This is a genomic window from Chryseobacterium fluminis, from assembly GCF_026314945.1.
GTDB lineage: Bacteria > Bacteroidota > Bacteroidia > Flavobacteriales > Weeksellaceae > Chryseobacterium > Chryseobacterium fluminis.
Genome location: NZ_CP111121.1, coordinates 3690982 through 3806324, shown reverse-complemented (window position 1 = coordinate 3806324; position 115343 = coordinate 3690982). Strand labels below are relative to the sequence as shown.

The window sequence follows — 115343 nt, the reverse complement described above, 5'->3', positions numbered from 1 at the left end:
ACAAAAACGATATTTCTTTTTTTATTTCTATTTCCCCTCTATGTTTCGTTTTCTCAGAATATTAAAGGAAGTATAGTCAATGATACCGGACAGCGGCTATCCAATGTAAATATTTACCTAGACGGAACCAAAACAGGCACTGTTTCCGGAGAGGACGGAAGCTTTATGCTAGAACTGCCTGCCCACACCGGCGGAAATCTTGTTTTCCAGAAAGAGCAGTATGAGACTTACAGTATTTCTTCTTCCCAGGTTCTCAACAGAACGCTTAAAGTTGTTTTAAATAAAACGAATGAAATCGAAGAGATAGAGATTATTCCTTATACAGAAGAAGCATATAAAAATTTTATTACTTATTTCCTTGACAATTTTATCGGTTATGACCGGGAGAACGTGAAAATTAAAAATCAGCGTTCCCTGAAGTTTGCCTATGATAAAAAGAATAATACGCTAAAGGTAAAAGCGCCCAAAACCTTACTGATTGAAAATAAAAATCTGGGCTATGAGATCGAATATAATCTCATCAGTTTTTCCGCAGATTTCGGATCTCAAATGGTAAATTATACCGGAACCAGTTTTTTCAGGGAGACAAAGGAAAATCAGAAAGTAAAACTTAACCGTCTGAATGCCTATGACGGCAGCCTGCTCCATTTTTTCAGAAGCATCTACAACAATACCATTCCGGACGATCGGTTTATCGTGAATCATATTGTTAAAATTCCTAATCCACAATATCCTACCGACGAGGAATTAAAAACACTGAAAAACTTCCTGGAAATGGCAAAAGTGACGAGCATACTGAATGCCCCTGAAGATATTCTGGACATTTCACGAAGAAAAAACACCCATAAACCTTACGCACTGGCCGTCACAAAGACTCTAATTCCGGATTCTGATTATGTAAAAAGACCTGGCGGAAAAGTTCTTTTTAGTTTTAAGGATATGCTTCAGGTAAATTACCAGAAGTACTTTTACGAACTGAAAGGAAAAGAATTTGTAAAAACTGAAAAACCGGTCTTGCTGTCATCATTTTTACATCCTGAAGGGGAAATCTTTGAAATTTCTAAAGACGGGAACATTACCACTCCCGATTTACTGATTACAGAAGGTGATTTTTCAAAAAATAAAATTGAAAATATGCTGCCTCTGGATTATCAGCCTGGAGACTGATTGTAATGTTCCGTCTTTATTACATTTTATTGAACAGCCTGCAAAACATTAATATTTCCATACCCGTAATCTGAATTCGGATTTGGATAATAGGTGGAAGACTGTCTCATTTTGTTAAGCACCTGATCTCTCGTCCACGACGGGTTTTTCGACCATACCAAGGCTGCAATTCCTGCAGTGGAAGCGGTAGCTACAGAAGAACCGCCAACATAGTTCGTTTGGCCGTTATAGTAACTCAATACCGGGACATTATTCCCTGAGGACCTTTCCATCTGATAGGTAAAATCAATTTCTGCTCCTGAATGACACACCTCACATTTCTGATTGGAAGTATTTTCTTTCACACCAGTGACAGCCTGTGCTTCAGACATCCAGGCCGGGAAAATAACTCCTACGAAGTTGGTAAAACTGGTGGAGGTACCGCCGGCACAGAAAATCAGTTTTCCTTTTGAATACGCATACTTTACGCCGTCTTCAATTTTCCCTACAGAAAAAATATGTCCCATTGACATGGAAATAATTTTCACTTTGGTATTATTTCCAAGTTCGGTAAAGGCAATCTTCACTCCGTTCTGCTCGTGGTAACCATCCAGTACCACATTGGAAGCCGCCCTGTAGGTAACTAAACTGGAATTGTAGGCTACGCCGACAGGCTGCCCCATATTATTTCTGGGAGCTGCTATAGTGGATGCCATACTGGTACCATGCCCGCACTTGTCTGCAGAGCCGTCATATCCCGTACTCCATGGCCAGACTGAGTCTACATACACTCCGTTTTTACTAATGGTTCTTCCTGACGAGAGTCCGTTATTGAAGCTGCTTCCCAAAAGACTCTGCTCCGAAGAAACACCACTGTCAATAACTCCTACCGTGATTCCTGCTCCTGTACTGTAATTCCAGGCAGTGGTGATATTGTGTTTCGCAAAAGACCAGGGCGCTTTCGCATTGGGTGATACAGTTGAATAATCTGTAGATGCTAAGGCATTAGATTCGAGACCGCAGCCGGATGAACTTCCGCTGGACTTTGCTGTGCCGCTGAATTTTCTTTCGTTTTCAAAATAATGATAATCCGCAGGCTCCACGTAGCGTATGTTTTTCATTTTTCGGAGTGCAATAATGGTTTCCTGTTTTTCGATAATGACATCCATCTGATTGAGATATGGATCTGCAGTCATTAAAACACGGCTGGCTGCTTTTCCTTCATACTGCTCAATTAATTCTAAAATATCATTTTGAATCCTTTCGCTGTCCGAAGATAAACTCCGGTCAAAATCATTTCCTGATGTTCCAAAACCAACGGAAGCAATTTTGTTTCCGTTAAAAATAGCACTCCACACAAAATGATCCGCAGATTTCTGCCATGAGAAACGCTCACCGCTTCTGATCGTTCCATTGATTTTTTCGTTAATCTGTTTGGAGTTCAGTGGGTCTTTCTGTACGATTTCAATGGGTGAAGTTCCGTTCTGAAGATCCTCTCTGTTGCAGGATGTAAACGAAACGGAGACGATCAATAGGTAAATTAAACTTTTTTTCATATAAAATAATTTTGATTGTCGACCTAAGATATCACTTTATATTGAATTAGAATGATAGGAAAGTTAAATTTGCATGATCAATTTATCAAATTTATGATGTGCACGATAACAAATTACAGAATTTTCTTATAGCAAACGCTTTTATCAATTCCTATATACTGTCCGTAATTGGGTATCCTTTCATAACCGCTTTTTTCATATACTGAAAGTGCTTCGTTCTGCTCCAGAGAACTTTCGAGAACAGCTTTTGTGTAGCCCTTTTCTGAAGCCCAGACTTCCAGCTCATCAACGATTGCCGTTGCCAGGCCTTTTTTCCTGAAATCCGGGTGGGTGTACATTCTTTTGATCTCAACGGTATCTTCTTCAAATGGTTTGAAAGCTCCGCACGCAGCGGGAGTTGCATCGATGTATACAATAATACAGTTTTTAATCGCATCAATTTTATTAAACTGATCGTAAAATGCATGATCTTCGCCATTACGGATGGCCAGATCAGCATCAAGAAGTTTTACTAAATTCTGAAAATCGGTGTCGGACGAGTCCGTTCTTTTTATAGTCATGACTTTTGATTTTGATCCTTCTTATCATAGTTCTGCGCAGATAGCAGCACGTCTTATATAATTCACGCGAGAATAGAAAAGGCTTTCATTTACGAAAGCCTTATGATGTTTAAGAGTTAATTAACGATAAATTTTCTTTCGTTGATCAGTTCTGCAATGGCCAGCATATCCTTACCGATCAATCGGTCATCTTCCAGCTTCTCAACTTTTGAACGAAGAATGGCATAATTTTCTTCAATAATTTTTGAACATTTCGCCGGTCTTCTGAATTCTAATCCCTGTGCGGCAAACATCAGTTCAACTGACAAAATATTGACCAGGTTTCCAAGAACCTGATTGAATTTCCTGCCCGAAATACTTCCCATGGAAACATGATCTTCCTGTCCCAGACTGGTAGGAATAGAATCTGCAGAGGCAGGGAAACAGAGGGTTTTATTTTCCGTCACCAAAGCAGCTGAGGTATATTGCGGGATCATAAAACCAGAATTGAGACCAGAGCTTTCTGTCAGCAATCTTGGCAATCCGTATTTTCCTTCTAATAGTAAGTAGCTTCTTCTGTCCGAAATATTTCCCAATTCAGCCACAGCCAGTGTTGCATAGTCCAAAGGCATGGCCATCAGCTGTCCGTGGAAATTTCCTCCTGATATGGATTCTTCAGCACTTAAAACGATCGGGTTATCCGTTACAGAATTCAATTCGGTGTTGGCCATTAATTTCAGGTGTTCAAAAGCATTCCTGCTCGCTCCGTGAACCTGGGGAACACATCTCATGGAATACGGATCCTGTACCCTTTCGCAATCTTCGTGGGCCTGCATATTTTCAGAACCCTTTAGAAATTTCACCATTCTGGCCGCCACTTTCTTGCTTCCTTCGAACGGTCTTATGTCATGAAGCTCTTTTTTGAACGGACTTTCCGAACCTCTGTATGCTTCAATACTCATGGCAGCAGTCATATCCGCAAGGTCCAGCAAATATTCGAATTTCTCCAGGCCTTTAATGGCATGCGCTAAGATAAACTGAGTACCGTTGATTAATCCTAAGCCTTCTTTCGGTCCCAAAGCCAACGGTTCAAGATGATGTTTTTCTAAAATTTCAGCAGTTTCAAAAACCTGGTCTCCTTCCCAAACCTGTCCTAATCCTAAAAGAGGTAAAACCAAATGTGATAAGGGGGCCAGATCTCCTGAAGCCCCTACTGATCCCTGTTCAGGCACTACCGGAATAATATCTTTTTCCAGCATGAGAATCAGTCTCTCGATCACTTCTAAAGAAACTCCTGAAAAACCTTTCGACAAAGCATGAACTTTAGCTATGATCATGATTTTTGAAAGTTCTTTATCAATAGGCTTCCCTACCCCTACCGCATGAGAAATGATTAAATTATATTGTAATTGCGCTGTTTCGTCAGCAGAAATTTTTGTATCGCACAGAGGTCCGAAACCGGTATTGATTCCATACACACAGCGATCGGACTCCACAATTTTCTGAACGTTTTTCTGTGATTTTAAAATTTGTTCTTTTGAAGCTTTATTAAGTTTCGCTTTTTTCGGATTTTTACAGATCTCCAATACATCATGAAAACTGAAAATATCTATCCCGTATATCATTGTCTTAATTTTGTTTAAAAGTACACATTTAACGATAATTGTAAAAGCTAAATTTTTCCTCCGAAATTATTTGTCATCCAAGTACTTTAATTTACTATTTTTACGCCCTTAAAACAATTGTAATAACGTATGAAACTCAAAGCTCTATTATTTGCGCTTTCTCTGGTGAGCGTAACCTCTTTCGCCCAGAAAGTAAAGTATTCAAAAGAAGAAATCAAAAAAATGGAAATGTATCTTTTTAATGAAGGATTCAACACGCCATCACCAAGAAAAACTTCTACTGTAGTTCTAAAGGACGGAACCACTCACAAGGGATTCTGCAGTAAGATCGATACCAAAAAAGGACAGATCTTCGAAGTTTCCCTTAAAGACAGTATTTCAAAAAAGAGCATGGTTTTCAATGCAGATCAGATCGGTGAAATGTACGTGTACCCGAGCAATGCGGAAAAGTATGCAAAAGTGGCAAAATATATGGGAAATATCAGAAATTTCGGAACAAAAAGCTTAAATAAAAGCACAAAAAACGACCGTATTTATTTTGTGAACCAAACTGTTTCCTTAAAAAATAAGAAAGATGACAAAGAATTCCTGATGCAGGTCATTAATCCTGGATTTGATGATATCATTTCGGTCTATCATGATCCGAGAGCAAAAGAAACTACAGGATTTTCCGTGATGGGTTCTCCGCAATTAGGAGGTGGCGTTATTAAATCCTATTATGTGAAGAAAGGCAATAAAGTACTATGGCTTCATAAAGATGATTTTGAAGACAATTATGATTTTCTTTTTGGGGATAATGCAGAATTTGTAAAAAAATATCCTAAAAATTCTGTAGAATGGGATTATTTCAGTTTCCTGATCAGCGAGTATACACAACTTGCGAACGGATAAATTTAATTTTAACAAAATTTATAAAGCTGTAGACTATTCTACGGCTTTTTTTGCCTTTAAATTGCTTAATTTTGTTTTATGAATCCTTCTTTAGAATTACAGCTTAAAACTTTACCCTCTGAACCCGGCGTTTATCGTTATTACGATAAAAATGAGCAGCTTTTGTATGTAGGGAAAGCAAAAAATTTAAAGAAAAGGGTACTCTCCTATTTCAACAAACATCTTTCCGGCTACCGGATTAAAATTATGGTAGGAAAGATTCACAGGCTGGAAACTACCATCGTAAACAGTGAGTATGATGCGCTTTTATTGGAAAACAATCTGATTAAAGAGCATCAGCCATTTTACAATGTGATGCTGAAAGATGATAAGACCTATCCCTGGATCTGTATTAAAAATGAAGATTTTCCAAGGATCTTTTTAACCCGAACCAAGATCAAAGACGGCTCAGAATACTACGGACCGTACGCAAAAGTACGTCCCGCAAAGATTTTACTGGATACCATTAAGCATATTTACAAACTCAGGACCTGTAATTTAAATCTGGCCCCAAGTAAGATCGATGACGGAAAATATAAAGTATGCCTGGAATATCACATCAAAAACTGTGAAGGCCCTTGTGAAGGTCTGGAAAGCAAAGCAGACTATGATGAAAAAATAGATGCCATCCGTGGAATGATTAAAGGAGATTTCCGGAAAGCCAAAGAATATCTGACGGGTCAGATGATGAAGCATGCGGAGAATCTGCAGTTTGAAAACGCACAGTTAATTAAAGAGAGACTTGATATTCTAGAGGATTACCAGGCTAAGAATACAGTGGTTAATTCTAATATCGATGATGTGGATGTGTTTGGAATGACCAGCGATGAGACAGCAGCATATGTTAATTTCTTTAAAATCAGGAACGGAAATATTATCCAGAGTTTCACCACAGAAATAAAAAAGATCCTCGAAGAATCCGATGAAGATATTATGGAAGAAGCTTTAATCGAAATCAGACAAAAGTTCAGCTCTGATTCAAGAGAAGTCCTTCTGCCCTTCCATCTGTCGGTTGAGATTCCGAATGTAAAACTTATCGTACCTAAAGTCGGAGACAAAAAACGAATCGTTGAGCTTTCCGAAAAAAATGCCAGAGAATACCGTCTGGAAAAACTGAAACAGGTACAGATCGTAGATCCCGAAAGACATACCAACAGAATTATGGCTGAAATGCAAAAACTGTTGAGAATGCCTGTGGAGCCGAGACATATCGAAGGTTTTGATAACTCGAATATCCAGGGTACCAATCCTGTATCGGCCTGTGTTGTTTTTAAAGATGGAAAGCCCAGTAAGGCAGACTACCGTATTTTTCACCCGAAAACTGTCGAAGGACCGAATGACTTTGCCACCATGGAAGAGGTAATCTACCGACGTTATAAAAGAATGCTGGATGAGGGGGAAAGTTTACCGCAACTCATTTTGATTGACGGTGGTAAAGGCCAGCTGTCTTCAGCAGTGAAGAGTCTCCGGTTGCTGGGACTTTACGGAAAAATAACAATTGTTGGAATTGCAAAAAGGCTGGAAGAAATATTTTTCCCTGAAGATTCTATTCCTTTATATCTCGACAAGAAATCTGAAACACTGAAAATTTTACAGAGAGTACGGGACGAAGCACACCGGTTTGGGGTGAAGCATCACAGAACGAGAAGAAAGAATTCTACTATAAAATCCGAATTGGATGAAATTCCCGGTGTCGGAGAAAGAACGGTAGAGCTACTTTTGTCGAAGTTAAAATCTGTAAAACGTATAAAAGAGGCAAGTTTGGAAACTCTGGAAGAAATTTTAGGAAAAAGTAAGGCGAAAGTTGTTCATGATTTCTTCAATATTTAATTCTCACCATAGTGAATTTAAACGATTTTAATTAAAATATTTACACAATTACATATTTTTAATTAAACATTTTAATAATTTGCATTTTCTTTAAATTATTTAATATTTTAGTAATTAATATTAAAATAATTACAATTATGGCAAATGATTACAAATTAACAAAAGTTTTCGCATTTTTATTGGTCTCTTTCTTCACCTGTTTATCCAGCGCCCAGACGTATTGTAATCCATCTTATCCCACGGGTTGTTTTCTCTGGAGGATTGCTCAGGTGGCCATTCCTCAAGCAAGTTTCAGTAATACTTTTGATTCAGGGAACTGCGTGTCAGGTAGAGATAGAACCTCTATAACTATTAACCTGTCTGTAGATACGACTTACACCCTTAATGTTTCAACAACCAACTGGACAGGCTGCGGAATGGCAGTAGATTTCAATAAAGACGGTGATTTTGATGATACAGGAGAAGTGCTTTTTTTACCGGCTTATATTGCCAATCAAAATCAAACCTACACCGGTGATTTTATAATTCCTTCCTCTGTAATGCCTGGATCTTACAGAATGAGAATATGGAACAGGCTTGCCAATTCCGGAGCAGGCACACCAACAGCAGATTCTGCATGCGCTACTTACGGATATGGAACCTGGACGGATTACACTGTCAATATCGCATCATTATCAACTACTGAAGCTTCATTACAGACTATAGCTAAAGTTTATCCTAACCCTGTATCGGATGTCTTACATATTGAAGGCAAAACCATAATCAAGTCCGTAGAAGTATTTGATCTAAACGGGAAATTAATAAAAACAGTAACCCATCATAAAAATAAAATATCTATTGGTGTTTCAGAGTTGATTCCCGGAGCTTATGCTGCAAAAATAACAGATAGTAAGGGAAGCCGGACGATTAAATTCATTAAAAAGTAAACTCTCTTCCGTAAATTATTTTTATAAATGGAAATGACCCTCAAAATTGAGGGTCACTTTCTAAATTTTATCGAATTTATTTTCCTGAAAATACTTCTTTGGTGTATTCGCCATTAGATTGTGGCATTTCAATAACAATATTTCCATTTTCAAAATACCCGATCGTAGCATTTCCGTTTTCTAATTTTACACGGAAGACATCTTTTTTAGTCGTTGCTTTAAACGTCGCAAAAGGAATTGAGCTGTTTGGTTTTACCAGGAGAAATTGATTTGCGTCAATCTGAACTTTCTGGAAATCCTGTCTGCTATTGCTGAATCTGCTGGCTCCTGTTTGCGGTGAAGTATCATTGGCCGTCACCACTTCCGAAGGTACCACTACATTATTGGTGACTGTATTGGCTGGCTGAATGGTAAGCGTTGCTACGGGATTGGATACTGAAACTTTGAGTAAAGCCTGTTTCAGAGCATCCTGATATCCTTCTTCAAATTCTTTAATATCGGTCATTCCTTTTGATTCCAGGATTACCTTATCGTTGCAGTCTTTAAACTGTAAAATAACCCTGTTTCGTAAAAATGTCTTGTCATTAATCACATCCGCATTCAAAACGCTGCATGAGTTGGTAACTAATTCAGTAGGCCATTTGCTTTTATCTCCGGAAACCGGAGTATACTGTTTCGCTTTTAGTGCCTGAGCCAGATACTTTTCCAGTCCGAAACTATTTTTGAACGTCTGAAACTTTTCAGGGACTGATACATATTTAAAATCGGACACCTTTTGTCCAAAAGCAATCACCGAATAAACACTCAATATTAGTACTGATAATTTTTTCATTTTTTTATTTTTTAGTCATTTCTAAACATTCCCATGTCTAGCTTAAGAGAGAAAAAGTTGGAATAAAAATTAGATCCCCCGATTCCTGAGTTCGTCAGTGCGTAATCTAAAGTTAAACCTCTATACCGGATTCCGATACCGGCACTCGGCTGAAATGAAACTTTTCTGCGTAAATCTTCGATATCTGTAATTGACTGAAATCTGTTGACCCCCAACCTTACAAAAATCATTTTCTGATATCCTAATTCAGCTCCTGCGTAGGGTGTAATACTCGCAAAATCTGTTGAAACCAGTGCTGCTGTCTTAGCAAAATCAACATTAATCCCTGCTTCAGGCAAGACATATACACTGCTGTTGATCTCAAACATTTTACTTGCTCCTACATTCAGCTTTGGCATAGTCAGTTCCATTTTATCTTTAGGCGCAGGATTGAATTCTTCACCATTCACAACGGTAGATAATTCTTTCTGGTTGATGCTCCAAAAGTTAACGGTAGTAGTAGCATCTCGTAGCATCCCTCCTATTTTCCATCCGTTATCCATTTTGTAAATCGCTCCGATATCAAACCCAAAGCCATATCCATTCGCAAACTTTCCTACATTTCTGTAGACAATTTTAGCATTAATACCAACATCTAATTTGGTATTTCCACCAGGATTGAATGCATAAGAAAGAATCGCTGCGTAATCGGACTGAGAAAATTTTGTAATTTTATCATAATCAATATTTCCTTCCGTATCGATAAGCTGTGTGGTATTCAGAATATTATCAACTCCAAGCCTCACCACTGAAACTCCAAAAACACCGGTTTCTAAAACTTTGGCATACGCCAGATAATCATATTTGGCAATCGACTCAAAATACTCGGCGTGCATGGCTGCTCCCTGCCAGTCTCTTTCGATGGCCATGAGACCTGCGGGATTCCACATGGGAGAATAGACATCATCTTGGTTGGACACTACCGCACCACCCATCGCCAGTCCTCTCGCCCCGGCTCCGATATTTAAAAATTCGTTGGAATATTTCCTGATAATCTGCGACTGAGAGAATCCAAATAGCAGGGAAAATATAAATAAAAGATATTTCTTCATCATATAGGTTAATGCTTAATTAAGTTTTTTTTGTTTTTAGCTTTTAATAGTCCGTTGGCAATGATTGCCAAAATCATAACACCTGATGCTATATAAAATATAGAACTCATATGTTCCGATTCCCCAAAGATAAAGAAAGCTAGTATAATTCCGTAAACCGGCTCTAAATTAACTGTTAAAATTAGTGTAAAAGGCGAAATATATTTCATCAGGTTTACCGATTCCAGCATTGGGAACGCCGTAAATACACTTGCTAACAAGCATATTAACGCAATATCACGGTAACTTATTTCATTCATTTGAAAAATTTGTCCGGAAAACAGATAAATAATCATCAGAATAAACCAACCACAGAAAATCTCGTAAAAGATAATATTTCCTGAGCTTGTTTTACCAAACATTTTTCCGTTAAAAACAGAAAATATAGTCCCGAATATGGCGCAGAACACCCCATACATAATTCCTTCTTTATATTGGAATTCCGCTTTAAAAATCAATAAAATACAGGAAACGATCACCACGCCCATGACGACTTCTGAAATGTCGATTTTCCTCTTGAAAATAACCGGTTCCAGTACAGAAGCAAATAAAGTGGATAAGGAAAGACAGCTCAGTGCAATGGAAACATTAGACACTTTAATGGAATAAAAAAAACAATACCAGTGAAGAGCCATTGCAAAACCTATAGCAGCCAGCTGAAAAAATATTTTCTTTGATACTTTAATACTTTCTTTTTTAAAAACCCTGATATATATAAAGAGACATATGGCAGCAAACAGCATCCGGTAAAAAACCAGGATCTGAGCATCTGCATGAATCAGTTTTCCAAGTATTGCCGTAAACCCCCACAAAAAAACAATCAGATGCAACCTGAAAAGTGCCAATTTTTGCATATCCCCAATTCTTTGAATTTTTAACAGGCAAATTTACAAATAGCATTGACAATTCCTGTACAAAAAGTATAAATTAACGACAATTATCTTTAAACATTAAAAAACGGAGAAAAACAAAAAACCCTGAAAATTTATGCAACTTTCAGGGCCTTCAAATAATAAACTATTAAAAAAATAAACTAGGAACTTAGAGCAATATTCTGGGACTACTATCCCTATTACTCTTTGGTAAAGTTAGAAAAAATATCAGTGATTTAAAAACCTTTTTATGTTAAATATTTCACAAAAAACTGACTACCAACAAATTAAACACTTGTTTTATTTAGATTTAAAATTCTTTTAAAAATAGTATCTTTAGACGGAAAAAATTGAAATTTATGGACATCGAATTCAACAAACGGGAAGATCAGAACAGATTAAAATTATCAGAGCTTAATCGATTACTTGCTGAAATCAGAAAAGGCGGTGGAGAAAAGAGGCTTCAAAAGCTTCGTGATGAAGGAAAAATGACAGCAAGAGAAAGAATAGAATATCTTCTTGATAAAAATTCAGATTCCATAGAAATAGGAGCTTTCGCAGGATTTGAAATGTACGAGGAACATGGCGGATGTCCAAGCGGTGGTGTTGTGATTGTGATCGGCTATGTTTCCGGAAGGCAGTGTATCGTTGTTGCCAATGATGCTTCTGTAAAAGCTGGGGCCTGGTTCCCAATTACAGGGAAAAAAAATCTCAGAGCCCAGGAAATTGCCATGGAAAATAAGCTTCCTATTATTTATCTGGTAGACTCTGCAGGGGTATATCTTCCGATGCAGGATGAAATATTTCCGGATAAAGAGCATTTCGGCAGAATTTTCAGGAACAATGCCAAGATGAGCGCTATGGGAATCCTCCAGATTTCAGCTGTAATGGGTAGTTGTGTAGCTGGTGGTGCTTACCTTCCTATTATGAGCGACGAAGCGATGATCGTGGATAAAACAGGCTCTATTTTCCTGGCTGGAAGCTACCTGGTAAAAGCAGCCATCGGAGAGAGTATTGATAATGAAACTCTAGGCGGTGCTACCACACACTGTTCTATTTCCGGAGTTACTGATTATAAGGCAAAAGATGATAAGGATGCTTTAGACAGGATTAAAAATATTATGAAGTCAACCGGCAGTACGGAAAAAGCTGGTTTTGACAGAATTGAAAGTTTTCCTCCAAAAGAAAAATCAGAGAATATATTTGGAATTATGCCTGTATCCAGAGCCGAACAGTATGATACCTATGAAATTATAAAATGTCTGGTAGATAACTCAGAATATGAAGAATATAAAGCTGATTATGGGAAAAGTATTATCTGTGCAACAGCAAGGATTGATGGCTGGTCCGTAGGAATCGTTGCTAATCAGAGAAAGCTGGTAAAGAGCGGAAAAGGCGAAATGCAGTTTGGAGGGGTCATCTATTCTGATTCTGCAGACAAGGCGACAAGATTTATTGCTAACTGTAATCAACGTAAAATTCCACTTGTGTTTCTGCAGGATGTCACAGGTTTTATGGTAGGTTCAAAATCTGAGCATGGAGGGATTATCAAAGATGGGGCAAAAATGGTAAATGCGGTATCCAATTCCGTAGTCCCTAAATTCACCATCATTACAGGAAATTCATATGGGGCAGGAAATTATGCGATGTGTGGAAAGGCTTACGATCCCAGACTTATAGTAGCTTGGCCATGGGCAGATCTTGCGGTTATGGGGGGAGCCCAGGCAGCTAAGGTACTCGCCCAAATTCAAGAATCGACATTAAAGAAGCAGGGAAAAGAAATTACGGAAGAAGAACACAATGAGATATTGGATACAATCTCAAAAAAATACCAGAAGCAAACAGAATCTACGTACGCTGCAGCAAGATTATGGACTGATGCCATTATCAATCCGGTAGATACCAGAAAATGGATCTCTATGGGGATAGAAGCGGCAAATCATTCTCCTATAACAGAAAAATTTAATTTAGGCGTTATTCAGGTATGATAATTCTGAAACAAAATACTCCAGCTTTAGCCTTACTTCCTGTAAGGCTTTTTTATTGTAAATATATTTGAATAACAAAAAATATATTGTCTCAACCAAATACTTTAAGCTACTAAACATCTCAGTGTTTTATGTTGACGAACCAACTCAAGAAAGAGGTTTTGCAATAGCTATTTTAATTTTAGGCTAAAGCCAGGTTAGTGGTATTTAATAGATATTGGCTAAACCTGTTTCTATTGATGGAGATCGGTCTGAAGAAGGAAGCTACTGGACAGTAGGCAATAGACGGTGTAGGCAGTAGGGCGAAGATAATTTTTTGGGGATTGTCCAATTAGGTGACCCTTAAAAAAAGAAATTTTCTTGATATGATATCTCAAGTCTAGTGTCTTGTGTCTGAGATCTTCTGGTTATAAAACGAAAAAAGTCTCATACAAATGAATGTATGAGACTTTTAATAAAAACTGGCGGCGACCTACTCTCCCGCTTGTCGCAGTACCATCGGCGCTGGTGGGCTTAACTTCTGTGTTCGGAATGGGAACAGGTGAGCCCCACCGCTAAAACCACCCTAAATAAGGTATATCTTGTATCATGTCGGTTGTAATAGGTACCATGTATTGACATGATACTTTTTACTTTTTACATTTTACAAATTTTATCGGTAAATTTCATCACAAAGGCAAAACCAGTTCTGCACTTATAAGCACTTGTCTTATTATTAATTAATTAAAGTTAAGATTATAGCAACCAATAGGCTATAAATCTACGGGTAATTAGTACTACTCGGCTATGCTGTTACCAACTTTACACCTGTAGCCTATCAACGTTGTCATCTCCAACGACCCTTAAAAGATGTCTCATCTTGAGGCGAGTTTCGCACTTATATGCTTTCAGTGCTTATCTCTTCCAAACGTAGCTACTCAGCGGTGCACCTGGCGGTACAACTGATACACCAGAGGTTTGTTCAATTCGGTCCTCTCGTACTAGAATCAAGCCCTCTCAAACATCTAACGCCCGCAATAGATAGAGACCGAACTGTCTCACGACGTTCTGAACCCAGCTCGCGTGCCACTTTAATGGGCGAACAGCCCAACCCTTGGGACCTTCTCCAGCCCCAGGATGTGACGAGCCGACATCGAGGTGCCGAACCTCCCCGTCGATGTGAGCTCTTGGGGGAGACTAGCCTGTTATCCCCGGAGTACCTTTTATCCTATGAGCGATGGCCCTTCCATACGGAACCACCGGATCACTATGTCCTGCTTTCGCACCTGATCGACTTGTAGGTCTCACAGTCAAGCACCCTTATGCCATTACACTCTACGCACGGTTACCAAGCGTGCTGAGGGTACCTTTGAAAGCCTCCGTTACTCTTTTGGAGGCGACCACCCCAGTCAAACTACCCACCACGCAATGTCCTTCTGAAAGAAGTTAGGCTCCAAGTAAGTAAAGGGTGGTATTTCAACGTTGACTCCACAAACACTAGCGTGCCTGCTTCAAAGTCTCCCACCTATCCTACACATTACTTACTCAAAGTCAATACGAAGTTATAGTAAAGGTTCACAGGGTCTTTTCGTCCCATTGCGGGTAATCGGCATCTTCACCGATACTACAATTTCACCGAGCTCGTGGCTGAGACAGTGCCCAGATCGTTACACCATTCGTGCAGGTCGGAACTTACCCGACAAGGAATTTCGCTACCTTAGGACCGTTATAGTTACGGCCGCCGTTTACTGGGGCTTCAGTCAAACGCTTCGGTTACCCTAACGCCCTTCCTTAACCTTCCAGCACCGGGCAGGTGTCAGACCCTATACAGCATCTTTCGATTTAGCAGAGTCCTGTGTTTTTGATAAACAGTCGCCTGGGCCTCTTCACTGCGGCCAGCATTGCTGCTGGCGTCTCTTCTTCCGAAGTTACGAGACTATTTTGCCTAGTTCCTTAGCCACGACTCACTCGAGCACCTTAGGATTCTCTCCTCGACCACCTGTGTCGGTTTTGGTACGGGTTGCTTCACTTCGGCTTTTCTTGGATCCGATTTCACTATAACAGCTTCGCCCGAAGGCTAGGCCTTGACACTTCCGTCCGTCTTCAATAGCTACGTCGAACCGTCCCCTTTTTAGTGTGAGCAAGTATGGGAATATTAACCCATTGTCCATCCACTACCCCTTTCGGGTTCGCGTTAGGTCCCGACTAACCCTCAGCTGATTAGCATGGCTGAGGAAACCTTAGTCTTTCGGTGAGGGGGTTTCTCGCCCCCTTTATCGTTACTTATGCCTACATTTTCTTTTCTATCCGCTCCACAATACCTCACGATACTGCTTCGGCGCAAATAGAATGCTCTCCTACCAGATATAATAAAATTATAAATCCATAGCTTCGGTAATATGTTTATGCCCGATTATTATCCATGCCGGACCGCTCGACTAGTGAGCTGTTACGCACTCTTTAAATGAATGGCTGCTTCCAAGCCAACATCCTAGCTGTCAATGCAGTCCAACCGCGTTGCTTCAACTTAACATATATTTGGGGACCTTAGCTGTTGGTCTGGGTTCTTTCCCTCTCGGACATGGACCTTAGCACCCATGCCCTCACTGCCGCAGAACATTTATTAGCATTCGGAGTTTGTCAGGAATTGGTAGGCGATGAAACCCCCGCATCCAATCAGTAGCTCTACCTCTAATAAACTTTATTGCGACGCTGCACCTAAATGCATTTCGGAGAGTACGAGCTATCTCCCAGTTTGATTGGCCTTTCACCCCTACCCACAGGTCATCCGAAGACTTTTCAACGTCAACCGGTTCGGTCCTCCACTCTGTGTTACCAGAGCTTCAACCTGCCCATGGGTAGATCACAAGGTTTCGCGTCTAATCCTACTAACTATGCGCCCTATTCAGACTCGCTTTCGCTCCGGCTCCGGACCTGAAGTCCTTAACCTCGCTAGTAAAATTAACTCGTAGGCTCATTATGCAAAAGGCACGCCGTCACCCAACTTGTGGGCTCCGACCGCTTGTAGGCGTACGGTTTCAGGTTCTATTTCACCCTTCTATTCGAAGTGCTTTTCACCTTTCCTTCACAGTACTTGTTCACTATCGGTCTTTCAGGAGTATTTAGCCTTGGAGGATGGTCCCCCCATATTCAGACAGGATTTCACGTGTCCCGCCCTACTCATTTATCATCAAAATATACCTTTCGAATACCGGGCTATCACCGTCTATGGCCGCACTTTCCAGTACGTTCTTCTAAATATATAAAGACTTTTGGGCTAATCCGCTTTCGCTCGCCACTACTTACGGAATCTCTTCGATTTCTTTTCCTCCGGGTACTTAGATGTTTCAGTTCTCCGGGTTTGCTTCTTAATGTAAACATCAAGATGACATGTCTTCAACATGACGGGTTGCCCCATTCGGACATCTCGGGATCTATTCGTGTGTGCCAATCCCCCGAGCTTTTCGCAGCTTACCACGTCCTTCTTCGCCTCTGAAAGCCTAGGCATCCGCCATACGCCCTTAACGATTTCTTTCCTATTTTTAGGTTACTCAAGCACTTATAAGTGCTCGGTTTTCTCTTTGTGATGTCTTTACCGTTAATGTCAATGATCTTAAATCTTGTAATCATGTAATCCCGAAATATGTACTAATGACGGCTCCGTCATTATGTAGAATATACATTTCCGTAAAATTACCCTCATACATTGTACGTATGTACTTATCGTACACCATACAATACGTGGAGAATAAGGGAGTCGAACCCTTGACCTCCTGCGTGCAAGGCAGGCGCTCTAGCCAGCTGAGCTAATTCCCCCTCTAGTCAGAAATTTTAAATTCTAAATGATAAATTTTAAATGAAAACAATATGTTATAATCTAAAATCTATAATTTAAAATCTGCAATTCCCTTCAATTAGTAGTCTCGGGCAGGCTCGAACTGCCGACCTCTACATTATCAGTGTAGCGCTCTAACCAGCTGAGCTACGAGACTTCGTTATAATTTTAAATCTTAAATTGAAAATTTTAAATAACTTTTAAATCTAAAATTTATAATTTACAATCTAAAATCTCTTGTTCCCTGTTACTAATCTCTAGTGGGTGTGTATTTTTAATATATTTATAAGCAAGGGTGGGTAAGGAGTATTTTTTTAACGATCCAATTACCTGGCTCTTTTTACTTTTACCTTTTTACCTATAAATCAACCAAATAAAAAACTAAAGCTTTGCTTTAAGTAAGTGCATGGTACATTGAAGTACCTTAATTTTGTTTATTCTCGTCCGAAAACGAGACTCTAAAATGAGATGTTCCAGCCGCACCTTCCGGTACGGCTACCTTGTTACGACTTAGCCCTAGTTACCTGTTTTACCCTAGGCAGCTCCTGTTACGGTCACCGACTTCAGGTACCCCAGACTTCCATGGCTTGACGGGCGGTGTGTACAAGGCCCGGGAACGTATTCACCGCGCCATGGCTGATGCGCGATTACTAGCGATTCCAGCTTCATAGAGTCGAGTTGCAGACTCCAATCCGAACTGAGACCGGCTTTCGAGATTTGCATCACATCGCTGTGTAGCTGCCCTCTGTACCGGCCATTGTATTACGTGTGTGGCCCAAGGCGTAAGGGCCGTGATGATTTGACGTCATCCCCACCTTCCTCTCTACTTGCGTAGGCAGTCTCACTAGAGTCCCCAACTTAATGATGGCAACTAGTGACAGGGGTTGCGCTCGTTGCAGGACTTAACCTAACACCTCACGGCACGAGCTGACGACAACCATGCAGCACCTTGAAAATTGCCCGAAGGAAGGTCTATTTCTAAACCGATCAATTCCCATTTAAGCCTTGGTAAGGTTCCTCGCGTATCATCGAATTAAACCACATAATCCACCGCTTGTGCGGGCCCCCGTCAATTCCTTTGAGTTTCATTCTTGCGAACGTACTCCCCAGGTGGCTAACTTATCACTTTCGCTTAGTCTCTGAAGCATAAAGCCCCAAAAACGAGTTAGCATCGTTTACGGCGTGGACTACCAGGGTATCTAATCCTGTTCGCTCCCCACGCTTTCGTCCATCAGCGTCAGTTAAGACATAGTGACCTGCCTTCGCAATTGGTGTTCTAAGTAATATCTATGCATTTCACCGCTACACTACTTATTCCAGCCACTTCTACCTTACTCAAGACCTGCAGTATCAATGGCAGTTTCACAGTTGAGCTGTGAGATTTCACCACTGACTTACAGATCAGCCTACGGACCCTTTAAACCCAATAAATCCGGATAACGCTTGCACCCTCCGTATTACCGCGGCTGCTGGCACGGAGTTAGCCGGTGCTTATTCGTATAGTACCTTCAGCTACTCTCACGAGAGTAGGTTTATCCCTATACAAAAGAAGTTTACAACCCATAGGGCCGTCGTCCTTCACGCGGGATGGCTGGATCAGGCGCTAACCCATTGTCCAATATTCCTCACTGCTGCCTCCCGTAGGAGTCTGGTCCGTGTCTCAGTACCAGTGTGGGGGATCACCCTCTCAGGCCCCCTAAAGATCACTGACTTGGTAGGCCGTTACCCTACCAACTATCTAATCTTGCGCGTGCCCATCTCTATCCACCGTAGTTTTCAATATCAATTGATGCCAATTAATATATTATGGGGTATTAATCTTCCTTTCGAAAGGCTATCCCCCTGATAAAGGCAGGTTGCACACGTGTTCCGCACCCGTACGCCGCTCTCTTCGTCCCGAAAGACAAATACCGCTCGGCTTGCATGTGTTAGGCCTCCCGCTAGCGTTCATCCTGAGCCAGGATCAAACTCTCCATTGTATGTTTGTTCTGACTCACTCAAAGTTTTGACGCTTTAGTTTTTCCTTACTTGGTTGTTATATTGTATTTCAATGATCTCTATTCTTCCGCTCCTACTTTAGCTAATTTCTGTCGTTTCGCTTTATCGTATTTGCGTGTGCAAAAGTAAAAATAAATTTCTAATTGACCAAATGTTTTCTTAAGAAAATTTAAAGTTTTTTGTTAACCCTAATCCCCTCTCAAAACCTCAATCCTTCTACTCCTGCGCTCCCGTTTTACCGGACTGCAAAGATACTAAAAAATTTAAACTCCGCAACTTTATCATCTAAAAATTAAAAAGTTTTTATCTCATGTATCCGTAGATATCAGTTTTATATTCTCCGCTCCTTAAAGCTCTTCTGCGCTACTGAACTACTCCTGGTTTTTCAGTGCCGCAAAAGTACACCCTTTATCCTATACCATCCTAATTTATTTAACATAATATTAATATGGAAGGGCTATTGTGGAAAACTTATTGATATAAGATACTGATATCATTGACCTTAAAAGTCTTTTTATATTTACTCACATTAACTCAATGTTTTCTGAACTATTTACTAAGGCTCTGTTTTACTACTCTTCATAGCAGTTGGCAGTTGGTAGTTAGCAATTAGCGATTAGCGATTAGCGGTTAGCGGTTAGCGGTTAGCGGTTAGCGATTAGCGATTAGCGATTAGCGGTTAGCGGTTAGCGGTTAGCGGTTAGCGGTTAGCGGTTAGCGGTTAGCGGTTAGCGGTTAGCGGTTAGCGGTTAGCGGTTAGCGGTTAGCGGTTAGCGGTTAGCGATTAGCGATTAGCGATTAGCGATTAGCGATTAGCGATTAGCGATTAGCGATTAGCGATTAGCGATTAGCGATTAGCGATTAGCGATTAGCGATTAGCGATTAGCGATTAGCGATTAGCGATTAGCGATTAGCGATTAGCGATTAGCGATTAGCGATTAGCGATTAGCGATTAGCGATTAGCGATTAGCGATTAGCGATTAGCGATTAGCGATTAGCGATTAGCGATTAGCGATTAGCGATTAGCGATTAGCGATTAGCGATTAGCGATTAGCGATTAGCGATTAGCGATTAGCGATTAGCGATTAGCGATTAGCGATTAGCGATTAGCGATTAGCGATTAGCGATTAGCGATTAGCGATTAGCGATTAGCGATTAGCGATTAGCGATTAGCGATTAGCGATTAGCGATTAGCGATTAGCGATTAGCGATTAGCGATTAGCGATTAGCGATTAGCGATTAGCGATTAGCGATTAGCGATTAGCGATTAGCGATTAGCGATTAGCGATTAGCGATTAGCGATTAGCGATTAGCGATTAGCGATTAGCGATTAGCGATTAGCGATTAGCGATTAGCGATTAGCGATTAGCGATTAGCGATTAGCGATTAGCGATTAGCGATTAGCGATTAGCGATTAGCGATTAGCGATTAGCGATTAGCGATTAGCGATTAGCGATTAGCGATTAGCGATTAGCGATTAGCGATTAGCGATTAGCGATTAGCGATTAGCGATTAGCGATTAGCGATTAGCGATTAGCGATTAGCGATTAGCGATTAGCGAAATTAATTCATATAAAGCACATCCAAGAAAATCACAGAATATTTTTGCCGAAATTTTTTATAATTTGCAATTAACTGACAGGGAAAGTAAATGGGTAGAGCGTATTTTTTAGATGTTTCTTTAGGGTGCCTGTTTAATTAAATCTTCAAGGTTTTAAAAACCTTGAAGATGGGAATGGTGGTTCTATTTGGGTTTCCGGATAGGTATAAAAATTCTCACGGATGTCTACTCGGAATATATTTTTTAATATGGGAAGAGTTTACCATGTATTATAAAAGGTAGAACTTTTCAGACAGTTCAAAATATTATAAACGGCAAAATTTTGTGGATCATGGAAGTCGGTCTGAAGCAGGAAGCTTTGGCAGTAGGCAGTAGGAAAGATAAATCTTTTGGGATTGCCTATTAGGTTACCCTTAAAAAAGCAATTCTTCATTTCATGTCCCATGTCTGAGATCTCAAGTCTCCAGGCTGATATCCGATGTCTGATATCTGAGATCTCAAGTCTTATGTCTAACATCTAATATCTCATGTCTGAGATCTTGTGTCTGAGATCTCCTGGTTATAAAACGAAAAAAGTCTCATACAAATGAATGTATGAGACTTTTAATAAAAAACTGGCGGCGACCTACTCTCCCGCTTGTCGCAGTACCATCGGCGCTGGTGGGCTTAACTTCTGTGTTCGGAATGGGAACAGGTGAGCCCCACCGCTAAAACCACCCTAAATAAGGTATATCTTGTATCATGTCGGTTGTAATAGGTACCATGTATTGACATGATACTTTTTACTTTTTACATTTTACAAATTTTATCGGTAAATTTCATCACAAAGGCAAAACCAGTTCTGCACTTATAAGCACTTGTCTTATTATTAATTAATTAAAGTTAAGATTATAGCAACCAATAGGCTATAAATCTACGGGTAATTAGTACTACTCGGCTATGCTGTTACCAACTTTACACCTGTAGCCTATCAACGTTGTCATCTCCAACGACCCTTAAAAGATGTCTCATCTTGAGGCGAGTTTCGCACTTATATGCTTTCAGTGCTTATCTCTTCCAAACGTAGCTACTCAGCGGTGCACCTGGCGGTACAACTGATACACCAGAGGTTTGTTCAATTCGGTCCTCTCGTACTAGAATCAAGCCCTCTCAAACATCTAACGCCCGCAATAGATAGAGACCGAACTGTCTCACGACGTTCTGAACCCAGCTCGCGTGCCACTTTAATGGGCGAACAGCCCAACCCTTGGGACCTTCTCCAGCCCCAGGATGTGACGAGCCGACATCGAGGTGCCGAACCTCCCCGTCGATGTGAGCTCTTGGGGGAGACTAGCCTGTTATCCCCGGAGTACCTTTTATCCTATGAGCGATGGCCCTTCCATACGGAACCACCGGATCACTATGTCCTGCTTTCGCACCTGATCGACTTGTAGGTCTCACAGTCAAGCACCCTTATGCCATTACACTCTACGCACGGTTACCAAGCGTGCTGAGGGTACCTTTGAAAGCCTCCGTTACTCTTTTGGAGGCGACCACCCCAGTCAAACTACCCACCACGCAATGTCCTTCTGAAAGAAGTTAGGCTCCAAGTAAGTAAAGGGTGGTATTTCAACGTTGACTCCACAAACACTAGCGTGCCTGCTTCAAAGTCTCCCACCTATCCTACACATTACTTACTCAAAGTCAATACGAAGTTATAGTAAAGGTTCACAGGGTCTTTTCGTCCCATTGCGGGTAATCGGCATCTTCACCGATACTACAATTTCACCGAGCTCGTGGCTGAGACAGTGCCCAGATCGTTACACCATTCGTGCAGGTCGGAACTTACCCGACAAGGAATTTCGCTACCTTAGGACCGTTATAGTTACGGCCGCCGTTTACTGGGGCTTCAGTCAAACGCTTCGGTTACCCTAACGCCCTTCCTTAACCTTCCAGCACCGGGCAGGTGTCAGACCCTATACAGCATCTTTCGATTTAGCAGAGTCCTGTGTTTTTGATAAACAGTCGCCTGGGCCTCTTCACTGCGGCCAGCATTGCTGCTGGCGTCTCTTCTTCCGAAGTTACGAGACTATTTTGCCTAGTTCCTTAGCCACGACTCACTCGAGCACCTTAGGATTCTCTCCTCGACCACCTGTGTCGGTTTTGGTACGGGTTGCTTCACTTCGGCTTTTCTTGGATCCGATTTCACTATAACAGCTTCGCCCGAAGGCTAGGCCTTGACACTTCCGTCCGTCTTCAATAGCTACGTCGAACCGTCCCCTTTTTAGTGTGAGCAAGTATGGGAATATTAACCCATTGTCCATCCACTACCCCTTTCGGGTTCGCGTTAGGTCCCGACTAACCCTCAGCTGATTAGCATGGCTGAGGAAACCTTAGTCTTTCGGTGAGGGGGTTTCTCGCCCCCTTTATCGTTACTTATGCCTACATTTTCTTTTCTATCCGCTCCACAATACCTCACGATACTGCTTCGGCGCAAATAGAATGCTCTCCTACCAGATATAATAAAATTATAAATCCATAGCTTCGGTAATATGTTTATGCCCGATTATTATCCATGCCGGACCGCTCGACTAGTGAGCTGTTACGCACTCTTTAAATGAATGGCTGCTTCCAAGCCAACATCCTAGCTGTCAATGCAGTCCAACCGCGTTGCTTCAACTTAACATATATTTGGGGACCTTAGCTGTTGGTCTGGGTTCTTTCCCTCTCGGACATGGACCTTAGCACCCATGCCCTCACTGCCGCAGAACATTTATTAGCATTCGGAGTTTGTCAGGAATTGGTAGGCGATGAAACCCCCGCATCCAATCAGTAGCTCTACCTCTAATAAACTTTATTGCGACGCTGCACCTAAATGCATTTCGGAGAGTACGAGCTATCTCCCAGTTTGATTGGCCTTTCACCCCTACCCACAGGTCATCCGAAGACTTTTCAACGTCAACCGGTTCGGTCCTCCACTCTGTGTTACCAGAGCTTCAACCTGCCCATGGGTAGATCACAAGGTTTCGCGTCTAATCCTACTAACTATGCGCCCTATTCAGACTCGCTTTCGCTCCGGCTCCGGACCTGAAGTCCTTAACCTCGCTAGTAAAATTAACTCGTAGGCTCATTATGCAAAAGGCACGCCGTCACCCAACTTGTGGGCTCCGACCGCTTGTAGGCGTACGGTTTCAGGTTCTATTTCACCCTTCTATTCGAAGTGCTTTTCACCTTTCCTTCACAGTACTTGTTCACTATCGGTCTTTCAGGAGTATTTAGCCTTGGAGGATGGTCCCCCCATATTCAGACAGGATTTCACGTGTCCCGCCCTACTCATTTATCATCAAAATATACCTTTCGAATACCGGGCTATCACCGTCTACGGCCGCACTTTCCAGTACGTTCTTCTAAATATATAAAGACTTTTGGGCTAATCCGCTTTCGCTCGCCACTACTTACGGAATCTCTTCGATTTCTTTTCCTCCGGGTACTTAGATGTTTCAGTTCTCCGGGTTTGCTTCTTGATGTAAACATCAAGATGACATGTCTTCAACATGCCGGGTTGCCCCATTCGGACATCTCGGGATCTATTCGTGTGTGCCAATCCCCCGAGCTTTTCGCAGCTTACCACGTCCTTCTTCGCCTCTGAAAGCCTAGGCATCCGCCATACGCCCTTAACGATTTCTTTCCTATTTTTAGGTTACTCAAGCACTTATAAGTGCTCGGTTTTCTCTTTGTGATGTCTTTACCGTTAATGTCAATGATCTTAAATCTTGTAATCATGTAATCCCGAAATATGTACTAATGACGGCTCCGTCATTATGTAGAATATACATTTCCGTAAAATTACCCTCATACATCATACGTATGTACTTACCGTACACCATACAATACGTGGAGAATAAGGGAGTCGAACCCTTGACCTCCTGCGTGCAAGGCAGGCGCTCTAGCCAGCTGAGCTAATTCCCCCTCTAGTAGAAATTTTAAATTCTAAATGATAAATTTTAAATGAAAACAATATGTTATAATCTAAAATCTATAATTTAAAATCTGCAATTCCCTTCAATTAGTAGTCTCGGGCAGGCTCGAACTGCCGACCTCTACATTATCAGTGTAGCGCTCTAACCAGCTGAGCTACGAGACTTCGTTATAATTTTAAATCTTAAATTGAAAATTTTAAATAACTTTTAAATCTAAAATTTATAATTTATAATCTAAAATCTCTTGTTCCCTGTTACTAATCTCTAGTGGGTGTGTATTTTTATATATATAGCAACCAAATAAAAAACTAAAGCTTCGCTTTAAGTAAGTGCATGGTACATTGAAGTACCTTAATTTTGTTTATTCTCGTCCGAAAACGAGACTCTAAAATGAGATGTTCCAGCCGCACCTTCCGGTACGGCTACCTTGTTACGACTTAGCCCTAGTTACCTGTTTTACCCTAGGCAGCTCCTGTTACGGTCACCGACTTCAGGTACCCCAGACTTCCATGGCTTGACGGGCGGTGTGTACAAGGCCCGGGAACGTATTCACCGCGCCATGGCTGATGCGCGATTACTAGCGATTCCAGCTTCATAGAGTCGAGTTGCAGACTCCAATCCGAACTGAGACCGGCTTTCGAGATTTGCATCACATCGCTGTGTAGCTGCCCTCTGTACCGGCCATTGTATTACGTGTGTGGCCCAAGGCGTAAGGGCCGTGATGATTTGACGTCATCCCCACCTTCCTCTCTACTTGCGTAGGCAGTCTCACTAGAGTCCCCAACTTAATGATGGCAACTAGTGACAGGGGTTGCGCTCGTTGCAGGACTTAACCTAACACCTCACGGCACGAGCTGACGACAACCATGCAGCACCTTGAAAATTGCCCGAAGGAAGGTCTATTTCTAAACCGATCAATTCCCATTTAAGCCTTGGTAAGGTTCCTCGCGTATCATCGAATTAAACCACATAATCCACCGCTTGTGCGGGCCCCCGTCAATTCCTTTGAGTTTCATTCTTGCGAACGTACTCCCCAGGTGGCTAACTTATCACTTTCGCTTAGTCTCTGAAGCATAAAGCCCCAAAAACGAGTTAGCATCGTTTACGGCGTGGACTACCAGGGTATCTAATCCTGTTCGCTCCCCACGCTTTCGTCCATCAGCGTCAGTTAAGACATAGTGACCTGCCTTCGCAATTGGTGTTCTAAGTAATATCTATGCATTTCACCGCTACACTACTTATTCCAGCCACTTCTACCTTACTCAAGACCTGCAGTATCAATGGCAGTTTCACAGTTGAGCTGTGAGATTTCACCACTGACTTACAGATCAGCCTACGGACCCTTTAAACCCAATAAATCCGGATAACGCTTGCACCCTCCGTATTACCGCGGCTGCTGGCACGGAGTTAGCCGGTGCTTATTCGTATAGTACCTTCAGCTACTCTCACGAGAGTAGGTTTATCCCTATACAAAAGAAGTTTACAACCCATAGGGCCGTCGTCCTTCACGCGGGATGGCTGGATCAGGCGCTAACCCATTGTCCAATATTCCTCACTGCTGCCTCCCGTAGGAGTCTGGTCCGTGTCTCAGTACCAGTGTGGGGGATCACCCTCTCAGGCCCCCTAAAGATCACTGACTTGGTAGGCCGTTACCCTACCAACTATCTAATCTTGCGCGTGCCCATCTCTATCCACCGTAGTTTTCAATATCAATTGATGCCAATTAATATATTATGGGGTATTAATCTTCCTTTCGAAAGGCTATCCCCCTGATAAAGGCAGGTTGCACACGTGTTCCGCACCCGTACGCCGCTCTCTTCGTCCCGAAAGACAAATACCGCTCGGCTTGCATGTGTTAGGCCTCCCGCTAGCGTTCATCCTGAGCCAGGATCAAACTCTCCATTGTATGTTTGTTCTGACTCACTCAAAGTTTTGACGCTTTAGTTTTTCCTTACTTGGTTGTTATATTGTATTTCAATGATCTCTATTCTTTCGCTCCTACTTAAGCTAATTTCTGTCGTTTCGCTTTATCGTATTTGCGTGTGCAAAAGTAAAAATAAATTTCTAATTGACCAAATGTTTTCTTAAGAAAATTTAAAGTTTTTTGTTAACCCTAATCCCCTCTCAAAACCTCAATCCTTCTACTCCTGCGCTCCCGTTTTACCGGACTGCAAAGATACTAAAAAATTTAAACTCCGCAACTTTTATCATCTAAAAATTAAAAAGTTTTTATCTCATGTACCGTAGGTATCAGTTCTATATTCTCCGCTCCTTAAAGCTCTTCTGCGCTACTGAACTACTCCTGGTTTTTCAGTGCCGCAAAAGTACACCCTTTATCCTATACCATCCTAATTTATTTAACATAATATTAATATGGAAGAGCTATTGTGGAAAACTCATTCAATTAACGTATTGATATGTTTAATGTTAAAAGATTTATCCAACTTACCCACATTAACTTTATATTTTCTGAACTATTACTAGGACTCTGTTTTATTACTCTTCATAGCAGTTAGCAAAATTAATTTATATACAATACATCAAAGAAAAATGTAAAATATTTTTGCCGGAAAATTTTTTATAATTTGTAGTGGGCTATCGAAAAGTAAATGGATAGAGCGTATTTTTTAGATGTTTCTTTAGGGTGCCTGTTTAATTAAATCTTCAAGGTTTTTAAAACCTTGAAGATTTGAATGACGTTGCTATTTTATTTCCGGATATGCTTAAATTTCATGGGATGTTTCCTTGGAATATTTTTTAAAATATAAAAAGGTACTTACGGTAGATTATAAATGTAATCATTTTTTTAACAGATTAAATAATATAGAACGGTAATTTTTTTTGGTAATGGAAACCGTGAAAGTGAAGCGTGGGAAAACAGGAATAACAGTAGTTTTGATTACGTATTATAACTATGATTGTATTAAGATATTCGATCAGTGACGAACGATGAAGTGGCGATTTAATTCAATAGAATAATAATCCCATCCAAACATCTGGGAGATTAAAAGGTCAGGAAATTTTTAGTGTTATAAATTAGATTTTAAGCTATGAAACAGCTTATGGTTTGTGAGGGTATCTGATGATTGGTGACATAAGGCGAAAAACTAATTTGAATCCTGCAATAAAGATTTTAATTTTAGGCTAAAGCCATTAAGCAAAGAAAATCTTTCGGGTAATTGCAAGCAGTAAATAAAAAAGGGACTTATTGGTATGCTGTCTTATATCTGTTGTCTGAAGTCTGACATCTAGTATCTAATATCTCATGTCTATCTCCTGGTTATAAAACGAAAAAAGTCTCATACAAATGAATGTATGAGACTTTTAATAAAAACTGGCGGCGACCTACTCTCCCGCTTGTCGCAGTACCATCGGCGCTGGTGGGCTTAACTTCTGTGTTCGGAATGGGAACAGGTGAGCCCCACCGCTAAAACCACCCTAAATAAGGTATATCTTGTATCATGTCGGTTGTAATAGGTACCATGTATTGACATGATACTTTTTACTTTTTACATTTTACAAATTTTATCGGTAAATTTCATCACAAAGGCAAAACCAGTTCTGCACTTATAAGCACTTGTCTTATTATTAATTAATTAAAGTTAAGATTATAGCAACCAATAGGCTATAAATCTACGGGTAATTAGTACTACTCGGCTATGCTGTTACCAACTTTACACCTGTAGCCTATCAACGTTGTCATCTCCAACGACCCTTAAAAGATGTCTCATCTTGAGGCGAGTTTCGCACTTATATGCTTTCAGTGCTTATCTCTTCCAAACGTAGCTACTCAGCGGTGCACCTGGCGGTACAACTGATACACCAGAGGTTTGTTCAATTCGGTCCTCTCGTACTAGAATCAAGCCCTCTCAAACATCTAACGCCCGCAATAGATAGAGACCGAACTGTCTCACGACGTTCTGAACCCAGCTCGCGTGCCACTTTAATGGGCGAACAGCCCAACCCTTGGGACCTTCTCCAGCCCCAGGATGTGACGAGCCGACATCGAGGTGCCGAACCTCCCCGTCGATGTGAGCTCTTGGGGGAGACTAGCCTGTTATCCCCGGAGTACCTTTTATCCTATGAGCGATGGCCCTTCCATACGGAACCACCGGATCACTATGTCCTGCTTTCGCACCTGATCGACTTGTAGGTCTCACAGTCAAGCACCCTTATGCCATTACACTCTACGCACGGTTACCAAGCGTGCTGAGGGTACCTTTGAAAGCCTCCGTTACTCTTTTGGAGGCGACCACCCCAGTCAAACTACCCACCACGCAATGTCCTTCTGAAAGAAGTTAGGCTCCAAGTAAGTAAAGGGTGGTATTTCAACGTTGACTCCACAAACACTAGCGTGCCTGCTTCAAAGTCTCCCACCTATCCTACACATTACTTACTCAAAGTCAATACGAAGTTATAGTAAAGGTTCACAGGGTCTTTTCGTCCCATTGCGGGTAATCGGCATCTTCACCGATACTACAATTTCACCGAGCTCGTGGCTGAGACAGTGCCCAGATCGTTACACCATTCGTGCAGGTCGGAACTTACCCGACAAGGAATTTCGCTACCTTAGGACCGTTATAGTTACGGCCGCCGTTTACTGGGGCTTCAGTCAAACGCTTCGGTTACCCTAACGCCCTTCCTTAACCTTCCAGCACCGGGCAGGTGTCAGACCCTATACAGCATCTTTCGATTTAGCAGAGTCCTGTGTTTTTGATAAACAGTCGCCTGGGCCTCTTCACTGCGGCCAGCATTGCTGCTGGCGTCTCTTCTTCCGAAGTTACGAGACTATTTTGCCTAGTTCCTTAGCCACGACTCACTCGAGCACCTTAGGATTCTCTCCTCGACCACCTGTGTCGGTTTTGGTACGGGTTGCTTCACTTCGGCTTTTCTTGGATCCGATTTCACTATAACAGCTTCGCCCGAAGGCTAGGCCTTGACACTTCCGTCCGTCTTCAATAGCTACGTCGAACCGTCCCCTTTTTAGTGTGAGCAAGTATGGGAATATTAACCCATTGTCCATCCACTACCCCTTTCGGGTTCGCGTTAGGTCCCGACTAACCCTCAGCTGATTAGCATGGCTGAGGAAACCTTAGTCTTTCGGTGAGGGGGTTTCTCGCCCCCTTTATCGTTACTTATGCCTACATTTTCTTTTCTATCCGCTCCACAATACCTCACGATACTGCTTCGGCGCAAATAGAATGCTCTCCTACCAGATATAATAAAATTATAAATCCATAGCTTCGGTAATATGTTTATGCCCGATTATTATCCATGCCGGACCGCTCGACTAGTGAGCTGTTACGCACTCTTTAAATGAATGGCTGCTTCCAAGCCAACATCCTAGCTGTCAATGCAGTCCAACCGCGTTGCTTCAACTTAACATATATTTGGGGACCTTAGCTGTTGGTCTGGGTTCTTTCCCTCTCGGACATGGACCTTAGCACCCATGCCCTCACTGCCGCAGAACATTTATTAGCATTCGGAGTTTGTCAGGAATTGGTAGGCGATGAAACCCCCGCATCCAATCAGTAGCTCTACCTCTAATAAACTTTATTGCGACGCTGCACCTAAATGCATTTCGGAGAGTACGAGCTATCTCCCAGTTTGATTGGCCTTTCACCCCTACCCACAGGTCATCCGAAGACTTTTCAACGTCAACCGGTTCGGTCCTCCACTCTGTGTTACCAGAGCTTCAACCTGCCCATGGGTAGATCACAAGGTTTCGCGTCTAATCCTACTAACTATGCGCCCTATTCAGACTCGCTTTCGCTCCGGCTCCGGACCTGAAGTCCTTAACCTCGCTAGTAAAATTAACTCGTAGGCTCATTATGCAAAAGGCACGCCGTCACCCAACTTGTGGGCTCCGACCGCTTGTAGGCGTACGGTTTCAGGTTCTATTTCACCCTTCTATTCGAAGTGCTTTTCACCTTTCCTTCACAGTACTTGTTCACTATCGGTCTTTCAGGAGTATTTAGCCTTGGAGGATGGTCCCCCCATATTCAGACAGGATTTCACGTGTCCCGCCCTACTCATTTATCATCAAAATATACCTTTCGAATACCGGGCTATCACCGTCTACGGCCGCACTTTCCAGTACGTTCTTCTAAATATATAAAGACTTTTGGGCTAATCCGCTTTCGCTCGCCACTACTTACGGAATCTCTTCGATTTCTTTTCCTCCGGGTACTTAGATGTTTCAGTTCTCCGGGTTTGCTTCTTAATGTAAACATCAAGATGACATGTCTTCAACATGCCGGGTTGCCCCATTCGGACATCTCGGGATCTATTCGTGTGTGCCAATCCCCCGAGCTTTTCGCAGCTTACCACGTCCTTCTTCGCCTCTGAAAGCCTAGGCATCCGCCATACGCCCTTAACGATTTCTTTCCTATTTTTAGGTTACTCAAGCACTTATAAGTGCTCGGTTTTCTCTTTGTGATGTCTTTACCGTTAATGTCAATGATCTTAAATCTTGTAATCATGTAATCCCGAAATATGTACTAATGACGGCTCCGTCATTATGTAGAATATACATTTCCGTAAAATTACCCTCATACATCATACGTATGTACTTACCGTACACCATACAATACGTGGAGAATAAGGGAGTCGAACCCTTGACCTCCTGCGTGCAAGGCAGGCGCTCTAGCCAGCTGAGCTAATTCCCCCTCTAGTAGAAATTTTAAATTCTAAATGATAAATTTTAAATGAAAACAATATGTTATAATCTAAAATCTATAATTTAAAATCTGCAATTCCCTTCAATTAGTAGTCTCGGGCAGGCTCGAACTGCCGACCTCTACATTATCAGTGTAGCGCTCTAACCAGCTGAGCTACGAGACTTCGTTATAATTTTAAATCTTAAATTGAAAATTTTAAATAACTTTTAAATCTAAAATTTATAATTTATAATCTAAAATCTCTTGTTCCCTGTTACTAATCTCTAGTGGGTGTGTATTTTTATATATATAGCAACCAAATAAAAAACTAAAGCTTCGCTTTAAGTAAGTGCATGGTACATTGAAGTACCTTAATTTTGTTTATTCTCGTCCGAAAACGAGACTCTAAAATGAGATGTTCCAGCCGCACCTTCCGGTACGGCTACCTTGTTACGACTTAGCCCTAGTTACCTGTTTTACCCTAGGCAGCTCCTGTTACGGTCACCGACTTCAGGTACCCCAGACTTCCATGGCTTGACGGGCGGTGTGTACAAGGCCCGGGAACGTATTCACCGCGCCATGGCTGATGCGCGATTACTAGCGATTCCAGCTTCATAGAGTCGAGTTGCAGACTCCAATCCGAACTGAGACCGGCTTTCGAGATTTGCATCACATCGCTGTGTAGCTGCCCTCTGTACCGGCCATTGTATTACGTGTGTGGCCCAAGGCGTAAGGGCCGTGATGATTTGACGTCATCCCCACCTTCCTCTCTACTTGCGTAGGCAGTCTCACTAGAGTCCCCAACTTAATGATGGCAACTAGTGACAGGGGTTGCGCTCGTTGCAGGACTTAACCTAACACCTCACGGCACGAGCTGACGACAACCATGCAGCACCTTGAAAATTGCCCGAAGGAAGGTCTATTTCTAAACCGATCAATTCCCATTTAAGCCTTGGTAAGGTTCCTCGCGTATCATCGAATTAAACCACATAATCCACCGCTTGTGCGGGCCCCCGTCAATTCCTTTGAGTTTCATTCTTGCGAACGTACTCCCCAGGTGGCTAACTTATCACTTTCGCTTAGTCTCTGAAGCATAAAGCCCCAAAAACGAGTTAGCATCGTTTACGGCGTGGACTACCAGGGTATCTAATCCTGTTCGCTCCCCACGCTTTCGTCCATCAGCGTCAGTTAAGACATAGTGACCTGCCTTCGCAATTGGTGTTCTAAGTAATATCTATGCATTTCACCGCTACACTACTTATTCCAGCCACTTCTACCTTACTCAAGACCTGCAGTATCAATGGCAGTTTCACAGTTGAGCTGTGAGATTTCACCACTGACTTACAGATCAGCCTACGGACCCTTTAAACCCAATAAATCCGGATAACGCTTGCACCCTCCGTATTACCGCGGCTGCTGGCACGGAGTTAGCCGGTGCTTATTCGTATAGTACCTTCAGCTACTCTCACGAGAGTAGGTTTATCCCTATACAAAAGAAGTTTACAACCCATAGGGCCGTCGTCCTTCACGCGGGATGGCTGGATCAGGCGCTAACCCATTGTCCAATATTCCTCACTGCTGCCTCCCGTAGGAGTCTGGTCCGTGTCTCAGTACCAGTGTGGGGGATCACCCTCTCAGGCCCCCTAAAGATCACTGACTTGGTAGGCCGTTACCCTACCAACTATCTAATCTTGCGCGTGCCCATCTCTATCCACCGTAGTTTTCAATATCAATTGATGCCAATTAATATATTATGGGGTATTAATCTTCCTTTCGAAAGGCTATCCCCCTGATAAAGGCAGGTTGCACACGTGTTCCGCACCCGTACGCCGCTCTCTTCGTCCCGAAAGACAAATACCGCTCGGCTTGCATGTGTTAGGCCTCCCGCTAGCGTTCATCCTGAGCCAGGATCAAACTCTCCATTGTATGTTTGTTCTGACTCACTCAAAGTTTTGACGCTTTAGTTTTTCCTTACTTGGTTGTTATATTGTATTTCAATGATCTCTATTCTTCCGCTCCTACTTTAGCTAATTTCTGTCGTTTCGCTTTATCGTATTTGCGTGTGCAAAAGTAAAAATAAATTTCTAATTGACCAAATGTTTTCTTAAGAAAATTTAAAGTTTTTTGTTAACCCTAATCCCCTCTAAAACCCTCAATCCTTCTACTCCTGCGCTCCCGTTTTACCGGACTGCAAAGATACTAAAAAATTTAAACTCCGCAACTTTTATTATCTAAAAATTAAAAAGTTTTTATCTCATGTATCCGTAGATATCAGTTTTATATTCTCCGCTCCTTAAAGCTCTTCTGCGCTACTGAACTACTCCTGGTTTTTCAGTGCCGCAAAAGTACACTCTTTATCCTATACCATCCTAATTTATTTAACATAATATTGATATTGAGTTCATATTTAAAGGTAAACAGCTGAGTGCGTGGAATATTAATTTTAGAAGTTAGAAGTTAGAAGTTAGAAGCAAAAATAATAGCTGGAAGAGAATGGGAAAGATTTTTTCTGTTATTTTTAAACCTCATAGGTTTTCAAAACCTATGAGGTTTGGGTGAACGTTTTTTCCTTATTATATATATTTTGTACTGATTGGAATGCCGGAATTGCTTTTATGCCCACTACCCTAGCCAGGATAGGAGCATTTGTCTGAGCTCATTTTCGTGAATTCGGGCGGCAAAGCCGCCCGAATTCACGAAAATAGCGAGTGCGGATAGCCTGATTAAGCTCCTGATGAAAAAGGAGAAGCCCGGAATTGCTAACCTCATCATGCAAATGTTTGTTTTGATTAAAAAAATCGTTTGATCAGGGCTTTATATATATAGTAACCCATAAGACAGCCGATCATATCTGCTACGATATCCAGAGCTTCCATCGATCTTCCGAGACCCATTTCGTTCTGAAGGATTTCGGTAAGGAAAGCATAGATAAGAATAATCTGAATGAAATAGTAAAATCTAATTTTGGGAAAGGCAGCCATAAAGCAGAATCCCAGCGCTGCGAAGATACCAAGGTGCAGAACTTTATCGATGCCGCTGAACATAAACCAATATTCATGGTTTTCTTCTCCAGGCCTGAGGAGCATATAAGTAAGAAATGCCCAATAAATGGGCAAAATCCTACTGAATATTTTTGAAATACTATCCAATGACAGCTTGGTATTCTTCTGCAGAAAGCAATTCTGAATGATCAGCACCGTCAGCAAGTTCTAATTTAATGATCCATCCGTTTCCATAAGGATCTGTATTTAACAGTTCAGGCTGAGCTTCCAACTCTGAATTAAATTCAATCACCTTTCCAGCGACTGGCAAAAATAAGTCTGAAACCGTTTTTACTGCTTCTACACTTCCGAAAACGGCTCCTCCTTCTAAATCATCATCTACTGTATCTACATCCACGTAAACGATATCTCCAAGCTCTCCCTGTGCAAAGTCTGTAATACCAATTGTAGCAACGTTACCTTCGATCTTAATCCATTCGTGATCTTTCGTGTACTTTAATTCTGATGGTGTGTTCATTTTTAAATTTTTATTTTTACAAATGTATTCAAAATTCCATAAGGTTCAAATATCCGGTATAAAAAATGTCCTCCAAAAATTGAAGGACATTTTTTTATATTAATAATCTTGTTAGAATCCACCTGAATCACCAAATGTGAAGGTCGCTGAAATGCCGGCTCTTATGGTTGACAGCGGGAATGCCGTGGAAATTTTGTATTTAGAAGTCATCTGCTCGTAGAATACTCTTAAGTTAAGATTTTCCGAAACATTATAATCTGCGGAAACTCTTACATTCAGTAGCTTCTGCCCTCCGGTAATCTGAGAATCATCCAACAGTATATTGGTAATACTTGTTTTACTGTCTCTCAATGAGAAATCTCCCCTGATATTAAGATCGCTTCCTTTTGCATTTCCTCTTCCTCTTACATTGGCTGTTCCAAGTCTGAAGTTTCTGATGATGTACCCTACTTTTACGACGTACTCGGTATTGGCATCTTCAGTAAGGGTATGGTTTACCAATCCTAACAGCAATGTTCTGATTCTGTTATATTGCAGTCCGAACTGGAAATTGTTTCTCATGGTCATATCTACTCCGATCAGTGGAGAGAAGTTCTCAACATATCCTACCTGAGCAAAAGTGAATGGATTGATATAATCATTATTAATATCTCTTCCTGTACTTAAGTCTGAAGTAAGAGTGTTGAAATAGTCTATACTAGACTGGATACCTGTTGCAGTGTAGGTAGCTTTGTATCCGTGTAAGATATCAAATTTAGAGAACTGCCCATTAATAATCGGAACATTTCTTAATCCTGAGTAGGTAATATTCCAGTTGGGCAGAGGCAGACCTGCTTTTTTAGGATTTCCCATCTGTTTAGGCGCTTTTCCTTCTACGGCAGCTCTGAATGCAGGAATTAAAACATACGCATTGGCAATACTGTGTCCTTCCGTAAATCCATCGGATCCGATAGGACCTCCCATTTGCTGAGACAATACTCGGGCATTATCCCTGATGGACTGATAGATCGCCTGTCCGTCGCTAAATGCGGTCTTCAGTATAACAACAGAATTTGAATAAGTGACCATATCGCTGGCAAAAGTATAATCAGGATCAGGGTTTCCTGACGCGTCTCTGTAATTGAATCCGGTATGTGTAAAGTTTCGGTTATAGGTATGTAAGCCATTGAGATCTATTCTCAGATCATTAAGGGGTACAATCTGTAAATTCCCTCTGAATTCTTTCGTAGACATTTTGACGTACGGATCTGTCATATACTGGGAATCACTCACCCAACCATTTTCCATAACCAGCCTTCTGATATCGGCCTGTGATCCTAACAGGAATCCTATGGAGGGACCTCCTAACGTTTGCCCGTATCCATACCAATTCGGTGCCGATAATAATCCCGGCAGTACGGTACCGTTATTCTCAGAATAATTAATATCCAACTGTTTCAGTGAAGTTAACAGATAGGCTGCACTTTGAAGTGGCGTCAGTCTGTTTTTAAATTTGTACTTTTTATAGTTATATCTGTTTTTTTCCCATTGCTGAGTGTAGGCATTGTTCAGTGAATCTATTTCCTGCTTGCGCTTCTGAAGCTTGGCAGAAATATCTTTAAAATACTTGAACTGTCCGAAGAACTTGGTAAAGTCTGCCGTAGCTGTCGCCTGGATGATATTGGTATTCTGACCGATAGAACCTAAGCTTGCCGGCTGATTGGTATCCGGATCCACGAAACCTAATAATGAGGTAGACCTTGCATTCCAGTTATAAGTGAAACCATATTGCACCTCAGCATCGATAAAATCCAGATACGGAAGATACTGAAACGGCAGCTTATAACTCAGCTGTACTTTATGATTGTATAAAACAGGTCTTCCGGCTCTGAATACATTTCCGAAGATCGAACTGTTATCCATCATATTCACATCCATATTATCATTTAGCGTTCTGGTCACCGAGTTAATTTCTAATTTCAGTGATTTTGTGAAGTTAAATCCTAAGCCATATTGCCATCCAAAGTAGAAGTTTCTGTTTTTGATGGCTGCAAAGTCTTCAGCCATATTTCCGCTTAGAATTGCTTCGACATTTCTAAATTCCAGTTCGTTATAATTTCTGTCGATTTCCGTTCTGAAAGAAAGTCTGGTCGGAATCGGGTTAAAATTGAATTCTTTTACCCATTTCAGGTATTTTGTAGACTTTGCCGTATCACTGATCATTTTATTGAACGGTTTTAATACCCAAGGCTTAAAGGTATAGTTATAATCGATATATCCTCTCAGATACTGTCTGTAATTTTTCTTGGTATAGATATCTCTGAAATGATCGTCATTATACACTGCCGTTACGGAAATATTTTCAACATCATAAAATTTTGGCTTTTTATTCTGATTCACCCTTTCTTTATGCATGTTTACGACACCAAGGCTTCTCTGCTGGGTATATGTTCTGGCTACTTTCTTCAGCTGTGCTTTATTGGCGGCTTTATTAAATTCAACATCCGTATCCAGAGGATTATATTTCGGATCTTCTACGGTCTGCGAATAAGAATAGTTAAGAGGAATTTTCATTCCGCTTTTCTCAGGAAGGAATTTGTCTACATTCACAGCTGTGTTGATACTGAATGCCGACTGTGTAGACTGGTTTCTTTCTGCAGGCTTAGAATCTATACTGCCAAAACCTACCGAAGTATAAGATGCACTGGTGTTTACCGTTGCAAAATCTCCAAGGTTGAAATTAAGGCTTGCATTTCCTGCATAACCGCCATCATTTTCAATTTCTGAAAGACGGATTTCATTCACCCAAAGTACTCTGCTGATAGAGGTTGCTCCTGTTCCTCTCTCTGATCCGTTTCTGATCCCCACCATAATGGTCGTTACGTTTCCTAAACTTGGCCGTCCTTTGATATATAACTTCTTAAAGGTATCTCCTTCTTCGAACAGAGGATCCATTCTTCTTTTGGCAATATCATTAGGGAAGCTTTTATCTCTTCTGATTTTAGCATCCACCAGGTTCTGGATTTCCAGATCCACTTCGTTTTCAAACGGCCAGATATCCATTGGAGCTGTCGCATTGTTCGGAGTGATCTTTAAGGATGCTTCATATTCATAATAGTTATCGGTAGCATCGCTTCCTAAACGGATAAAGAATTTCGTTTTTTTATCGATCTGTCCACCAAGCGGATCTCCATTTCGGGGATCGGTATGAGCGTGTACAAAAAGTTTAAGTTTCTTGTACCTTCTCATATCAAGGGTTGTATTTTTAAATACTCCTTTGGCTTCAGAACTCGCTAAATCTTTTACGTTTAAGTATAAAGATGCTTCATTTTGTCTTTGTGCGCCAGCATTTCCACTAAGTACCTGTCTGTCGATTCCCGGAGGCAATACATAAGGAGGCTGGTTTAATGCATTTTCTTCAATATTTACACTTCCTACCTCAAAATTATTAAGATCTGTTACATCATTCAACCCTTCGTTTGTTGCTTCATCTGCTACGGTATCGGTTCCGTAAACCGCAACATTTTTCGGATATCTCCTCCAGTCTGATCTTACCAGATCCATGGTTCCAAATCTTAAAGTTGATGTCTGATCAAATCCTTTTAAGATCATTCTTGCAAATCTTACGTTATTAAGAACGGAAGGATCATGGTCTCCCTGTGCTTCGGGCTGATTGTATTGTGAAACCGGAATTCTGAACAGATACCATTTTACATCAGCACTCTGCCCGTTTTGGAACTGAGCTTTTACTGTTTTCATATCAACGACATTGTTTTGCCCCAATACTAAACTTCCCTGATCTAAATTAACCACATATTCGTTATAATTTTCATTCTGATCCAGGTTATAATCTTTATTGATATCTTCTGCATCCGGTGTCTGAGTGGATACTTCGAGCGAACCGCTCTGGGAGTTTCCTTCCGGACCTCGGAAGTATTTGTATCTCTGGATAAGTGATGAAGCCTGGCTTCCTGTAAATTTATCCGACATATAGAATACAAAGTCATCCACAGCAGGGTCAGCTATATTCGTTACAGGATTTACGAATGTATTCCCGAATTTCATTGCTTCCTGGTCAGAGCTTAAACCGTCATATCCTAAATCCTGGGCTCTCCTGTCATCTCCTTCACTTGCAAAAGCATATAAGATCGGGGGTTGCTTAGGCTGAGTTCCCCAATTAGAGGATGTTGTAGTAGACGGGGCTGCGCCTGTTGGCAATCCGTTTTCATACTGCATCAGTCCGTCTTTGAGGATATCTTCGGAAACGTTTCCTAAGTGAAGCAATAGTTTAGGATTTGTTCCTATCGTATTTCCATCTGCATAAGGATCCATTAACCAGAATTCTACATATTCAATATTCGAATTTACAAAGTTGGAGACACTGATCGGTCTCATAATACCGGCCCATCTCTGCTGGGTGGTTTCACTTCCAGGATTTACGTTGTACGGTCCTTTTTCCTGTGGGTAGTATGAGATATCAAAGGTATTGGTGAAAGTCTGCTCACCTGCGACGAAGTCTCTGTTATTATAAATTTCTGAGAACTGAACTCTTCGTGAAGCGTGATTCGAAACCGACTGCGGCGTAATCCCGGCCGGCGCCCTTCCTCCTACTCCCCAGAATCTAGGGTCGATATTATACCAGGACAAGAGTCCTCTTCCGTAGCCATTTGTAAGGTTATCATTGGAACCTGCTCCCTGGAAAATAGGATCTGCCTGATTCTTTTCCGGTTTTGAAGCCAAGCTCCAGGCGGTTGGTTCTTTTAAGGATATCTTTGAAGTGGTCTGTTCAAAATCATCGATATACGACTGATCATTGGTTCCTTTATTCAGTCCCGGCAATAAATAAGCGGCTTCCATCTTAAAATTGAGGCTGGAAGGTGCTTCTGTATTAACGAACGGAATTTTATCGGTTAATCTTGTCAGGAACGGCAGCTGATTGTTATACATCAGGTTGATCCCCGCCATGGTATTATTCACAGCTTCCTGTCCGAAGTTTACTTTTTGAGTAAGCGGAGATTCTGAATAATTAACAACGGTTCCTCCTAAAATAAAGTTCTCGCTAAATCTTCTTTCTAAGTTTAATCCTAAAAATCTTTTTCTTTGGGTATTAAATGTTAACTGGTTTTCCAGAGATACATTAATCGCCTGTCCGGACTGTTTTACGGCTTCGTTAATGATCGTTACAGAACCCAACATATAATCCACCGTATAATCGATACCTTCTGTCAGCTGTACTCCATTGGCGGAAACTTTTACCGATCCCTGAGGAACGTTTACTGCTCCCAATGAGATCCCCTGTCCCTGCGTTCCTTTGTAACGACCTTCCAGGGTATATCGCTGTGCAAGGTTACTGGAAGTCGCGACCTGCTTCTGCTGTGAATAAAGGTCTGAGAAAACATACTGCGGATTGTTACTTCCAAGTACACTGGCCATATAACTTCCGAAAGGCTGCACTTTTGTAAAGATTACCCTTCCGGTTTCCGGCCGTACGGTAATTCCATTGACAAAGTCGAATATACCATCACCTGTTGAACTTCCGTTGTTCTGCAAATCGCCGTTCATATTCAGACGGTCCCAATTTAATAATTTTAATAAATTGATGTCCTGAACATTTGTATTCGGAAGGTAATTGACTTTACCTCCGGTTTGTGGATCTCTGTAGAAAACATTAAGAATGAAACCATCCTGGTTCACCTGCCCGGCATCTAATGCATAGATGTTTTTCATCATCAGATTCCACATAGGTGATGTGGTTTTTACCGTCGTATTCGGTTTCAGGACTTTGGTTACCAGAACCTGGCTTTCTTCTGAAAACTCCCCTACTTTATAAACCTGGTTACTTCCGTTAACCGTATATGAGTATGAAACCGCTAAGAGCTGATTATCATTTAACTTCTGATTTAACGAGATATATCCTAATTGCGGCTGGAAAATATATTCATTGGAATTTAATCTTCTGGCCTTTCTGTTAAAAATAAAATGTTCGCCATCCTGATAGGTTTCGTTACCGCCTGTTGCGACCGGTAAGTTGGCCCCTTTTATCGTATTATAGGCTGTATTGGCATCTCTGAGACCACTTCCCAGGCCATTAACGGCAGAATAGAGGTTGAATCCCGGCTGGTCATTGTTGGGCAGCCCGTTTCCGTCTCCTAAATCCCTGATCCCGACGATACTTTTCTGATAGGATAAATTGCTGTTTCCCTGATCCAGCACCCAGGCTTCTATTCTGGTAATGCTTATTTTAGAATTGATCTGAGGATAGTTCAGCAAGGAATTATCATAGTTATTCAGGAAATAGTGTCCCAAAAAGTAATGCTGATTATCTTCATAATCGATAGCATTCATTTTAAAATTACTCATGGTACCTCCTCCCTGTACAACAATGTTTCGGGCTTCTCCCTGCTGCTGTGATAACACAACAGTACCGTATGTCTTCCCTAACTGAAATTCGGTTTTAACCCCGAATAACGACTGAGAGCCACGGATCAGACTGGTAGAAAGCGGCATATTTACGTTACCGAATTCTACTCTTTTGATGATTTTATCTTCGCCCCCGGCATTAGGTTTATCAACATCCTGAAGACCTTTGGTCTGTAAATCTTTCCAGCTTCCTTTAGCCTGCCACACCAGATTCATTCTGTTTTCAAAAGCAAAACCGCTTTGGGTGTCATAATTGGCTTTTAACTGAAGGTTTTCCCCGACCTTCCCGAGTAAGCCCAGCTGAATTCTCTGATCAATATCGAAGGTAAAGCTGGTTCTGTTCTGAGGTAAAATAAGGGGGTTATCAATTTTCTGATATAAACCTGCAAAGTCAAAAGATGCATATCCGTTGGGAATAATTTCAATCTTATTGCTTCCAAAGATGGTTTCAAAAAGCCTGTTGTTGATCGTTAAAGAGGGAATTAAGCCTTTTCTGGCAGCGCCGCTTTTATCTTTCCTGAACATCAGGTTATACCGGTCAGATTTTTCTTTGTAATAATCCCTGGACTGCGTTGCCAGCATAAATTCTTTATAATCCTGTGGCGACATGGCCGTAGGTGGCCCCGTAATTGTATTACCTACTTTAGGATATACATAGTACATTCCTGTTTTTATATCATAAAATGCTTCATACCGGGTGGGATCTGCCAGCTGATAGTCTTTTTTTATAATCGCGGTATCACGCACCGGTGGTCTTTGCTGTGCAAAAGCCGTTGCCGAGACGCATAAGAACGACAGAAACAAAAATATTTTAAGAAATTTATTATTTTTCACCAAATGTTAAATGTTTTTTAAAATTTGTTTAACCAATTCTTCTACGGAAATAGCAGGATTCTGCTTCAATATTCTATCGGCAATTTTTTCACTCATACGCTTAGGAATTCCTAAAACTTCTAATGCAGATAACGATTCTTCCTTTATTTTATTATCTGTAAGGGTAGAAATATTTTCGTCCGAATTGTTGAATTTCTGTACTTTATCCTTTAGATCTACAATAATTCTTTCAGCTGTTTTGGCACCGATTCCTTTTGCTTTTTGGATGAGCGCACTGTTTTTTGATAGAATGGCTGAAGCGATCTCTTCGAGGGTTAATGTAGAAAGTAAAATAAGAGCAGAAACAGCACCTACTCCGTTAACGCTTATTAACAAATTAAACATTTCTTTTTCCGACCGACTGTTAAACCCAAAAAGCAGATGGGCGTCTTCGCGGATGATCTGTTGAATAAATAGAAAAGTTTCCTGATGGAGGGTCAGCATCTGGGAGGTCATTACGCTAATACCTACATAGTAACCAACTCCTTGTACATTGATCACTGCGTAAGCAGGCGTAAGTTCCTGAACCGTGCCTTTTAAAGAAAATATCATTATTAATTTTTAAAACTCCCAAATATAGTAATTTAAACTAATTAATGTTTTCATTTCATGTACGAATGATTTTTAACTTAATTTTGACATAAGATTTTAAAGATTTGAGCGAAAAGCAAAAGACTCCAAAATCTGGAGTCTTTACATTATAATCTGATGAATTTTTAATCTGAAATTTATGCGGTGTTCCCTATTAAATATAATTTACACTGAAACTGCTATGAATAAACTGAGAAATCCCAGGTATTGTCATCATTATTCCGGCAAACCTCATCACTGCTAATTCTGTTCTATTATGCTACTTGCCTTCTTTTTTTTCTCTTTTCTGAGCATCAAGCACGGCAATGGTTGCCAAGTTTACGATTTCATCTACGCTTGAACGCATCTGTAAAACGTGAACCGGCTGCTTTAATCCCATCAGGATCGGTCCGATTACCTGGGCGACTTTCATCCCTCTGATGATCTTGTATGATAAGTTAGCACTTTCAAGATTCGGGAAGATGAAAGTATTTGCCGGCGTTGTTCCTAATTTTGAGAAAGGGTAATCACTCAGATGATCTGCATTCATGGCAAAATCCGGCTGAATTTCTCCATCCACTATCATTTTAGGGTATTTTTCGTGAAGGATACTTACTGCTTTGGCTACTTTCTTTGAGGTTTCAGAGATAGCTGCAAAGTTTTCAAATCCCAACATGGCAATTCTTGGTTCGATTGCAAAAGACTTCACGGTAATTTCCGCCATTTTAGCGATATTTACAAGATCATCAGCAGTCGGATTCTGATTGATTGAAGTGTCTGCGAAGAAAATAGGTTTCTTTTCAGATAGAATCATCATCATGGCCGCTACCTTATCTACGCCTTTATCTTTCTCTATAATTTCTAAAACAGGACGTAAAACAGAAGCGTAGTTTTTAGAGAAACCAACAATCAGTCCATCCGTATCTCCATGCTTCAGCATTAAGGGTCCGAAATAATCTCTCTGGCGTACAAATCTTTTCGCTTTGTACTCGTTCATTCCTTTTCGCTGACGAAGTTTCCAAAGCGTCTCCCTGTATTTTTTTCTGTTTTCTTTCTGGTCGTCGTCACTTGGATCGATAATCGGAACGTCTAAACTGATCCCGTACCGCTCCATCTGCTCCTGAATGTACTGTTTATTTCCTAACAGGCTGGGATATGCTATTCCTTCTTCATAAAGAATCTGTGCAGCTTTCAGTACATTATATTCTTCTGCATTGCCCAGGGTAATTCTCTTAGGATTGGCCTTAGCACGGCTCTGCATCATTCTTACCAACTTCTCGTCTCTACCCATTCTGTCGAGAAGGCTGTTTTCATATTCATCAAAATCGGCAATTGTTTTTCTGGCAATTCCGCTTTCAATAGCAGCTTTCGCCACAGCACTTGAAACTTTAGTGATCAGTCTGTTGTCAAATGGTTTCGGAATAAAATATTCTCTTCCGAACTGTAAATTCTGAACGTTGTATGCCAGAATTACCGCTTCAGGAACCGGCTCTTTGGCAAGATCTGCAATAGCGTGAACTGCTGCCAGCTTCATTGCTTCATTAATACCTCTTGCCTGAACATCCAGTGCTCCGCGGAAAATATACGGGAATCCCAATACATTATTAACCTGGTTAGGATAGTCACTTCTCCCGGTTGCCATAATGACATCGGGACGGGTTTCCATGGCAAGATCATACGCAATTTCAGGATCCGGATTGGCCAGTGCAAAGACAATGGGATTTTCGTTCATGCTGCTCAGCATTTCCGGAGTCATAACATTACCTTTTGACAATCCTATAAATACATCAGAGCCTTTTACAGCGTCTTCTAATGTTTCAATATCTGTCTGTGCTATAAAATCGATCTTTTCAGGCGTAAGATTTTCTCTTTTATGATTGATTACTCCTTTGCTGTCGCACATAAGAACGTTTTCTCTTTTCAAACCTAAAGAAATATATAAATTCGTACAGGCAATCGCCGCAGCTCCTGCTCCGTTAACGACCATTTTCACATCCTCAATATTTTTTCCGGCGATCTGCAGGGAATTAATCAGTGCTGCTGCAGAAATGATCGCTGTACCGTGCTGATCATCGTGCATCAAAGGAATATCCAGTTCTTCTTTTAATCTCTGTTCGATATAAAAAGCTTCCGGAGCTTTAATATCTTCGAGGTTTATCCCTCCGAAAGTGGGAGCAATACCTTTTACAATTTCAATAAATTTATCCGGATCTTTTTCATTGATTTCGATATCAAAGACATTGATATCTGCAAATATCTTGAATAAAAGACCTTTCCCTTCCATTACCGGCTTCGAAGCTTCAGCTCCGATGTCACCCAATCCTAAAACAGCAGTTCCGTTAGAAATTACAGCGACAAGATTTCCTTTTCCCGTATAATCATAAACTGTTTCCGGCTTGTCATGGATTTCCATGCAAGGAACTGCAACCCCCGGTGAATACGCTAAAGACAAATCTCTCTGAGATGAGTGCGGTTTTGAAGGGATCACTTCAATTTTCCCTTTAGGTTCGGCTTTATGATAATCTAACGCGGCCTGATTAAAGTTCTTTTCGTCGCGGTGGGTTTTATTTGACATAAATTTTATTTTTTATTTAAAGTATATATTTAATATGGTAGTCGACTAAACTCTCAATGGGTTTTTGCACAACATGTCCAATATTTAAGTGAAGTTCTGCAGCAGCAGAACGCAGTATATTTTCGTAATAATAAGCAATGGAACCGATAAAATTGATCTCCACTTCTTTTGATTCTTCATAAGGAAGAACCTGGTAATCGAAGAAATTCTTCATTTCCTCATATACCATTTTCTGAAAATAAGGATGATCTTTTCTTTCGACTACAAATTTGTTAAAATCTGCCAGATAGGCATTAGGCCTTGCCTTGTGGTACATATTTTTTAAGGCCTCTTCTATGGTCAGCTGATAGGTTTCCTGAAACTGAAGTTGCAGATCTTCAGGAAGTTTCTGCATAAAAAATCTACGTACTACCTGCTTACCGATGGCACTGCCACTTCCTTCATCTCCCATCAGAAATCCTAGGGAAGGGAGTTTTATTTTTAATTTTTGGCCGTCAAAATAGCAGGAATTGGAACCGGTACCGAGAATACAAACGATTGCAGGCTTTCCGTTATAAGCCGCATAAGCCGCTGCCATAAGATCTTCTTTTGCAGCTACTTCCGCCTGGGTAAAAAACTTATGCAGTTCATGCTCGATAATGGCACAATTTTCAGGTATTCCACAGCCTGAGCCATAGAAAAATACTTTTGTAATTGAATTTCTTACAGAACTGAGACTGATATTTTTTTCAATTTCAGGGATGATCAGTTCTGCGGCAATATTATTAGGATTAAATCCGATTGTTTCCGTTTTTAGAAAGACCTGGTTAAAGTCATCCAAAATCACCCAATCACATTTTGTGGAGCCACCATCTACAACAGCAACCATATTTTACATTTTAGTTTAAGGATGCTAAATTATGAATTTATCTTTAAACGGCCCTTACAAACGATCCGGAAGCTGTCTAAAATCATTACTGTTTAATATCAGCTTTTGTACTGAACTGTACCAGCCAGTCTTCTATTTCGTCTTCCAGATATGAGGTCTGAAGGATCATGGCATTAATAAAATCGTCAGGAACAGGATCTCCCTTTGAATTTTCAAGATTCCACAATTCGTCTGACATATTTTCATATTCGGAATACACCCGTTTAAAACGAGAATTCTCCTTTTCAAGAGCTTCAATATGGGTTTGTTGAAGCTGGAATTTTCTGTATCTGTTTTGACGTTTCATACAAATAATTGTTATTGATTGGCGGTAAAGTGAATATATTTGAGTATCGCAGGACTCAGCCATACGTTACAAGATAGGAAAAATCATCAACGGAATGGGTTGAAAATGAATTTATTATCAAGTATATCGTTCATTAATTAGTTTACTAAAATTATAAATATTTTTTAATCTAAAAAAATATTTAACATCTTTTTTCAGTGTTTAACATATAGTTATAAATTTGCATATTATATAAATTTTGGATGAAAGAAATACTACTGCGCCAAAAACAGGTTTTGTTTTTCATAATAGCCGGAGGACTGAGTGCTATTGTAGAAATCGGGAGTTTCAAGATCTTCAGTACCTATCTTCCTCATATGGTTTCGCAAGAGGTTAATTTTCATGGAATCCATTACCCGTTGAGTAATATATTCTCTACGAGCTGCGGAATTATCAGCAATTATTTTCTGAGCATCTGGTTTGTTTTTGAAAGGGGAAAGCATTCTAAAAGAAAAGAATTTGTTTATTTTATGGGTGTATCCTTTGTGTCTACATTATTAAGTCTTGCCTTCTTTCAGATCTTCTACAGTTTTGTATTTAAAGATAATATTGATCTTACCTTTTATACCTTAAGCCCGGAAATGATCAGTAAGATTGCAGCCATTTTATTGGTTTCGGTTCTTAATTATTCGATTAAAAAGAAAGTAATATTTAATGGTTAACCTGTGGTAAAAATTTTAAATTATCTGTGGCGGATCTGGCTGTTGTTACTGGCATTTGTCTTAACGATCACTTTCGGAATTCCTGTGTATCTGTTATCCTTTAATAAAGGGCATTATAAATATGCATATCCCTTCATCAGAGGCTGGAGCTACGGGATGTTTTACGGGATGGGCCTCCGGTATGAGCTCATTAACCTCAGCAAACACAGCGTTGACGGCACCCGGCCGTTTGTCTTTATTTCCAATCATACTTCCATCATGGATATTATGCTGATGTGTATTTTAAGTTCAAAACATCCGATCTGTTTTGTCGGAAAGAAAGAGCTGGTAAAAGTTCCTATATTCGGGACGATCTACAAAAGAATCTGTGTTATGGTAGACCGTAGCAGCGCGAGAAGCCGGGCTGATGTTTACAGGAGATGTGCCGAAAAAATGGAAGAAGGAAACAGCATCGCTATTTTCCCTGAAGGAGGAGTTCCTGATGACACTTCAGTTATTCTGGACGAGTTCAAGGACGGAGCTTTCACTTTATCCTCAAAACATCATTCTCCGATTGCCGTTTATACTTTTATAGGATTAAAGGAAATGTTCCCGTTTGACAATGCCAAAGGTTATCCTGGCAAAGTAAAGGTTTATTTTAACGGCATTCTGGAACCATCAGATTCTCCGAAAGAGCTGAAAAGAAAGGCTTTTGAAGAAATAAAAAAAACATTGGCAGAATACTCTAATTAAAAGAAATAATATATATTTGTTATTAAGAAATTTTTAACAAATATGTCAAATTATTCCAAGCAAACTAATTGGGGACAATTTATTCCATTAGTTACTGTATTTTTTTTCTGGGGATTTGTAGCGGCAAGTAATGACATCCTGATCCCGGTTTTCAAAAAGGCATTTAATTTATCTCAAACCGAAAGTATGCTGGTGCAAATATGCTTTTATGTAGCATATACTGTAGGTTCTTTAATTTACATGGCTGTTTCAAAAGGTTTGAAACAAGATTTAATTAATAAAATCGGTTATAAAAACGGGCTTATCATAGGCCTTCTGATTTCTGCAGCGGGAACGCTATTGTTCTATCCGGCTGCCAATATGGGGTCTTTCCCATTAATGATCTCCGGTCTTTTCATTGTAGGACTGGGTTTCTCTTTACAACAAATCGTAGCCAACCCTTTGGCGATTGAAGTAGGACCTTCGGAAACGGGTTCTCAGCGACTGACGATGGCAGGTGGTGTAAATAACCTTGGAACGACCATAGGCCCGCTTATTGTTTCTTTTGCTATTTTCGGATCTGCGACAGCGGCAAGCAATGACATCAGTGTTGAAAGTGTAAAAGTGCCCTATCTTATTTTAGGGGTTGCTTTTGTATTGGTAGCGATCATGCTGAAGTTTTCGTCGCTTCCTGCGGTAACTCCCACCAATATTGAAAATACGGATGATACTGTTCCCGGGGAGCACAGAAAATCTGCATTCCAGTATCCGCAACTGATTATGGGAATGATTGCAATCTTTGTGTATGTAGGAGTGGAAGTTTCTACAGCGAGTAACCTTCCTGCGTATATGGAAAAAGACTTAGGCTTTGAAACAAAAGATGTGGCTCCTTATATTTCCCTGTACTGGGCATCAATGATGATCGGACGTTGGACGGGTGCGGTAGATGCTTTCGATTTTAATGCCGGATTCAAAAAGATCCTGAGATTCCTGGCTCCATATTTAGCTTTTGGGGTTTTCCTTCTTGTAAATGCGATAGCCAATCACGATTTAAAACCTTTCTACGTATATGGTCTCATTATCATTGCGATGATCATCTGTGATATTATGAGTAAAGGAAATCCGGCGAGAATGCTCTTGATTTTCTCTGTTGCCGGAATTGCAGCATTATTAATCGGTATGTCTACCAAAGGAATCGTGTCGGTATATGCTTTTACAAGTGTAGGACTATTCTGTTCAACGCTGTGGCCTTGTATTTTTGCTTTGGCGATTAACGGGCTTGGCAAGCATACCAATCAGGGTTCCGGTCTATTGATCATGATGATTATGGGTGGAGGTGTTGTAAGCCTTATTCAGGGATATGTGGCAGATTTAACCACCATTCATGTAAGTTACATCGTAGGGGTGATCTGTTTTGCGTATCTTGCTTTCTATGCTATCCGTGTAAGCGGAATTCTTAAATCTCAGGGAATTGATCTTGATAAAATAGCAAAAGGCAGTGGTCACTAAGCATATAAAATTCATACATAAAAAAAGATTTTGGGCGGGTTTATTACTTGCCCAATTTCTTTTGTTCTTTGGGTTTTCTACCCTGAAGCCGGTAATTTCTTTTTTTGAATATTGTTTCGAATTGCAGAAGGGCACTCACCAGTTATTGTTCTCCTTAGTACCGTTTTCGGTAGGTGATCTATTGTATATCCTAGTGTTTTTTTTCCTTATTTATCACATCATTAAATGTTTTAAAAAGGAAAACCGGCGGAAATCTGCGGTCAGGATATTCATGGCTGTCAATATCTTCTATTTTGGCTACCAGGTCTTTTGGGGAATGTTATATTTCCAGACTCCTGTTCTCAAAAAACTGGCATCTCAGGAGAAGCCTACTGTCGGAAGAGCAAAAGTATTAGCTTTGCGGTATCTTGAGAGATGTAAGGCGACCCGGGACTCTTTAAAAGAAGATAAAGGCGGTGTTTTTATGATCACTGACCGGAAGGCCATCCAGTGTGAAATCCTTTCGCAGCAATCGAAATTACCTTATTTTATTTCCGGTAAAAAAGTTCCGGCTGTCAATTCATTTAAACCAAGCCTGTTTGGAAATATCATGAGCTATACGGGAATCCTGGGCTATTATAACCCTTTTACGGCAGAGGCACAGTATAACTCAGCATTACCTTCTACCTATCTTCCTTTTACCCTGGCTCATGAGAGCTCGCACCAGCTTGGCTTCGCCAGAGAGCAGGAAGCTAATTTTGTAGGGTATTTATTGGGAATACATTCGAAAAATACCGAGTTGAGATACAGTACAGAATATTTTACTCTGAAGAGTCTTTTAGGATTTATACTTGATGAAGATCCGGCATTTGTCAAAGCTGTTTTAGATCAATATTCACCTGCTATGAAAAGAGACAGAAATTACGAGAAAACATTTGTTCTGAAGCATCAGGGTATACTGGACGATTTTTTTGCTTTCACCAACAATTTATTTCTTAAAAGCAATCAGCAGGAAGGATCGGTTACCTATTCCTATTTTATGGATCTTCTCCAGAATTATGAAAAATAGAAAAGGGCAAAAAAAAGAATCGTATCAGGCGATACGATTCTAAAAACACAAATGATGAAAAAAAATTTATTACCTTGACTTGTTCCCTCATTCAAGGCGTTGTAAAAGTACAACATATTTTGTAACTACAAAAACTTTTATCTTCTTTTTTACAACTTTATGAAAATTTTAAGATTTTTTAAGTTCAGTAAAGTTTACTCCCACTTAAATGACTTATTATTAAATACTTAAATGAATTAATAAATTACATTTAAAATTTTACTTTCATTAAAAAAATTCAAAAAATCAAACGATTGATTGAGAATAAATTATTATGAAGCTTATTTTCAAACCGGATCTAAGATGATTATAATCTTGCAGAAAATCCGTTTTCAATTTTTGTTCTGAATTTTCTTATGCTCAGAATATTCTCCTTTCAAGATGAAAACAACATGATTATTGTACAAAGAATTTATATAGTCAGATTAACAGCAGAATCGTTTCCTTAAAAAAACAAGCCGAACAAACATTAATGCTTATTCGGCCCTATATAAAATGGTTTATTAGTTTATGCTTTTTGTTTTGATCCTGTACAGGGTAGAATCATTACGGTCTTACAGGAATTTCAATATAACTGTCATTAAAAAATTTAATATTAAGCGGTTCTTTGCCGTCCTCTATCGTCTCATCACTTACCTCTTTTCCGGATCCGTAATTAATTTGCCACAGGGGGCTTTTCAATACTCCCACGATCAGAACAAGCTTACTTCCTTTTTCGATCTTCTTGCTTACGAAATCATTATTGATGATCGGGATAATCTCTTTTTTTCCCGGGGTCAGAAGATTTCTTTTTTCATGGTTTTTCGCATAGCTTGCACGGGTGATATATTTTATCAGCTGGAAATACTTTCCGTCCGGCATCAGTTCATACAGGTTTATATAAAGATCAACATCTTTTTTATTAGTTGACACCTTAAGATCTCCCGTAACATTTCCTGAAAACTCTACGGATTTATCAAATGCTCCGGTAGAAAAAACCAGACTGTTTTTATTATAAATCAAAGTATCTATAATATTATTCTTCTGGCTGATGATTTCATCGGCATCGCTTCGATCTGAAAAGTTAATCTTCAATGCTGAAAAATCTTTTCCATTGGATTTCACTTCGGAAAGAAGCAGTTCTTTTCCCTTATTGTCAAGATACAGTTTGGTCTTATTTTCTTCAAATGTCTCTATGGAATTTGTACTTTTCCACTCATTGGCTCCCATCACCTGATAATTGATCTTATCTTTTAAGAAAGCCGGTTTTTGTTTGCCTTTAAAAATGTAATCAAACCACTCCATCCAGATTTTATTCAGATCTACTTTGGCCACCGGATCTATGGTATAGTTTTTAAATTCGTTTCTTATATTTCCTTCTGCGCCCGCATGGTCGTAAGGACCTATAATGAGATAGTGGTCTGCATTTTTATAATACCTGTTATGTTCTTTAAAATAATATAAGGCTCCCGGTTTGTCCGGATCATAATATCCTGTAGTGGTGAGTACGGGAATATTTATTTTTGCATACTCTCTTCTGTAAGGCACCATACTTTTCCAGAAATCATCATATCCGGGATGCGCCAGCCATTTCTGAAAAACAGGATTGGTTTTCCCACTTATCGAATCTAATTTCCGGAACGATTTGCCGCTTTCATACCATTTTTTATAAACAGAATTCCAGCGATCTGTATTATTAAAATTCTCAAAATCTGTCGTCCTGTTATTGGTAACATTATTCAGCCAACGCAGGGCGTAAGACATAAATACGTTATTAGTCATCGGATAATCCATGGTCCCTATTCCTACGGATGCCTGGGGAACAATCGTTTTCAGAGCCGGATGGAGTTTTTTTGTGGCTGCCCACTGACTGAATCCAAGATAGCTCCCTCCTATCATCCCGACATTTCCGTTACTCCAGGACTGTGTGATAATCCAGCTGATCACCTCAGAGATATCATTGGCCTCATGTTCAAAAGGCTCAATCGGATCTGTACTTATATATTTTCCTCTGGCATTCAGAATCACTACCGCATAGCCATGACTTGCCAGCTCTTTGGCAATTCCTATATTTTCTTTGCCGGAATATATGGTATTCAACAATATGGTATTGTCAGGTTTAATTCCTTTGATATTGTTTAATACCACACTCAGGCTAAGAACAGCTTTGTCCTTTGTATTAATTTTTATACTGTCGTAGATGACGAAAGCTTCCCTGTCCAGTTTTTTAATTAAAGGAACTGCTATTCCGATGCTTTTTTTAGCGACGTTATACGTATTGTACTTTCTGCACAACTGCATAGCCTCGGCAACATCTATATCGTTTTTTTCAGTGTATTTTTTTATAATTTCAGCAATCTCCTTTTCTAATGAAGAAACATTAGTGGCAAAAAACTGAGGAAGGAATGCCCTTGATCCTACGGACAGCTGGTCATATTTTTTAATAAACTCTTCTTTATATATTTTCTCAAACTCATGAGCAGCATTGGTCCTTTTAAGCGTTTTGTTATAAATTTCAAACTGTACTCCGACTACATCGGCCAGTGCAGGATTACTTTTAGCAAAATTCTTAAGTGAATCTAACTGAATGAGAGATAAGTTATAATCTTCATTGAGCATACTTATCCTGAAAATATTATCATAATAAGTGGCTTTGTCTTTTTCCTTGTATTGAATCTCTAATTCCTTAGCCAAATATTTAATAAGACTTTCGGGATATGAGGCTGTATTACTACTGATCTTATTCAAACTGATTTTCTGACAGAAAGCAACATTAATACAAAAGATAAAATATAAAAAGAAGATTTTTTTCATTTAAAAAGTTAGATTAGTCCAGCGTCATGGTTGGTAAAGTTCTTATAGTCCATAAAGTATGATCTACAACAGTATGGGTATCACCTGTATTTTCCAGCTCATTTGCAGGGTTGGTTTTTCCGCCTTTTATAGCATTCATTCCGGTTGTAATTTTTGCCATCTGCAGTTTTTTCAGTGACAGTTTTTTTTCTTTGCGTGTGTCCTTTTTCATTTTTATAAGTATCTAATTTTGTGATGCAAATTAATCCCGATTATTCGGCTTTTCAAAAATATACATCCCAAAATTTACCAATTTCGTGTACGAAATTTCACAACACACTGATTTTCAATATACATTATTAAGACTGCTCCTGCAGCAGTTTGATGTAATAAGATGGCAAAGTTCCTGTAATTTTTCTGAAAGCATTGGAAAAAGATTCAGAATTATTATATCCTATATCATCGGCAATGGATGCGATGGTGTGTTTTCTCAGTCTTTCATTGGTATTAAGTTCTTGTATGATATACTGTATTCTGATCTCGTTGAGGTACTGTGAAAAGTTTTTCCCTTTGAGCTCGTTTACCGATTTGGACAGGTGATCACGGTTGGTCTCCAGATCTTTTGCGAGACTGTCGACAGTGATGTTCTTACGGAGAAAATCTTTATTATTTTCAAAAGCTTCCAGTTTCAGTTTTATATCCTGAAGCTGATGATCTGACAAGAGCTTTTTGCTTTTTTCTTCTTTAACCACATGCTCTTCTGCCCGTTTATTTTCAGAAACCGGTACGGTTTCTTTCTGCTCTTTCGATTTTTCAAGCAGAAGATCTGCCTGTCTCTGGTATTCTTTAATCCGTATTTTATTTTTTCTATAGATATATCCTAATAGGAAGATGATAATGGCCCCGATTCCCAAAAAGCAGTAGAGCAGATAATTTCTGTTATCAAGATCTTTGATAAGCTGTTCTTTTTCTTCCATCAGAATAGGGGTGTCGTACTTGCGGTAGATTTCTTTGGAGAGATACTGCTTACTGTTATTGACAATGCTGTCTGCATAAAAAAGCTTGTCGATGTATTTCAGCTGATTTTCCTTGTCGCCGTTTTTTTTATAATAATCGATCAGTACTTCATACCGGTCACGGGTGATCGGAATAAAATCGTTGGAAGCAAAGGAGAGGGAGTCGGATTTTATAAAATATTCGATGGCCTGTTTTTCTTTCTTACTGTCTTTATTAATTTTTCCGAGGAAGTAATACGCTACTGAAAGATTCGAAAAGTCCTTATTTTTGATGAGCTCTTTTTCTATTTTTAAAAGATGAGTGGCTGCAGCGGTATAATTTTTAAGATAATAATCAGCTATTCCTTCAGACATGACGAAATAGATATAATGGGTGTAGTCGTTATACTTCTTACATTCTTCCATTCCTATCTTATTATACCGTTTGCTTTCCTGGTACTGCTTATTCTTACTGTAGGCATTCGCTACCGAAAATATAGATCCGATATAGCTTTTTACATCTTTATCTTTTGTTTCGACCTTCTGCTTCTGATATTTATAATATTCCAGAAAAAGCGGCAGGGCCTCCTCGTTCTCCTCTGTCGCCGTTTTTAAAATACCCACCAGCTTTTTAATGTAATAAAACTGATCGGTATTCCTGTTTCTCGATAAATTCTGAGCTATAATATAATGATCCAGTGCATTCTTATATTTAAATTCATAATTATATAAAATGCCTTTTATAATGTAGGCTTTCGCAGGATAATCTTTGTCATTCGAAAGATCTTTTGTTATGGCAAGCAGCGAATCTGCATAAGGATGGGCTTTCTGTCCCTCAAGTCCCTTTACATGAGCTATTTTATAATAACCATCGTATATCAGTTTATTATTTTTCTCCTGTTTTCCTTTTTTAAGAATGGTATTGGCGTAAAATTCCGCTTTATCGTTATCAATTCTGAATACCTTACTGTATTCTTTCTCTAATTGTTCAGCGGTTTTTGTCCGTAACGAATCAGGAATATGGAAATTCTTTATACTCTGACAGAAACACATGCTCTGAAAAAGTAAAAAGAAAATAAAGAGGGATATTTTATACATAATTTCCGGCAAATACGACATTAATATTTTACTTCGTTTTTTAATATTTAATTAAAAAAAAACATTTTCAAGCCGCAAAAATACTCCAATTACTGGCTTTTTACCAAATCCGATGTTACAATAGCCGAAATTTATCAATTCCGATATTCTTTGTTTGTGAAAAACCCTGATCCTTCACATCTTTGCTCCAGGGTAAAGACACAGACCTGAATTTTTGTATGTGCACAGTATAAGAATCAAAAAAAATTATTTCGATTAAACCCATGTCAGGGTTGGTATGACAAAAAAATTATTAATTCAAAAAAAAACTTATTATGAACAAGAAAATTAGAAATTCGATTTTTGCAGGAGGGATGACATTCGTATTTGCATTAAATGTATTGGTACCTAACGTGGCTAAAGCTCAGGGTGTGGCTTATGCAAACCAGATTCAGTCTTCCAATACAACAGGTAAGGTAGCTCCTCCGGGATCAAGCCTTTCGGCAGCAGCAAGCATGGTGCTTGTAGCAGTAATGGTAGTTTCTGCACTTGCTGACGGTCTTCACGCTACGGATGATGTGTCAACAGACATCCACAACCTAGATTAATCCGGACCAATAAAAAAATTAATGGCTCATTATTGTAATGGGCCATATTTTATAATCATGAAGAAAACAGTTAAAACAGCTCTGCTGGTTTTCGTTTCGATATATTGGATGATGACTTTTTTATACAATTCTCCCAATAATTATCTTAAGATCGAACTTGAGAAAGAGATCAGGATATTTGCGACTCTGTTCGGACAGAAATGGAGTTTTTTTGCGCCGCCTCCACAACAGAACTACAAACTGTATTTCAGTTATCTCGATGAGCATAAAAATGAAGTGGCTGCTTTTGAAGTTTTCTCTTCTATTATCGAATCAAAGAAGAAAACCAGACCTTTCAACCTGAGAGCCGAAATGGTAGACTATACCATTTACGGATCGGTAGATGATATTGTAAACTCGATGATTAAAAAAAGAGATCGTGAGAAAGTGAAACATCCGGAAATGAGTACGGATGAGTCAAACAGCTTTGCGAGACAGCAGATCATTAACAGTCCTGAAAAAATAAACGGCTATCAAATGCTAAAAAATTATTCAAAAATCATCAGCCGGGAGAATCTTACCGGTGCTCAATTAAAGCAGATAAAATTTGTCAATATCAAAATAAACAGTGAAGAGATCAAAAAATTCTCTAACCGTTACAGCACCAAGCCTAATCTGGAAGCCAATATTATTGATTTTAATCCATATCCTTTATAATGAAAAAGCTTTTCCATTCCAATCACTATATATATCTTTCTATTTTCAGGATATTGATTTCAGTCCATGTCTTCAAAAAATATCTGCAGGTTTTTTTTAATAAAGACCTGATAACCGATGCTACTTTTTTACAGGGAGCACCTCTTGATCCTGTTTTTCAGATCATGGGAATTCAGCAGGCCACTATTTTCCAGAATATCAATATCATCATCAGCCTGATCCTTATATTAAGCATTCTTTTTGCCTTCGGTATCTTCAGATATATTACCCCTCTGCTGCTCTTCATCTCCGTGGAGATCGTCCAGAGAGCCTACCCTTTTATCCTGAATGGTGGTGATAATCTTCTGAAGTTCATTCTGCTGTATATGATTTTTACGGATTGCTACCGATATTTTACCGTCAACAACAGTAAGGAACTGAAGAAAGACAGCATCTCTTATTTTATGAATCAGATTTCAGTTTTATCCATAAAAATTCATTTATCTTTGATTTATCTTGTTTCGGCACTGTTTAAATTTAATGCGAAGGTATGGTTCAGCGGTGTTGCAACGTACTATACACTTCAGATCGAGCGGTTCAAAGGAACCGATATGAACAGTGTATTGGCCAAAAACGGAACTTTTGTAACCCTGTCTACTTATGTTACTTTGTTCTGGGAATTGCTTTTTCCTTTTCTGGTGTGGCACAAAACAGGTAAATATTTTGTATTTGCGTTGGGAATCATGATTCATCTTGGTATTTATATTTTTATGATGATCCATGACTTTGAAATCTTATTTATGATGTGCTACGGATTCCTTATTACGGATGAAGAATGGAAGAAAGCTAGGCTGTATTTGAAAAGAGGGATATTTTTGCTGAAAAAGAAAAGACTGAAAAGAGAATATGTTGCGTAATTATTTAAAACTCAGAATAAAACTGCTGTTGAAAGCCGCCAGCCAAAGTATGGACATCGGAGCTTTAGTGACCGGGATATTTTTATTGCTTGTCTTTATTAAAAGTGATAACAGTTACTGGTATGGTTTTATTTCCTGCGCCATTTTATTCATGGTTCAGTTTTTGAGAAAAGACGCTGATTTTCTCAAAAATATTCTGGGAAAACAATTTTATATCAGTCTGGTAACCGAATATCTGCTGATATGGGCGATGACCAATTTATTTTTCATATTCAAAACGAATGACTTTCTCTATCTGGGAAGTGTTGCCTTATGTTTTGTTCTGCCTTTTATAAAATTCAGACAACATTTTAACAATGCCGGATTTATTTATAATATTCCCGTGATCTTATTAGAATGGCGATCATTTATCCGCAAGAATACATTTGCTTTAGCCGGATTCTTCGGAGTTTCCTTTTTTCTGGGTTACCATCCTTTTACTTTGGTTTTACTGCTGGCGATCTGGATTTATCTTTTACTGATCGTTTATTCTTACCAGGAATCGAAAGAACTTCTGATCCTGCAGTTTTCAAAAACCGGACTGGAAAAGAAAATTATGTATTCATCGGTTTTCTGTGTCATATTTTCATTACCGGCTGTTATCGGATTTGTGATCATGAATCCTGCAGAAAAGATGTATCCTGTTTTCTTTATTCTTTTTATCATTGTGATCAATCATGTCATCATCATTCATAAATACATGAATTTTAATGAGAAGGTCAAGGAAAATAAAGCCAATGACATGGAGTTTTTTAAGTTCCTGCTCATGACGGCATCAGTGGTACCTGCTCTTGTCTTCATTTTCATTAATAAGAGAACCGTTGCAAAAAAAATAGCTCAATATGTTTGAAATACAAAATCTGTCTCTTCGTTTTAAGTCAAAAACCATACTCGATGATCTCAATCTGCACATCGGTAAAGGAAAGGTCTTTGGTGTTTTAGGAAGAAACGGAGCCGGAAAAACAACTTTTTTTGAAACGATTTATCAGAATACAAAATATACAGGGCAGCTGATATTAAATAACCAGAAGCTCAGAAAGAATGATGTTTCCTATCTGGAATCTGAAAATTATTTTTATCCGTACTTATCTGTAAAAGATATTCTGGATCTCTTTATTAATAAAAAAAATGAAGAATATATAAAGAAACTGATCACCTTTTTTAATATCCCGGCTGACGCCGTGGTAGAAAAATTATCCCTGGGAACCAAAAAGAAACTGGCTATTCTCTGCAACATCTCCATAGACAGACCCGTTTATCTTTTCGATGAACCTTTTAACGGGCTGGACTTTGAAAGCGTGGAAAAACTATATTTTATACTGGAAGAACTGAAAGCTAAAGGTAAAATTATTTTTATCAGTTCCCATGTTCTGGAAACTTTAACCCACTGCTGCGATTCTATCGGCCATCTTCAGAACGGAAAATTCAATACCATATATGCTCCTGACGATTTCAGGCTCATCCGATCACATCTTACAGAAGAAATCAAGCGGGATTGGGAGATTTATAACAATTTTTAATTTATACAATGAATAACAACAATAATAATTATCTGACGCTGGAATATATTTTTATCACTTCCATGCTTATTGCTTTATCCGGTATGATTCTGATTTATGCAGTTTCCTATTACTTTGCCTATGATGGCTTCTCACTGGTTGAAGGGTCTTTCATTCAGCTTATTATATTTATGATCACGCTATTATCTACCTCAGCACTTTTGTTTTTATCGTTAAAGAAATATACTGCTGTCACTGCGATAAAATACATCAAAAAGAGATATTATGTTGGAGGAATCTTTTTATTAACTGCTGTTTTTATTTTTTTAATTGATGTTTTTATGCACGCTGTCGTAGATCAGACGCTGTCTGTAAGATATGCAGAAATGATGATGTTTGTTTCGAAACATTACCATCAGCCCATGGGGAAAAGCATGGAACAGATCAGCAGGATCCCTTTTGTAGTTCAGAATGCCTTAATCATCATCGCAGGATTACTATTTGGCAATGTCCTATCAGTAGTGCTTTTTAACCGGTATCAAAAAGAAAAATCATCGAATAAGCTGCAGATCATCTCATGAAAACCATCGTTTATGATTCCGAATGTAAGTTCTGTACCCGCTTCTCCTCGTGGAGCAAGTCTGAGGTAACTTCTCTCGAAATTCTTTCTGTGAGAAATAAGGAATCACGCAAAATATTACGGGAAAAAGGGGTGAAATTTATTGATCTTCAGACCGTTTATTTTATTGATCAGGATGAGGTCTTGGTACGCTCCAGAGCTGTGTTCAGGATATTTTCAAATTTCGGATTTCCCTGGAAGCTGGTGTCCTATTTCAGGTTTCTGCCTGTTCAGATCACCGATTTTGCCTATAAGCTGTTTGCCAGATACAGATATTATTTTTAAAATTTTATACATTTCTCATTTACCATGAAATATTTATTTATTATTCCATTGTTCTTTTTAACTGTTATAAAAATTAAGTCACAGGAGATCAACCGGTTTTTCTATGAAGTAACCTATATGCCTAAAAAAGATTCTCTGCGGAAAGAATCTGCGATGATGGTATTAGACATCAGGAAAGACGAATCGGAGTTTAAAGATTATCAATCGATCATTACAGACTCGCTCGCGAATGAATCTTTAAAAAAAATGCAGAAAACAGGAACGTTTGAAAATCCGCCGGCCACAAAGAATCCCAGCTTTTCCTATGCCATCACCAAAACCTATCCTTCTATGGAGATACAGTTTACAGAAGGGATGATGAATGGCCTTACACCTATTATCCTCGGCTATAAAGAAAACATCAGATTTGACTGGAAAATCGAAAAAGAAAAACAGAAATTCGGAGAATATACTGCTCAGAAAGCAACCCTGAATTTCGGCGGCAGAAAATGGATTGCCTGGTTTTCTACAGATCTCCCTTTCAGCGACGGTCCTTATAAATTCCATGGACTGCCCGGTCTGATCATAAAAATTGAAGACACCGAAAAAAATTATTCCTGGATTTTAAAGGGAAATAAAAAAGCGGCAGACAACAGCAATAATTCTCTGATGTCAAAATTAACCAACGGGAATATAAAAATTGTAGACAAACAGAAATTTACCAAAACCTTTGAAAACTATAAACAAAATCCCCTGATGTCGATGAGAAGTGAACTGACACCGCAGATCCTCAGCATGAAGATGCCGGGAACCGATATGAAGATCAGTGAATTCGTAGACAAGCAGGGAAAAGAAATGCAGGAAGCTTATAAAATGATTAATAATCCTGTAGAAAAACAATAATCAACAAGTTCAATCAATTTTTAATGTAAAGAAGGAGTCGGAAAATGTCTGACTAATCTGGGCATCTCCGGCTCCCTATTTCCCAACAGTCTTACATCTATTAACCATGTATAAAAAAATCTTATTGATCATGCCTTATTCTTTTGGAAGAAAAGCGTTTTGTAGTATCGATGTAAATAATCGTACACAATCATTTCAAATAACCTTTGACTGGACCCAAAAAGTCTGTTGATATTCATATGAAAGATACTCTGGAAAAAATTCCGGACAGAACCTTCATGAAACTGATTTATTTTTTCCAGTATTTCTTCACATTCCTCAATATGTAAAGTAACCGCATGCCGGAATTCTTTATAGTCATCCGATTCCAGAAATTCTGCATATTTTGCCCTGAAGAGCCGGTATTTCCGATCCAGCTGGGCATTTAAATGTTTATCTCCGTTAAATTCTTTCTTAAAAGATTCGTTGCTCTCTTTTATCCACATGAGCTTTTCACTGACAGGAAGATCCAGTGAATTTAAAAGCTGATCGATATAAAACAGTGTGGTAATTATTTTATCTTCATCGTCAAAAGCTAAACAGCTAAGCGTAAACTCACTGTTTTTATAAAAAAGCTCTTCTGCCGGTTCCATGGTTTTTTCACCATACCTTTCGATCTCACGTTGATACGTTTCAAACACAACATTGGAAACCTCGCCGGAATTTATATAAGGTTCAAGCGCATTATGAATCAGAGCAAGAACTTCATTACTTTCATTTGAATCTGAAAGTTCAAAACGTAGTCGCAGGTGATTCTTCGGATCACCATACCGGATGAAAAACCATTTCTGAATATGCCTGCCGGTCTTTAAATCGTTTACCAAAGGCTGTATAACCTCTCCCAGAATAATGTCAGCAGTTGTGATGCCCGTATATATTTTGCAGTACAGCCATGCGCTTCCCGGCACAAAATTTCTTATCAGCTCCATTTAATTATTTTTATATAAAGAGAAAATAAACTCATGGGTATGGCTTTCGTTTTCGTCATACAGAAATTCTTCAAGGATGACGTTTTTATCAGTTTTCACGGTCTGAATGAATAATTGTGCCATTTCCAGATTTTCCAGATTTAACGTCAGGGTATTGTCAAGTTTAACCATTTGTATCCATCGGGGAATCTTCATTTTCTCTCTCCACTCTGCTAAAGCAGGTAAAAACCGGTCATGATCTTCCGTCATAGACATAAAGATTTCAAGCATTTTGTCTGAAACCTTCCACTGAGCTTTTGAAAGGATGATATTCTGATATTCCACTCTTGGTAAAAATGAGTATAGATTCTTAAGGCCACCCCACTCGAAATATAATCCGGAGCGTTTATCCTGTGTCAGATCACATAAGAAATGGTAGACGGGTAACGAATTGGACGCATAGTTATGCGCATTGGTAAGGTAAGGTTTTATTGCTTTATTCAGTTTTCGGGATCGAAGAACGATCTCATCATTCCGCACCGAAATATAAAGATCATCCACTGAAATCTGATTTTCCTGCGGTAAAACAGACTGTGCCAGGTAAACGATCTCATATTCTCTCAACAGCGGGCGCCGTATCACATTTCCGATTCTTGCTTCCGGTAAATGAATGACTTCAGCGAGAATCCTGTCAGGATTCAGTTCTTTTTCCTTATCCGTAATCTCCTTGGTAAAGTCCCTGATTTCGGACTTCTCGGAACAGAATCTGGCTAGAAGGCTGGCTGCACTGCGCCCTCCCCCGCCTTTCAGAAAAAGTTTTTGCTTTCCCTGATCAGTAATAAGATCACCCATGCAGGACAAGGTATCGGGCAGATCTTTCCAGTCGGATTCGAAATCTTTAAAGTCCTTATCGGTCAGCTCCATTACCAGTTTATTCTGCCACAAACACTGTTGTAGTTTCCGGTTCAGAATGATCTGTGCTGCATTCAGCGTTACCGTTTGTGACTGTTTTTCCCTGTCTGCAGAAATAGAAAGATCCTCCAGATAAGGATGTACGCCTTTCGGACTGATATCCTGCCGGTACCCGATCCCGATTTCAGTATCCAGGGCATAAGCGAGAGGAACTTCCTTATATTCGAACCGTTCGGAAAAAGCTTTCTTAAATTGTATGAGTTGTGTATTTTTATTAATCTGGCTCAGTGTATTTAAAAACTGAAGCCCTTTTCTGATTTCCTTTTTCCAGTGAACATCTATATTCTTACCTGTTGTGCTGTACAAATCCGTCTGGAAAAGATATTTCTGTTCGTAGGAAACGCCCAATTCTTTTATTGAATTTTCAATTTCGGTATATCTCTCAACCGCATTTCCTATATGTTTATCCAATTCTTCAAGCTTACCCTGGATATCCTCTAAAGCTTCCCATTCATGTACTGCTCCAGTCTTTTTCAGGACCTGAATGATCGTGTTTAAAAAATCATCCCCGGAAACGTTAGGTTCCAGTTCACTTACCAATACCTGGTTTTCTACCAGCTCCTGAATAAATTCCAGTGCGTCTTCGCCGGTAATTTCATCATCCGTAAGGAGATCTGCCAATTCAGATATTGTCTTTCCTTTCTTCGTAGATTCCAGTATTCTCCCCAGCTCTTCAGAAAAAGGTGCGGATGAAATAATATATTCCCTTTTTCCATCAATATATTGGTACTCTATGAAACGGATGGTATTACCAATCCGGTATAGGCTGTTGTTCGGAAAAAATAAAAGTTTCTTCTGAATGGACGGATTTTTTTCCAAGTCTTTGGATAATGCCACCAGGAAATGCATATCCAGCCTGGTATCCCTTATTTTTTCTTTCGCAGAATGATTATCCAAATTTTCCGATCCGAACTTTTTTATACCTGCTCCTGAAAATAAACCGAATGGCGTACACCGTGTGCTCATCCTGCTGTAATATTTCAGCAACGTCTGGGTCAGTTTTTGCTCTTCTTTTACGGTTAGCTGTTTATCACCATCCAGCCATTGTATCATTTCCGAGTACAGATATGGAGAAGCCAGATAAATGGCTTCCTGAAATACAGGATCTGAGGCTATTTTTTTTATATCTTCATCTAAAATCTTCTCCTCTGAGAATTTCTCATGAAAATATTTATTGGAAAAGGTGGGCGTTCGAACAATGTACTTGTCGAAAAATTGATAAGGAAAACGGGACATTTTTATTCTTTTACAGGAATTTCTATATAGCTATCATTATACCATTTTATTTCTAACGGTTCTTTGGCGTCTGCAATGGTTTCAAGACTGACGTCTTTTCCTGTGCCGTAGTTTATTTGTTCAATAGGACTTTTATTCACGCCTAAAATTACCATTAATTTACTTCCCTTTTCTATTTTTTTACTTACAAAATAAGTATCAGAAACAGGAATTGTTTCTATTTTATCAGGAATGAGAAGCTGTCTTTTACTATTCTTTTTTGCATAACTTGCCCGCCCTAAATAACTTGATAATAAAAAATATTTTCCATCTGCTGTTAATTCATACAGCTTAATATTAATATCTAAATCCTTTTTATTGATACTTAATTTTACATTTCCTGTAAAACTTCCATTCATCTCAAAAGCATTATTAAATGTTTCACTCGTAAAAAGCAGTTTATCTTTTAAAACTCTATTATCAATGATGCTGTCTATAATTTTATATCTATCAAAGCTCTTCAACGTGTCACTTCTGTCTGAAAAATCTATTTTTTGAGAAATATAATTAATATCTGGTATTGATTTCTGCAATTTTTTTCCGTCTAAAAATAATTTTAATTTTTTATTACTGATGTGAGCAATGTCGGAAGCATTTTTCCATTCATTGGTTCCCATTACCTGATAATTAACTTTATTTTTCAGGAAAACAGGTTTCTTCTTTCCTTTTAAAATATAGTCAAACCATTCGAAAGATAATTTATCCATATCTATGTCAGCTACTGAATCTATTTTATAACCTCTTAGCTCATCCTTTATATTTCCTATAGCACCAGCATGGTCATACGGACCAATAACGAGATAATGATCGGCTTTCTTATTAAACTTATGATGATTATGATAATAGTACATTGCGCCACGCTGATCATCATCAAAGTATCCTGTAAATGTCAAAATCGGAATGTTTATTTTCCTGAAATCTCTATTATATGGAATTTTTGACTGCCAGAATGTATCAAAAGACGGATGCATTAACCACTTTTGAAAAATACTATTTGTATTTCCATTGAGACTGTCTAGTTTATTAAATTGTATTCCTTTGGTGTAATAGTTATTAACAAGGTTTTTCCATTTATCAGGATCAGAGTCATCATGTTTTTTATATCTGCCTTTTGTAACATTTTCTGCCCATCTAATCATATAGGTATTAAATACGTTGTTTTCCATCGGAAAATCAATCCCAAATCCTACAGATGCAGAAGGAATTATGGTCTTCAAAGCTGGGTTTAAATTTTTCGTTGCCGCCCATTGACTAAAGCCATTATAACTTCCTCCAATCATTCCTACCTTTCCATTACTCCAAGGCTGTTCTACAATCCAGTCTATAATTTTATTCACATCATCTTTTTCAAATTCAAACGGCAGAAGTTCATCCTCACTTAAATAAACACCTCTGCTATAGGCCTGAACTATATGATATCCCTTGTCTGCATGTTCCTTAGCAATCGCCATACTATTATTATTCCTATTATAAATTGTAAAATTTAAGATGGTAGGGAGTGGTTGTTTTGCTTTTTTATTAAGCACATAAAAAAGAGAAATTTCATTTCCTGTTTTTGTCTTTATGATCATACTGTCCTTTATATCATACAGGCTTTGCTCTACTTCCTTTAATAATGGAAATACGATATGATTTGTCTTTTTTGCGATGATATAAGAAGTATAATACCGGCATAGCTTAATGGCATTAGATAAAGAGATATGATCATCGACTATATTCGTTTTTATAAATCTAAGTATATCTTCTTTTAGTTTACTTTCGTCGGATATGAAAAACTGATCTAAATAGGTGTTTGATTTTTCTGATATGCAGTTAATCTTCTGATTAAAAATAGATTGATATTTTTCTTTATAAGTTTTATGCCCATTATCTAATTTTGACAAAGAATAAAGCTCAAAACTCAGCCCTATAATTTCTCTGTAATCCAAATCTTTATATACGGAAAGTCCCTTTAATTCATTTAAATAATATAATGCGTTATTATAATCTTCATTTAAAATATATAATCGGAATATATTGTCATCATATGTAATTTTATCGTTGTTACTATAAATTTTTAAAATTTCCTTATTGAGCTTTTTAATCTCGCTGTCAAATGAAATATCATCAATATTCCCGGTAGTTTTAAAAGGTAAAGATTGTGTATAATACTTCAATGAAAATAAGAGTAGTATTAACAGTAGTACTTTTATTATATTTTTTTTGAATTTTATTCTCATGTATTCGAATCTCAGGCTCATTTTATTTTTAAAGAGTCAAAATAAATATTTTTCCCTGATTTCACAAAAATGTGCTTATCGAAATTTATAAATCTGGATATACAAATAGACAATAAAAAACTGATATCCAAACAATAACACCTGCCTACGATTCCAATTGTTTAATATAATATGAAGGTAAAGTTCCTGTTATTTTTTTAAATGCATTAGAAAATGATTCAGCATTATTATATCCGATATCACCTGAAATTGCAGCAATCGTATGTTTTCTCAATTTTTCATTATCTTTTAATTCATGGATAATGTAATTTACTCTCAGCTCATTTAGATATTGTGAAAAATTTTTGCCTTTGAGCTCATTGACTGATTTGGATAAGTAGTCACGATTTGTTTTAAAATCTCTGGATAAACTGTCTACTGTCGTATTTTTGCGGAGAAATTTCTTATTATTTTCAAAGCGCTCTAATTTTATTTTAATTTCATGCAATACCTCATCTGGCACACTCTTCATTCTTTCAGGTTTCGCAACGGGGTCTTGCGTTGTGATCACCTCTTCCGATAATACCGTAAAATATTCATTAAATTTCAACTGTTTTAATAACCTCTCTGCCTGTTTTTTATATTCTTTTATCTTTTTTCTATTTTCATTATAAAAATAGATCAAAAGAGAAATGCAAAAAAGACCTATTCCTAAAAAAATATATAACAGAGAATTTTTATTACTTAAATCATGTATTAATTCTTCTTTCTTTTCAAGAAGAATAGGCGTATCATATTTTTTATATATTTCTTTCGATAAATACTGTTTCCTCTTATTTATAATACTGTCAGCAAAAACCAATTTATTGATATATTTGAGCTGGTTTGGCTTATCATCCTTTTTCTTATAATAATCAATTAATATTTCATAACCATCCCTGGTAAGAGGATCAAAGTCTTTTGAAACAGATAAAACAGAATCCGTTCGGATAAAATATTGTATTGCCTGATCTTCTTTATGGGTGTCATAATTTATTTTACCTAAAAAGTAATATGTAATGGCTAAATTCCAAGAATCTCCATTTTTTAGAAATTTTTTTTCAGCTTCTAAATGATAACCTTCGGATTTTATATAATTTTTTATATAATAATTGGATATTCCTGCAGCAGATATAAAATAGGCATAATGGGTATAATCCTTATATTTATTACATTCATTTATCCCGAGATCAATATATTGTAAAGCATTTCTGTACTGTTTTTCTTTATTGTAACAATTGGCTACTGAAAAAATAGAACCTATATAGCTTTTGATATCCTGATCTTTTGTGGCTTGTTTTTGCTTTTCATACTTATAATACTCAAGGAAAAGCGGAAGTGCTTCTTCATTTTCCCCCGTAGCTGTTTTTAAGATACCTATTAATTTTTTGAGATAATAAAACTGATCGGGATTTTTATTTTTACACAGTTTTTGTGCGGTGATATACTGATTGAGTGCTTCGGTATATTGATATTCGTAATTCAGTAATATTCCTTTTATAATATAGGCTTTTGCCGGATATTCCTTACTGTTTATGTGTTGGGTAATCTTTAATAAACTGTCGGCATACGGATAGCCGTTTTCAGATTTTAATCCTCTGATATGAGCCAGTTTATAGTATCCATCATAAATATAATCGTTATTGTTTTCTTTTTTGCCTTTTACAAGAATTACATTGGCCAATAGCTCTGCTTTATTATTATCAATACGGAATACCCTGTTATAAGCTTTCTGCAGCTGCTCAAGGTTTCTGGTTTTTAAAGAATCGGGAACAGCAAATCCTTTTACACTTTGAGAAAAGTATAGATTCTGAAACATGATGAATAAAAATATAAGGGTAATCTTCTGCATATTACTATTATTCAGGTGCAATAATACATATTTTTATCCATGGTATTAACTCACATTACAAAGAAAAAATAACATATTAAAATTCAATACATTAATACACCAAACACACCTCTAAATTTATAAATTTCGAGATCTATTTCTTGTTTTGCTAAAAAATCACCTGCATCTTTGCTTCAGTTAAAATGCAAATTCATTTTTTGTAAGTGTACAGTGCAAAAATAATTTGATAGCTGATCAGCAAACCCATGTCAGGGATAATATGACAAAATTATTATTAAATTTTAAAATTCAAAAAAATGAAAAAATTAACAGGAATGAAGAACTTTGCTTCATTAGAAAACAACAAATTAAAAAATATGAACTCTGTCATAGGAGGAGGTGCTACAAATATTAGAACGACTACACCCACCGGTCCAGATGGTTCCCCTGGTAATACAGGCGATACTAAAATGTTTAATGATGGTAAATTTGTTGGTACCTTATCAATAGATTAGTAGTTATATTTAATTAGTAATAATGGCTGTCTCTTTTGGCAGCCATTTAATCGAAACATTAATTCTAAATCTAGTATTATTACGAAATAAACTTAGGAATGAAAAATTTAAAATATATATATAGACAATATTATAATTTCATTTTATTATTTTTTATAATACTTTCTATCTTTTCATGTAAAAGCAAAACACTGAATTACGTAGAATATTATAATAAAGTATATGACATAGATAGTACTCATCGAGCTGATAAAGATACATTAGCAACTATAAAGAATTACCGTAAGCTATTCAGAAAATATCCTCCGGTTCAAAATGAAAGGATTGAGGAATATGAAACTTACATAAAGCTTGCCGATCAATACGGTAAAAGATTTGGCGGAAAAAAAAGTCTTGATAAACTTATTGTCCAAGCTGCACCCAACTGGAAATATAAAAGAGAAGATGCCGAGTTTTTTAAATTGTACAAAAAATATGGCATTGACAGCCTAGAAGTTGAGCAAAAAGTGACACAATGGAAAAAATCTCTTAACCAAAGATTGATAGATTCATTTTCAATTGCTTTCCAGAGAGATCAATACAATGGTCGTATCTATGAAACACCGGGACTGAAAGAGAAGGACGACCAGAACGCAGAGCTTTTATTATGGACTTTAAAAAATTACGGATTCCCTTCTTTACAGAAAATAGGTCTTTACGGAAACAATAATTTATTCATGCCAATGGGTGTGCTTCTTAATCATATGGCTCAATCGGAACATTATGAATATTTTAAAATAAAATTAGTAGAATATGTAAAATCCGGAGAATGTGTTCCAAGAGATTATATGGATCTTGTAGACAAACATCAGTATATCAATTATCTGGAAACTGAATATGGTATTTTTCAACATGCTGATGATTTACGGTTCGATACTATAAAAATAAACAAAAGAAGAAAAGAAATAGGTTTTCCTTCTTTAAAAAAATCTGTAAAAATTGGTCGAGATTTTAATATAAAAAATCGACAGAAATAAATCCATACACATAAAACGCTTTATATTAGGATACTATTAATTGTATCTGGAATTTCTGTGCCTTATAAAACACAAATAAAATATATACAATATGATTCTCATAATTTCACAAAACAATGAAAGAACAACAAATGAAGTAATTAAGTGGCTTTCTATGATGAATAAAGAATTTATCCGCATTCACGAAGATGAACTTTTTGAAATAAAATTAAATGAGAAGAAAATATTTTTGAAGAGCGAACGGAATACATTTTTCCTTGATGAGATTGACAGTGTCTGGTACAGAAGAGGAGGCCTTAATTTTAAACGGATAAAGTATTGCAATCCTTCAATTAATCTCCATATGTATGAGACCCAACATTGGTTAGAAGATTATGTAAGAAAAACGATTGGTGACAAAAAGCATATTAACAAAGAAAAAAACGCCCATTTAAATAAACTATTAGTACTTGAGTACGCCCAAAAGATAGGGTTAACAGTTCCTTCTTATTTTTTGGCAGATAATACAGATGATGTTATTCTTGGAAAAACTATTATTAAAACTATTAATGGTAACGTTACACTCACCGAACTTACCAAAAATCATGATGGTTTTATGTACACTTCTATTATACAGGAGAAAGAGAAAGAGGACTTCTTCATTTCTTTTTTTCAGGAAAATATTGAAAAGGATTTTGAGATCAGAACTTTTTATTTACATGGAAAATGCTGGTCTATGGCTATTTTTTCTCAAAATGATGAACAGACTAGAATAGACTTTAGAAAGTACAATATGAAAAAACCTAATAGAAATGTTAAATATAATTTGCCTAAGGAAATTGAAAATAAAATTGACCTTTTAATGCATAGATTAGATTTAAACTGCGGATCACTAGACTTTATCAAAAAAGGAAACGAATACTACTTTTTGGAAGTCAATTCCATTGGGCAATTTGGTGATGTTTCTTTAGTATATAATTATCAATTGGAAAAGGAAATAGCTGATTTTTTATGAAAAAAAAATTTAAAGAAAACCAATATCTACCGCTTACATTTAAATATATTGAGCTTTTTAAAAGTAAAAATATTGTAAAGCTAAACAGTAATATCACGTATTATTTACAATCAAATAAATATGACACCAACTTTCTCATCAGAGAAAAACCTCTAAAACACCTTACCCGAATGCTATGACGTATTTTAATTTATTTAGTAATATAATGATTACAGAGGGAGCATGTAGAATGCTTATCTCTGATTTGCAAAGAAATACCTCAGAGCTTTATCCGCTAGAATTGTATTATTTTATTGAGGAATTAAAAGTATGTTCTATTGAGGTTATTTTAAAGAAGTATGATCAAGAATCTCAGGGAGCAGTTCAGGAATATCTCGATTTATTATTAGAAAAGGAATACGGTTTCATAAGCAACGATGATTGGGACAAAAATTTCCCTCCATTATCACTCGACTATTATGACTATAATAGGATATCAAACATTTATGTAGAATTAAATGCTTTGGCGATTCTTTATTCTATACGAGGTTCAATAGAAAAATTAGAAATTAAACATCTCGTGATCTACTGTAATAGAAAAATGGTATTTGACGAATTTTTAGAGATAGAAGATATTTTTAAAAAAAGTTGCCTTACAGGTATTGAGATTTACTCCGAATATGATAGCATTATCAATAGAGACTGGATTCAGGAACTCAGTTATAAAAGCTTGAGAATATTTAATATTGTATTTTATAAGTGTGATAAAGTTCCTTTTAAATTAAAAGATCAATTTAAATTTACTGTCAATTTTACCAAAGAACATCTAAGAAAAACATCTTGTGGAAAAGTAGATCTAAAATACTTTAACACAAACCTTCATAAAGTAGCCGAAGCAACCTATCATAACTCCTGTCTTTATAAAAAAGTGGGTATTGATATAGATGGAAATATTAAAAACTGTCCTTCTATGCACCAATGCTTTGGTAATATCAGTAATACATCCTTGGATCATGCCGTTAATCAAATTGGATTTAAAAAATATTGGGAAATAACTAAAGATAAAATAGAAGTTTGTAAAGATTGTGAGTTCAGATATATCTGTACAGACTGTAGAGCTTATACAGAAAGAACCCATATCAATGACGAACAGTTAGACACTTCTAAACCGTTGAAATGTGGTTACAATCCTTACAAAGCAGAATGGGAAAAATGGAGTGATAACCCATTAAAAAAAGAAGCACTCATTTATTATAAAATCTGACTAATGATCATTTATTATAGCAGTGATGTATGAGCCAACTTAAATAGTTTCCATATATTTTCAAACCAAATTAATATTATTAAATTAGTTTCTACAAATATTATGGAAAGAGTAATTTTCAGAGCGCCAGATTATCAATATTCTGAAAGATATGAGTCTGGGAAAGTTAATCACTTTCCCAGTTTATAACATTTTACAATGAAAAAAATAATAGTATTCTTTGTATTTTTAATACAAGCCTTTTTATATTCTCAAAGTTACAGGGCGATATATAAATTTGATTATAAAAGAGATTCTACAAATCAAAATTATACAACAATGAATATGATTTTGGATCTCCAAAAGAGGCAAACGAAGTTCTATTTTGAAAAACAATTAAAATTTGATTCTCTTATAAAAATAAATAAGAGGGTAACATTCTCCATCCCGCTGCAACAAATTATTAAAAGAAGTCAAGGTAGTTTTACAAATGAAAACTTTTTAAATGTAGATGATAAGTATTACACATTTTCATCATCAGATCAAATGTCCTGGAAAATCCTTGATTCTACAAAAAATTATAAAAACTATAAAGTACAAAAAGCACATACTTATTGGGGAGGACGATCATGGACAGCCTGGTTCTCATCTGACATTCCTATTCCCGAAGGACCATATAAATTCAGAGGTCTGCCGGGATTAATTATGCAATTATCTGATACTAAAAATAATTTCAATTATACCTTGATCTCTTTTAAGAAAATGGATGTGGAATTTGACACCCATAATGTTGTGGAAACCAATCTTGGCGATGCAGCCATTAAAATTACTTTGTCTAAATATCAGAAATTATTGTCAGATGTTTATAACAACCCCTTCAGCGAATTCGAAAATATGAAAGATCAGGATTGGCAGCTTAACATCTATGACCGAAGAATCAAAACCATTGAGGGACTAAACGAAATAAAATCACAATATCAATCAGACATTAAGAAATACTATAATCCGATTGAACTTGATAAAGCTGTAAAGTATCCTTAAATATGAGAAATTCAGGAATCACACAAGAGATTCATTTAGATTTTTTTAAGTGAGATCTCATTTAAAACCGGCCTCAATAGAACATAATATTGAAAATAACACCAGATGAAAAAAGCCAAAATCTATCTTCGAAGCGTGTTTATACTGACTGTAATATTTTGTACGTCAGCATGTAAAAGTAAACCTCTCAATTATGTTGAGTATTATAATAAGGTATATGATATAGACAGTATCTACAGAATTAACCAAGATACATTAGCTGCAATAAAACAATACCGCCGGTTATTCAGAAAATATCCTCCGGCTCAAAATGAAAGGATTGAGGAATATGAAACTTACATAAAGCTTGCCGATCAATACGGTAAAAGATTTGGCGGTAGAAAAAGTCTTGCCAAACTAATCGCACAATCTGCACCGAACTGGAAGTATAAAAGGGAAGATGCCGAGTTTTTTAAATTGTACAAAAAATATGGCATTGACAGCTTAGAAGTTGAGCAAAAAGTGACCCAATGGAAAAAATCTCTTAACCAAAGATTGATAGATTCATTTTCAATTGCTTTCCAGAGAGATCAATACAATGGTCGTATCTATGAAACACCGGGACTGAAAGAAAAGGACGACCAGAACGCAGAGCTTTTATTATGGACTTTAAAGAATTACGGATTCCCCTCTTTACAGAAAATAGGCCTTTACGGAAACAATAATTTATTTATGCCTATGGGTGCACTTCTTAACCATATAGCTCAATCGGAACATTATGAATATTTTAAAATAAAATTAGTAGAACATGTAAAATCCGGAGAATGTATTCCAAGAGATTACATGGATCTTGTAGACAAACATCAGTATATCAATTATCTGGAAACTGAATACGGTATTTTTCAACATGCTGATGATTTGCGTTTTGACACTGTCAAGATAAACCAGAGAAGAAAAGCCATAGGATTTCCTACCATCAATAAATCTCGAATAATCACGCGTGATTATAATAATAGAAACCGTTAGAGACAGTATAATTGCATGATTCATAATCAAAGACCCGTAAATCACTATTTCAAGAAAAAACACTTGTTTTTTTAAAACATCTGCGTATTTTAGTTAAAAAAAATTAATATGCTATTTGATAAACTAATAAACTACTTAAAACTTGACAAACAGGAGTTTCTCTTCCAGTTTAATTCACATCCTAACTATCCGTCGGCACTGGCTTTTAGCGATACATTAAACTTTATGGGAGTACGCAATGATGCTTATGAATTAGATAAAGAATACTGGGATGAGCTGCCGGAGGAGTTTATTGCAATTGTGGATAATTCATTTTCCCTGGTAAAAAAATCGGGAACTCAGTATTCCGTTTATTCGGAAAAGACCAAAACGTTAAATAAGGAAGATCTTCATAAAAAATCGACAGACTTCGTATTGCTGTTTGAAAAAACAGCTGCTGCAGAAAGTAAATCGGTTTCCGACTATAAACCTTTTGTATATATCATCTTGGGCATTATTGCCATTTATTCTTTGGTAAACCTGGCCTGGTTTGAAGCAGTTTTTAATATCCTTTCGTTGGCAGGGGTATACATTTCCCTCGAAATTTTCAATCAGAAATTCGGGACAACATCTACTGTGATCGGAAGCATTTGTGGAGGAACACCTCAAGGGGCCCAGACGGTCAATTCCTGTAATAAGATTATCACACAGGATAAAACAAGTATTTTAGGATTAAAGTTTTCAGACTTTTCACTGATCTATTTTGTAGGAATAGCAGTACTTGGATTATTTTTACCGGCTACCTCATTTATTATTAAAGGGTTCACCTTTGCATCGGTAATTGCCATCGGATACTCTCTATATGTACAGGCATTTGTAGAAAAAACCTTCTGCCGTGTTTGTCTTCTGATCATTTCTGTTTTAGTTGTACAGCTTGCTACGGGAATTTTATTTTTCGAAAATGTCTCTTTTAGTACAGGATCTCTCTTACTGACGCTGCTTCTGTGGGTTTCTGTCTTTTCCGTAGTCTTATTTCTCAACAATACTCTGGAAGAAAAAGAAACACTGCAGAAAGCCAATGCTAAAAATCTTAGGTTTAAAAGAAATTACGAGCTTTTCAAAAGGGAACTGACGGATCATGAAAAAATAAATTTCACGGATAAAGAAACTTTTTTTGTAGGAAACAAAGATTCAAAGCTTCATATCTACATCATTTCCAATCCCTATTGTGGCTTTTGTAAAGGAGCTCACGAAATCCTGGAAGAGATCCTGGAAAAGTATCCTGACGATGTATCTGCTCAGATGAGATTCAATTATGCTCCGGAACGGGCTGATGACCGGTACACAGAGCTTATCTCCGATTTCATGTATCTGTATAAAAACAAGTCTCAGAAGGAATTTCTGAACGCAATCGAATTATGGTATGAGACAAAAGATGAAAATAAAATTAAAGAAAAAGTAGCCGGAGCATCTATTCAGGAAAATCTGGGACCGCTGATCGGCATGTCAAAAGAAAACAGTGAAGCAGGCTTGAACTTTACCCCGGTTTTTATTATTAACGGATACCAGTTTCCTGAGAAATATGACCGTGAAGATATCCGGTTCTTCATCAATGAATTACTGGAAGATGAAGATCTTTAAATAATTAGGTCGGCGTATTCCTAAATTTACTAATTTAGGAAAAGTTAAAAACGATAACAGTCAGCGGGTTCAGTCTTTTAGGAAGCATAATTATAATAAGTATCGAAAAGCTTGAACTCATAATATTAATCACAAAACTAAATTACTATGAAAAATTTAAGAAAAATCGACAGAGAGAATCTAAAAACGATTAAAGGCGGTTTCCGCCAGTGTCCGGAAGACGGAGACTGCGGACCAGACTGGTGCTGTGCCAATGGTGCCTGCAGACTGATATCGGGAGCCGGCACAGGTACGTATCTGTGTACTTATTATCCGATAGATTAAAAAAACTAAAACGATAATCAAAACGAATTTAAACAATGAACAATCTAAAAAAACTCTCAAGAGGCAGCCTTAAAACTGTAAAGGGAGGAATCACGGAAGAATGTGCAAGAGCACAGGCGGCTGCAACTGCCTGTTATTCTACAATTACTGCCTGCCAGGACAATGCACCCTCTGATTTTGGAGATTTGTGCAGACATCTTTGTAATAGATATTGCTATTAATTAAAGATTACTTTTAATAAAAGAGAAGTTGTCGCCATATACGGCGGCAACTTATTTTAAACCAATAGATAGATAATTGAAGTTGAAATCTTTTCCTTTTTACCGTCAGCCGGATTCAAAAGACTGCGGTCCTACATGTCTTCGTATCGTAAGCAAATACTACGGAAAATCTATTTCCCTACAGCAAATACGTAATCTTTCGGAAACCACCCGTGAAGGGAGCAGCCTGCTCGGTCTCAGTGATGCTGCCGAAGATCTGGGCTTCCGTTCTTTAGGAGTGCAGATTGATTTTGAAACGCTTACTGAAGAAGTTCCTTTTCCATGTATCGTACACTGGAATAAAAACCATTTTGTAGTGGTTTATAAAATTGATAAAAACAAAAAAGTATATATTTCGGATCCCAGTTATGGATTAATCACCTATTCCCGGGAAGAATTCATCAAATTGTGGATCGGCGAAAATGCCAATGAAAAAACAGAAGAAGGCATTGTGCTTATTCTGGAGACGACGCCCGCATTTTTCCAGACTGAGTTTGATGATAAGGAAAGTAAAGCGAGTTTTACGTTTCTTTCAAAATACTTACTAAAATACAAATCTCTTGTCATACAGCTGGCCGTAGGGCTTCTGGCCGGGAGTTTACTATCCCTCATTTTTCCTTTTCTAACCCAGAGTATCGTCGATGTCGGGATACAGAATCAGGATCTTAATTTTATTTATCTTGTCTTAATAGCCCAGATCATGCTTTTTATAGGAAGAATGGGAATTGAGGTCATCCGGAGCTGGATTTTGCTGCACCTTTCAGCGAGAATTAACATTTCTATCATCTCAGACTTCTTTATTAAGCTCATGAAGCTTCCCATCAGTTTCTTTGACACAAGAATGACAGGAGATATCATGCAGAGAATCAATGACCATCACCGGATAGAACAGCTTCTTACAAGTTCATCTTTGAATACGCTGTTTTCACTGGTAAACCTCGTTATTTTCAGCATCGTTTTATTACTTTATGATTACAGATTATTTGTCGTTTATCTCGTGGGAGCGGTAGCCTATATCGGCTGGATCACCTTTTTTCTTAATAAAAGAAAGGAGCTCGACTATAAAAGGTTCTCCCAGGTTTCCCAGGAACAGAGTAAAGTAATAGAACTTATCAACGGTATGCAGGAAATTAAGATGCATAATGCTGAAAAACAAAAACGCTGGGATTGGGAATTTCTGCAGGTAAAGCTGTTTAAAATCAGGATAAAATCTCTTTCCCTGGAACAGTGGCAGTCTGTGGGTGGGAATTTCATCAATCAGATGAAAGATATTCTGGTAAGTTTCCTCTCTGCAAAGCTTGTTTTAAGTGGCAATCTGACGTTAGGGATGATGCTGTCGGTTCAGTATATTATCGGACAGCTTAACAGCCCGCTGTTACAGTTAATTGAATTTATCAAGCAAACCCAGGATGCCAAAATATCTCTGGAAAGATTAGGTGAAATACATGACAAAGAAGATGAAGAAAGCAAAGATGAGCAGTATGCTCATGAGATTCCGGAAAAAGATATTGAAATAGACAATTTATCATTCCGGTATATCGGCTCGGATGCTTTGGTGTTTGAAAATTTAAGTCTCAGTATTCCTTATCAGAAAACAACAGCCATCGTAGGGGCCAGCGGAAGCGGAAAAACCACGCTTTTAAAACTACTGATGAAGTTTTACGAGCCCAGTGCCGGAGATATCCGGATCGGAAATACAAAACTTAAAAACGTTTCCCCAAGATTCTGGAGAGACCATTGTGGGGTGGTAATGCAGGAAGGCTATGTTTTCAACGATACCATTGCCAACAATATAGCGGTAGGAGAAGATTATGTCGATAAACAAAAGCTGAGAAAAGCTGTAGAAATTGCCAACATCAAAGATTTTATCGAAGAACTTCCGCTCAGCTACAATACGAAAATAGGAAACGAAGGATTAGGCGTAAGCGGCGGGCAAAAGCAGAGACTCTTTATTGCACGAGCGGTTTATAAAGCTCCGGATTATATTTTCTTTGACGAAGCGACCTCTGCACTGGATGCCAATAATGAAAAAGTCATTATGGAAAATCTTGAACAGTTTTTCAAAGGTAAAACAGCCATTGTGATCGCTCACAGGCTCTCAACAGTAAAGCATGCAGACAAAATCATTGTGCTGGATAAAGGAAAAGTTGTTGAAGAAGGAAGTCACAATGAACTCGTGACATTAAGAGGAGAATATTACCGGTTGGTTAAAAATCAATTAGAACTTGGAAATTAATTAAAGATGACTGATAAAGATATATTAGATAATATTGAACTGCGCTCAGAAAGTGTGCAGGATATCCTTACCCAGCCCCCTCACTGGATGATCCGATGGGGAAATACGATTATATTGATGATTCTCGGCCTTATTCTGGTGATGAGTTACTTAATCAAATATCCTGAATTTATACCCGCGCCTATTATTGTAACTTCACAAAATCCGCCAGAAAAATTAGAGGCAAGAACCAATTCTAAAATTGAAAAAATATTCATTAAAGATCATCAGGAAGTAAAAAAGGATGATGTTTTGATGGTCATGCAGTCCTCCGGAAATTATAAAGATATTTTAGAGCTTAAAAAAATGGTAGATTCCATAAGTCCCAGTCAGCTGGGCAAATTTCCCGTTCATGTTGCTTCTCATTTTAAATTGGGTGAATTACAGGGCGATTATAACAATTTCGCCAAAGCTTTCCAGGATGAGGAATTATTTACGAGACTTCAGCCGTATGCTCCTGAACATTTAGCGGCCAATCAGAGTATTTCAGAATACAGGTTGCGGATTACTACACTCAAGCAGCAGAAAAGCCTTGAAAAAGCAAAATATGAGCTTACCAAAAAAAACTATCAGCGATCTCAGGAACTCTTTAACCAGGGTGTCATTGCGTCTATGGAACTTGAGAATGAAAAAATAAAGTATCTCCAGGCTCAGCAGAATCTTGAAAACATTACAATTTCATTATCCCAGATGGAAGAAGGTATTTCCAATCTCAATAAGACTAAGAGCGGTACCGCTATTAATACCGAAAAAGACAAGATTACTTATTCATCACAGACGCTGCAGCTGTTTGAGCAGCTAAGAAAATCCTTGAAACAGTGGGAGCAGGATTATCTGGTTATTTCTTCGACTGATGGTGTTGCCAGCTTTCAACAGTTTTTCGGCGAAAATCAGTTCATTAAAACAGGCGATGCTATCTTATCTATCCTTCCAAAGAATAAAGAAAAATTAGTAGGCCGAATGTCGGTTCCTGCGACTAATTCAGGTAAGATTACACCCGGAGAAAAAGTTTTAATCAAATTAGACAACTACCGGTATCAGGAATACGGTATCGTAGAAGGTAAGGTTCAGAATATTTCTCTTTCTCCCGATAATGAAGGAAACTACTATGTGGATGTTGTTCTTCCTAAAGGGTTAAAAACAAGTTATAATAAACAGCTGACTTTTGATAAAGAGCTTAAGGGCAATGCTGAGATTGTTACACAGGATTTAAGATTGATTGAAAGATTCTTCTACCAGATCAGAAAACTATTGGGTTACCAAAGTTGATATCTGATATTAAAATATAAAAAAACCGAAACAAATGTTTCGGTTTTTTTCGCTGTTGTAGCGAAGACGGGAATTGAACCCGTGACCTCAGGGTTATGAATCCTGCGCTCTAACCAACTGAGCTACCTCGCCGTTTTGGTGGTGCAAATATAGAAAATATTTACATTCCACCAAAATTATATTAACTTAAAATATTCTAAAACATCACCAACGTGATCTGGTCTGCTGATTATCTTATTGTTAGCATCTAAAATAAAATACGTCGGCGTCGCATGAACATTGTATGTTTCAGAGTACGTGCTGTTCCATCCGCGTAATTCCGAATCATTAATCCATGGAAATGCGGAAATCTTTTTAGTATAGGAATCTTTATCAATATCCATAGACAAACCGATCACCTGAATGTTTTTAGCTTTTAAGCTATTGTATTTTGCTAACAGCTGGGGCAACTCAGTCTCACAATGGGAACAGGTTGACGACCAGAAAACGACCACTTTTTTATCAGCCTTTACCTCATGAATAGATTTTGCCGTGGTTCCCACAGCAGAGTGGAATTTATAATTCGGAAATACAGCTCCTATCTCTACATTCTTATTTGAATTAATCGTTGATGCCAGACGGTCGGTAATCGTACATTTAAGATTTTTAGCCTGAGTCAGGTATTTATCTTTGAGGTCTTTCATTTCATAGACATCAAAGATATCGATCAATTCAGAAAGTACGGTCTGGCCCCTCGGCGTCTCTACTTTTAATCTGTCTAAAAGTTTATCTACAGATCCTGCAACATTGGTATTTCCTCCTGAGTTCAGATAGTTTACTAACAGAGGTCTTAGTAATGATGACGTCTCCAGCATGTCATTCGATTTATCTATAAAATTGATAATCTCATCCTGACTTACTTTCTTTGAAGTATCATTAGACAGATATTTATTGTAGTTGGTAGTATAATAATAAATAAAAGGATGACCGGCCTGATTCAGCTCCTCCGTATTACCGGACAGCCTGTTTATTTCAGTTTTTAAAGCTTTACCGAAATCTGTATTGTCTTTATAATACTCTTTGATCTGAGACAGTGCAGGAAGTATCAGTTCTTTTTTCTGAGAGCCTTCCTGGGTCTTGCTCATCAGGTCATTCGCTTCATCCAGGTAGGTGATGTCTTTGATTTTATTGTTCTCGGTAAGGAGTTTGATGCTCACATTTTTATTTTCAGAGATAAAACTGAATGTGTTATTGGTATCCGGAAAATAAATTTTCATCATTCCCATATAATGGCCGGGATACTTGAACGTTAATGTATTATTTTTCAGCTTTTCTTTCGAAGCAATAATATCTTTGGAACCGTTTAATGAGTATAATATAGCATCCTGATCTTTAAAGTCAGCCGGCGTCTGAACCGTAACTGTAAACTGAGCCTGCAGAGAAAATGCAGTTAATGCTGTAGAGAGTATATAAATCTTTTTCATGGTGTAAAAATAAAAAAACTCCCTGACTAATCAGAGAGTTTCAAATATTTTAATAAAATTTTATATTTTTTGATTTTTGTACTTTTTTGTAAAAAAAGCAATCAGCAGTACTGCTACGGTTCCTAATGCATAAACATACATATCAATAGGTGCGGATGGCACTCCTGGCCCCGTTCCTCCACCACCTCCTCCCGGATCTGGGGGTGTATCTTGTGCATTAACCATCAAGACAGCTAACAAGAAAAATGCGTAAACTAGTTTATTTATAGTTTTCATATATTTTATTTTAAGATTTTGGTATTAACAGTTTCTCCTTTGTCTGAAACAATTTTAACAATGTAAGAGTTTTTAACAGAACCATCTAATTCTATTACGAAATCCCTTGATGCGTCAACTGCTTTTTTAGAAATAACGAGTTTACCACTCATATCATAAACTTCAATATCTGCTTTTTTCCACTTAGGATCAAATCTAACAATATAATTTGTGATCTCCGGATTATAGACAACCATTGTTCTGGAAGGTGTAGCCATTGGTTTATCAACTGCTAAAACATTCGTTGTGGTTGGTTCTCCGTAATATAGATCGTATTCGGCTCCAGCTACAGTAACTACATCTCCCTGTTTTGCCTGTTGAACAGTGCCGTTTGGTGCTTTATAATAAAAACCGGTTCCGGAAGACAGTGCATGAGTTCCTGCATTTACAAGCTCACCACTTTCTCTGATTTCAAACTTATAATATTTAACCTTATTAAGGTCATAATTTACCAGTTTTACATTTTTACCTTTGAAGTTCGTTTCATTGGCCTCATTGATGTATAACCAATACTGACCTGTATAATTATTATCGTAACCTCCGTTCGGAGCTTCTTCAAATGTCCCGATAACGTTTGCAGAAACCGCAGAAACCTGAGATCTGGCATCCGCAGAATGTCCTGTTGTTGCATTAGGGTATACTACATAATAAGTTCTGCCAATTTCTTTACCATTAGCATCAAGACCTATTACTCCCAATTGTTTTACAGTGCCTGCTTTCGCAGAATTTTTAGCCGCACTTACCCCGTAGTCCGTACCATTTGCTCTTGGCGAGTAGTTGAATCTTCTTAAGGTACCAAAATTAAGAGTGGCATCAGCCCCTGCAGCTAAATTATTGCTCAGCTTTACCACAAAAGTACCCATTGGTCTTACCATTCTGTATTCAACGTCTCCTACTGGTTCATCACCTGCAAAAGAGATAAATCTGTACGATGAAGATCCCGTACCGCCATTGGTAGAAACAACATTCACAACATCTACTCTTACTCCGCGGATTGTTGTCAGTCTGTTACCGTCTCCGGCACCTGTTTCTGCATAAGCGATTTTAGACAAATCCAGATTCGTCATATAAGGATTACCAAACTGGTAGATATTTTTACCATAAGTACCCTGCCAGGCTCCAGAAGTCGCATCCCATCCATCCTGAAGATAGCTGTAGTATTTTTCGTTGTACTGATTCAGATTATTCCCTGTTGATCCGAAGTTAACACTTGCACCGGCATTTGCCAATACAACAGAAGATCCGATATCAGTTAACGGACGACCTTTAACGATTCTGGTAGTGGTAAGATCAAGTCCCTGGCCACCTAACATATAATAAGCAAGTCCCGGATTGGTAACTCCCAGTCTGGAATTAACCGGAAAGTTCTGAGAAACTACCGTACTGTTATTCCAACTGAGGATTTCATTCCTGGAACCTCTTACGTTCGTAAATGTTTTTCCTAATTCCGTGCTTAAGGTAGAAGCTGTTTTATCATAAAAAGGTAAACCTATCTGCTGATAAGACCCATGATTAACGGCTCTAAGCTCCTGATCGACAATACCGGTAATATTCGCTTGCGGAATACCGGAAATGTAAAGCTGACCATAAGTATAATTGTTAGAAACTCCCGGGTTTGCGTAAGCTGTAGGCTCATTTAATCTGTTTATAAAATTACTTCCCCCATTCGCTTCCGTTTTATCGACATTAGAATTGTCGATCGTTCTAAAAGAATCTGTGGATGCTCCTGAAACCATAAAATTACCATGGTTTTCAACTGCTCCAGTACCTTTCATCTGCAAGCCGCCACCACTGTAAACCAGTGTGCCTTTACTTACATACGTAGTAGCAGCATTATCTACATGAAGTAAAACATTCTGCGCCTGAACAGAATAAACGCCTGCTAATAAACCAATAGCAAATAAACTTTTTCTCATTGTATATAAATATTTGTGTGTTAATACAATATCTTCAACTGCAAAGGTATCATTTTTTTCTAAAAAAAAAAAATTATTTTATTTATTAACAAAAATATTATCTTCAGTTAATATAATTTCCTTTTCTTCACCTATTGAAAACATATAGTCTTCAAGGACTTTTTCTGTGGTTCCGCGCAATCCTCTGGCCCCTAAACCTTTCTCCATAGTTTCTTCTACTATCTTTTCAATAGCTCCGTCGGTAAAGACCAGATTGGTGCCGTCCATTTTAAAAAGTTCTACAAACTGATTCACGATCGAATTCTTCGGTTCTTTCATGATTCTTACCATCGTTTCCTTAGTGAGTTTTTCCAGATAAGTAATGATCGGAAATCTTCCCAAAAGTTCGGGAATTAGTCCGAAAGACCGGAGATCAATCGCATTAATATTTGTTAATACATCCTCGTCCTCTTCTACTTTATTTATTTTTTCAGCACTGAATCCTATAGCCTGTTTATTCATTCGTCTTTCGATGATCTCTTTAATACCGTCGAAAGCACCTCCTGCAATAAACAGAATATTCTGGGTATTCACCTGAATATATTTCTGATCCGGATGTTTTCTTCCTCCTTGTGGCGGAACATTTACAATGCTCCCCTCAAGCAGCTTCAGCAGTCCCTGCTGTACGCCTTCTCCGGAAACATCTCGTGTGATGCTCGGATTATCGGATTTTCTGGCAATTTTATCAATCTCATCAATAAATACAATGCCTTTTTCTGCCTTCTCTACATCATAGTCGGCCACCATCAGAAGTCTGGACAGGATACTTTCCACATCTTCTCCTACATATCCTGCTTCTGTCAGAATCGTTGCATCTACAATACAGAAAGGAACGTTCAGCTCTCTGGCAATGGTTTTAGCCAATAGCGTCTTTCCCGTTCCGGTTTCACCGATCATGATGATATTCGATTTTTCCAGCTCAACTTCTCTGTTTTCGTCCTGAGCGTGGAGCAGTCTTTTGTAATGATTGTAAACGGCAATGGAAAGCTGTTTCTTCGCCTGGTCCTGCCCGATTACATATTGATTAAGAAATTCCTTGATTTCCTTTGGTTTCTTCAGTTCGTCTATATTTTCTGCAGGAGAATATTCGTTTTTTGAAATACCGTCTTTTACGATAGAGTGAGCCTGCTCGATACAGTTTTCACAGATAAAACCGTTCTGACCAGAAATCAGCATCTGTACTTCATTTCTTTTTCTGCCACAGAAAGAACATTGGTTTGAATTCATTTTTATATAATATATATATACGGATATGATTAAAGAAACTCGTAAAGTTAATTTTTACGAGTTTCCTTTAATTTTTAAGAATTAATAATTGAGTTCTGAATTTCAGTATACTCATCGTTGGATAACTTCAGTCTTTCATTTCTAAAGTTCATATCTTCCACTGTATTCAGTGGAATGAGATGGATATGAGCATGGGGAACCTCTAACCCGACAACAGCCACTCCTACCCTAACGCATGGAACGGCACTTTTGATCTTTTTAGCCACTTTCTGGGCAAAGCTCCATAAGTTTTTGTATTCCTCGCTGTCCAGGTCAAAAATCAAATCGACTTCTTTTTTAGGAACCACTAAGGTGTGTCCTTTTACAAGGGGCATGGCATCCAGAAATGCAATAAAGTTCTCATCTTCGGCAATTTTATAGGAAGGGATATCGCCGTTAATGATCTTTGTGAATATTGTACTCATCTTTTAGAAATTAATATTTAGATTCAGCCTTTAGATTTTATGTACAACAACTGTTTAAAGCGTAATATCCAGTACTTCGAAAGACAGTTTGTTTCCGTTCGGTAAAGTGATCTCTGCCGTTTCACCCACAACTTTCCCAAGCAAACCTTTTGCAATAGGAGTATTTACAGAAATTTTGCCTGTTTTAAGATCGCTCTCGTTATCAGGGACCAATGTAAATACCTGTTCTTGTTTGGTGGCATTATTTTTAAGCTTCACCGTGGTAAGGATCGAAACTTTTGAAGTATCTAATTGGCTTTCATCTATAATTTTAGAAGTAGAAATAACATCTTTCAGCTTGGAAATTCTCATTTCAAGCATACCCTGAGCCTCTTTGGCCGCATCATACTCTGCATTTTCAGACAAATCTCCTTTGTCTCTTGCTTCTGCGATCTGCTGGGTAATTTTTGGTCTTTCCACAGTTTCCAACTGTTCCAGCTCAGCTTTCATTTTCTCTAATCCCTCCTTTGTAACATAGCTTGCCATAATTTTCAAAATTTAGTTTTAGTATAAAAAAATAATCCGACATTTGCCGGACAATGTTTTCGAGTTGTAATCGTTTATTTTTACAAATATATAAAAATTTAAATTGAAATGAAAAAAACTTTTTCAATCTTAAGTATTTTCACTACACTGACATTCAGTATCTTAGCTATAAATTCATGTGGAAGCAGCGCTGATACCGTTAACTGCTTTCCCAGCTCTCCCATTAATGTATCGATCAATCTGAACCAACCGGCCTATTACAATCTGAACCAGGTGAATGGATGGGTTTACCTTGATCTTGCCCAATCGGGAACAAGAGGATTGATCGTGGTAAGATCTCCCGATACCACCTTTAAAGTTTATGACAGAAACGCACCTCACCTTTGCCCGGATAACGATACCACTCTGGAAGTAAAGGATAATGTCAGTATTATCTGTCCAAAGGATAATGCCAAATGGATTTTGCTTACCGGTCAGCCTACTGCTGTTTCAAGCGTTCCTCCGAAAACCTACTTATACAATTACAATCCTTCTACGAAGGATTTAAATATCTATTATTAATGAAAGCAGTTATTCAGAGGGTTTCGGAGTCCAGTGTACAAGTTAATGGGAAAACGGTCGGGGAAATCGGAAAAGGTCTGATGCTTCTGGTGGGCATCGATGAAAATGACGAAAAATCAGATGCAGACTGGCTGGTACAGAAAATTCTGAATTTAAGGATCTTTGGCGATGATGAGGGAAAACTAAACTTATCGGTTACGGATATTTCAGGAGAGATATTATGCATCAGCCAGTTTACGTTAATGGCCGATTATAAGAAAGGTAACCGCCCATCTTTTATTAAAGCGGCAAAACCTGGTAAAGCGGTTCCTCTTTTCGATTATTTTAAAGAACAGATTTCAAAATCAGGGTTGAAAACGGAAAGCGGAATCTTCGGAGCCGATATGAAAGTTTCTTTAGTAAATGACGGCCCCGTTACCATTGTGATGGATTCTGTTACAAAAGCTTAAATTTACAACAACTTATATTTAGATTATACAATGAAAAAAACCTTAATTACCGCAGTTCTTCTTGCAGGCGTAAGCTTTTCTTTTGCTCAGAATGCTACTTATACTGATGAGCAGAAAGCCTCTTATTATATCGGAATGGATATTGCCCAAAATATGAAAAGACAGGGACTATCTATAGATCCGAACCTTTTGGCTCAGGCGATAAAAGACGAATTTTCGGATAAGCCGAAACTTTTTCCAAAGGATGAAATGAATGCGTTCATGCAGAATTTCATGCAGAAAGAAAACGAAAAAAAACAGGCTCAGGCTAAAGCACAGGCTGAAGAAAATAAAAAGAAAGGTGCAGAATTTCTTGCGAAAAACAAGCAGAACAAAAAAATAACAACCACCGCCAGCGGACTTCAGTATGAAGTGCTGAAACCGGGTGACGGAAAAGCAAAGCCTACCGCTTCCAGCACAGCGAATGTAACCTATACCGGGAAATTAATGGACGGAACCGTTTTCGATACTACGGATAACCGAGGCGGACAACCAATGGAACTGAATCTTTCCAGCGTTATCAAGGGCTGGACCGAAGGAATTCAGCTGATGACCAAGGGTGCAAAATACAGATTTTATATTCCCTCTGATCTTGCCTACGGAGATAACGGAGCCGGTGGAGTTATCCCGCCGGGAGCTACGCTTATTTTCGATGTAGAACTTGCAGATTTTAAATAACAATAAACAAAAACGTCTTTCAAAATTTGAAAGACGTTTTCTTGAATAATAAACTTTTACAAGAATTAATTGGCAGGAATACTGCTGAAATTGAGTGCTATTTTTAGGTTCATATCAGAAGTCGTCTGATTTTTTAATTCATAAACCGTTCTGACGGTAAGACCCGAACTTTTTACGACACTGTCCAGAAATCCTGTATCATTAAGATCTAGATTTAGACTGGAAGAATTGGTCGAAATATTGGTGCGGGAGGCAATTAATCTTTCAGCGGTCCCGGTAGACGAAACATAAACCTTAATGGATTTTATAGCGCTAAGATTTCCTCCGGAAGGGCTTACGACTGAAACCTTTGCATCCGAAATTCTAACATCTTTTATCTTAGCATCATTATTACCTCCAAACCAGGTCTGAACGTTGGACGCAGTGGATGTGGATGAAACCTCCTTATCTGCAGGGACTCCTGTGGAAACTAAAACATTGGCTGTATAAGGAAATGTATTCTGAACCAACGACTGTACTGTTCCACAACTTACCATTACCACCGAGGCGGCTGCCGCTGTCAAAAATATATTTTTCATAATTTTAAAATTTAATTTTAGTTTGCAGAAATTATACCAAAATTTACATAGTTATTCGACACTTACCGTAAAATTTCCTGTCGTATTTCCGGAAGCCATATTATTTTGTCCGATCATCAGCCAAACCTCACCTTTGCCTTTAACCTCGTGTGTCATTTCCTGGCTGAAAGGTCCGTCAAACTCACCATTAGGCATCTTGATCTGATTGATCCTGATATTAAAATCTTTGTTTTTTGTTGAAATTTTCGCCTTAATAGCCGGTTTATTATAATTGGTTATTTTTAAAACCAGCACCTGTCCTTCTTTTGTAAATTCTTCACCTAATGTGAATGGCAGCTGTTCTGCATCTGCTGTTCTGATGATCTGATCGTCTTTTATATTTCTCATGACTCCTTTACGCAGAACTTCTTTAGTCGCAGGTGCATTATTGATTAGCGAATCCTTTTTTTTCAGAGCCACGGAATCTGCAATTGATGTTGAATCAGTTTGTGGTGTAACTGCCAATGAGTCTTTATTCGAGGTATCAGCGACCACAGGATCCTTTTTACAGGAAATGATAATTAATGGAATCAGCAATAAGGACTTTTTCATAATAGGTCTTTTTATATTTGAGTATATTGAAAAGCTAAAACTGTTCCATACCTTTGTTTTAATAGTTTAAAGAGTTAGAAACCCGGAATACCGTAGAGAAACATACAGAAAATGCCTGTTTATAGATAAAAATCCGGTTCTGTTTTCTTCTCCTCATGTTTATTTAATCTGCTATCATCAGTCCTGAATCATTTGGTAATACAGTACTTTAGAAAGAAAATTTTCATTTTTCCGGGGTTTCACATTTTTTATGACTTCCTGCTTCAACTTATGATCCTGTTTTTTTTCGGCATATTCTATCAAAGCTTTTTCGCTGAAATTAATTTGGGACTGATGATACCTGACCGCAAAATCTTTACGTTTCATATTTTCCGAGGTAATGATACCGCCCCAGTTAATAAAGCTGCAGATCAGAACCGTTCCGTATCCGTACCATGCCATCGAATTAAAGAGAAAAACATTTCTCTTCCTGTACTGGATTTTTATGAACGTCATTACGAGTCCTATCAGTGATAAAATGAGAAATGCATATACTCCCAGCCGTTTATAGGTAAACCCGTGATTAAGGATATATTCTGAATTTTTCACCATCGCCGAAATGACTAAAACGGCATTCAGAAAAATCCATATTTTAACCAAAACTTTCATCCAAAAGGCTTTAGGGTCAAAATTGAAATTAGACTTAAAATAAAACATGATCACCAATATGGCCATGATAATGGAAGCAATTACGGCATTTACCCTCTCGTGCGTCTCTTCTGAGAGTTTAACCGGGGATTTTACGGTCTCGAAGAACTGCTCATAATTATAAGTAATGATAAAAAACAACAGTAAAATATTTAAGGCAAAAAAAGAAATTACGCCACTCATTCGTTCTGCATTCAGATCTAGAAAAGAATAGGTAGATTTCTGAATCTTATGCTGCTCGTTAAAGTCATTGTCGAGTAGGTGATTCTGTTTGTAAATTAATTTTTCAACTGAGTGATTCCAATAATTGAATGCAATAAAAAATCCCAATATCACCATACAGAACAGTTGCCAGAAATCGATATCCAATTCCACCGTGCTGAAAAGGCCGGCAAAATGATCACTTCCCGCAGCATATATGCCAAAAAAGACTGAAATAAGCACCAGAGGAATGACTATAAAGGCCAGTAATTTCTGCCAAAGTCCCGACCTGCTTTTTACGGGCAGCCACTGATCAAAACTTAAAGAGCGACACAGAAATGTAAAGCAGTTGACGATGACGACAGGAATTAAAAATAAAATTTTCATTCTTCTGTTTCTGGACCGGTAAGAAAGCAGCAACAGAGAGCTTACCACTGCTAAAAAAGAAGAAGAATCGCCATACCAGGCAAATGCGGCACTGGAAAGGATGCTTGTGATGAAGAGAAAGAAAAACGTTTTTGTCCTGTTTCTACGATTAGTTTTAAACAACGTTAAAAATGAGTAGACAAGCCCGAGAATACCAAGGTTCAGCCCCGGATTTTCATTATAAAACAATATAACAAATAAGGCGGTGGTAAGAAATATATAATGATGTGTTTTCATGTTTTTAATTATAAATTAGATGATGAAGGATTTACAGATTAAAGAATATCAAAAAATACAGTGCTGCTATAGGAACGTTGAGCAAAATCAGCAAGGCTGAATTTCCATGTGGCTTATGGTCTGCCACATCGATGACAAAGGCCAGAAGTTCGTGGAAAAAGATAATCATATTGATAATAGCTGCTGCGAGTACATAATAAAATCCTGCCCAGACCAGGATCCATGACTTTGTCAGGACATATAACAAGAGTATCACTGTTCCGATGATCCATGAGATAAGAAATGTATTTTTTCCGGTGGCACTGAATTTTAATTTTTCCATCCTACTCAATATAAAACCGTTGGATTCTTCTGTTGGATAAAATCTTTCAGATGCTCGAAATTCTGCCAGAGCAATGCTTCAAAATCCCAGTGATAAAACGGCCTCATACCTTTCCCTTTTTTATAGGCTTTGATATAAATCTTCAGATACTCCGGTAATATCAGGGTCCCCAGAACAATAGCCGCTAAAAGGTGGGCATTGAGCTTTCCGTTTCCCAACAGCAGAAACTGCATGGCAATTTCGTCTTCAAAATGGGTCCCGCAGCCTGTGATCAGGTGGTGTACGTCATGATCTTCCATTTTAGGGATCATGGTGAAGCCATGTTTTTTATAAAATTCACCCAGCTTTCTTCCCAGGGAATCTTCCTGAAATTCCAGCAGCTGCTTTTCTGTAAACTGCCATTGTCTTTTTTTCTTTTTAAAGTACTTCCGATACAGTTTTTGGGTGTTATCGTAGACAAAAAGCAGAAACTGAACGCGTATTTTTTTCATGGTTTATATTTTTAAAAGGGAAATTCCGATAAAGAAATAGATGATTGCGATCGGAATATTCAGACAGATAATCATCGACGCATTCTTACAGGCTTTAAGTTTGGATCTATGTATAAATCCATAAATCATTAAACCTGAAATTGCGAGCAGGTTGATTATCGTCCCCAAAATTAAAAGAAGATATCCACCAGCTGCGAATTGATCATTTTTAGAAATGAGATAACCGAACAGGCAAATATTTCCCATTATGAAAAAGCTCCAAAAGAATGACTTTCCTACCAGGATTATTTTTTTATTATTCATAGATTAAAATTTTTAAGCGTGCGTTAAAGTGAATACTGTAATTTCCGGCCGTACCATAAACCGTAGCTGAAAAGAATGCCCGATGGCGCGATTGATGTACAGCATTCTTCCGTCCTCCAGATCAATTTCCCCGGAGACATATTTCCGGTTTTTTACGGGAAGAACCGGAGTGATTACTCCCGGAATTCTGCATTGTCCTCCATGAGTATGTCCACTGAGGATCCAGCCCTGATAGCCGTTCCAGATATCTATATCACAGGCATCGGGATTATGACACAGAATGAGGTTTGCTTTTGAAGGATCATACTCCTGCATTACTTTCATAGGCTGAAAGTTGGCCGACCACAGATCATCGAATCCGATAAAATTCAATCCGCTGCTTTCTTTCTGCTCGTTTCTTAACATATTAACCCCAAAACTTTCAAGGATGTCAGTGATATTCTGAGCGACTTCAGGCTCTTCCCAATCTTTTCCGTAATCATGGTTTCCTAAAATCCCAAAAGTTCCAAGATTTCCGAAGACTGCATTTTTCATTACTTTTTTTAAATCTTCACGTTCGTCCTGTGTTCCGTGATTAGCAAAATCTCCGGTATACACGACAAAGTCAGGGTTATATTTTTGTGCTTTCTGAAAAGAATCGATCAGAAACTGCCAGTTGAATCTTTTTCCGACATGCAGATCTGAGATTTGCATTATTATTTTGCTTTCTAAATCTTTGGGCAGATTTCGGATCGGCAGCTTTTTTTCGACAAACTCAAGCCAGAACGGTTCTACCTGCCATGAATAAAGCATTGGGAATGCTGCCAGGACTGACAACTGAGCGATTCTTTTTAAAAAAGTCTTACGGTTCATTTGCATTTACTAATAATTTTTAGAAATAATTAACCTCAATATCAGCTTCCGGCGAAAGGACTTGCGAAAATTCCGACTGCCAGTTCGATCCAGATCAGAGCGAGTGCCAATAAAATGATCATTGAAATAATGAGTTTTGAGGAAAGCGATCTTCCTGAACTGAGCACCAGGAGCACGAAGAAAGCTGCTCCGAAAAGTAAAATTCCTGCTACCAGAAAATCTGAAGGAGACCAATTCCATCCTTCTGCATAAAGATTGGCAAAAAATGCTGCAAGCATGAGTAGAGCCGGTACAGCAAAAATAAACGATGAGGTCTGTTTTTTTGTAATCATATTTTCATTTTTAATATTTAAAAGTACTTTGTAATTCAAAGTTATTAGATAAAAAAATAGAGTTTATTTTCCTATTAATTTTTCCAGTGCGTTTATATGTTCTGTAAAAGCTTCCCTGCCGGATTGCGTTACCCGGTATGAGGTCTTCGGCTTTTTGCCTACAAATTCTTTTTTTACTTCGATATATTCTGCTTTTTCCAACGCATTGCTGTGACTCGCCAGATTGCCGTCTGTAATTTCCAGCAGATTCTTCATCTCTGAAAAATCAACCCAGTCGTTAACCATAAGAACAGACATAATGCCTAATCTTACACGACTTTCAAATTCTTTGTTGAGTTGATTTATATTAATCATAATAAGGTAACAATGCAGATTCTATAGGAAGTTTCCAAGGTCTGCAAATTTAGAGTTTTATTTATACTTTTTATGCATAATGGATCCGTAAACAATATGCAGCACCCCAAAACCGATGGTCCAGAAAATGAGTCCCCATCCTAAAAAGAACAGTGACAGCAGCCCTAATATGATCTGGCAGTAGCCTAAGTACTTTATATCGGGTAATGTATATCTTTCTGCACTTACCAGGGCCAATCCATAGAATATCAGTGTTGCGGGTGCAATCCAGACAAAAAGGTGATGAAAAAGAAGAGCCAGGCAAAAAATACCGCCTGTTACTAAGGGGACGGAAAAATTAACCAGCAATCTTTTTGTTGTTGCATCCCAAATTTTCAGGCCTTTCTTCTTACTTTTATTCGCTGTGAAAATATACCCGCTTAAAACAGCAGTCAGCAATATGACAGCTCCTGTTACTACCAGTTCCCCAACTACAGCAGGAGCAAAAAAATTTCTTTCACCGGCAAAATAGTCAATTCCTTCTCTTTTAAAAACAAAGTAAACATATACTGCCCCAATAATCGCTGCCAGTCCGGCAAAAACTCCGGACAGTCCGCTTAATGAAATAAACCGGGAAGAGCGCTCCATCATGGAACGGATATGCAATAAGTCTTCGTGATAGTTTTTTGAATCCATAAAAAGAACTTTGAATTACAAAGTTATAAATTATTTTTAATCCCAAAAGTTTTTTTTCAGAAACTTAAAAAAATTTTACCGTTGATACTTACTTCATATAATTAAAAAACCGCCGGACGGATCCAACGGTTATGACATTATAAAAAAGTCAGGATTATTTTGCCCGTAATCTTTCTTTAATTCCTTCAATATTTTTTTTGGCAGAATCTTCAAGGATGAGACTTGCACTCATATGAATTCTGGAAGGCATCAATTCGTTGAAATGATCTGTTCCTTCCCATGAAACTTTTTTAATCAAAGCTAAAGCATCACTGCTTCTTGAAGCTAAAGTCCTGAGAAATACTTCCAGTTTTGCGTCCATTTCCTGAATACTTTCAGAAACAGAATGATAGATATTATGCTGTTCTGCCCATTCTGCAGATCTGAAATCTGCATCAATAGCCATCGCTGAAAACTGAGACTTTCCTATTTTTCTTTCCACGTATGGCCCGATCACGAAAGGTCCGATTCCCAGATTGATCTCGGTTAAAGCTAAAGCTGCGTCTTTCGTTGCAAAACAATAGTCTGCGCCACAAGCTAGCCCTACTCCGCCCCCGGTCGTTTTACCCTGCACTCTTACGACCACAATTTTACCACAATTTCTCATGGCATTCAAAACTTTAGCAAAACCTCCGAAAAAATTCGTTGATGCTTCCAGTTCTTCGATAGCCAGAAGCTCATCAAAGCTTGCTCCTGCGCAGAAGGCTTTTTCACCCTCACTTTTCACGAGAATAGCTTTTACTTCCTCCTTAGCTCCTTCTTCTACAATCGTATGCGCCAGTTTTTCAAGAATTGCTCCAGGAAGGGCGTTGCTTTTCGGAGTTCCGAAAGTGATTTCGGCAATATTATTTTTAAGTTCTGAAATTACGAATTCGTTCATTTTTAAGATTTAAATAGATTCTTACAAAAATAATAAATAAGAATGTTTCAGCAGGAATAAAGATAACTATTCTGATAAAACCGACCCGGGCCATTCAGTAAAAATACGGAATGCGCAATTTGGTGCTTTCTACTCTACTCTGCCTTTTACAGATATCGTTCCTTTGGCTTGTCAATAAATATGACAGCGGCGGAATCTGAAAAGCCGGAAAAAAAGAGTAAGAATTAAACTGAAAAAATATTATCATGGACGACGAATTGATGGGAGTAATCAAGGTCTTTGCAGGAAACTTTGCACCCCGTGGCTACCTTTTTTGCAACGGCGCCTTACTGAGCATTGCCCAAAATGAGGCCTTATTTTCGATTTTAGGGACCACTTATGGTGGTGATGGCATTAGTACTTTTGCATTGCCGAATTTAAACGGGCGTGCCCCGATTGGTACTGGGAACTCTACAACAGGACAATTCTATGATTTAGGAGAAATGGGAGGAGCACCTCAAACCACGTTACTGTCAATGAACCTGCCCAGTTTTGCCAGTCAGCTGAAGATATCCAATACCAATGCAACCAGCGTTACGCCATCTGCAACCTCATCTATTGCCATTACAGGACAACCGAACGGAAGACAGTTCGATGCCATTCCAAGCTTTGCAGACGGAGATCCCAATTTGCCCATTAATATGCTGTCTGTTACTTTTATGGGACAGAATATACCTGTGAATACCATGCCTCCCTATGTAGGTGTTAATTATATCATCTGTTCAGAAGGCATTTATCCATCAAGACCATAATTTAATAAAATAATAACAATTAATTCAATAATCATGGACGAAGAATTATTAGGAACCATTAAAATGTTTGCCGGTAACTTTGCCCCGAGAGGGTATATGCTATGCAACGGAGCATTATTAAGTATCAGCCAGAATACAGCCCTTTTTTCACTTTTGGGAACTACTTACGGAGGTGACGGAAGAACCACTTTTGCTTTGCCGAACCTTAACGGGCGTACTCCCTTTGGTGCAGGAAATTCAAATACCGGAAAAAATATTGCCCTAGGAGAGGCTGCAGGAAATCCTCAGACTACACTTTTACAGCAAAATCTTCCCAGCTTTGTCAGCCAGCTGAAGATATCCAATACCAATGCCAGCAGCGTGACACCTTCTGCCACCAGCTCTATTGCAATAACAGGTCAGCCGAACGGAAGACAGTTTGATGCGATTCCAAGCTTTGCAGACAGTGCTCCGGATACGGTTATTAATTCTAATTCGGTTTCTTTTACAGGACAGAATATTCCGGTGGATACGATGCCTCCGTATTTAGGAATGAATTATATTATCTGTGTTCAGGGTATTTTTCCATCACGACCTTAAAAATTAAACAACCTAAATATTAAATCATGAAAAGAACTACTATTTTATTAATCTGTAGTCTGCTCATTTCCTCATTCACATCCGCGCAGACAAGTACAGAGCAGTTTGAAACCGAATCTGTAGGCAGTGCTAACTTTACTGATAACGGCGTTATTTTCAATATTATATCTGCTGTGGCAACCTATGATATATTTGTGCTGTCCGCAGGAGGATGGTCCGGAGTAGGAGTAGATAATCGATTTATTGACAATACCGGAACGGCTACATCACAGTATGCCAACTCTTCCTTAACCATTAAAACAACTTCCAACCTGTTTAAGGTTAACCGATTCTGGGTGTATTTGGCAGACAGACTGAATAGTTTATCGGCTCCGGGAACACTTACCGTTACAGGAAAGCTTGCCGGGGTAACGAAGTTTACTCAGACTAAGACCACGGGTTTTACTACTTCAATAGGAGCTACCAATGGATATACGCTGATAGACCTGACCAATCTTAACGGACAAAATTATTCAAATATTGTTGTCGATCAGCTTACCCTTACCATTGGCGGAGACTTCCGTTATATGGCACTGGATGCATTCACATGGGTAAAAGACAGCGGAATTGTACTGTCTGCTAATGAGGTGAAAACTGCTGAAAAAGTAAACAGTATCTATCCCAATCCTACCTACGGGCCTCTTAGTGTTAAAGCTTTAGAAAATACAAAGTTTGAAATATACAGCCAGGCAGGACAGTTGGTGAAAACCATTGAAGCTAAAAAAGGAAATACCGAAGCTGATATTTCGGAACTTCCTAAAGGAGTCTATATCTTCAAAACGGCATCTGAATCCCATAAGATTATTAAAAAATAAATTGTTATAACACGGGGCAACACTATTAAGACTGCCTGCTCTAACGTGATAAAGATCAGAGTGCTGATTTCATAAGTAATAAGAAAGTGTATCACAACTAGATGATGTGGGTTGAGAATCGTTTAAACGAGGACCCTTCTCGTTCGGGATACAGGAAAATTTCATAAAAAAGGCCGTTTTCACGAGTTGTGAGACGGCCTCTTTTTATCGGGTCCATTTATGAAGGTGTTCAATTTGTGAATTTCTTTTTAGTAATGACTGATACCTTAGTTTTAATAATATTTGCCTTCCTTTTATAGTACGCGTAAAAATTAAGTCAGAAGTGTCAAAATTCCGGCTCCAAGTTTTATTGAAAAATTCTGCGCTCCTTTTATTTTTAGCAAAAACCTCAGGAACCGGGAAAAATAAACTATTTTTTATAAAAAAGAAATTTTTCTTCTGTTTCAATATATATCTCGGATTATCCACAGGTATGATAAATTCCTGCAAAGTTTTAATAAATTGCGACTTTTCATAATTTGTGCCGCCTTCCAGGTGGCAAACCGAATTTTTATACTGGTCACCTGAAGTTACTATTTTTAATTTATCTTCCGATGTTAGAATAATTTTTTCACTGATAAGATTTTGCAATATTACATTTGCTATTAATTTAAGATGTTTTGCAATATTTCTATATTTTAGATATTGTCTTAGTGCAATATAAAACCTCCGGCCATAAACAACAAACCCGAAAATACTTGCCATCAATATAACCTTGAAAAATCCGTCTGGCGTGTGAATACCATCAGAAGATTTTATAACTTCTGAAACAACATCATATAGGAATGCAAATAAAGTAGAAAAAACGATGCCTGATAGGTTCTCAAGCATTTTTCTTAGATAGTATATTTTAGTTTCTTTATTCCCATGTAGTTGTTCGATCGGAATTTTCATTTCTTCTATTAACATATTTCCCTTACATAAAGCAGCATCCCAACGTTTTGAGAGTCCTGCTCTGTCTCTCGCATAAGCAAACGTCTGTAAGTTAATCAGTGAGAAGTCTGCTTTCTGCCTGTTTATTTTAATATTTAACCGTTCAAAATTATTTTCGATCGAAGGATCATCATTATTGGAAACTCCAACGAAGGTCTTAAATCTTCTTTTTAAAATATCGAAATCCTGGCCACCATTTTCACTTTTCTCGTCAAAGCAGACCAAATGCCAGATATTACCTGTTTTATAAGGGTTCTCCTGATCTGTTCGGATTACCCTTCCCCTCATTTGGTTGGAAAGAACAAACGAACTGACAAAACTTGCCAAAATCAGAGCATTCATCTTCGAAGCATCCCATCCTTCTCCCAGGAGTGATTTTGTCCCAACCAATACATTAATTTCACCAATTTGAAAAATTTCGGTAATAATATGAACAATATTTTGTCTTACACGATCTGTTATCGTAATCAAAAGGTAATCGCGATCGTAAGAAAGTTCAGAAACCGAAATATTAACGATATTCTTTTTAATACAAAAATGATTAAAAATATCTTTAGAACTTTTGGGAATTATGACAATACTTCCGGTAAGAACTCCTATCTTTTTTTTATTTGGATTCTCTCGCCTTAATTTTTCAAAAATGGGAATCGCTCCAATTTTATCCAATTCAAAATTATTCTGGTTATTATTCGTTAAAAATTCTTTTTTAATAAAGTCCGTAAGAATAACCATCTTAAGATCATTTTTAAGAACTGAAAATTCAAAATCAACAATATCCTTGATTCCCTGAAGTTTACCAATGCTTGAATTAAAAATTTGCGCCAGGTTTTTATTATTAAAAAAGCTGACCATTTTCTTTTCTAAGAAGCCGTTTCTTCTTAATTTGTTTTCGATACTCAAACGATGGTGTTCAAATGATTTAAAATTAATTTCATCTACAAAAAGATAAAAATCCATTAATTCCTCCAACCAGCAGAAATCAAATACTGGAACAGATTTTTGCTGTTCCCCAACGATTTCAAAATGAATATTCGAAATTTCCTTTCCTTTAAAATGTAAATACACCAATCCGGAGGTATAAGAAGAAAAATTTTCATAGATCCAGTCAAGATGTTGCTCAGGATTCTGGTAAACAGGATTATTTTCTATAGCATGAAGAAGAATTTTATCATTTTTAATTTCCTCAAAAAAATCATTGGCATGTTGATAATAATCTCTGATTTTATATTTTTCAGTTTCTGTCGGTAAGGTAAAATACACCAGATCCTGATGAGGACAAAGATCTCCTGCGATCATTAATTCAGGAACTGAAATTTCTACATCGACATTTCCATTTAACTGAATATATTTCTGCCATTCAGCACCAGAAACATCGAAAGGAGGAGTTGCTGTGAGCGCAACAAGTGTAGGATTAATTTTACTTTTGAGTTCAATCAGACTTTTCCACCACGCATTTTTCAGGTGATGTGCTTCATCAAGAATAAAAGTTTCTACTTTTTGTTTCTTAAGATTTTTTAAAACCTCTGAAATATTAGAATTAGAAGATTTTTCATGTAAACTTTCATCATCAAGTTCATTTTCGTTTAAATTATTACATGCTGCATGAACTCCTTGATAGGTCGTCACCGTAACAAAACCAAGATTCTTAATATCGGTAGAAAGCCAATCCGGAACACTTTCCCTCTGCAAAAACAATTCGCAAAACCGATGAACCCATTGATTTCTTATTGCCAAAGTAGGTGCTACAATAAGTGTTGGTTTATTAAGACGTAACATGATCTCCAAACCAAGAACTGTTTTTCCTGAGCCTGGAGGTGCAACAATATGCAAATGATTATCGGATAAATAATTATTCGCATTATCAAGAAAAATTTTCTGGTATTTTCTCCAGTTATATTTAAATTTCAAATCTTTTGGAAACGAATTCATTCAATGAGAATTTACAAAAAGTCTTATAGTCTTACGTCTATTTCTTCAAAGCTAAAATATATTTGTCAATATACCATTGCTTCTCTTTGGATTTGTATTGCTGAATATATCTCGGATGTTCCAATACCGTCATTTTATCAAAAAGCCGGGCTTCTTTATTCAATTTTGAAATAAAATCCGCATTCTTTTTTCCTAAGACAAAAACTTCAGAAGTATTGAGATTTAAACTGATGTGTTTTTTCAAAGAATCGATCATGAAATCTTTCACATCATTAAAAAGCTCTTTATCATCATAATAATTGGCATTAATCCGGCTTCCCTTAGATTTTCTGACTATCGCCAGCGGAAAAGGTGAATTGATGTAAATATCTCTGTAAAATTCTTCTGCACCACCGTATTCTGCGATCATATCATACATAAAAACTGAGGATATTTCGTGTGTATAAGCTGATTGCATCTTGATTCCGCAAACACTTTCCAGACGCTTTGTATCTGTAAAAGGAACGCCTGTAACTCCGGCCCCGTGACGGCTCGGATTGATCCCGATTATAAATTTTCTCGGGTTAGAATCATTGTAATATTGATGATAAAACTTTTGCATGGCAACCAATGTTTCAGGATTATCCAAATAAGGATTTAACACCTGAAAATCGCCCGGCAATTTTCCGGAGTACTTCAGGTTTTCATTAAATTCAACAACCTGTTCAGCGAAAGTTTTATACATATTTAGTCTTTTGGAAAAACGAAGTTTTCAGGCTCATCATCACTATCATCGTCCTCATAATCATCTTCGTCGCCTTCTTCGCTTAAAGCCAGTTCAATATCAATAAACTGAATGTAGAGACCACAGATTTCCTCATTGGCATCATATCCGAAATACACGGGATAAGTCCCATCCCCAAAACCGCTCGCGAACATCGGAATCTGATATTCTGTATTCGGAACCTTCCAATTGATCCAGTCTCCTGCCTCTCTTTGATTTTTCGGATTGTCTTTATAGTTTTGTGCGAAAAGTCCGGCAAAATAATCGTCGTACACATTCTCCACATTTATTTCATCTATAAATATATCTACAAAGGGCAATACTTCTGCATCAGTAATACATCCTAAACCGGCATCCACCCCAAATCCGAAATAGTCATCTTCGGTAACATCTTCCAGTTCTTCAATTCCCACCAGGGCTTCTCTGTAAATTACCGGTTTTTCTTTTGTAAATTCCACTTTTACCACAGCATATCGGTCGCCCCAGTCTTCAGATTTTACTACGGAAATGGTCACGGGAAAATTTCCTATCGGAGCCTGAACAAAATAAGGGGACTGATTGGCATTCAGAGCAACTAACGGGTCTCTTACCACTATTTTCCCGAAAGGCAACGATACATTTCCTATTTCCATGGTCTCCAACTGCTGACCTGCAATTTCGTTTGTCGTAAAATACGATTCAAGATCTGTGGGACAAACCAATATATCTTTCACTTCTTCGTACTTCTGTATCCATTTATTTTCCATATATATTTTTTTGAATTGATTTTATTCTTTAAAAATAGGAATCATTTAATCTAAATCAAAATCTTCTTCCTCTTTCAAGCCTTTTATAAAAGTTTCAAAATCTGCTGCCAGAAAAGTTTTTCTGTAATCTGCTTCTTGGTCCACATGCACAACTTCCGGCTCCCCATCTTTACCACACTTTGAATAATCCAGTAAGATCATATCGTGCCCGGCAGACGGACAGTCGCAAATATAGATCCCATCCTCCGGATATCCCCATTCTTCTATCATAAACCGACTTCCAAGTTCTCCACACACCGAGTATGTTTTTTCTCTTCCAATGCCCATAATTCCGGTGATTGCAATATGATCATCGGCCCATGAATTTTCTTCCGATGTGGGGAAACAGGATCTGTTGACCAGACCTCCATTCTGTATTCCCATAAGTTCGATATACGATGCCGGAAGTTTATAGCCCAGTTCTTCTTCAATAGAAGCTATCGCTGCATCATCAGGAAATTCTTCGATATAGTCCCTCTCCGAATAACTGCTTTCGTTCCAGAAACCGGTAAAGTCGAAGTCTTTGAAAAATTGTCGTTCCATATTTTCTTTTAAATAAATAAGATTGTGATTTTACTGTAAAAGTAATTATCATTTTTAATAAAAGGAGGCTCTTCAACGAAAATTTATATGAACAATTGATCCCTGTCAAGGTTTAAAACATTGACAAGGATCAAAAAAACCCCTTCCAGTAAAAACCAAAAGGGATATAAATTTATATTTTATTTTGAATTAAATCAATCCAAACTGTTCAAAATGATGGGTGAAATGTTTTTTATGCATCAGCTCCCACATTTCTTTATTCAGTTTTCCAAAGACGAAATTCATATGTTCTGCCTGTGGATTTTCTTTGTAATAAATCTGGAATCTTTTCAGATTATCCATGAAAGACTGCTTGGCGATATCCAGATTCTTATGTCTCAATTCCAGCAGTTTCTCATCTTCAGCTAAGAAAGGAGCGGGAAAATCTTTCGGCATTTTTCTGTGGTTGTACAAAGAATCCTGCCATTTTTCCAGCTGCTCTTCAGGAGTGAAACATTTGTCAGCTTCCGGCTCGCCAAGGCTTACCAAAACGCCATGTTCCAAATGCTCGATCATTTGCTGAGGAGACATTTTACCCCAAGTTGGCTGAGTGGATTCAGTTAATCTATTTAATGATTTCTGAATATTTTTTATGTTTAAATCGATAAAAGGAGACTGTTTCGCAACCAATGTTAAAATAGTGGCCACACAAACGGTTTCATCCCTTTGATTGACGACTTCCACCAGCCATTTTACTACTCCGGAAGGAATATTTCTTCCCTTCACTCCCCTGTTGATTTTTTCTTTCGCCGTTAGATAAACGGTTATGGTATCTCCGGCATAAACAGGCTTGAAGAACGAACAGTTTTCCAGTCCGTAATTTGCAATAACAGGTCCTTTTTTTCCTGAAACAAACAACCCGGCCGCTGCAGAAAGGATAAAATATCCATGAGCCACAGTCTTATCAAAGATCGTTCCCGTTAAACTTGTAGCATCCGTGTGGGCATAGAAATGATCCCATGAAACATTAGAGAAATTCACGATATCTGCATCAGTAACTGTTCTTCCTGCAGTTTCCAGAGAATCACCAACCTCAACTTCTTCAAAATATTTCTGAAAGGGATGTTTGTCTGAGAATTTTTTCTCTGCTCCCTGCTGATAAATTTTCGTAATTGCCGTCAGCGTATCCGGAGAACCCTGAATCGCCGTTTTTTGAAGGAAGAAATGAAGGCCATTCAGTCCGCCCATCTCCTCGCCGCCACCTGCTCTTCCGGGACCACCGTGCATTAATGTCGGAAGCGGAGAACCATGCCCGGTGCTTTCTTTCGCGTTGTCTCTGTTTAAGACGAAAATTCTACCATGCTGGGAAGCCATTTTCCATGAAGTTTCGGCGGTGAACTGATCATCATGTGAAATAATAGAACCTACCAAACTTCCTTTTCCTCTTTTTGCCAAGGCTGCCGCTTCTTCGGCATCCTTGTAAGGCATCAATGTAGAAACAGGACCGAAAGCCTCCACATCGTGAGAGACATTTTTTGTAAACGGGGAATCGTTTAAGAACAATTTCGGACTCATAAATGCTCCGTTCTCGTAATTGGCATCGACCAACTCGTGCTGTCCGTCGTAAACTAATTCTGTTTCCGCTTTCAATAGGTTTACTTTTCTTACCACCTCATCATACTGCTGTTTTCCGACCAAAGAACCCATTTTTGTTTCCCTGCTTAACGGGCTTCCGATTTTGGTCTGGTCCAACGCTTTAGATAGAGCATTCTGGACATCGCCGATTAAGTTTTCAGGAACGATAATTCTTCTGATCGCGGTACATTTCTGTCCGGCCTTCGTGGTCATTTCGTTACGGACCTCTTTGATGAACAAATCAAATTCCGGAGTTCCCGGTTTTGCATCTAATCCAAGAATTGAACAGTTCAGGGAATCTGCTTCCATATTGAAACGGACAGCATTTCCTGCTACAGAAGGTAAAGATTTCAATTTTCTGCCTGTTGTTGCTGAACCGGTGAACAAAACAGAATCTCCGTCCTGAACATAATCCAGAATATTTCCGGGCTCTCCACAGACCAATTGAACAGCTCCTTCAGGAAGAATACCGCTTTCGATCATATCCTGAAAAACCGCATTCGTTAAATAAGAACCAAACGGAGAAGGTTTTACAATGGACGGAACACCTGCCAATAAAGAAGTGGATAATTTTTCTAACATTCCCCAAACCGGAAAGTTATACGCATTGATCTGAACTGAAACCCCTTCACTCGGCGTTAAAATATGCGTTCCCAAAAAAGTTCCGTTGGCAGAAATTTTCTGCGTTTCGCCATCTACCCAAAACGGAGTATTCGGAAGCATTCTTTTCGCCAAACCTGAGTAAGTGAAGAAAGTTCCGAAACCGCCCTCAATATCCACCCAGGAATCGACATGTGTTGCCCCGGTTTTGTATGATAAATCGTAATATTTTTTCTTTCTTTCCAAAAGGTAAAGTGCTACTTTTTTCAACATTTCGCCACGATCATAGAATGTCATGGAAGAAAGATTTTTGTACCCGACCGTTCTTCCGTAGTCCAGAGCCTGCTCAAAATTCAGTCCTTCTGTATCGGAAATAGCAACCTGCTCTCCTGTCACGGCATTGTGCAAAGGAATGCCGTTTCCGGTCCCTTCGATCCATTCGCCGTAAATATAATTTTTTAATTTTTCCATATAATAGTTTATATTTTAATTTAACGATGTATCAATTTAACAGTTTACCAATGAGATACTTCGAAAATATCAGTATGACATTGTGCAATTGTTAGATTTTTACATTGGTATATTGTTACATTTTAAATTTTCGGTTCCTGATACGGAAATAGTTTCACCAAACCTTCATACAAACTTCTGTGGAGAATCGTTGCGTGATTATCTGTTTCCATCATTTTATATTCTACTGTCCAGTTTTTCTTATTTGATTTTTTAAGAAGATCATAAAGATTTTCTGCATCTTTCACCATTACCGGATGTTCGCCTTTTCCGACAGAAACGTAGACAAATTTCCTGATATCTTTACTTTTCGCGAGTAATTGAGGTGCCTGTTTTAAAAGACTTTCATCATCCCACCACAAACTGGGACTGATGATGAAATAGTTATTGAACAGCTCAGGCTTCTTTAATAAAATTTCCGTTGCTAACAATCCGCCCAACGATTGTCCAAAAATATAAGTATCTGTACTTTTGAACTGACTTTCAATATAAGGCTTTAACTCTTTTTCAAGGAAACCGATAAATTGATCCGAATGTCCCGTTGTAGGATAATCTTTCTGTAAATCTTTCAGATCCGTATGAAAAGTAAAGTCTCTTTTCCGATCAATATTGGCAACTCCCACCACAATGGTTTCCGGCATAGAATACATCTGATTAAAGAACTGGACCAATCCGGTAACGTGAATAAAATCTTCATTTATACTTCCATCCAATAAATAGATAATGGGGTAAGATTTTGTTTTATCAAAACTTTGCGGAAGATAGATGTTTAATATCCTGTCTTCATTTAAAACTTTAGACTTTATGGTTCTGATTTCTCCAATAGTCAAGGGTTTTACATTTTCAGTCTGGGCAAAAACCATAAAGTGGAATGTAAACAGAATACTGCAGAAAATGAGAAGTTTTTTTATCATATTTCTTTCTTTATTTATCATTTTTTCAAACCTCATAGGTTTTAGAAACCTATGAGGTTTCAATCGAAAACAACATTAACTTATTCATTTAAAAAACCTGTTAGGTTGGTTAAGTTCACTACCAATTATTCTAAATTAAAAAATCATACTCGATACTAGATTGATGATAATTTACAAAAACTTCCAATGAATCAAAATACTGCATGATTTCCATTCTATTCAATTTGCTATCTTTTTTAAGATTTAAATATGAATTATATGAAGAATGTTTCCATTGATCAAATTTATTTACAAGTCCATGGTTAAATGGATTATTATGGATATAATGCAAAACTTTTAATAAATATTTTTCGTCTGTTATTTTCTTACGTTTTATTGCGTTAAGAAAGAGAGCTCCTTTCCGGTTATACTTTTTATTAAAAGCTTTAGCATAAGAGTTCAGAAAATTACCCAAGTTTTTCATTAAAGAATGATGTTCATCTTCAGCATTTACGACCTCAATATTTTTAAATCTCAATAATAAATGAAAATGATTTGGCAACAAGCAATAGGCATAAATATCTGCAATTGGGATAATATATTTATCTAACTGCTTTAGAAAAAACTGATAATTTAGTTCTTCACGGAAAATCAATTCTTTTCCGTTCACATGAGAAAAGATGTGATAAACGGATTCAAACTCAAAACTTTCTGTGTTAATCATTATATCTTTACACTCTTAATTTTCTTAAAACCTAACGGGTTTTAAAAACCCGTTAGGTTTGTATACTCTTAAAACTATTTCACATCATCCCAAATACTGTAATCAACAACCTTCGTAGGAATCTGCTGAACATATTCTGTAAAAGGTTCACAAGGCAGAATGGCGTCTTTTCCTTCTCTTGCCAACTCCTGATACAATATTGTTCCTTCTGTTTTCCATTTGCTCATTTCATCCGAAACATCACGGATAATTTTTGCCGGGCTTCCAACGATCAGTTTTCTCGGTTCACATTTAAAATTGGCAGGCACAAAAGCCAAGGCTCCGATGATGCATTCGTCACCAATAACGGCTTTGTCCATCACAACAGCATTCATCCCCACCAGACAATTCCTACCAATGTGTCCGGAGTGAATAATCGCTCCATGACCGATGTGTGCAGATTCTTCCAAAATGGTTTCAATACCCGGAAAAACATGAAGGGTACAATTTTCCTGGACATTTGCACCGTTTTTGATGATAATCTTTCCCCAGTCACCACGAATTACTGCATTCGGGCCGATATAAACTTCTTCACCAATTTCAACGTTCCCGATGATTACTGCTTGCGGATGAACGTAAGCAGAAGGTTTGATAATGGGGCGAATTCCGTGATATGAGTAGATATTCATAATTTTAATTTGAAAATTTGAGAATGGGCAAATTTGAAAATTAAAACGCCGTGAAAACATTTTCAAATTTTCAAATTACCACATTTTCAAATTGATTTATACTTTTTCAATCACCATGGCATACCCTTGTCCGACACCGATACAAAGGGTACACAATGCATATTTTTTATCTTGCTTCTGGAGTTCCATTGCTGCAGAACCCACAATTCTTGCTCCGGAAACACCAAGTGGGTGACCGATGGCGATCGCTCCTCCGTTTGGATTGATCCTTGAATCATCATCTTTTAATCCTAATGTTCTGGTTACTGCCAAAGCCTGAGCAGCAAATGCTTCATTCAATTCAATGATATCCATATCATCTAAAGAGAGATTCAGCCTTTTTAATAATTTCTGAGTCGCTTCAACAGGTCCGATTCCCATGATTCTTGGTTCAACACCGGCAACGGATGATCCTAAGATTTTAGCTTTTGGTTTTAAACCATATTTTTTTACCGCTTCTTCACTTGCCAGAATTAAAGCTGCCGCTCCGTCGTTCATTCCGGAAGCATTTCCGGCTGTTACTGTTCCGCCCTCTTTTTTGAAAGCAGGACGAAGTTTACCCAATCCTTCTATTGAGGAAGTGGGTTTGATGAATTCGTCTGTATCGAAGATTTTTAGTTCTCCTTTCTTCTGGGGAATTTCAACTTTTACAATTTCTTCTGCCAGTCTTCCGCTTTGCTGAGCTTTAGTCGCTTTTTGCTGTGACCAAAGGGCAAATTTATCCTGATCCTCACGGCTGATGTTATGCATTTCTGCTAAATTTTCAGCAGTATCACCCATTGCATCTACTCCATACATTGCTTTCATTTTCGGATTGACAAATCTCCATCCGAAAGTGGTATCAAACATCTGACTGTCTCTGCCGAAAGCGGCACTCGGCTTTGACATTACATAAGGCGAACGCGTCATGTGCTCTACTCCACCTGCAATGTAAATTTCACCTTCACCTGCAGCAATGGAACGGAAAGCATTAGCTACCGCCGACATTCCCGAAGCACATAATCGGTTTACGGTTTCCCCTCCTATTCTGTATGGAAGTCCTGCCAATAAAAGTCCCATTCTGGCAACGTTTCTGTTATCTTCTCCTGCCTGATTGGCACATCCGAAAATAACGTCTTCAATTTCTTCAACAGGAACTTCAGGGTTTCTGGCTACGATTTCTTTTAAAACGACCGCCGCCAAATCATCGGCCCTAACTTCTGAAAGACCTCCGCTTAATTTTGAAATAGGAGTCCTTATGTAATCTATGATATATACGTTGTTCATAATTTTGATTTGAAAATGTGTTAATTTGAGAATTTGAAGATGAAATAAAGCATTAAAAGTAATTTTCAAATTACCTTATTTTCAAATTCTCAAATTTATAATTCCGTTACTTTTTTTCCGATCTTATACACTGTTCCGACAAATTTTGCCACCAATTCTTCATCCTGATTGGTAATTTTGATATCGTAAACAGCCGTTTTTCTCGTATCATTTACCAAAATACTCTCTGCTCTGAATAGATCACCTTCTTTTCCGGCCTTGGTAAAATTAATAATACAATTCAGTGCAACGGCCGCATCTCCGGTGTTGTTCGAAGAAAATGCCAATGCCGAATCCGCAAAAGCAAAGGTAACGCCCCCGTGAACGGTCTTAAGTCCGTTCAGCATCTCCTTTTTGATTGGCATTTCTATTAAGCAGTAATTTTCTTTGACGTCGATCAGTCTGATATTCATCCACTGGGAAAACTCATCCTGATTGAACATATAATCTGCTATTTGTCTTGGATTCATTTCTATACCTATATGTTTATTATTTCTTTATACAATTCATCCGATAATCTGTCGTAAATATTCATTGTTTTACCCAGAATGATTTGACCGTATGATAGATTTTCAGAATCTGATGAATTTCCAGAGGGATAGGAAAGGTTTAAATCAATTCCACTCTCATTAGCTAACCTTCTGATCAGTTCTTTATATTTTTCATTAAACTTTCCTAAAAGTTCAAGTCTTTCCTCATCATTAGCAGAAGAAGCTTCCTGAGTTAAGTATTGTTTTTCAATTAGAAGCCTAGTTTCTAACTCAGCCCTGAATTCATCGATATCCATAATATTAATTTGAAAATGAAATAAATTTGAGAATTTGAAAATGGAAACCTGTTTGAATGAATTTCCAAATTAGCAAATTTTCAAATTTTCAAATTGTCTAATTCAATTTGCGTAATAACGGGCTTTGTCTGTATCTTTCCTCCTGATACTCTATGTGCAGATTTTGCAGGGTTTCGGATATTTTTGAATAACCTATTTCTTTTCCCCACGCCAGTAAACCTTTTGGATAGTTTACGCCTCTCTGCACTGCTAATTCAAGATCTTCATCACTGGCAACACCTAATCGTTTAGCTTCCACAGCTTCGTTGATCAGCATGGAAATAATTCTTAAAAATATCTGTTGGTACAATGCATCATTTTTCTCTGCAACCGGATTCTGAGCATCTTCTGAATAATTGTAAAACCCTTTCCCTGTTTTTCTGCCGTGAAGTTTTGCTTCAGACATTCTCTGCTGAAGAAGGGAAGGTTTATATTTCGGATCGTAGAAATATTCGTTATACACCGTTTTTGTAACTGAGAAATTTACATCAACCCCAATGAGATCCATTAATTCAAAAGGTCCCATTTTGAAGTTACCGATTGTTTTCATTGCATCATCAACCTGCTCTATAGTTGCAATATTTTCTTCAACGATTCTCAAAGCTTCCCCGTAGTAAGGCCGGGCAATTCTGTTGACAATAAATCCGGGAATATCCTTTGCGACAACTGGAGTTTTTCCCCAATCTTTCATCAGACTGCAGATTTTTTCCGCTAACGATTTTTCTGTTAATAGTGATGGAATAACCTCAACCAAAGGCATCAGAGGCGCCGGATTGAAAAAATGAATTCCGATAAAACGCCCGGGTTTCTGTAATTCCGCACCGAGAGAGGTGATGGAAATGGATGATGTATTAGAACCAATCACACAGCTTTCTGAAACGTGTTTCTCCAATTCTGTGAAGACTTTGGTTTTAATTTCTTTATTTTCGATGATGGCTTCGATTACTAATTCGCAATCTTTGAAGTCCTTCATTTCTGTAGCGATGGAAATATTTGCCAAAATTTCAGTCATTTTTTCTGCTGAAATTTTTTGTTTATCAACCAGCCTGGTTAATGTTTTTTCCAAACCTACAGTAGCCGTTTCTACTTGTTTTGGGTTAGCATCATAAACCCAAACTTTGCATCCGTTCGTTGCGGCTACTTGTGCGATGCCGATTCCCATTGTTCCGGCACCGATAATTCCTACATTCATATTTTAAATTTGAAAATTTGAAAATGAGTTAATTTGAAAATTATTTCACCTTCGAACTTGAAATAATTTTAGACAGAATTAGTAGAATTTCCTTTAAATCTGAAATTAATTTTTCGTTTGGTGATTTCAGATGTGGAGACTTTAAGCATAACAAAAGCCAATATTCCGTTTCATCAGCTTCTTTCGCAGCGATTTTTAATTTATGAATAAAATCTGCCTTGCTTTCTGCATTTTGAGCTTCTTTTATATTTGCCCCAATGGAAGTTCCTGACTTAAAAATCTGATTTGCTAAAGGAAATCTTTTATCTACATATAAATCTTCCGAAAATTCAATGATGTTCAATGCAAAGTCGAAGGTCTTATTTACAATAATATTTTCTTTGTCATTTCTCATTTTAATTATTTAATCCTTTTTAAACATTTTCAAATTCTCAAATTAATTCATTTTCAAATTGATTATCTTCCTTTATAATCAGGTTTTCTTTTTTGTAAAAAAGCACTTACGCCTTCTTTAAAATCTTCTGTTTCTGCTGCGGTCTGCTGTAAATCCCCCTCTAATTCCAATTGCTCTTTCAGGCTGTTGCTGTAAGATGCGGCGAATGCTTTTTTAGTTAATTTAATGGCAGCAGTCGGCATATTAGACATCTTCTCAAGGATTTCCATTGATTTTGGCACAAATTCTTCCTCACTGAAAACTTCAGCCACCAAACCGTAAGATTTTGCCTCATCGGCAGATAATCTCTTTCCGGTAAATGCTAAATAATTTGCCAATTGCCTTCCCAGTAATTTTGGTAAAAAATAGGTTCCTCCGGTATCAGGAATTAAACCGATATTGGAGAACGCCTGTGCAAAATATGATTTATCAACCGCTAACACGAAATCAGAAATGAGAGCCAACATGGCACCGGCTCCCACTGCAGGACCGTTTACCAGGGCTACCACAGGTTTTTTACAGCGTGTGATTTCCAATACCAAAGGATTGTAATAGTCTACCACAATTTTTCTGATGATATCATTGTCATGATGCTCATTCCCCTGAACAAAAGCATCATCCAGATTCTGACCGGAACAAAAAGCTCTGCCTCTACCGGAGATCGCTACACATCTTACGGTAGGATCTTCGCTGCATTCTTTAACAAAATCTTTCAGGTCCGATAAAGACGGCTTCGTAAGCGCGTTCATAGTATCCGGTTGATTCAGATAAGCAATTTTCAGCTTCCCCTCAAAATGCGATTCAATATCGAGTTGTGTATACATAGTATTGATTTTTTTAATTTGAAAATGTTTTAAAGTAATTTTTATTAATTAGCTCATTCTCAAATTTACATATTTTCAAATTGTTTAGTGACATTTAAAATAGTCAAAAGGTTCCAGGCAGTCCAGACATTGATAGGATGCTTTACACAGGGTTGATCCGAATCTGCTGATCTGTTTTGAATTCATAGACCCGCAACGCGGACATTTTTTAGGTTTCCCGATATGATGTTCGTCGGCTCCTTTTTCGGGAGGTGTAATTCCGTAAACACGGAGTTTTTCTCTCGCTTCATCTGTCAGCCAGTCTGTTGTCCAGATCGGAAACATTTTGGTGACTACTTTCGCATCCCAACCATTCTCTTTCATCAGTTTAATGATATCCTCCTCGATGGTAAACATAGCGGGGCAGGCAGAATAAGTCGGCGTAATCGTTACTTCACAAGAATTCTCGCCGGTAACTTTGGCTTCTCTTACAATGCCTAATTCCACGATATTAATGACCGGAATTTCCGGATCGGGAACGAGTTCTAATATTTCTAAAGGTTTTTTCATTGATTAATTTGAGAATTAAAAAATTTGAAAATTTGAAAATGTAAAGTAGTTTGCCATTTTCAAATTAACTCATTTTCAAATTAACTCATTAACATTTTTACCATGTACACCCCGGATACGCTCGCTGCATGTATTGCAATTCACAAAGCATAAATCCGAAATATTCTGTGTGATAACCTGTTCTTGATTTTGGCTGCATAAAAGGATTCGTAGGATATTCTAAACCGAAATCCGCGAAATCTTTCTGTGTAATCACAAGAAATTCTTCATAGAGTGCCTCTGTATTAGGAGCTATGTTTAAAGCTACCAAATCATCCTCTCCTTCTGTTTTTGCGAACAGACCCTTGGTGTATTCCCAGATATTTTCAATGGATTTTACCAAACGGGATCTACTTTCTTCTGTTCCCTGCGCGAAAATTTTCATCCATGATGCCGCGTGCGTATAATGATATCGCACTTCTTTCAAAGACTTTTGAGCAATGGCTGAAAGTTCTTCGTTGGTAGAATTTGATAATGCCTCGTACATTAATTTCTGATACACTGAGAAAACATACACCTTTAAAATCGTCTGAGCATAGTCTTCATTCGGAAGTTCTGTCCAGTGCGCATTCAGATATTCGTGCTCATATCGTAAAAATGCCAAGTCATCTTCACTTTTGCCGTTATCAATCACTCTTGAAACGTAAACATAAAAGTTATTCGCCTGTCCAAGTTCATCCAACGCGATGTTCGTTAATGCAATATCTTCTTCCAGATAAGGACCTTCACCACACCATGCAGACAAACGCTGGCCCATGATGAAACTGTCGTCTGCTAGTTTTAATAGATAATTATATAATGGGTTCATTATTTTTTAATTTGAAAATTTGAAAATTAGTTAATTTGAAAATTGATTCATTGCCTTAATTGAAAAATTTGAAAATAATTAACGGAGTTAAAGTAATTTTCAAATTTTCAAATTATTACATTTTCAAATTATTAATCTACATATTTTTTACATCGTTCGGGATCTCGTAGAATGTCGGGTGACGGTATAGTTTGTCGTCAGCAGGATCAAAGAAAGCTTCCTTATCCACTCCCTCTGAAGTCACAATATATTTACTTGGAACTACCCAGACTGATGTTCCTTCTTTTCTTCTCGTATAAACGTCTCTTGCATTTTGCAGAGCCATCTCTGCTGTTGGTGCCTGTACAATTCCAACGTGTTTGTGAGATAATCCCGGTTTAGTCTGAATAAACACTTCCCACATATCTAAGTTTGCCATATTTAATTTGAAAATTTGAAAATTGGTTAATTTGAAAATGATGAATCGTCGTCATTGAAAATTTGAGAATAATTAACGTGGTTAAGGTCATTTTCAAATTTTCAAATTAGTACATTTTCAAATTATATTACTTCTTTTTGTTCTTTTTCAGCGAAAGCTGCTGCGGCTTCTTTTACCCAGGAATTTTCCCTCTGTGCTTTTCTCTTGGTTTCGATACGCTTTTTGTTGGCAGGGCCGTTTCCTTTTAAAATTTCCATAAATTCATCCCATGGAAGTTCTCCGAAATCGTAATGCTGTCTTTCTTCGTTCCATTTCAGATCTTTATCCGGAATGGTTAATCCTAAGAATTCAGCCTGAGAAACCGTAACGTCAATAAATCTCTGACGAAGGCTGTCGTTACTTTCTCTTTTTACTCTGTAATTCATAGAAATCTTAGAGTTCGGCGAGCTGTCGTCATTCGGACCGAACATCATTAAAGCCGGCCACCAGAAACGGTTTAATGAAGCCTGGGCCATTTCTTTCTGCTGTTTTGTTCCACGGCAAAGTGCCATCAAAATCTCATATCCCTGTCTTTGGTGGAAAGATTCTTCTTTACAGATTTTCACCATTGCTCTTGAATAAGGGCCGTAAGAATTCCCCATCAGCATCACCTGGTTCATAATGGCTGCACCATCTACCAGCCAGCCGATAGCACCGATATCTGCCCAGCTCAATGTAGGATAATTGAATATACTTGAATATTTCGCTTTTCCTTCCAGCATATCCTCATAAGTCGCGTCGCGGTCTGCTCTGATGGTTCCGTTTCCTAAAGTTTCAGTGGCTGAATACAGGTATAAACCGTGGCCTGCCTCATCCTGAACTTTAGCTAAAAGAGCCATTTTCCTTCTCAATGAAGGTGCTCTGGAAATCCAGTTGGCTTCCGGCAGCATCCCTACGATTTCGGAATGGGCATGCTGAGAAATCTGACGAACCAATAATTTCCTGTAATCATCTGGCATTACATCTTTTGGTTCTACTTTATTTTCGTCGTGTACGTATTGTACAAATTTTTCTAAATCCATTGTTTTTTAATTTGAAAATGTATTAATTTGAAAATTTGAGAATTAGGTAATCTGAAAATTAAAATGCAAAAACGGCATTTTCAAATTAGCACATTTCCTCATTTTCAAATTGTCTTAAACATCATAATTAAGCATCACCACATTCGTTGTCGGGTGACATTGACAGGTAAGAACGAAGCCTCTGGCTACTTCTTCTTCGGTAAGCGCGTAGTTTTTCTCCATGAAAACTTCTCCTTCCAGAACTTCGGCTTTACACGTACAACAAACGCCTCCTTTGCATGCAAAAGGCACAGGAAGATTGTCTTTCAATGCTTTATCTAAGATACTCTCTTTTTTAGAATTAAGGTGGAACGAATATTCATCATCATCAATGATAACGGTTACCATACTTTCGATATTGGCAATAGCCTTGAATTCGTCGCTCATTTCTTCAGAATTTTCTTCGTCAGGAGCAGTAAAATACTCAAATAAAACCTGTATCGCCGGCACTTTTTTATCTTTTTTCAGATAATCTGCAATTCCCTTAATCATTTCTGAAGGTCCGCAGATAAAGAAAGTCGATTCTTTAACATCGATATCCGCATATCTTTCAAACAGCTGATCTAATTTTTCAGGGGAAATTCTTCCTTCGAAAATCGGATCTTCATGCTGCTCACGGCTTACTAAATAAACCACTTTCAGTCTTCCTTTAAAAGTATCCACCAATTGATCAATTTCAGCCTTTTTCATGACATGATTCATGCTTCTGTTGCTGTAAAACAGATATGCATTGGAATTGGGCTCCTGGTAGAGGCTCTCTTTGATATTGGACAGTACCGGAGAAATTCCGCTTCCTGCCGCCAAACCAACATACGTTTTTACGTTTGTCGGATGATAAGAAGTATTGAAACCCCCCATTGGAGGCATTACCTCAAGGATTTCATCCATGTGAAGATGCTCGTTGAAATACCCGGAAACTTTTCCGTTTTCCAGTAATTTCACCAATACTTCCAGCGTATTGCTTTTTTCACTCGGCGCATTGCAGATCGAATAAGAACGTCTCTCCTCATTCCCGTTGATCATCATCCGGAAATTCAGATACTGTCCCTGCTTGAATCTGAATTTATCTTTCAGTTCTTCAGGAATTTCAACGGCTACATTGACAGCATCGTTGGTATCTTTCTGAACCCTTACCGTTTTTAATTTATAAAATGAATTCATTTTGTTTTTAGTATTCTGTTAATTTTTCCACCTTCGCATTTAGGTAAGCTATCCTGAGCATGAATTTTCACATTTGTTGTAATTCC

Annotated in this window: 90 protein-coding genes, 7 tRNA genes and 9 rRNA genes (2 of these 106 only partly in view); 34 read left to right on the top strand and 72 right to left on the bottom strand. The window is 38.1% G+C overall.

From position 1 onward, the window contains the following. A protein-coding gene (locus tag ODZ84_RS17430) for a carboxypeptidase-like regulatory domain-containing protein (RefSeq protein ID WP_266173655.1) crosses the window boundary here: on the top strand, window positions 1-1167 show its 3' portion. It extends 3 nt beyond the left edge of the window; the window shows 1167 of its 1170 coding nt (coding positions 4-1170); the start codon falls outside the window, past its left edge; it ends in the stop codon at window positions 1165-1167. Window positions 1168-1193: 26 nt separating this feature from the next. On the opposite strand, the gene ODZ84_RS17425 is transcribed toward ODZ84_RS17430, so the two are convergent. The 3 genes from ODZ84_RS17425 to hutH all read right to left on the bottom strand — a co-directional run bounded on the left by ODZ84_RS17425 (window position 1194) and on the right by hutH (window position 4866). Further along, window positions 1194-2702, bottom strand: a complete 1509-nt coding sequence (locus ODZ84_RS17425) for a S8 family peptidase (RefSeq protein ID WP_266173654.1) — start codon at window positions 2700-2702, stop codon at window positions 1194-1196. A 113-nt stretch (window positions 2703-2815) separates the two neighbouring features. Continuing rightward, window positions 2816-3262 (bottom strand): GNAT family N-acetyltransferase, encoded by a 447-nt coding sequence (locus ODZ84_RS17420; protein ID WP_266173653.1) that lies wholly within the window; start codon window positions 3260-3262, stop codon window positions 2816-2818. 116 nt (window positions 3263-3378) lie between these two features. Further along, entirely contained in the window at window positions 3379-4866 is a 1488-nt protein-coding gene (gene hutH / locus ODZ84_RS17415; protein ID WP_266173652.1) for a histidine ammonia-lyase, read from the bottom strand. Window positions 4867-4995: 129 nt separating this feature from the next. On the opposite strand from hutH, the gene ODZ84_RS17410 reads away from it, so the two are divergent. The 3 genes from ODZ84_RS17410 to ODZ84_RS17400 all read left to right on the top strand — a co-directional run bounded on the left by ODZ84_RS17410 (window position 4996) and on the right by ODZ84_RS17400 (window position 8552). Beyond that, a complete protein-coding gene (locus tag ODZ84_RS17410) occupies window positions 4996-5757 on the top strand; it encodes a hypothetical protein (protein ID WP_266173651.1) in 762 nt (253 codons plus the stop codon). 78 nt (window positions 5758-5835) lie between these two features. Continuing rightward, entirely contained in the window at window positions 5836-7626 is a 1791-nt protein-coding gene (uvrC, locus tag ODZ84_RS17405; RefSeq protein ID WP_266173650.1) for an excinuclease ABC subunit UvrC, read from the top strand. A 137-nt stretch (window positions 7627-7763) separates the two neighbouring features. Continuing rightward, window positions 7764-8552: a T9SS type A sorting domain-containing protein gene (locus tag ODZ84_RS17400; protein WP_266173649.1), complete on the top strand. Its 789-nt coding sequence runs from the start codon at window positions 7764-7766 to the stop codon at window positions 8550-8552. 76 nt (window positions 8553-8628) lie between these two features. Here the strand turns inward: ODZ84_RS17400 and ODZ84_RS17395 are convergent, their stop codons facing one another. The 3 genes from ODZ84_RS17395 to ODZ84_RS17385 are packed head-to-tail and all read right to left on the bottom strand — an operon-like array spanning window position 8629 to window position 11368. After that, window positions 8629-9384 carry a hypothetical protein gene (locus tag ODZ84_RS17395; protein ID WP_266173648.1) on the bottom strand — a complete coding sequence of 252 codons (756 nt, stop codon included), beginning with the start codon at window positions 9382-9384 and terminating at the stop codon, window positions 8629-8631. Between the two features lie 11 nt (window positions 9385-9395). Then, the gene (locus ODZ84_RS17390) at window positions 9396-10478 is read right to left on the bottom strand and encodes a putative type IX sorting system protein PorV2 (protein ID WP_266173647.1); all 1083 of its coding nucleotides are present in this window, start codon (window positions 10476-10478) and stop codon (window positions 9396-9398) included. Between the two features lie 5 nt (window positions 10479-10483). Beyond that, on the bottom strand, window positions 10484-11368 hold the full coding sequence (locus ODZ84_RS17385; RefSeq protein ID WP_266173646.1) for a DMT family transporter: 885 nt from the start codon (window positions 11366-11368) through the stop codon (window positions 10484-10486). 377 nt (window positions 11369-11745) lie between these two features. On the opposite strand from ODZ84_RS17385, the gene ODZ84_RS17380 reads away from it, so the two are divergent. Continuing rightward, a complete protein-coding gene (locus tag ODZ84_RS17380; protein ID WP_266173645.1) occupies window positions 11746-13374 on the top strand; it encodes an acyl-CoA carboxylase subunit beta in 1629 nt (542 codons plus the stop codon). A 459-nt stretch (window positions 13375-13833) separates the two neighbouring features. On the opposite strand, the gene rrf (ODZ84_RS17375) is transcribed toward ODZ84_RS17380, so the two are convergent. The 22 genes from rrf (ODZ84_RS17375) to ODZ84_RS17270 all read right to left on the bottom strand — a co-directional run bounded on the left by rrf (ODZ84_RS17375) (window position 13834) and on the right by ODZ84_RS17270 (window position 46515). Then, a 5S ribosomal RNA gene (gene rrf / locus ODZ84_RS17375) occupies window positions 13834-13942 on the bottom strand. Between the two features lie 182 nt (window positions 13943-14124). Next, window positions 14125-16888: ribosomal RNA gene (locus tag ODZ84_RS17370) — 23S ribosomal RNA — on the bottom strand. Window positions 16889-17095: 207 nt separating this feature from the next. Further along, a tRNA-Ala gene (locus tag ODZ84_RS17365) sits at window positions 17096-17169 on the bottom strand. A gap of 102 nt (window positions 17170-17271) precedes the next feature. Beyond that, a tRNA-Ile gene (locus ODZ84_RS17360) sits at window positions 17272-17345 on the bottom strand. Window positions 17346-17649: 304 nt separating this feature from the next. Next, window positions 17650-19167: ribosomal RNA gene (locus tag ODZ84_RS17355) — 16S ribosomal RNA — on the bottom strand. Together the 16S, 23S and 5S rRNA genes with 2 tRNA genes alongside form the textbook arrangement of a ribosomal RNA operon. A gap of 2192 nt (window positions 19168-21359) precedes the next feature. After that, a 5S ribosomal RNA gene (gene rrf, locus ODZ84_RS17350) occupies window positions 21360-21468 on the bottom strand. A 182-nt stretch (window positions 21469-21650) separates the two neighbouring features. Then, window positions 21651-24414 (bottom strand): 23S ribosomal RNA (locus tag ODZ84_RS17345). 207 nt (window positions 24415-24621) lie between these two features. Continuing rightward, a tRNA-Ala gene (locus ODZ84_RS17340) sits at window positions 24622-24695 on the bottom strand. 101 nt (window positions 24696-24796) lie between these two features. Next, window positions 24797-24870: transfer RNA gene (locus tag ODZ84_RS17335), tRNA-Ile, on the bottom strand. Between the two features lie 224 nt (window positions 24871-25094). After that, window positions 25095-26612 (bottom strand): 16S ribosomal RNA (locus ODZ84_RS17330). A gap of 1426 nt (window positions 26613-28038) precedes the next feature. After that, a 5S ribosomal RNA gene (rrf, locus tag ODZ84_RS17325) occupies window positions 28039-28147 on the bottom strand. 182 nt (window positions 28148-28329) lie between these two features. Beyond that, window positions 28330-31093: ribosomal RNA gene (locus ODZ84_RS17320) — 23S ribosomal RNA — on the bottom strand. Window positions 31094-31300: 207 nt separating this feature from the next. Further along, window positions 31301-31374: transfer RNA gene (locus tag ODZ84_RS17315), tRNA-Ala, on the bottom strand. Between the two features lie 101 nt (window positions 31375-31475). Then, window positions 31476-31549: transfer RNA gene (locus ODZ84_RS17310), tRNA-Ile, on the bottom strand. 224 nt (window positions 31550-31773) lie between these two features. After that, window positions 31774-33291, bottom strand: a 16S ribosomal RNA gene (locus tag ODZ84_RS17305). An 863-nt stretch (window positions 33292-34154) separates the two neighbouring features. Beyond that, on the bottom strand, window positions 34155-34481 hold the full coding sequence (locus tag ODZ84_RS17300) for a VanZ family protein (protein WP_266173644.1): 327 nt from the start codon (window positions 34479-34481) through the stop codon (window positions 34155-34157). Between the two features lie 25 nt (window positions 34482-34506). Next, window positions 34507-34884: a glycine cleavage system protein GcvH gene (gene gcvH / locus ODZ84_RS17295; protein WP_266173643.1), complete on the bottom strand. Its 378-nt coding sequence runs from the start codon at window positions 34882-34884 to the stop codon at window positions 34507-34509. A 111-nt stretch (window positions 34885-34995) separates the two neighbouring features. Next, a complete protein-coding gene (gene sov / locus ODZ84_RS17290; protein WP_266173642.1) occupies window positions 34996-42117 on the bottom strand; it encodes a T9SS outer membrane translocon Sov/SprA in 7122 nt (2373 codons plus the stop codon). Window positions 42118-42123: 6 nt separating this feature from the next. Next, a complete protein-coding gene (gene ruvA, locus ODZ84_RS17285; protein WP_266173641.1) occupies window positions 42124-42708 on the bottom strand; it encodes a Holliday junction branch migration protein RuvA in 585 nt (194 codons plus the stop codon). 298 nt (window positions 42709-43006) lie between these two features. Continuing rightward, window positions 43007-45301 carry an NADP-dependent malic enzyme gene (locus ODZ84_RS17280; RefSeq protein ID WP_266173640.1) on the bottom strand — a complete coding sequence of 765 codons (2295 nt, stop codon included), beginning with the start codon at window positions 45299-45301 and terminating at the stop codon, window positions 43007-43009. Between the two features lie 16 nt (window positions 45302-45317). Beyond that, window positions 45318-46169, bottom strand: coding sequence for a BadF/BadG/BcrA/BcrD ATPase family protein (locus ODZ84_RS17275; RefSeq protein ID WP_266173639.1), 852 nt, complete (start codon window positions 46167-46169; stop codon window positions 45318-45320). 85 nt (window positions 46170-46254) lie between these two features. Beyond that, the gene (locus tag ODZ84_RS17270; protein WP_266173638.1) at window positions 46255-46515 is read right to left on the bottom strand and encodes a hypothetical protein; all 261 of its coding nucleotides are present in this window, start codon (window positions 46513-46515) and stop codon (window positions 46255-46257) included. 242 nt (window positions 46516-46757) lie between these two features. On the opposite strand from ODZ84_RS17270, the gene ODZ84_RS17265 reads away from it, so the two are divergent. The 4 genes from ODZ84_RS17265 (at window position 46758) to ODZ84_RS17250 (ending at window position 50484) form a co-directional block, all read left to right on the top strand. Further along, a complete protein-coding gene (locus tag ODZ84_RS17265; RefSeq protein WP_266173637.1) occupies window positions 46758-47216 on the top strand; it encodes a GtrA family protein in 459 nt (152 codons plus the stop codon). Window positions 47217-47219: 3 nt separating this feature from the next. Continuing rightward, window positions 47220-47948, top strand: a complete 729-nt coding sequence (locus tag ODZ84_RS17260; RefSeq protein ID WP_266173636.1) for a lysophospholipid acyltransferase family protein — start codon at window positions 47220-47222, stop codon at window positions 47946-47948. 42 nt (window positions 47949-47990) lie between these two features. Beyond that, window positions 47991-49436 carry a sugar MFS transporter gene (locus ODZ84_RS17255; RefSeq protein WP_266173635.1) on the top strand — a complete coding sequence of 482 codons (1446 nt, stop codon included), beginning with the start codon at window positions 47991-47993 and terminating at the stop codon, window positions 49434-49436. A gap of 61 nt (window positions 49437-49497) precedes the next feature. Then, entirely contained in the window at window positions 49498-50484 is a 987-nt protein-coding gene (locus ODZ84_RS17250; protein ID WP_266177397.1) for a DUF3810 domain-containing protein, read from the top strand. A gap of 585 nt (window positions 50485-51069) precedes the next feature. Here ODZ84_RS17250 and ODZ84_RS17245 read toward each other — a convergent pair. The 3 genes from ODZ84_RS17245 to ODZ84_RS17235 all read right to left on the bottom strand — a co-directional run bounded on the left by ODZ84_RS17245 (window position 51070) and on the right by ODZ84_RS17235 (window position 55388). After that, the gene (locus ODZ84_RS17245) at window positions 51070-53316 is read right to left on the bottom strand and encodes a CocE/NonD family hydrolase (protein WP_266173634.1); all 2247 of its coding nucleotides are present in this window, start codon (window positions 53314-53316) and stop codon (window positions 51070-51072) included. A gap of 13 nt (window positions 53317-53329) precedes the next feature. Beyond that, window positions 53330-53527 carry a hypothetical protein gene (locus tag ODZ84_RS17240; RefSeq protein WP_266173633.1) on the bottom strand — a complete coding sequence of 66 codons (198 nt, stop codon included), beginning with the start codon at window positions 53525-53527 and terminating at the stop codon, window positions 53330-53332. 127 nt (window positions 53528-53654) lie between these two features. Then, on the bottom strand, window positions 53655-55388 hold the full coding sequence (locus ODZ84_RS17235; protein ID WP_266173632.1) for a helix-turn-helix domain-containing protein: 1734 nt from the start codon (window positions 55386-55388) through the stop codon (window positions 53655-53657). A 314-nt stretch (window positions 55389-55702) separates the two neighbouring features. On the opposite strand from ODZ84_RS17235, the gene ODZ84_RS17230 reads away from it, so the two are divergent. The 8 genes from ODZ84_RS17230 to ODZ84_RS17195 are packed head-to-tail and all read left to right on the top strand — an operon-like array spanning window position 55703 to window position 60891. Further along, window positions 55703-55975, top strand: coding sequence for a hypothetical protein (locus ODZ84_RS17230; protein WP_266173631.1), 273 nt, complete (start codon window positions 55703-55705; stop codon window positions 55973-55975). Between the two features lie 57 nt (window positions 55976-56032). Continuing rightward, window positions 56033-56671: a hypothetical protein gene (locus ODZ84_RS17225; RefSeq protein ID WP_266173630.1), complete on the top strand. Its 639-nt coding sequence runs from the start codon at window positions 56033-56035 to the stop codon at window positions 56669-56671. Beyond that, the gene (locus tag ODZ84_RS17220) at window positions 56671-57567 is read left to right on the top strand and encodes a hypothetical protein (RefSeq protein ID WP_266173629.1); all 897 of its coding nucleotides are present in this window, start codon (window positions 56671-56673) and stop codon (window positions 57565-57567) included. The genes ODZ84_RS17225 and ODZ84_RS17220 overlap by 1 nt, the downstream gene beginning before the upstream one ends. Beyond that, window positions 57557-58456, top strand: a complete 900-nt coding sequence (locus ODZ84_RS17215; RefSeq protein ID WP_266173628.1) for a hypothetical protein — start codon at window positions 57557-57559, stop codon at window positions 58454-58456. Before ODZ84_RS17220 ends, ODZ84_RS17215 begins: the two co-directional genes overlap by 11 nt. Further along, on the top strand, window positions 58449-59126 hold the full coding sequence (locus tag ODZ84_RS17210; protein WP_266173627.1) for an ATP-binding cassette domain-containing protein: 678 nt from the start codon (window positions 58449-58451) through the stop codon (window positions 59124-59126). Before ODZ84_RS17215 ends, ODZ84_RS17210 begins: the two co-directional genes overlap by 8 nt. 8 nt (window positions 59127-59134) lie before the next feature. Then, window positions 59135-59686: a hypothetical protein gene (locus ODZ84_RS17205; protein ID WP_266173626.1), complete on the top strand. Its 552-nt coding sequence runs from the start codon at window positions 59135-59137 to the stop codon at window positions 59684-59686. Continuing rightward, on the top strand, window positions 59683-60009 hold the full coding sequence (locus ODZ84_RS17200; RefSeq protein WP_266173625.1) for a thiol-disulfide oxidoreductase DCC family protein: 327 nt from the start codon (window positions 59683-59685) through the stop codon (window positions 60007-60009). The genes ODZ84_RS17205 and ODZ84_RS17200 overlap by 4 nt, the downstream gene beginning before the upstream one ends. A gap of 24 nt (window positions 60010-60033) precedes the next feature. Next, window positions 60034-60891: a GLPGLI family protein gene (locus ODZ84_RS17195; RefSeq protein WP_266173624.1), complete on the top strand. Its 858-nt coding sequence runs from the start codon at window positions 60034-60036 to the stop codon at window positions 60889-60891. Between the two features lie 128 nt (window positions 60892-61019). On the opposite strand, the gene ODZ84_RS17190 is transcribed toward ODZ84_RS17195, so the two are convergent. From ODZ84_RS17190 to ODZ84_RS17175, 4 genes are all read right to left on the bottom strand, one after another. After that, window positions 61020-61859, bottom strand: a complete 840-nt coding sequence (locus tag ODZ84_RS17190; RefSeq protein ID WP_266173623.1) for a thiopeptide-type bacteriocin biosynthesis protein — start codon at window positions 61857-61859, stop codon at window positions 61020-61022. Continuing rightward, on the bottom strand, window positions 61860-64046 hold the full coding sequence (locus ODZ84_RS17185) for a lantibiotic dehydratase family protein (RefSeq protein ID WP_266173622.1): 2187 nt from the start codon (window positions 64044-64046) through the stop codon (window positions 61860-61862). A 2-nt stretch (window positions 64047-64048) separates the two neighbouring features. After that, on the bottom strand, window positions 64049-66304 hold the full coding sequence (locus ODZ84_RS17180) for a CocE/NonD family hydrolase (protein WP_266173621.1): 2256 nt from the start codon (window positions 66302-66304) through the stop codon (window positions 64049-64051). 145 nt (window positions 66305-66449) lie between these two features. Beyond that, the gene (locus ODZ84_RS17175) at window positions 66450-68174 is read right to left on the bottom strand and encodes a helix-turn-helix domain-containing protein (protein WP_266173620.1); all 1725 of its coding nucleotides are present in this window, start codon (window positions 68172-68174) and stop codon (window positions 66450-66452) included. 296 nt (window positions 68175-68470) lie between these two features. Here ODZ84_RS17175 and ODZ84_RS17170 point away from each other — a divergent pair, with 296 nt between their 5' ends. The 11 genes from ODZ84_RS17170 (at window position 68471) to ODZ84_RS17120 (ending at window position 79694) form a co-directional block, all read left to right on the top strand. Beyond that, window positions 68471-68668, top strand: a complete 198-nt coding sequence (locus tag ODZ84_RS17170; RefSeq protein ID WP_266173619.1) for a grasp-with-spasm system A modified peptide — start codon at window positions 68471-68473, stop codon at window positions 68666-68668. Window positions 68669-68766: 98 nt separating this feature from the next. Then, a complete protein-coding gene (locus tag ODZ84_RS17165; protein ID WP_266173618.1) occupies window positions 68767-69684 on the top strand; it encodes a hypothetical protein in 918 nt (305 codons plus the stop codon). Window positions 69685-69775: 91 nt separating this feature from the next. Then, window positions 69776-70678, top strand: a complete 903-nt coding sequence (gwsG, locus tag ODZ84_RS17160) for a grasp-with-spasm system ATP-grasp peptide maturase (protein ID WP_266173617.1) — start codon at window positions 69776-69778, stop codon at window positions 70676-70678. A gap of 175 nt (window positions 70679-70853) precedes the next feature. After that, on the top strand, window positions 70854-71921 hold the full coding sequence (gwsS, locus tag ODZ84_RS17155; RefSeq protein ID WP_266173616.1) for a grasp-with-spasm system SPASM domain peptide maturase: 1068 nt from the start codon (window positions 70854-70856) through the stop codon (window positions 71919-71921). A gap of 198 nt (window positions 71922-72119) precedes the next feature. Beyond that, window positions 72120-72941, top strand: coding sequence for a GLPGLI family protein (locus ODZ84_RS17150; RefSeq protein WP_266173615.1), 822 nt, complete (start codon window positions 72120-72122; stop codon window positions 72939-72941). Between the two features lie 105 nt (window positions 72942-73046). After that, window positions 73047-73946, top strand: a complete 900-nt coding sequence (locus ODZ84_RS17145) for a hypothetical protein (RefSeq protein ID WP_266173614.1) — start codon at window positions 73047-73049, stop codon at window positions 73944-73946. A 108-nt stretch (window positions 73947-74054) separates the two neighbouring features. After that, a complete protein-coding gene (locus tag ODZ84_RS17140; protein WP_266173613.1) occupies window positions 74055-75566 on the top strand; it encodes a thioredoxin domain-containing protein in 1512 nt (503 codons plus the stop codon). 147 nt (window positions 75567-75713) lie between these two features. Continuing rightward, entirely contained in the window at window positions 75714-75890 is a 177-nt protein-coding gene (locus ODZ84_RS17135) for a bacteriocin-like protein (protein ID WP_266173612.1), read from the top strand. Between the two features lie 35 nt (window positions 75891-75925). After that, complete coding sequence (locus tag ODZ84_RS17130) at window positions 75926-76111, top strand: bacteriocin-like protein (protein WP_266173611.1); 186 nt, start codon at window positions 75926-75928, stop codon at window positions 76109-76111. 82 nt (window positions 76112-76193) lie between these two features. Beyond that, entirely contained in the window at window positions 76194-78386 is a 2193-nt protein-coding gene (locus tag ODZ84_RS17125; protein ID WP_266177395.1) for a peptidase domain-containing ABC transporter, read from the top strand. 6 nt (window positions 78387-78392) lie between these two features. Then, window positions 78393-79694 (top strand): HlyD family secretion protein, encoded by a 1302-nt coding sequence (locus ODZ84_RS17120; protein ID WP_266173610.1) that lies wholly within the window; start codon window positions 78393-78395, stop codon window positions 79692-79694. Between the two features lie 58 nt (window positions 79695-79752). Here ODZ84_RS17120 and ODZ84_RS17115 read toward each other — a convergent pair. The 7 genes from ODZ84_RS17115 to greA all read right to left on the bottom strand — a co-directional run bounded on the left by ODZ84_RS17115 (window position 79753) and on the right by greA (window position 85643). Next, window positions 79753-79826: transfer RNA gene (locus tag ODZ84_RS17115), tRNA-Met, on the bottom strand. 44 nt (window positions 79827-79870) lie between these two features. Continuing rightward, the gene (locus ODZ84_RS17110) at window positions 79871-81157 is read right to left on the bottom strand and encodes a TlpA family protein disulfide reductase (protein ID WP_266173609.1); all 1287 of its coding nucleotides are present in this window, start codon (window positions 81155-81157) and stop codon (window positions 79871-79873) included. Window positions 81158-81217: 60 nt separating this feature from the next. Beyond that, a complete protein-coding gene (locus tag ODZ84_RS17105) occupies window positions 81218-81433 on the bottom strand; it encodes a signal peptidase (protein ID WP_266173608.1) in 216 nt (71 codons plus the stop codon). A gap of 5 nt (window positions 81434-81438) precedes the next feature. After that, window positions 81439-83388 carry a T9SS type A sorting domain-containing protein gene (locus ODZ84_RS17100; RefSeq protein ID WP_266173607.1) on the bottom strand — a complete coding sequence of 650 codons (1950 nt, stop codon included), beginning with the start codon at window positions 83386-83388 and terminating at the stop codon, window positions 81439-81441. Between the two features lie 78 nt (window positions 83389-83466). Further along, on the bottom strand, window positions 83467-84654 hold the full coding sequence (gene clpX / locus ODZ84_RS17095) for an ATP-dependent Clp protease ATP-binding subunit ClpX (protein WP_266173606.1): 1188 nt from the start codon (window positions 84652-84654) through the stop codon (window positions 83467-83469). A gap of 74 nt (window positions 84655-84728) precedes the next feature. Further along, window positions 84729-85118: an HIT family protein gene (locus ODZ84_RS17090; protein ID WP_266173605.1), complete on the bottom strand. Its 390-nt coding sequence runs from the start codon at window positions 85116-85118 to the stop codon at window positions 84729-84731. Between the two features lie 54 nt (window positions 85119-85172). Then, window positions 85173-85643 carry a transcription elongation factor GreA gene (gene greA / locus ODZ84_RS17085; protein WP_103294252.1) on the bottom strand — a complete coding sequence of 157 codons (471 nt, stop codon included), beginning with the start codon at window positions 85641-85643 and terminating at the stop codon, window positions 85173-85175. Between the two features lie 108 nt (window positions 85644-85751). Between greA and ODZ84_RS17080 the strand changes: the two genes are divergently transcribed. Genes ODZ84_RS17080 through ODZ84_RS17070 form a run of 3 tightly spaced genes read left to right on the top strand, consistent with a single transcriptional unit; the run spans window position 85752 to window position 87370 of the window. Further along, the gene (locus tag ODZ84_RS17080) at window positions 85752-86204 is read left to right on the top strand and encodes a hypothetical protein (RefSeq protein ID WP_266173604.1); all 453 of its coding nucleotides are present in this window, start codon (window positions 85752-85754) and stop codon (window positions 86202-86204) included. After that, complete coding sequence (gene dtd, locus ODZ84_RS17075) at window positions 86204-86653, top strand: D-aminoacyl-tRNA deacylase (RefSeq protein ID WP_266173603.1); 450 nt, start codon at window positions 86204-86206, stop codon at window positions 86651-86653. Before ODZ84_RS17080 ends, dtd begins: the two co-directional genes overlap by 1 nt. A gap of 30 nt (window positions 86654-86683) precedes the next feature. Continuing rightward, window positions 86684-87370 carry an FKBP-type peptidyl-prolyl cis-trans isomerase gene (locus tag ODZ84_RS17070; RefSeq protein ID WP_266173602.1) on the top strand — a complete coding sequence of 229 codons (687 nt, stop codon included), beginning with the start codon at window positions 86684-86686 and terminating at the stop codon, window positions 87368-87370. 65 nt (window positions 87371-87435) lie between these two features. On the opposite strand, the gene ODZ84_RS17065 is transcribed toward ODZ84_RS17070, so the two are convergent. The 10 genes from ODZ84_RS17065 to ODZ84_RS17020 form a co-directional block, all read right to left on the bottom strand. After that, window positions 87436-87948, bottom strand: coding sequence for a hypothetical protein (locus ODZ84_RS17065; RefSeq protein WP_266173601.1), 513 nt, complete (start codon window positions 87946-87948; stop codon window positions 87436-87438). A 51-nt stretch (window positions 87949-87999) separates the two neighbouring features. Further along, window positions 88000-88539, bottom strand: coding sequence for a hypothetical protein (locus ODZ84_RS17060; protein ID WP_266173600.1), 540 nt, complete (start codon window positions 88537-88539; stop codon window positions 88000-88002). 177 nt (window positions 88540-88716) lie between these two features. Then, window positions 88717-90090: a DUF4153 domain-containing protein gene (locus tag ODZ84_RS17055; protein ID WP_266173599.1), complete on the bottom strand. Its 1374-nt coding sequence runs from the start codon at window positions 90088-90090 to the stop codon at window positions 88717-88719. A 31-nt stretch (window positions 90091-90121) separates the two neighbouring features. Further along, window positions 90122-90412: a hypothetical protein gene (locus ODZ84_RS17050; protein WP_266173598.1), complete on the bottom strand. Its 291-nt coding sequence runs from the start codon at window positions 90410-90412 to the stop codon at window positions 90122-90124. A 5-nt stretch (window positions 90413-90417) separates the two neighbouring features. Then, window positions 90418-90903 (bottom strand): Coq4 family protein, encoded by a 486-nt coding sequence (locus ODZ84_RS17045; protein WP_266173597.1) that lies wholly within the window; start codon window positions 90901-90903, stop codon window positions 90418-90420. 315 nt (window positions 90904-91218) lie between these two features. After that, window positions 91219-92058, bottom strand: coding sequence for a metallophosphoesterase (locus ODZ84_RS17040; protein ID WP_266177394.1), 840 nt, complete (start codon window positions 92056-92058; stop codon window positions 91219-91221). A gap of 41 nt (window positions 92059-92099) precedes the next feature. Next, window positions 92100-92390, bottom strand: coding sequence for a hypothetical protein (locus tag ODZ84_RS17035; RefSeq protein WP_266173596.1), 291 nt, complete (start codon window positions 92388-92390; stop codon window positions 92100-92102). Window positions 92391-92453: 63 nt separating this feature from the next. Then, on the bottom strand, window positions 92454-92744 hold the full coding sequence (locus ODZ84_RS17030) for a winged helix-turn-helix domain-containing protein (protein WP_266173595.1): 291 nt from the start codon (window positions 92742-92744) through the stop codon (window positions 92454-92456). A 57-nt stretch (window positions 92745-92801) separates the two neighbouring features. Further along, the gene (locus tag ODZ84_RS17025) at window positions 92802-93419 is read right to left on the bottom strand and encodes a hypothetical protein (RefSeq protein WP_266173594.1); all 618 of its coding nucleotides are present in this window, start codon (window positions 93417-93419) and stop codon (window positions 92802-92804) included. A gap of 154 nt (window positions 93420-93573) precedes the next feature. Then, entirely contained in the window at window positions 93574-94338 is a 765-nt protein-coding gene (locus ODZ84_RS17020; protein WP_266173593.1) for an enoyl-CoA hydratase/isomerase family protein, read from the bottom strand. 245 nt (window positions 94339-94583) lie between these two features. Between ODZ84_RS17020 and ODZ84_RS17015 the strand changes: the two genes are divergently transcribed. Genes ODZ84_RS17015 through ODZ84_RS17005 form a run of 3 tightly spaced genes read left to right on the top strand, consistent with a single transcriptional unit; the run spans window position 94584 to window position 96562 of the window. After that, entirely contained in the window at window positions 94584-95129 is a 546-nt protein-coding gene (locus ODZ84_RS17015) for a phage tail protein (RefSeq protein ID WP_266173592.1), read from the top strand. A gap of 33 nt (window positions 95130-95162) precedes the next feature. Continuing rightward, complete coding sequence (locus ODZ84_RS17010) at window positions 95163-95708, top strand: phage tail protein (RefSeq protein WP_266173591.1); 546 nt, start codon at window positions 95163-95165, stop codon at window positions 95706-95708. Window positions 95709-95734: 26 nt separating this feature from the next. Continuing rightward, complete coding sequence (locus ODZ84_RS17005) at window positions 95735-96562, top strand: T9SS type A sorting domain-containing protein (protein WP_266173590.1); 828 nt, start codon at window positions 95735-95737, stop codon at window positions 96560-96562. Window positions 96563-96766: 204 nt separating this feature from the next. On the opposite strand, the gene ODZ84_RS17000 is transcribed toward ODZ84_RS17005, so the two are convergent. The 20 genes from ODZ84_RS17000 to ODZ84_RS16905 form a co-directional block, all read right to left on the bottom strand. Further along, window positions 96767-99463 carry a DEAD/DEAH box helicase family protein gene (locus tag ODZ84_RS17000; RefSeq protein WP_266173589.1) on the bottom strand — a complete coding sequence of 899 codons (2697 nt, stop codon included), beginning with the start codon at window positions 99461-99463 and terminating at the stop codon, window positions 96767-96769. A gap of 37 nt (window positions 99464-99500) precedes the next feature. Next, a complete protein-coding gene (locus tag ODZ84_RS16995; protein ID WP_266173588.1) occupies window positions 99501-100187 on the bottom strand; it encodes an SMUG2 DNA glycosylase family protein in 687 nt (228 codons plus the stop codon). A gap of 2 nt (window positions 100188-100189) precedes the next feature. Continuing rightward, window positions 100190-100972, bottom strand: a complete 783-nt coding sequence (locus ODZ84_RS16990; protein ID WP_266173587.1) for a DUF4241 domain-containing protein — start codon at window positions 100970-100972, stop codon at window positions 100190-100192. 45 nt (window positions 100973-101017) lie between these two features. Then, on the bottom strand, window positions 101018-101554 hold the full coding sequence (locus tag ODZ84_RS16985; RefSeq protein WP_266173586.1) for an SMI1/KNR4 family protein: 537 nt from the start codon (window positions 101552-101554) through the stop codon (window positions 101018-101020). Between the two features lie 189 nt (window positions 101555-101743). Then, window positions 101744-104239, bottom strand: coding sequence for a phenylacetic acid degradation bifunctional protein PaaZ (gene paaZ / locus ODZ84_RS16980; protein WP_266173585.1), 2496 nt, complete (start codon window positions 104237-104239; stop codon window positions 101744-101746). A 122-nt stretch (window positions 104240-104361) separates the two neighbouring features. After that, window positions 104362-105213 carry an alpha/beta hydrolase gene (locus ODZ84_RS16975; protein ID WP_266173584.1) on the bottom strand — a complete coding sequence of 284 codons (852 nt, stop codon included), beginning with the start codon at window positions 105211-105213 and terminating at the stop codon, window positions 104362-104364. Window positions 105214-105322: 109 nt separating this feature from the next. Continuing rightward, window positions 105323-105895, bottom strand: coding sequence for a transposase (locus ODZ84_RS16970; RefSeq protein ID WP_266173583.1), 573 nt, complete (start codon window positions 105893-105895; stop codon window positions 105323-105325). A 74-nt stretch (window positions 105896-105969) separates the two neighbouring features. Further along, the gene (locus ODZ84_RS16965) at window positions 105970-106563 is read right to left on the bottom strand and encodes an acyltransferase (protein ID WP_266173582.1); all 594 of its coding nucleotides are present in this window, start codon (window positions 106561-106563) and stop codon (window positions 105970-105972) included. 96 nt (window positions 106564-106659) lie between these two features. Beyond that, window positions 106660-107868 (bottom strand): 3-oxoadipyl-CoA thiolase, encoded by a 1209-nt coding sequence (gene pcaF, locus ODZ84_RS16960; protein WP_266173581.1) that lies wholly within the window; start codon window positions 107866-107868, stop codon window positions 106660-106662. Window positions 107869-107963: 95 nt separating this feature from the next. After that, the gene (locus ODZ84_RS16955; RefSeq protein ID WP_266173580.1) at window positions 107964-108377 is read right to left on the bottom strand and encodes a PaaI family thioesterase; all 414 of its coding nucleotides are present in this window, start codon (window positions 108375-108377) and stop codon (window positions 107964-107966) included. Window positions 108378-108385: 8 nt separating this feature from the next. Then, window positions 108386-108694 (bottom strand): hypothetical protein, encoded by a 309-nt coding sequence (locus ODZ84_RS16950; RefSeq protein WP_266173579.1) that lies wholly within the window; start codon window positions 108692-108694, stop codon window positions 108386-108388. A gap of 97 nt (window positions 108695-108791) precedes the next feature. Then, window positions 108792-109925, bottom strand: a complete 1134-nt coding sequence (locus ODZ84_RS16945) for a 3-hydroxyacyl-CoA dehydrogenase NAD-binding domain-containing protein (RefSeq protein WP_266173578.1) — start codon at window positions 109923-109925, stop codon at window positions 108792-108794. Window positions 109926-109965: 40 nt separating this feature from the next. Beyond that, a complete protein-coding gene (locus tag ODZ84_RS16940; RefSeq protein ID WP_266173577.1) occupies window positions 109966-110319 on the bottom strand; it encodes a four helix bundle protein in 354 nt (117 codons plus the stop codon). Window positions 110320-110381: 62 nt separating this feature from the next. Then, window positions 110382-111182, bottom strand: a complete 801-nt coding sequence (locus tag ODZ84_RS16935) for an enoyl-CoA hydratase/isomerase family protein (protein WP_266173576.1) — start codon at window positions 111180-111182, stop codon at window positions 110382-110384. A gap of 84 nt (window positions 111183-111266) precedes the next feature. After that, window positions 111267-111731: a 1,2-phenylacetyl-CoA epoxidase subunit PaaD gene (gene paaD, locus ODZ84_RS16930; protein ID WP_266173575.1), complete on the bottom strand. Its 465-nt coding sequence runs from the start codon at window positions 111729-111731 to the stop codon at window positions 111267-111269. Window positions 111732-111828: 97 nt separating this feature from the next. Then, complete coding sequence (paaC, locus tag ODZ84_RS16925) at window positions 111829-112578, bottom strand: 1,2-phenylacetyl-CoA epoxidase subunit PaaC (protein WP_266173574.1); 750 nt, start codon at window positions 112576-112578, stop codon at window positions 111829-111831. A gap of 136 nt (window positions 112579-112714) precedes the next feature. Continuing rightward, window positions 112715-112996 (bottom strand): 1,2-phenylacetyl-CoA epoxidase subunit PaaB, encoded by a 282-nt coding sequence (gene paaB / locus ODZ84_RS16920; RefSeq protein WP_002981782.1) that lies wholly within the window; start codon window positions 112994-112996, stop codon window positions 112715-112717. 122 nt (window positions 112997-113118) lie between these two features. Beyond that, window positions 113119-114057, bottom strand: a complete 939-nt coding sequence (paaA, locus tag ODZ84_RS16915; protein WP_266173573.1) for a 1,2-phenylacetyl-CoA epoxidase subunit PaaA — start codon at window positions 114055-114057, stop codon at window positions 113119-113121. 114 nt (window positions 114058-114171) lie between these two features. After that, entirely contained in the window at window positions 114172-115257 is a 1086-nt protein-coding gene (locus ODZ84_RS16910) for a 2Fe-2S iron-sulfur cluster-binding protein (protein ID WP_266173572.1), read from the bottom strand. Next, window positions 115254-115343, bottom strand: partial view of a phenylacetate--CoA ligase family protein gene (locus ODZ84_RS16905; RefSeq protein WP_266173571.1) — the 3' end only. Its footprint extends 1230 nt past the window's final position; 90 of the gene's 1320 nt are visible here — the last part of the coding sequence; its start codon lies beyond the right edge, outside the window; it ends in the stop codon at window positions 115254-115256. Before ODZ84_RS16905 ends, ODZ84_RS16910 begins: the two co-directional genes overlap by 4 nt.

What these genes read in the sequence shown, in the direction of transcription:
- ODZ84_RS17425 (WP_266173654.1), bottom strand. Translation starts at nt 2,702, where the DNA reads ATGAAAAAAAGTTTAATTTACCTATTGATCGTCTCCGTTTCGTTTACA.
- ODZ84_RS17420 (WP_266173653.1), bottom strand. Translation starts at nt 3,262, where the DNA reads ATGACTATAAAAAGAACGGACTCGTCCGACACCGATTTTCAGAATTTA.
- hutH (WP_266173652.1), bottom strand. Translation starts at nt 4,866, where the DNA reads ATGATATACGGGATAGATATTTTCAGTTTTCATGATGTATTGGAGATC.
- ODZ84_RS17410 (WP_266173651.1), top strand. Translation starts at nt 4,996, where the DNA reads ATGAAACTCAAAGCTCTATTATTTGCGCTTTCTCTGGTGAGCGTAACC.
- uvrC (WP_266173650.1), top strand. Translation starts at nt 5,836, where the DNA reads ATGAATCCTTCTTTAGAATTACAGCTTAAAACTTTACCCTCTGAACCC.
- ODZ84_RS17400 (WP_266173649.1), top strand. Translation starts at nt 7,764, where the DNA reads ATGGCAAATGATTACAAATTAACAAAAGTTTTCGCATTTTTATTGGTC.
- ODZ84_RS17395 (WP_266173648.1), bottom strand. Translation starts at nt 9,384, where the DNA reads ATGAAAAAATTATCAGTACTAATATTGAGTGTTTATTCGGTGATTGCT.
- ODZ84_RS17390 (WP_266173647.1), bottom strand. Translation starts at nt 10,478, where the DNA reads ATGATGAAGAAATATCTTTTATTTATATTTTCCCTGCTATTTGGATTC.
- ODZ84_RS17385 (WP_266173646.1), bottom strand. Translation starts at nt 11,368, where the DNA reads ATGCAAAAATTGGCACTTTTCAGGTTGCATCTGATTGTTTTTTTGTGG.
- ODZ84_RS17380 (WP_266173645.1), top strand. Translation starts at nt 11,746, where the DNA reads ATGGACATCGAATTCAACAAACGGGAAGATCAGAACAGATTAAAATTA.
- gcvH (WP_266173643.1), bottom strand. Translation starts at nt 34,884, where the DNA reads ATGAACACACCATCAGAATTAAAGTACACGAAAGATCACGAATGGATT.
- ruvA (WP_266173641.1), bottom strand. Translation starts at nt 42,708, where the DNA reads ATGATATTTTCTTTAAAAGGCACGGTTCAGGAACTTACGCCTGCTTAC.
- ODZ84_RS17280 (WP_266173640.1), bottom strand. Translation starts at nt 45,301, where the DNA reads ATGTCAAATAAAACCCACCGCGACGAAAAGAACTTTAATCAGGCCGCG.
- ODZ84_RS17275 (WP_266173639.1), bottom strand. Translation starts at nt 46,169, where the DNA reads ATGGTTGCTGTTGTAGATGGTGGCTCCACAAAATGTGATTGGGTGATT.
- ODZ84_RS17270 (WP_266173638.1), bottom strand. Translation starts at nt 46,515, where the DNA reads ATGAAACGTCAAAACAGATACAGAAAATTCCAGCTTCAACAAACCCAT.
- ODZ84_RS17265 (WP_266173637.1), top strand. Translation starts at nt 46,758, where the DNA reads ATGAAAGAAATACTACTGCGCCAAAAACAGGTTTTGTTTTTCATAATA.
- ODZ84_RS17255 (WP_266173635.1), top strand. Translation starts at nt 47,991, where the DNA reads ATGTCAAATTATTCCAAGCAAACTAATTGGGGACAATTTATTCCATTA.
- ODZ84_RS17245 (WP_266173634.1), bottom strand. Translation starts at nt 53,316, where the DNA reads ATGAAAAAAATCTTCTTTTTATATTTTATCTTTTGTATTAATGTTGCT.
- ODZ84_RS17240 (WP_266173633.1), bottom strand. Translation starts at nt 53,527, where the DNA reads ATGAAAAAGGACACACGCAAAGAAAAAAAACTGTCACTGAAAAAACTG.
- ODZ84_RS17235 (WP_266173632.1), bottom strand. Translation starts at nt 55,388, where the DNA reads ATGTATAAAATATCCCTCTTTATTTTCTTTTTACTTTTTCAGAGCATG.
- ODZ84_RS17230 (WP_266173631.1), top strand. Translation starts at nt 55,703, where the DNA reads ATGAACAAGAAAATTAGAAATTCGATTTTTGCAGGAGGGATGACATTC.
- ODZ84_RS17225 (WP_266173630.1), top strand. Translation starts at nt 56,033, where the DNA reads ATGAAGAAAACAGTTAAAACAGCTCTGCTGGTTTTCGTTTCGATATAT.
- ODZ84_RS17220 (WP_266173629.1), top strand. Translation starts at nt 56,671, where the DNA reads ATGAAAAAGCTTTTCCATTCCAATCACTATATATATCTTTCTATTTTC.
- ODZ84_RS17215 (WP_266173628.1), top strand. Translation starts at nt 57,557, where the DNA reads ATGTTGCGTAATTATTTAAAACTCAGAATAAAACTGCTGTTGAAAGCC.
- ODZ84_RS17210 (WP_266173627.1), top strand. Translation starts at nt 58,449, where the DNA reads ATGTTTGAAATACAAAATCTGTCTCTTCGTTTTAAGTCAAAAACCATA.
- ODZ84_RS17205 (WP_266173626.1), top strand. Translation starts at nt 59,135, where the DNA reads ATGAATAACAACAATAATAATTATCTGACGCTGGAATATATTTTTATC.
- ODZ84_RS17200 (WP_266173625.1), top strand. Translation starts at nt 59,683, where the DNA reads ATGAAAACCATCGTTTATGATTCCGAATGTAAGTTCTGTACCCGCTTC.
- ODZ84_RS17195 (WP_266173624.1), top strand. Translation starts at nt 60,034, where the DNA reads ATGAAATATTTATTTATTATTCCATTGTTCTTTTTAACTGTTATAAAA.
- ODZ84_RS17190 (WP_266173623.1), bottom strand. Translation starts at nt 61,859, where the DNA reads ATGGAGCTGATAAGAAATTTTGTGCCGGGAAGCGCATGGCTGTACTGC.
- ODZ84_RS17185 (WP_266173622.1), bottom strand. Translation starts at nt 64,046, where the DNA reads ATGTCCCGTTTTCCTTATCAATTTTTCGACAAGTACATTGTTCGAACG.
- ODZ84_RS17180 (WP_266173621.1), bottom strand. Translation starts at nt 66,304, where the DNA reads ATGAGAATAAAATTCAAAAAAAATATAATAAAAGTACTACTGTTAATA.
- ODZ84_RS17175 (WP_266173620.1), bottom strand. Translation starts at nt 68,174, where the DNA reads ATGCAGAAGATTACCCTTATATTTTTATTCATCATGTTTCAGAATCTA.
- ODZ84_RS17170 (WP_266173619.1), top strand. Translation starts at nt 68,471, where the DNA reads ATGAAAAAATTAACAGGAATGAAGAACTTTGCTTCATTAGAAAACAAC.
- ODZ84_RS17165 (WP_266173618.1), top strand. Translation starts at nt 68,767, where the DNA reads ATGAAAAATTTAAAATATATATATAGACAATATTATAATTTCATTTTA.
- gwsG (WP_266173617.1), top strand. Translation starts at nt 69,776, where the DNA reads ATGATTCTCATAATTTCACAAAACAATGAAAGAACAACAAATGAAGTA.
- gwsS (WP_266173616.1), top strand. Translation starts at nt 70,854, where the DNA reads ATGACGTATTTTAATTTATTTAGTAATATAATGATTACAGAGGGAGCA.
- ODZ84_RS17150 (WP_266173615.1), top strand. Translation starts at nt 72,120, where the DNA reads ATGAAAAAAATAATAGTATTCTTTGTATTTTTAATACAAGCCTTTTTA.
- ODZ84_RS17145 (WP_266173614.1), top strand. Translation starts at nt 73,047, where the DNA reads ATGAAAAAAGCCAAAATCTATCTTCGAAGCGTGTTTATACTGACTGTA.
- ODZ84_RS17140 (WP_266173613.1), top strand. Translation starts at nt 74,055, where the DNA reads ATGCTATTTGATAAACTAATAAACTACTTAAAACTTGACAAACAGGAG.
- ODZ84_RS17135 (WP_266173612.1), top strand. Translation starts at nt 75,714, where the DNA reads ATGAAAAATTTAAGAAAAATCGACAGAGAGAATCTAAAAACGATTAAA.
- ODZ84_RS17130 (WP_266173611.1), top strand. Translation starts at nt 75,926, where the DNA reads ATGAACAATCTAAAAAAACTCTCAAGAGGCAGCCTTAAAACTGTAAAG.
- ODZ84_RS17120 (WP_266173610.1), top strand. Translation starts at nt 78,393, where the DNA reads ATGACTGATAAAGATATATTAGATAATATTGAACTGCGCTCAGAAAGT.
- ODZ84_RS17110 (WP_266173609.1), bottom strand. Translation starts at nt 81,157, where the DNA reads ATGAAAAAGATTTATATACTCTCTACAGCATTAACTGCATTTTCTCTG.
- ODZ84_RS17105 (WP_266173608.1), bottom strand. Translation starts at nt 81,433, where the DNA reads ATGAAAACTATAAATAAACTAGTTTACGCATTTTTCTTGTTAGCTGTC.
- ODZ84_RS17100 (WP_266173607.1), bottom strand. Translation starts at nt 83,388, where the DNA reads ATGAGAAAAAGTTTATTTGCTATTGGTTTATTAGCAGGCGTTTATTCT.
- clpX (WP_266173606.1), bottom strand. Translation starts at nt 84,654, where the DNA reads ATGAATTCAAACCAATGTTCTTTCTGTGGCAGAAAAAGAAATGAAGTA.
- ODZ84_RS17090 (WP_266173605.1), bottom strand. Translation starts at nt 85,118, where the DNA reads ATGAGTACAATATTCACAAAGATCATTAACGGCGATATCCCTTCCTAT.
- greA (WP_103294252.1), bottom strand. Translation starts at nt 85,643, where the DNA reads ATGGCAAGCTATGTTACAAAGGAGGGATTAGAGAAAATGAAAGCTGAG.
- ODZ84_RS17080 (WP_266173604.1), top strand. Translation starts at nt 85,752, where the DNA reads ATGAAAAAAACTTTTTCAATCTTAAGTATTTTCACTACACTGACATTC.
- dtd (WP_266173603.1), top strand. Translation starts at nt 86,204, where the DNA reads ATGAAAGCAGTTATTCAGAGGGTTTCGGAGTCCAGTGTACAAGTTAAT.
- ODZ84_RS17070 (WP_266173602.1), top strand. Translation starts at nt 86,684, where the DNA reads ATGAAAAAAACCTTAATTACCGCAGTTCTTCTTGCAGGCGTAAGCTTT.
- ODZ84_RS17065 (WP_266173601.1), bottom strand. Translation starts at nt 87,948, where the DNA reads ATGAAAAATATATTTTTGACAGCGGCAGCCGCCTCGGTGGTAATGGTA.
- ODZ84_RS17060 (WP_266173600.1), bottom strand. Translation starts at nt 88,539, where the DNA reads ATGAAAAAGTCCTTATTGCTGATTCCATTAATTATCATTTCCTGTAAA.
- ODZ84_RS17055 (WP_266173599.1), bottom strand. Translation starts at nt 90,090, where the DNA reads ATGAAAACACATCATTATATATTTCTTACCACCGCCTTATTTGTTATA.
- ODZ84_RS17050 (WP_266173598.1), bottom strand. Translation starts at nt 90,412, where the DNA reads ATGGAAAAATTAAAATTCAGTGCCACCGGAAAAAATACATTTCTTATC.
- ODZ84_RS17045 (WP_266173597.1), bottom strand. Translation starts at nt 90,903, where the DNA reads ATGAAAAAAATACGCGTTCAGTTTCTGCTTTTTGTCTACGATAACACC.
- ODZ84_RS17040 (WP_266177394.1), bottom strand. Translation starts at nt 92,058, where the DNA reads ATGAACCGTAAGACTTTTTTAAAAAGAATCGCTCAGTTGTCAGTCCTG.
- ODZ84_RS17035 (WP_266173596.1), bottom strand. Translation starts at nt 92,390, where the DNA reads ATGATTACAAAAAAACAGACCTCATCGTTTATTTTTGCTGTACCGGCT.
- ODZ84_RS17030 (WP_266173595.1), bottom strand. Translation starts at nt 92,744, where the DNA reads ATGATTAATATAAATCAACTCAACAAAGAATTTGAAAGTCGTGTAAGA.
- ODZ84_RS17025 (WP_266173594.1), bottom strand. Translation starts at nt 93,419, where the DNA reads ATGGATTCAAAAAACTATCACGAAGACTTATTGCATATCCGTTCCATG.
- ODZ84_RS17020 (WP_266173593.1), bottom strand. Translation starts at nt 94,338, where the DNA reads ATGAACGAATTCGTAATTTCAGAACTTAAAAATAATATTGCCGAAATC.
- ODZ84_RS17015 (WP_266173592.1), top strand. Translation starts at nt 94,584, where the DNA reads ATGGACGACGAATTGATGGGAGTAATCAAGGTCTTTGCAGGAAACTTT.
- ODZ84_RS17010 (WP_266173591.1), top strand. Translation starts at nt 95,163, where the DNA reads ATGGACGAAGAATTATTAGGAACCATTAAAATGTTTGCCGGTAACTTT.
- ODZ84_RS17005 (WP_266173590.1), top strand. Translation starts at nt 95,735, where the DNA reads ATGAAAAGAACTACTATTTTATTAATCTGTAGTCTGCTCATTTCCTCA.
- ODZ84_RS17000 (WP_266173589.1), bottom strand. Translation starts at nt 99,463, where the DNA reads ATGAATTCGTTTCCAAAAGATTTGAAATTTAAATATAACTGGAGAAAA.
- ODZ84_RS16995 (WP_266173588.1), bottom strand. Translation starts at nt 100,187, where the DNA reads ATGTATAAAACTTTCGCTGAACAGGTTGTTGAATTTAATGAAAACCTG.
- ODZ84_RS16990 (WP_266173587.1), bottom strand. Translation starts at nt 100,972, where the DNA reads ATGGAAAATAAATGGATACAGAAGTACGAAGAAGTGAAAGATATATTG.
- ODZ84_RS16985 (WP_266173586.1), bottom strand. Translation starts at nt 101,554, where the DNA reads ATGGAACGACAATTTTTCAAAGACTTCGACTTTACCGGTTTCTGGAAC.
- paaZ (WP_266173585.1), bottom strand. Translation starts at nt 104,239, where the DNA reads ATGGAAAAATTAAAAAATTATATTTACGGCGAATGGATCGAAGGGACC.
- ODZ84_RS16975 (WP_266173584.1), bottom strand. Translation starts at nt 105,213, where the DNA reads ATGATAAATAAAGAAAGAAATATGATAAAAAAACTTCTCATTTTCTGC.
- ODZ84_RS16970 (WP_266173583.1), bottom strand. Translation starts at nt 105,895, where the DNA reads ATGATTAACACAGAAAGTTTTGAGTTTGAATCCGTTTATCACATCTTT.
- ODZ84_RS16965 (WP_266173582.1), bottom strand. Translation starts at nt 106,563, where the DNA reads ATGAATATCTACTCATATCACGGAATTCGCCCCATTATCAAACCTTCT.
- pcaF (WP_266173581.1), bottom strand. Translation starts at nt 107,868, where the DNA reads ATGAACAACGTATATATCATAGATTACATAAGGACTCCTATTTCAAAA.
- ODZ84_RS16955 (WP_266173580.1), bottom strand. Translation starts at nt 108,377, where the DNA reads ATGAATCCAAGACAAATAGCAGATTATATGTTCAATCAGGATGAGTTT.
- ODZ84_RS16950 (WP_266173579.1), bottom strand. Translation starts at nt 108,694, where the DNA reads ATGGATATCGATGAATTCAGGGCTGAGTTAGAAACTAGGCTTCTAATT.
- ODZ84_RS16945 (WP_266173578.1), bottom strand. Translation starts at nt 109,925, where the DNA reads ATGAATGTAGGAATTATCGGTGCCGGAACAATGGGAATCGGCATCGCA.
- ODZ84_RS16940 (WP_266173577.1), bottom strand. Translation starts at nt 110,319, where the DNA reads ATGAGAAATGACAAAGAAAATATTATTGTAAATAAGACCTTCGACTTT.
- ODZ84_RS16935 (WP_266173576.1), bottom strand. Translation starts at nt 111,182, where the DNA reads ATGTATACACAACTCGATATTGAATCGCATTTTGAGGGGAAGCTGAAA.
- paaD (WP_266173575.1), bottom strand. Translation starts at nt 111,731, where the DNA reads ATGAAAAAACCTTTAGAAATATTAGAACTCGTTCCCGATCCGGAAATT.
- paaC (WP_266173574.1), bottom strand. Translation starts at nt 112,578, where the DNA reads ATGAACCCATTATATAATTATCTATTAAAACTAGCAGACGACAGTTTC.
- paaB (WP_002981782.1), bottom strand. Translation starts at nt 112,996, where the DNA reads ATGGCAAACTTAGATATGTGGGAAGTGTTTATTCAGACTAAACCGGGA.
- paaA (WP_266173573.1), bottom strand. Translation starts at nt 114,057, where the DNA reads ATGGATTTAGAAAAATTTGTACAATACGTACACGACGAAAATAAAGTA.
- ODZ84_RS16910 (WP_266173572.1), bottom strand. Translation starts at nt 115,257, where the DNA reads ATGAATTCATTTTATAAATTAAAAACGGTAAGGGTTCAGAAAGATACC.